Annotated in this window: 98 protein-coding genes and 3 CRISPR repeat arrays (1 of these 101 running past the window's edge); of the genes, 83 read left to right on the top strand and 15 right to left on the bottom strand. The window is 46.8% G+C overall.

Annotated elements, in window-relative coordinates; translation table 11 throughout:
* From BQ9856_RS15985 to BQ9856_RS15950, 8 genes are all read left to right on the top strand, one after another.
* Nucleotides 1-513 carry the end of a beta-galactosidase gene (locus BQ9856_RS15985; RefSeq protein WP_077611921.1) on the top strand. It extends 1524 nt beyond the left edge of the window, so the window shows 513 of its 2037 coding nt (coding positions 1525-2037); its start codon lies beyond the left edge, outside the window; the stop codon is at nucleotides 511-513.
* Nucleotides 514-624: 111 nt separating this feature from the next.
* Nucleotides 625-2499, top strand: a complete 1875-nt coding sequence (locus tag BQ9856_RS15980; RefSeq protein ID WP_077611920.1) for a sensor histidine kinase — start codon at nucleotides 625-627, stop codon at nucleotides 2497-2499.
* Nucleotides 2486-3226, top strand: coding sequence for a response regulator transcription factor (locus tag BQ9856_RS15975; RefSeq protein WP_077611919.1), 741 nt, complete (start codon nucleotides 2486-2488; stop codon nucleotides 3224-3226). Before BQ9856_RS15980 ends, BQ9856_RS15975 begins: the two co-directional genes overlap by 14 nt.
* A gap of 153 nt (nucleotides 3227-3379) precedes the next feature.
* A complete protein-coding gene (locus BQ9856_RS15970) occupies nucleotides 3380-4726 on the top strand; it encodes an ABC transporter substrate-binding protein (RefSeq protein ID WP_077611918.1) in 1347 nt (448 codons plus the stop codon).
* Nucleotides 4727-4819: 93 nt separating this feature from the next.
* On the top strand, nucleotides 4820-5770 hold the full coding sequence (locus BQ9856_RS15965) for a carbohydrate ABC transporter permease (RefSeq protein ID WP_077611917.1): 951 nt from the start codon (nucleotides 4820-4822) through the stop codon (nucleotides 5768-5770).
* Nucleotide 5771: 1 nt separating this feature from the next.
* Nucleotides 5772-6620: a carbohydrate ABC transporter permease gene (locus BQ9856_RS15960; protein ID WP_077611916.1), complete on the top strand. Its 849-nt coding sequence runs from the start codon at nucleotides 5772-5774 to the stop codon at nucleotides 6618-6620.
* A gap of 18 nt (nucleotides 6621-6638) precedes the next feature.
* The gene (locus BQ9856_RS15955) at nucleotides 6639-8687 is read left to right on the top strand and encodes a hypothetical protein (protein ID WP_200801316.1); all 2049 of its coding nucleotides are present in this window, start codon (nucleotides 6639-6641) and stop codon (nucleotides 8685-8687) included.
* Nucleotides 8684-10090, top strand: coding sequence for a family 4 glycosyl hydrolase (locus BQ9856_RS15950; RefSeq protein ID WP_077611914.1), 1407 nt, complete (start codon nucleotides 8684-8686; stop codon nucleotides 10088-10090). Before BQ9856_RS15955 ends, BQ9856_RS15950 begins: the two co-directional genes overlap by 4 nt.
* A gap of 90 nt (nucleotides 10091-10180) precedes the next feature.
* Here BQ9856_RS15950 and BQ9856_RS15945 read toward each other — a convergent pair whose 3' ends face one another.
* Nucleotides 10181-10858, bottom strand: coding sequence for a hypothetical protein (locus BQ9856_RS15945; RefSeq protein WP_077611913.1), 678 nt, complete (start codon nucleotides 10856-10858; stop codon nucleotides 10181-10183).
* A 688-nt stretch (nucleotides 10859-11546) separates the two neighbouring features.
* Between BQ9856_RS15945 and BQ9856_RS15940 the strand changes: the two genes are divergently transcribed.
* The 11 genes from BQ9856_RS15940 to BQ9856_RS15890 all read left to right on the top strand — a co-directional run bounded on the left by BQ9856_RS15940 (nucleotide 11547) and on the right by BQ9856_RS15890 (nucleotide 26077).
* Nucleotides 11547-13421, top strand: coding sequence for a PrpR N-terminal domain-containing protein (locus BQ9856_RS15940; protein ID WP_077611912.1), 1875 nt, complete (start codon nucleotides 11547-11549; stop codon nucleotides 13419-13421).
* 137 nt (nucleotides 13422-13558) lie between these two features.
* On the top strand, nucleotides 13559-14506 hold the full coding sequence (gene garR, locus BQ9856_RS15935) for a 2-hydroxy-3-oxopropionate reductase (RefSeq protein ID WP_328587253.1): 948 nt from the start codon (nucleotides 13559-13561) through the stop codon (nucleotides 14504-14506).
* Between the two features lie 24 nt (nucleotides 14507-14530).
* A complete protein-coding gene (locus BQ9856_RS15930) occupies nucleotides 14531-15430 on the top strand; it encodes a dihydrodipicolinate synthase family protein (protein ID WP_077611910.1) in 900 nt (299 codons plus the stop codon).
* 90 nt (nucleotides 15431-15520) lie between these two features.
* Nucleotides 15521-16663: a glycerate kinase family protein gene (locus BQ9856_RS15925; protein WP_077611909.1), complete on the top strand. Its 1143-nt coding sequence runs from the start codon at nucleotides 15521-15523 to the stop codon at nucleotides 16661-16663.
* 62 nt (nucleotides 16664-16725) lie between these two features.
* Complete coding sequence (locus tag BQ9856_RS15920) at nucleotides 16726-17580, top strand: aldo/keto reductase (RefSeq protein ID WP_077613405.1); 855 nt, start codon at nucleotides 16726-16728, stop codon at nucleotides 17578-17580.
* Nucleotides 17581-17946: 366 nt separating this feature from the next.
* Complete coding sequence (locus tag BQ9856_RS15915; RefSeq protein ID WP_077611908.1) at nucleotides 17947-19299, top strand: enolase C-terminal domain-like protein; 1353 nt, start codon at nucleotides 17947-17949, stop codon at nucleotides 19297-19299.
* 22 nt (nucleotides 19300-19321) lie between these two features.
* A complete protein-coding gene (locus tag BQ9856_RS15910; protein ID WP_077611907.1) occupies nucleotides 19322-19819 on the top strand; it encodes a tripartite tricarboxylate transporter TctB family protein in 498 nt (165 codons plus the stop codon).
* 11 nt (nucleotides 19820-19830) lie between these two features.
* Nucleotides 19831-21351, top strand: a complete 1521-nt coding sequence (locus BQ9856_RS15905) for a tripartite tricarboxylate transporter permease (RefSeq protein WP_077611906.1) — start codon at nucleotides 19831-19833, stop codon at nucleotides 21349-21351.
* Nucleotides 21352-21368: 17 nt separating this feature from the next.
* Nucleotides 21369-22427, top strand: a complete 1059-nt coding sequence (locus tag BQ9856_RS15900; RefSeq protein ID WP_235839227.1) for a tripartite tricarboxylate transporter substrate binding protein — start codon at nucleotides 21369-21371, stop codon at nucleotides 22425-22427.
* Between the two features lie 192 nt (nucleotides 22428-22619).
* Nucleotides 22620-24293: a S8 family peptidase gene (locus BQ9856_RS15895; protein WP_077611905.1), complete on the top strand. Its 1674-nt coding sequence runs from the start codon at nucleotides 22620-22622 to the stop codon at nucleotides 24291-24293.
* Between the two features lie 113 nt (nucleotides 24294-24406).
* The gene (locus BQ9856_RS15890) at nucleotides 24407-26077 is read left to right on the top strand and encodes a S8 family peptidase (RefSeq protein WP_077611904.1); all 1671 of its coding nucleotides are present in this window, start codon (nucleotides 24407-24409) and stop codon (nucleotides 26075-26077) included.
* Between the two features lie 11 nt (nucleotides 26078-26088).
* Here the strand turns inward: BQ9856_RS15890 and BQ9856_RS15885 are convergent, their stop codons facing one another.
* Nucleotides 26089-26988 carry a LysR family transcriptional regulator gene (locus tag BQ9856_RS15885; RefSeq protein WP_077611903.1) on the bottom strand — a complete coding sequence of 300 codons (900 nt, stop codon included), beginning with the start codon at nucleotides 26986-26988 and terminating at the stop codon, nucleotides 26089-26091.
* 352 nt (nucleotides 26989-27340) lie between these two features.
* On the opposite strand from BQ9856_RS15885, the gene BQ9856_RS15880 reads away from it, so the two are divergent.
* From BQ9856_RS15880 to bglX, 23 genes are all read left to right on the top strand, one after another.
* Nucleotides 27341-29428, top strand: coding sequence for a sodium-translocating pyrophosphatase (locus BQ9856_RS15880; RefSeq protein ID WP_077611902.1), 2088 nt, complete (start codon nucleotides 27341-27343; stop codon nucleotides 29426-29428).
* A gap of 584 nt (nucleotides 29429-30012) precedes the next feature.
* Nucleotides 30013-33218: a CRISPR direct-repeat array (repeat unit 32 nt; unit sequence GTCGAAGCTTATATAGCTTCGTGGATTGAAAT).
* Between the two features lie 97 nt (nucleotides 33219-33315).
* Nucleotides 33316-33678: a CRISPR direct-repeat array (repeat unit 32 nt; unit sequence GTCGAAGCTTATATAGCTTCGTGGATTGAAAT).
* A 259-nt stretch (nucleotides 33679-33937) separates the two neighbouring features.
* A complete protein-coding gene (gene cas6, locus BQ9856_RS15875) occupies nucleotides 33938-34804 on the top strand; it encodes a CRISPR system precrRNA processing endoribonuclease RAMP protein Cas6 (RefSeq protein ID WP_235839226.1) in 867 nt (288 codons plus the stop codon).
* 15 nt (nucleotides 34805-34819) lie between these two features.
* Entirely contained in the window at nucleotides 34820-35758 is a 939-nt protein-coding gene (locus BQ9856_RS15870; RefSeq protein ID WP_077611900.1) for a DUF6602 domain-containing protein, read from the top strand.
* A gap of 16 nt (nucleotides 35759-35774) precedes the next feature.
* On the top strand, nucleotides 35775-37388 hold the full coding sequence (locus BQ9856_RS15865) for a Cas10/Cmr2 second palm domain-containing protein (protein ID WP_077611899.1): 1614 nt from the start codon (nucleotides 35775-35777) through the stop codon (nucleotides 37386-37388).
* A complete protein-coding gene (locus BQ9856_RS15860) occupies nucleotides 37389-39515 on the top strand; it encodes an RAMP superfamily CRISPR-associated protein (protein ID WP_077611898.1) in 2127 nt (708 codons plus the stop codon).
* Entirely contained in the window at nucleotides 39493-40998 is a 1506-nt protein-coding gene (locus BQ9856_RS15855) for an RAMP superfamily CRISPR-associated protein (protein WP_077611897.1), read from the top strand. The genes BQ9856_RS15860 and BQ9856_RS15855 overlap by 23 nt, the downstream gene beginning before the upstream one ends.
* Complete coding sequence (gene csx19 / locus BQ9856_RS15850; protein WP_077611896.1) at nucleotides 40999-41604, top strand: type III-D CRISPR-associated protein Csx19; 606 nt, start codon at nucleotides 40999-41001, stop codon at nucleotides 41602-41604.
* The gene (locus BQ9856_RS15845) at nucleotides 41567-43612 is read left to right on the top strand and encodes a TIGR03986 family type III CRISPR-associated RAMP protein (RefSeq protein ID WP_077611895.1); all 2046 of its coding nucleotides are present in this window, start codon (nucleotides 41567-41569) and stop codon (nucleotides 43610-43612) included. Before csx19 ends, BQ9856_RS15845 begins: the two co-directional genes overlap by 38 nt.
* Before the next feature lie 212 nt (nucleotides 43613-43824).
* Nucleotides 43825-44320: a CRISPR direct-repeat array (repeat unit 32 nt; unit sequence GTCGAAGTCTGTGTGGCTTCGTGGATTGAAAT).
* A 565-nt stretch (nucleotides 44321-44885) separates the two neighbouring features.
* A complete protein-coding gene (locus BQ9856_RS15835; protein WP_077611893.1) occupies nucleotides 44886-46130 on the top strand; it encodes an ABC transporter substrate-binding protein in 1245 nt (414 codons plus the stop codon).
* A 116-nt stretch (nucleotides 46131-46246) separates the two neighbouring features.
* Nucleotides 46247-47137, top strand: a complete 891-nt coding sequence (locus BQ9856_RS15830) for a branched-chain amino acid ABC transporter permease (protein WP_077611892.1) — start codon at nucleotides 46247-46249, stop codon at nucleotides 47135-47137.
* Between the two features lie 10 nt (nucleotides 47138-47147).
* Nucleotides 47148-48173 (top strand): branched-chain amino acid ABC transporter permease, encoded by a 1026-nt coding sequence (locus BQ9856_RS15825; RefSeq protein ID WP_077611891.1) that lies wholly within the window; start codon nucleotides 47148-47150, stop codon nucleotides 48171-48173.
* 2 nt (nucleotides 48174-48175) lie between these two features.
* Nucleotides 48176-48976, top strand: coding sequence for an ABC transporter ATP-binding protein (locus BQ9856_RS15820; RefSeq protein WP_077611890.1), 801 nt, complete (start codon nucleotides 48176-48178; stop codon nucleotides 48974-48976).
* Nucleotides 48969-49667 carry an ABC transporter ATP-binding protein gene (locus tag BQ9856_RS15815; protein ID WP_077611889.1) on the top strand — a complete coding sequence of 233 codons (699 nt, stop codon included), beginning with the start codon at nucleotides 48969-48971 and terminating at the stop codon, nucleotides 49665-49667. The genes BQ9856_RS15820 and BQ9856_RS15815 overlap by 8 nt, the downstream gene beginning before the upstream one ends.
* A gap of 12 nt (nucleotides 49668-49679) precedes the next feature.
* Nucleotides 49680-50537, top strand: coding sequence for an aminotransferase class IV (locus BQ9856_RS15810; protein WP_077611888.1), 858 nt, complete (start codon nucleotides 49680-49682; stop codon nucleotides 50535-50537).
* 110 nt (nucleotides 50538-50647) lie between these two features.
* On the top strand, nucleotides 50648-51448 hold the full coding sequence (locus BQ9856_RS15805; RefSeq protein ID WP_077611890.1) for an ABC transporter ATP-binding protein: 801 nt from the start codon (nucleotides 50648-50650) through the stop codon (nucleotides 51446-51448).
* On the top strand, nucleotides 51441-52139 hold the full coding sequence (locus BQ9856_RS15800) for an ABC transporter ATP-binding protein (RefSeq protein WP_077611889.1): 699 nt from the start codon (nucleotides 51441-51443) through the stop codon (nucleotides 52137-52139). Before BQ9856_RS15805 ends, BQ9856_RS15800 begins: the two co-directional genes overlap by 8 nt.
* Nucleotides 52140-52151: 12 nt before the next feature.
* Nucleotides 52152-53009 carry an aminotransferase class IV gene (locus BQ9856_RS15795; protein ID WP_077611888.1) on the top strand — a complete coding sequence of 286 codons (858 nt, stop codon included), beginning with the start codon at nucleotides 52152-52154 and terminating at the stop codon, nucleotides 53007-53009.
* An 8-nt stretch (nucleotides 53010-53017) separates the two neighbouring features.
* Nucleotides 53018-54091: a DUF4392 domain-containing protein gene (locus BQ9856_RS15790; protein WP_077611887.1), complete on the top strand. Its 1074-nt coding sequence runs from the start codon at nucleotides 53018-53020 to the stop codon at nucleotides 54089-54091.
* A gap of 3 nt (nucleotides 54092-54094) precedes the next feature.
* Entirely contained in the window at nucleotides 54095-54784 is a 690-nt protein-coding gene (pxpB, locus tag BQ9856_RS15785) for a 5-oxoprolinase subunit PxpB (protein ID WP_077611886.1), read from the top strand.
* A gap of 5 nt (nucleotides 54785-54789) precedes the next feature.
* Nucleotides 54790-55842, top strand: a complete 1053-nt coding sequence (locus tag BQ9856_RS15780; protein ID WP_077611885.1) for a biotin-dependent carboxyltransferase family protein — start codon at nucleotides 54790-54792, stop codon at nucleotides 55840-55842.
* 2 nt (nucleotides 55843-55844) lie between these two features.
* Complete coding sequence (locus BQ9856_RS15775; protein ID WP_077613403.1) at nucleotides 55845-56648, top strand: putative hydro-lyase; 804 nt, start codon at nucleotides 55845-55847, stop codon at nucleotides 56646-56648.
* Nucleotides 56649-56679: 31 nt separating this feature from the next.
* Nucleotides 56680-57435 carry a LamB/YcsF family protein gene (locus tag BQ9856_RS15770; RefSeq protein ID WP_077611884.1) on the top strand — a complete coding sequence of 252 codons (756 nt, stop codon included), beginning with the start codon at nucleotides 56680-56682 and terminating at the stop codon, nucleotides 57433-57435.
* A 126-nt stretch (nucleotides 57436-57561) separates the two neighbouring features.
* Nucleotides 57562-59811 carry a beta-glucosidase BglX gene (gene bglX / locus BQ9856_RS15765; protein WP_077611883.1) on the top strand — a complete coding sequence of 750 codons (2250 nt, stop codon included), beginning with the start codon at nucleotides 57562-57564 and terminating at the stop codon, nucleotides 59809-59811.
* Here bglX and BQ9856_RS15760 read toward each other — a convergent pair.
* Nucleotides 59803-60033: a hypothetical protein gene (locus BQ9856_RS15760; RefSeq protein WP_077611882.1), complete on the bottom strand. Its 231-nt coding sequence runs from the start codon at nucleotides 60031-60033 to the stop codon at nucleotides 59803-59805. The two genes, bglX and BQ9856_RS15760, sit on opposite strands and share 9 nt — an antisense overlap.
* An 81-nt stretch (nucleotides 60034-60114) precedes the next feature.
* Between BQ9856_RS15760 and BQ9856_RS15755 the strand changes: the two genes are divergently transcribed.
* Nucleotides 60115-60363 (top strand): ATP-binding protein, encoded by a 249-nt coding sequence (locus tag BQ9856_RS15755; RefSeq protein ID WP_235839224.1) that lies wholly within the window; start codon nucleotides 60115-60117, stop codon nucleotides 60361-60363.
* A 228-nt stretch (nucleotides 60364-60591) separates the two neighbouring features.
* Nucleotides 60592-61026, top strand: a complete 435-nt coding sequence (gene def / locus BQ9856_RS15750; protein ID WP_442855593.1) for a peptide deformylase — start codon at nucleotides 60592-60594, stop codon at nucleotides 61024-61026.
* 73 nt (nucleotides 61027-61099) lie between these two features.
* Here def and BQ9856_RS15745 read toward each other — a convergent pair whose 3' ends face one another.
* Together BQ9856_RS15745 and BQ9856_RS15740 are read right to left on the bottom strand one after the other, a co-directional pair.
* Nucleotides 61100-62302: an FprA family A-type flavoprotein gene (locus BQ9856_RS15745; protein ID WP_077611880.1), complete on the bottom strand. Its 1203-nt coding sequence runs from the start codon at nucleotides 62300-62302 to the stop codon at nucleotides 61100-61102.
* 119 nt (nucleotides 62303-62421) lie between these two features.
* The gene (locus BQ9856_RS15740; RefSeq protein WP_077613402.1) at nucleotides 62422-63447 is read right to left on the bottom strand and encodes an XdhC family protein; all 1026 of its coding nucleotides are present in this window, start codon (nucleotides 63445-63447) and stop codon (nucleotides 62422-62424) included.
* 270 nt (nucleotides 63448-63717) lie between these two features.
* On the opposite strand from BQ9856_RS15740, the gene BQ9856_RS15730 reads away from it, so the two are divergent.
* From BQ9856_RS15730 to BQ9856_RS15675, 12 genes are all read left to right on the top strand, one after another.
* The gene (locus tag BQ9856_RS15730; RefSeq protein WP_159442014.1) at nucleotides 63718-64119 is read left to right on the top strand and encodes a helix-turn-helix transcriptional regulator; all 402 of its coding nucleotides are present in this window, start codon (nucleotides 63718-63720) and stop codon (nucleotides 64117-64119) included.
* The gene (locus BQ9856_RS15725; protein WP_077611878.1) at nucleotides 64116-64703 is read left to right on the top strand and encodes an ATP-dependent Clp protease proteolytic subunit; all 588 of its coding nucleotides are present in this window, start codon (nucleotides 64116-64118) and stop codon (nucleotides 64701-64703) included. The genes BQ9856_RS15730 and BQ9856_RS15725 overlap by 4 nt, the downstream gene beginning before the upstream one ends.
* An 88-nt stretch (nucleotides 64704-64791) precedes the next feature.
* Nucleotides 64792-65268: a DUF523 domain-containing protein gene (locus BQ9856_RS15720; RefSeq protein ID WP_235839223.1), complete on the top strand. Its 477-nt coding sequence runs from the start codon at nucleotides 64792-64794 to the stop codon at nucleotides 65266-65268.
* A 20-nt stretch (nucleotides 65269-65288) separates the two neighbouring features.
* Nucleotides 65289-66044 carry an arginase family protein gene (locus BQ9856_RS15715; protein ID WP_077611877.1) on the top strand — a complete coding sequence of 252 codons (756 nt, stop codon included), beginning with the start codon at nucleotides 65289-65291 and terminating at the stop codon, nucleotides 66042-66044.
* A gap of 111 nt (nucleotides 66045-66155) precedes the next feature.
* Complete coding sequence (locus tag BQ9856_RS15710) at nucleotides 66156-67475, top strand: aspartate kinase (RefSeq protein WP_077611876.1); 1320 nt, start codon at nucleotides 66156-66158, stop codon at nucleotides 67473-67475.
* A 305-nt stretch (nucleotides 67476-67780) separates the two neighbouring features.
* Complete coding sequence (locus tag BQ9856_RS15705) at nucleotides 67781-68896, top strand: aldo/keto reductase (RefSeq protein WP_077613399.1); 1116 nt, start codon at nucleotides 67781-67783, stop codon at nucleotides 68894-68896.
* A gap of 31 nt (nucleotides 68897-68927) precedes the next feature.
* A complete protein-coding gene (pap, locus tag BQ9856_RS15700; RefSeq protein WP_077611875.1) occupies nucleotides 68928-70427 on the top strand; it encodes a polyphosphate:AMP phosphotransferase in 1500 nt (499 codons plus the stop codon).
* Nucleotides 70428-70518: 91 nt separating this feature from the next.
* Nucleotides 70519-71787 (top strand): NAD(P)/FAD-dependent oxidoreductase, encoded by a 1269-nt coding sequence (locus BQ9856_RS15695; protein ID WP_077611874.1) that lies wholly within the window; start codon nucleotides 70519-70521, stop codon nucleotides 71785-71787.
* Complete coding sequence (gene cmk / locus BQ9856_RS15690; RefSeq protein WP_077611873.1) at nucleotides 71771-72457, top strand: (d)CMP kinase; 687 nt, start codon at nucleotides 71771-71773, stop codon at nucleotides 72455-72457. Before BQ9856_RS15695 ends, cmk begins: the two co-directional genes overlap by 17 nt.
* Nucleotides 72458-72460: 3 nt before the next feature.
* A complete protein-coding gene (gene ispH / locus BQ9856_RS15685) occupies nucleotides 72461-73312 on the top strand; it encodes a 4-hydroxy-3-methylbut-2-enyl diphosphate reductase (protein WP_077611872.1) in 852 nt (283 codons plus the stop codon).
* Complete coding sequence (rpsA, locus tag BQ9856_RS15680) at nucleotides 73293-74393, top strand: 30S ribosomal protein S1 (protein WP_077611871.1); 1101 nt, start codon at nucleotides 73293-73295, stop codon at nucleotides 74391-74393. Before ispH ends, rpsA begins: the two co-directional genes overlap by 20 nt.
* Nucleotides 74394-74492: 99 nt before the next feature.
* Complete coding sequence (locus tag BQ9856_RS15675) at nucleotides 74493-76553, top strand: M13 family metallopeptidase (protein WP_077611870.1); 2061 nt, start codon at nucleotides 74493-74495, stop codon at nucleotides 76551-76553.
* A gap of 62 nt (nucleotides 76554-76615) precedes the next feature.
* Here the strand turns inward: BQ9856_RS15675 and BQ9856_RS15670 are convergent, their stop codons facing one another.
* On the bottom strand, nucleotides 76616-76975 hold the full coding sequence (locus BQ9856_RS15670) for a metal-dependent transcriptional regulator (protein WP_077611869.1): 360 nt from the start codon (nucleotides 76973-76975) through the stop codon (nucleotides 76616-76618).
* Nucleotides 76976-77157: 182 nt separating this feature from the next.
* On the opposite strand from BQ9856_RS15670, the gene BQ9856_RS15665 reads away from it, so the two are divergent.
* The 8 genes from BQ9856_RS15665 to BQ9856_RS15630 all read left to right on the top strand — a co-directional run bounded on the left by BQ9856_RS15665 (nucleotide 77158) and on the right by BQ9856_RS15630 (nucleotide 83477).
* A complete protein-coding gene (locus BQ9856_RS15665) occupies nucleotides 77158-77373 on the top strand; it encodes a FeoA family protein (protein ID WP_077611868.1) in 216 nt (71 codons plus the stop codon).
* Nucleotides 77374-77389: 16 nt separating this feature from the next.
* A complete protein-coding gene (locus BQ9856_RS15660) occupies nucleotides 77390-77608 on the top strand; it encodes a FeoA family protein (RefSeq protein WP_077611867.1) in 219 nt (72 codons plus the stop codon).
* Between the two features lie 73 nt (nucleotides 77609-77681).
* A complete protein-coding gene (gene feoB, locus BQ9856_RS15655; RefSeq protein ID WP_077611866.1) occupies nucleotides 77682-79865 on the top strand; it encodes a ferrous iron transport protein B in 2184 nt (727 codons plus the stop codon).
* A gap of 64 nt (nucleotides 79866-79929) precedes the next feature.
* A complete protein-coding gene (locus BQ9856_RS15650) occupies nucleotides 79930-80070 on the top strand; it encodes a FeoB-associated Cys-rich membrane protein (protein WP_077611865.1) in 141 nt (46 codons plus the stop codon).
* A 64-nt stretch (nucleotides 80071-80134) separates the two neighbouring features.
* Nucleotides 80135-80626: a transcriptional repressor gene (locus BQ9856_RS15645; protein ID WP_442855538.1), complete on the top strand. Its 492-nt coding sequence runs from the start codon at nucleotides 80135-80137 to the stop codon at nucleotides 80624-80626.
* A 45-nt stretch (nucleotides 80627-80671) separates the two neighbouring features.
* Nucleotides 80672-81301 (top strand): HD-GYP domain-containing protein, encoded by a 630-nt coding sequence (locus BQ9856_RS15640; RefSeq protein ID WP_077611864.1) that lies wholly within the window; start codon nucleotides 80672-80674, stop codon nucleotides 81299-81301.
* A gap of 98 nt (nucleotides 81302-81399) precedes the next feature.
* The gene (locus tag BQ9856_RS15635) at nucleotides 81400-82809 is read left to right on the top strand and encodes a L,D-transpeptidase family protein (protein ID WP_077611863.1); all 1410 of its coding nucleotides are present in this window, start codon (nucleotides 81400-81402) and stop codon (nucleotides 82807-82809) included.
* Between the two features lie 149 nt (nucleotides 82810-82958).
* Nucleotides 82959-83477, top strand: coding sequence for a transcription repressor NadR (locus tag BQ9856_RS15630; RefSeq protein ID WP_328587252.1), 519 nt, complete (start codon nucleotides 82959-82961; stop codon nucleotides 83475-83477).
* A 60-nt stretch (nucleotides 83478-83537) separates the two neighbouring features.
* Here the strand turns inward: BQ9856_RS15630 and BQ9856_RS15625 are convergent, their stop codons facing one another.
* A complete protein-coding gene (locus tag BQ9856_RS15625) occupies nucleotides 83538-84059 on the bottom strand; it encodes a hypothetical protein (protein WP_077611862.1) in 522 nt (173 codons plus the stop codon).
* A 217-nt stretch (nucleotides 84060-84276) separates the two neighbouring features.
* Between BQ9856_RS15625 and BQ9856_RS15620 the strand changes: the two genes are divergently transcribed.
* The 12 genes from BQ9856_RS15620 to rhaD all read left to right on the top strand — a co-directional run bounded on the left by BQ9856_RS15620 (nucleotide 84277) and on the right by rhaD (nucleotide 98114).
* Nucleotides 84277-86019, top strand: coding sequence for a L,D-transpeptidase family protein (locus tag BQ9856_RS15620; protein ID WP_077611861.1), 1743 nt, complete (start codon nucleotides 84277-84279; stop codon nucleotides 86017-86019).
* Nucleotides 86020-86039: 20 nt separating this feature from the next.
* A complete protein-coding gene (locus tag BQ9856_RS15615) occupies nucleotides 86040-86315 on the top strand; it encodes a GNAT family acetyltransferase (protein WP_077611860.1) in 276 nt (91 codons plus the stop codon).
* A gap of 95 nt (nucleotides 86316-86410) precedes the next feature.
* Complete coding sequence (locus tag BQ9856_RS15610; RefSeq protein ID WP_077611859.1) at nucleotides 86411-88102, top strand: methyl-accepting chemotaxis protein; 1692 nt, start codon at nucleotides 86411-86413, stop codon at nucleotides 88100-88102.
* A gap of 143 nt (nucleotides 88103-88245) precedes the next feature.
* Nucleotides 88246-89919, top strand: coding sequence for a glutamine--tRNA ligase/YqeY domain fusion protein (locus BQ9856_RS15605; protein WP_077611858.1), 1674 nt, complete (start codon nucleotides 88246-88248; stop codon nucleotides 89917-89919).
* A 110-nt stretch (nucleotides 89920-90029) separates the two neighbouring features.
* Entirely contained in the window at nucleotides 90030-91481 is a 1452-nt protein-coding gene (gene pdxR / locus BQ9856_RS15600; RefSeq protein WP_077611857.1) for a MocR-like pyridoxine biosynthesis transcription factor PdxR, read from the top strand.
* Nucleotides 91474-92406 (top strand): hypothetical protein, encoded by a 933-nt coding sequence (locus BQ9856_RS15595; RefSeq protein ID WP_077611856.1) that lies wholly within the window; start codon nucleotides 91474-91476, stop codon nucleotides 92404-92406. Before pdxR ends, BQ9856_RS15595 begins: the two co-directional genes overlap by 8 nt.
* A gap of 27 nt (nucleotides 92407-92433) precedes the next feature.
* A complete protein-coding gene (locus BQ9856_RS15590; protein ID WP_077611855.1) occupies nucleotides 92434-93411 on the top strand; it encodes an AraC family transcriptional regulator in 978 nt (325 codons plus the stop codon).
* A 192-nt stretch (nucleotides 93412-93603) separates the two neighbouring features.
* Nucleotides 93604-93840, top strand: a complete 237-nt coding sequence (locus BQ9856_RS15585) for a hypothetical protein (RefSeq protein WP_077611854.1) — start codon at nucleotides 93604-93606, stop codon at nucleotides 93838-93840.
* A 379-nt stretch (nucleotides 93841-94219) separates the two neighbouring features.
* Nucleotides 94220-95659 (top strand): rhamnulokinase, encoded by a 1440-nt coding sequence (gene rhaB, locus BQ9856_RS15580; RefSeq protein ID WP_077613396.1) that lies wholly within the window; start codon nucleotides 94220-94222, stop codon nucleotides 95657-95659.
* Between the two features lie 18 nt (nucleotides 95660-95677).
* Complete coding sequence (rhaM, locus tag BQ9856_RS15575) at nucleotides 95678-95992, top strand: L-rhamnose mutarotase (protein ID WP_077611853.1); 315 nt, start codon at nucleotides 95678-95680, stop codon at nucleotides 95990-95992.
* 30 nt (nucleotides 95993-96022) lie between these two features.
* On the top strand, nucleotides 96023-97273 hold the full coding sequence (locus BQ9856_RS15570; protein ID WP_077611852.1) for an L-rhamnose isomerase: 1251 nt from the start codon (nucleotides 96023-96025) through the stop codon (nucleotides 97271-97273).
* Nucleotides 97274-97286: 13 nt separating this feature from the next.
* On the top strand, nucleotides 97287-98114 hold the full coding sequence (gene rhaD / locus BQ9856_RS15565; protein ID WP_077611851.1) for a rhamnulose-1-phosphate aldolase: 828 nt from the start codon (nucleotides 97287-97289) through the stop codon (nucleotides 98112-98114).
* A gap of 118 nt (nucleotides 98115-98232) precedes the next feature.
* Here the strand turns inward: rhaD and BQ9856_RS15560 are convergent, their stop codons facing one another.
* Nucleotides 98233-98889: a hypothetical protein gene (locus BQ9856_RS15560; protein ID WP_077611850.1), complete on the bottom strand. Its 657-nt coding sequence runs from the start codon at nucleotides 98887-98889 to the stop codon at nucleotides 98233-98235.
* Between the two features lie 265 nt (nucleotides 98890-99154).
* Here BQ9856_RS15560 and BQ9856_RS15555 point away from each other — a divergent pair, with 265 nt between their 5' ends.
* From BQ9856_RS15555 to BQ9856_RS15545, 3 genes are all read left to right on the top strand, one after another.
* Nucleotides 99155-99445, top strand: a complete 291-nt coding sequence (locus BQ9856_RS15555; RefSeq protein WP_077611849.1) for a co-chaperone GroES — start codon at nucleotides 99155-99157, stop codon at nucleotides 99443-99445.
* Nucleotides 99446-99616: 171 nt separating this feature from the next.
* Nucleotides 99617-101236, top strand: a complete 1620-nt coding sequence (gene groL, locus BQ9856_RS15550) for a chaperonin GroEL (RefSeq protein WP_077611848.1) — start codon at nucleotides 99617-99619, stop codon at nucleotides 101234-101236.
* Nucleotides 101237-101264: 28 nt separating this feature from the next.
* Nucleotides 101265-101774, top strand: a complete 510-nt coding sequence (locus BQ9856_RS15545) for a DUF6106 family protein (RefSeq protein WP_077611847.1) — start codon at nucleotides 101265-101267, stop codon at nucleotides 101772-101774.
* Between the two features lie 119 nt (nucleotides 101775-101893).
* Here the strand turns inward: BQ9856_RS15545 and BQ9856_RS15540 are convergent, their stop codons facing one another.
* A complete protein-coding gene (locus tag BQ9856_RS15540) occupies nucleotides 101894-103840 on the bottom strand; it encodes an oxidoreductase (protein ID WP_159442013.1) in 1947 nt (648 codons plus the stop codon).
* 189 nt (nucleotides 103841-104029) lie between these two features.
* Between BQ9856_RS15540 and BQ9856_RS15535 the strand changes: the two genes are divergently transcribed.
* Nucleotides 104030-104932: a LysR family transcriptional regulator gene (locus tag BQ9856_RS15535; protein ID WP_159442012.1), complete on the top strand. Its 903-nt coding sequence runs from the start codon at nucleotides 104030-104032 to the stop codon at nucleotides 104930-104932.
* A 171-nt stretch (nucleotides 104933-105103) separates the two neighbouring features.
* The gene (guaB, locus tag BQ9856_RS15530) at nucleotides 105104-106558 is read left to right on the top strand and encodes an IMP dehydrogenase (RefSeq protein ID WP_077611844.1); all 1455 of its coding nucleotides are present in this window, start codon (nucleotides 105104-105106) and stop codon (nucleotides 106556-106558) included.
* Nucleotides 106559-106757: 199 nt separating this feature from the next.
* Here guaB and BQ9856_RS15525 read toward each other — a convergent pair whose 3' ends face one another.
* The 5 genes from BQ9856_RS15525 to BQ9856_RS15505 are packed head-to-tail and all read right to left on the bottom strand — an operon-like array spanning nucleotide 106758 to nucleotide 111521.
* Entirely contained in the window at nucleotides 106758-107162 is a 405-nt protein-coding gene (locus BQ9856_RS15525) for a DUF3842 family protein (protein ID WP_077611843.1), read from the bottom strand.
* A gap of 44 nt (nucleotides 107163-107206) precedes the next feature.
* Nucleotides 107207-108262: a MupG family TIM beta-alpha barrel fold protein gene (locus BQ9856_RS15520; protein ID WP_235839222.1), complete on the bottom strand. Its 1056-nt coding sequence runs from the start codon at nucleotides 108260-108262 to the stop codon at nucleotides 107207-107209.
* Complete coding sequence (locus BQ9856_RS15515; protein ID WP_077611842.1) at nucleotides 108249-109685, bottom strand: PTS transporter subunit EIIC; 1437 nt, start codon at nucleotides 109683-109685, stop codon at nucleotides 108249-108251. Before BQ9856_RS15515 ends, BQ9856_RS15520 begins: the two co-directional genes overlap by 14 nt.
* A 38-nt stretch (nucleotides 109686-109723) precedes the next feature.
* Nucleotides 109724-110629 (bottom strand): N-acetylmuramic acid 6-phosphate etherase, encoded by a 906-nt coding sequence (gene murQ / locus BQ9856_RS15510; protein ID WP_077611841.1) that lies wholly within the window; start codon nucleotides 110627-110629, stop codon nucleotides 109724-109726.
* On the bottom strand, nucleotides 110586-111521 hold the full coding sequence (locus BQ9856_RS15505; RefSeq protein WP_077611840.1) for a MurR/RpiR family transcriptional regulator: 936 nt from the start codon (nucleotides 111519-111521) through the stop codon (nucleotides 110586-110588). Before BQ9856_RS15505 ends, murQ begins: the two co-directional genes overlap by 44 nt.
* A 251-nt stretch (nucleotides 111522-111772) precedes the next feature.
* Here BQ9856_RS15505 and BQ9856_RS15500 point away from each other — a divergent pair, with 251 nt between their 5' ends.
* Complete coding sequence (locus tag BQ9856_RS15500) at nucleotides 111773-112624, top strand: PHP domain-containing protein (protein ID WP_077611839.1); 852 nt, start codon at nucleotides 111773-111775, stop codon at nucleotides 112622-112624.
* On the opposite strand, the gene BQ9856_RS15495 is transcribed toward BQ9856_RS15500, so the two are convergent.
* A complete protein-coding gene (locus BQ9856_RS15495; RefSeq protein ID WP_077611838.1) occupies nucleotides 112609-114018 on the bottom strand; it encodes a spore germination protein in 1410 nt (469 codons plus the stop codon). The genes BQ9856_RS15500 and BQ9856_RS15495 overlap by 16 nt on opposite strands.
* Before the next feature lie 743 nt (nucleotides 114019-114761).
* Between BQ9856_RS15495 and BQ9856_RS15490 the strand changes: the two genes are divergently transcribed.
* Nucleotides 114762-115343, top strand: a 582-nt coding sequence (locus BQ9856_RS15490) for a plasmid pRiA4b ORF-3 family protein (protein WP_139348792.1), incomplete at its 3' end; no start/stop codon positions are given.

Genomic DNA, 115343 nt, shown 5'->3' with positions numbered 1-115343 from the left:
CTTCGCAGCACGGAAATTGACGGCCTTTATGTCGGAGAATGCAACTATATGGTTTCTGTATCCGGACAGAAAGAAAACGGGCGGTATGAATGCCGCAATCTCTGTGATCTGGTAAAGCTTGAGGGAGCAGAAGCGCTTCTGGTTTATGAAAAAGATTTTTATGGGGGATATCCGGCTCTTACCAGGAACCGTTACGGCAATGGAACCGCATATTATGTCTGCGCAGATGCCGGTCAGGATTTCTACGATGATCTCTTTCAGAAGGTGACTTATGAAGCCGGAATGAAACCTCTTGTGGCAGGTGAGATCGTGGAAGGGCTGGAGGTGACATCCAGGGAATCGGAAACCTGTGAGTACCTGTTCCTGCAGAATTTCCGGAAAGAGCCGGTGAGACTGGGTTGTAAGCTTTTATCGGATTTAGAGAAAGGGACGTTATTACTTGGAGAAATTTCGGATTCAGGGGAAATAGGAGGTTATGGAACGATCATCGTAAGGAGAGAAAAGACAGGATAAACGGTTAAGGACAGAACGGTACGGCATTAGAGGCTACCGTTCTTTTTTCTTGCCATCGCATCAGGCCTGGGGTATGATAAAAGAAAAATCCAAGCGTTATAAGGACTGGAAATGATGAAAACTTTAATAAGAAGAATTAACAGCTCCATAACCAAAAAGATATTATTTCTCATTGCTGTTTCCATAGGTGCTTCTTTTCTTGTCAGCCTTTTCGTGGTGAAAAAGGTGGAGCAATCTTATGCCAACTATGTGTATGAAACGAAAACGGATATATTGAACAGCTCCATGTCAGGAATTGAGGACAAGCTGTCGGGGTATGAGAATTCCACTTATCAGTTTATCACAGGAAACAGGGTTCAGCAGCTTGTATCGCAGCTTCTTAATTCCTATGATACCCTTGATGAGCTGGAGGGGAGTATGGAAGATGAGACCGGTGAAGAACTGCCCTCGCTCCTGCCTCAGAAGAAAACTGCGGAAAGCTTAAAGACAGACAGTCTTGTAGAGATCATGAAGGAGCTGGATACTTATCTGGCAAGCACTCATAAAACGGATGCCGGATATTTCGTTGACAGTAAGGGCAGACGGTACAGCGGCTATGGAGGTACCAAATATGATATATCAGAAGATGTGCTTCAGGAAATTGTAAGTGAAGCGGCGGAGAAGAGGGGGAGTCCGGCTTATAAGGTGATTGACATAAGGCGGAATAACAGGGAAGAATACCAGCAGGAAATCGTAATTGCAAGATCCATCCAGGAAAAGCGGAATATGACCATGAGGTATGGCGGAACCGTTATTTACATGATCAGCCCCGGAGAGCTGGCAGCTTCTTATCTGACAGACCGCAACGGGCTGTTCCTTGTGGATGAAAAAGACGGCGTGGTATTTTCCAGCATGGAGGAGCCGGAAAAAGAGGCATTCCTTAAAAAGGTTCCGTTAAATATCGGTAAATATGCCATAGTCCGGCTTAACGGGAATAAATATTTTATTACCTCCATAAAGTCGGAGAAACTGAACTGGAGGTATTACAATGTTTCCAATTATTACCAGTTGTTTTCCTTTATTCAAAATCTGGATATCATCTATTCCATGGTGCTTTTAACGATACTGGTGGTGATCGGCCTGCTGGCGTCCCACTTTTCCATTACCCTGGTAAAGCCGGTCGTGACTCTTTCCGAACAGATAGAAGCCGTTAAAAGAGAAGAAAACCCGGTAAAAGCGCTGGAACATTTAAAGATAAGAAACAGGAAAAAACGGTATGATGAAATCGGGCATCTGGAGGAAAAATTTTCAGAGATGATATGCCAGCTAAGCGAGCTGATCCATGAAAATTACGAGCAGAAGCTGTATCTGCAGGATGCCCAGCTGTCAGCACTCCGTTCGAAGCTGAATCCGCATTTTCTCTATAATACCCTTGATACCATCCGGTGGATGGCCAATGAGGAAAAATACCGCCAGATCCCCATGGTGGTAAAGGCCCTGGGAGATATTCTCCGCATTTCCATGAAGAGCAAGGAAGCCCTGATCCCGCTGGAACAGGAGCTTGAATATATGAGAGGGTATTTGACCATCCAGAGGGCCAGGTTCGGAAGCCGCTTAAATGTTCAAATAGAAGCAGAAGAGGATCTCATGAAGATATGCATTCCCGCTTTCAGTCTTCAGCCCCTTGTGGAAAATGCCGTGAATTACGCATTGGAGCGTATGACGCGGGAATGCAGGATTCACGTTGTTATTGCGGATGAAGGAAGGGAACTCTTATGTTCGGTTTCGGATAATGGGGTGGGAATTGACCCCAATATCCTGGACAAGCTGAAGCTGGGAACCTTAAAGGCGGAGGGTAACGGTGTGGGGCTGACAAACTTAAATGAGCGTTTAAAGAGCTTATATGGACCGGGATATGGGATTATCGTTAAAAACAGCTGTCCGGGAGGAGCAGTCATTTGTTTCAGAGTAAAAAAGGAGGTTTCAGATCGTCATGAAGTTAATTAAGGTCATGATTGTAGATGATGAGGCGATTGTAAGGAGCGGGCTTCATACCTGTATGGATTGGAATTCCAGCGGCTTTGAGGTGACGGTGCTGAAAGAGAACGGGATGGCAGGGCTTGAATATTTGAAAGCGAATCCTGTGGACCTGATTATCACAGATATCAAGATGCCGGGAATGGATGGGCTGGAGTTTATCCGTCAGGTCAGGAAGGCCGGGTACCAGGCTAAATTTCTCATCCTGTCAGGCTATGATGATTTTGCCTATGCCCAGAAGGCTTTGCGCTACGGGGCAGCTGACTATATATTAAAACCGATCAAAGAGGAAGAACTGATGAATTCTCTGCTTCGCATCCGAAACGAGTATTTCCCGGAAATCCAGTCCAGCCTTATCATAACCCCGGAAAAATATTCAAAAACCATAAAGCAGATTCTTGCCTATGTGGATATGAATATAGACCGGCCGGAGCTGTCCTTAAAAATGATTGCCGACGATATCCTGTTCATGAGCGGGAGTTATATATCGAAGCTTTTCTTAAAAGAAACCGGCTATAAATTTTCTACCTTTCTGACGATCAAACGGATGGAAAAAGCCATGCTGCTGATCCAGGCAAACAGGGATGCAACGGTTTATGAGATTGCGGAACAGACTGGCTTCGGAAATAATCCACAGTATTTCAGCACGGTATTCAAAAAGTATTACGGGAAATCACCCACAGAGCTGAAGCTTTAAAACAGGTCATTCTTCAAAGGGACTGCCACCTTGGAAGAATGACTATTTTTTATACAAATTGCACATTATTTTGAATTAAAAATGGAAAAAACTGTGTGTATAATGAATGATATCAGTAGTTGATAAAAAAACAAACAGAAAGGGAGAAAAGGTATGAAAAAAAAGGTTGGTTTTTTATTGGCGGCAGCCATGGTTTTTGCATCGCTGTCCGGGTGCTCCGGTTCAGAAAGCACAACCGTGCCGGAGGCATCTGCAAATACAGAAAAGGAAAGCCGGACAGAGAGCAGTGCAAAAAACCAGGAGGGGGAGAGTATCCGTGTGTCCTGGTGGGGGAACCAGAGCCGTACGGATGCCACGATTAAGGTGTTTGATGGGTTTGCAAAGGAGAATGCTGTGAATTTTACTTATGAGTATAACAGCTATGATGCCTATTGGGAGACTCTGGCTACCCAGTCGGTGGGAAATAACCTGCCGGGCATTATCCAGCAGGTGACAGACCAGTTCGCCGGGTACATAAACAACGGGCTGCTGCTGGATTTAACGCCTTATGTGGAAAATGGTTCCCTGGATCTGTCGAACTGCGACGAAGCTTATATCTCAGGCGGAAAATATAACAACGGATTTTACGGAGTTCCTCTTGGGACCAATGTCATGACCATTATGTATAATGAAGACATATTTAAGGCGGCCGGTATAGAGGCTCCTGCTATGGATTGGAAGTGGTCTGATTTTGTTAAGACGTCCAGGGAGATTTACCAAAAAACAGGGATCCGGACAGAGAACATCGCCCTGGGTATGCCGAGATACTTAATTGAGCCCATGATCCGTTCCAAGGGGCAGTCCTTATATTCAGAGGATGGAAAGGGCTTCGGCTTTGACGATGAGACAAAGGCGGAAATTGTATCCGTGATCCAGGACTGCTATGACCTGGCTCAGGAGGGAGTGTTCGTTGATACAGGGGATCAGCTTTTATGGAAGGATAACTCCGAGAGGGCTTTATGTACGGGGGATGCGGCCATGGGAATGAACTGGAGTTCCCAGTTCTCTAATTTCTCAGGCTATTATGACCAGAAGTTATCTATGGCTGCCCAGCCCATATTTGATGACGCTTCCACAAAAGGGATGTATTTAAGGCCGGCCCAGTTTTTCTCTGTAACCAGGGATTGTCCGGATCCGGAGATGGCGGTGAAAGCGATCAGTTACTTTATCAACGATAAGGATGCAAATGAAATATTAAACGGGGAAAGAGGAATTCCGGCTGCAGGCATCATAAGAGAAGAGCTAAAGGGAAAAGCCGGCGATACGGAAAAAAAGGTTTATGATTTTCTGGATGCCGCTGTGGAATACTGCCGTGATGCTGACCCGGCAGACCCCTCTGCTTCCAGGCAGTGCGTGGAGGTTTTAAATAACAATGTGAATGAAGTAATGTACGGCCAGATGACAGCACAGGAATGTGTGGACAGCTGGATGGAGCAGTCTCTTGCGATTTTAGGGAAATAGAAGGCTGTTATGTGAACATAAGGAAAAGCAGGAGGGAAGAGAAGATTCTGTCCTGCTTTTTCCCTGAAATAATAGGTTAATAGGAGCAGGAATATGAAACATTTCAGAAGAAAAATATCCATTTATAATGAAAATGTGGTGGGATATGCTTTTATCATGCCGTGGCTGATCGGTTTTCTCTGCTTTACGCTGGTTCCGTTTGCCATGTCATTTGTTCTGTCCTTTACGAATTTCAATATTCTGTCCCAGGATACGAGGTTCATTGGTCTGGACAATTATATAAAGCTGTTTACCCAGGATAAATTATTTTTAAAGTCTTTGCAGGTCACTTTTAAGTTTGCATTTGTATCCATCCCCTTAAGGCTCATATTCGCTTTGTTTGTGGCTTTGATATTAAACAGGAAGAGCAAGGCGGTCCCAATCTACCGGGTAGTCTATTATCTGCCCTCGATTATAGGCGGTTCTGTGGCCGTTTCGGTCATGTGGAGGAATCTTTTTACAAAGGCCGGAGTCATCAACAGTTTGCTGCAGGCAGCTGGAATCAACTGTCAGATCAACTGGCTGTCCAATACGAAAACGGCCCTTTTCACCTTAATTCTGCTCTATGTTTGGCAATTCGGTTCCTCCATGCTGATTTTTCTTTCCGGCCTGAAGCAGATTCCGGTCTCTTATTATGAAGCGGCTGAAGTGGATGGGGCAGGGAAGCTTAAGCAGTTTTTTTCCATTACCCTGCCGCTATTAAGCCCGATCATCCTGTTTAATCTGATCATGCAGATTATCAATGGATTTATGGTATTTACCCAGGCTCAGATTATTACAAACGGGGGCCCTGTAAATGAGACTCTGGTTTATATCCTTTACTTATACCAGAACAGCTTTAAATACTATGAGATGGGATATGGATCGGCCATGGCATGGATTCTGCTCATGATCGTAGGATTTTTTACAGCCATTGTATTTAAGTCTTCGAATCAGTGGGTATTTTATGAAAACAACTCAGGCCTGACAAAACAGAAGAAAAAGAAAGGAGAAAAAACAGCTTGATATGGGGATGAAAACAAGAAAAAGAGTTAGTAAAATCATGTTTCATGTGATCGTAGGCAGCATTGCGGTTTTCATGTTTTATCCGATCGCATGGATGTTTTTCAGTTCCTTTAAGCCGACCGGCCAGGTCATGACCACAGTGGCAGAGCTTTTTCCAGGGCAATGGACCATGGGCAATTATTTTACCGGCTGGAAAGGGTTTGGCGGAATTACCTTTGCAACATTTTTTAAGAATTCCTTTTTCATTACCATTTTATCCACTGTGGGGGCAGTTGTGTCCTCGGCTCTTGTGTCCTATGGCTTTGCAAGAATACGGTTTAAGGGGAAGAAGATTTTATTTCTTTGCATGATGGCGACCATGATGCTTCCGGGCCAGGTGATCATGATACCCCAGTACATCATTTTTAATCTGTTTGGCTGGGTGAATACACCGCTGCCTATTATTGTGCCGGCATGGTGCGCGAAGCCGCTTTTTATCTTCATGGTCATGCAGTTCATTGAAGGAATCCCCAAGGATTTAGATGAAGCGGCGAAAATGGACGGATGCAGCCCGTATACCATTTTTTCACGGATCATCTGTCCTCTGGTAAAGCCGGCCATGGTCACTTGCGCAATTTTTGAGTTTTACTGGAAGTGGGATGATTATATGGGAGCCCTGCTTTACTTAAATTCCCCGGATAAATACACGGTCTCAATTGCATTAAAAAATTTCACGGATCCAATGAGCTCCTCGGATTACGGTGCCATGTTCGCCATGTGTGTATTATCCCTGCTGCCCATTGTCGTTATTTTTCTGATGCTGCAGAAATACATTGTTGAAGGCGTTGCGTCCACTGGAATTAAAGGTTGATTTAAGGAGGAATAAGTGATGAAAGACAGGATACTGTTTGAAGAGGATTTTAAGGGTTTTCTGATCGGAGAATTCCCCTATGACCGGGATCATTCTGCAGCAGGAGAATACCACTGCGTGGTACCGGAAGGCTATCGCGGAGCATGGACCGATCAGGTCTGCAATTTCCGCTATAACGGGCATGGCCCGTCCTGGATCATTACCGGGGACAACGGAAAACACTATATGGAACAGTGCAGGATCGAAAAAGGGCTGCCTCACAGGATTTTTCCCACCCTTCAGACCGGAAGCAGCTTCTGGAAGGATTATGACGTTTCCGTGACCATACGAAGGCTGTCCACAAAGGGCATGGCAGGGCTGGCCTTCTGCATGAACGACAGCATTGATACGCTGGTTCTGTCTATGGAATACAAAGACAGGATCCAGCTGGCATACCGGCATAAGGAGGAAGTGAAAGTCTTAAAGTCGGTTCCGTTCCCGACCGATGCCGATTCCTATTATACATTAAAGGCAGCGGTTGACGGGGATACGGTCCGCTGCATGGTCAATGGAGAGACTTTGTTCCATTATAGCGGAAAACTGGTGGAACGAGGCGGGAAAATCGGAATTACGGCGGACTGTCCGACTCAATTTACGGATATCGCAGTCATGGTGGAAGAGGAAAAGGCAGAGGAAATCAAAAGGGCGGAAACAGAGGATCAATTAAGGCTTCAGAACCTTCAGGCCCCTTATCCGTCCATGAAGCTCTGGAAGAAAATTGATTTGAAAAACTTCGGAACCAGCCGCCAGATCCGCTTCGGCCACCTGACCGGAACAAAAGAATGGTTTATGGTGATCCCCCAGGCTCAGAAACGGGTGGAACGGGATTCCTATTCCCATATAAGCTGCCTGACAGCCATTGATTTAGACGGGAACATTCTGTGGCAGCGGGGAGAGCCCTCGGAGATATCCAATGTCCTGGGAAAGATCAGTGCGGATCTGCCCTGCCAGGTCTATGACATAGATGGAGACGGCATAGATGAGGTGATCACGGCTCATAATTTTGAGCTGCAGATCCTGGATGGACGGACAGGTGAAATCAAAAAATCAGCGCCCACACCATTGTCTGAGGAAGAGGATGAAACCATTATCGGTCTGCCTTACAATATGTATGCCTTTGACCGGATCAATCCCGATGGAATCCGCATTGCAAATTTCCGGGGACTGGGAAGACCGGCAGATATCCTCATAAAGGACCGTTACTGCCGGGTATATGCTCTGGATTCTGATTTGAATGTAATGTGGAAGTACCAGAGTTCCAGGAATACAGGTCATTTTCCCCTGGCATTGGATATCAATGGCGACGGATGTGATGAAGTGCTTGTAGGATATACACTGCTGGACTGCAATGGAACGCCTTTATGGTCTTATCCGATTTATCTGGACCATACGGATGAAATTGTAGCCGGAAAGTTTAAGAGAAACAGTGAGAAAGGGTATTTTGCCTGCGTATCAGGGACCCAGGGGTTCTTTATCGGAGATTTTCAAGGGAATATCGTGACAAGAGATTATATCGGACACGCCCAGAGAATAAGCATAGGGAATTATGCGCCTGAACGGCCGGGATTTGAGATCGCAGTCACCAATTTCTGGGGCCACCAGGGCGTGATCTACCTTTACGATGATGAGGGGAACCTGCTTTGGGAAAAGGAAAATGAGAGAAACGGCAATATTCTGGCTCCGGTCAACTGGCTCGGAAACGGAGTGGATTTTTTCCTGACCAACGCGGACCCGGAAAAGGGCGGGCTCATGGATGGGCATGGAGACATTGCCGTACCGTTCCCGGATGACGGGCATCCGGTGATGTGCTGCGAAGCCATTGATTTATGCGGGGATGACAGGGATGAGCTGGTGGTATGGGATTACCATGGACTTTTTATCTACACCCAGTCGGATGGGGAAAGGGAGACCACCTGTCATCCGGTGAAATATCCGTTTTACAATGCTTCCAATTACCGGGGAGAGTTTTCCTTTCCAGACCGGTCCTACATAACATTCTGTGAAAATCCAAAGGAGGAATCAAAATGATTTATAATGACAATCGATGTTTAGATGTGAAAATCGCGTATATTGGAGGCGGAAGCCATGCCTGGGCTTGGGTGTTCATGACGGACCTTGCAAAAGAGACCGGGCTTTCCGGAACAGTCAGGCTTTATGATATCAATGAGGAAGCTGCCAGGTTAAATGAAAAAATCGGCACTGCCCTGTTTGAAAGAGAGGAGGCAAGGGGATGCTGGCGGTTTGAAACAAAAACTTCTCTGAAGGATGCGCTGGACGGTGCGGATTTTGTTATTATTTCTATTTTGCCGGGAACCTTTGATGAGATGGAATCCGATGTACATGCTCCGGAAAAATACGGCATCTACCAGTCCGTGGGAGATACAGCCGGGCCGGGTGGGCTTTTAAGGGCATTAAGGACGATTCCCATGTATGTGGAAATTGCCGGGGCAGTGAAAGCGCATTGTCCCGATGCCTGGGTCATTAACTATACGAATCCCATGTCCCTGTGCGTGAAAACCCTGTATCATGTATTTCCGGAAATCAAGGCTTTTGGCTGCTGCCATGAGGTGTTTGGTACCCAGAAGGTTCTTAGGGACATCTGCAAGATGGAAACAGGGGAAAAAGATATAAAACGGGAAGACATCCATGTCAGCGTGGTTGGGATCAATCATTTTACATGGTTTACCAGGGCATCCTATAAAAATATGGATCTGTTTCCCGTATACCGGAAATTCATCGGGGAACATTTTGTGGAAGGCTATGATGATCCGGACCGCAACTGGATGAACGGAACCTTTAACTGTGCCCACCGTGTTAAATTTGACCTTTTTAACAGGTATGGGGCCATTGCGGCGGCGGGGGACCGCCATTTGGCGGAATTTTTGCCGGGGGACCAGTATTTGAAGAATCCGCAGACCGTCACGGAATGGAAATTCGCTCTGACACCGGTAGCATGGAGAAAGGAGAGGCAGAAGGAAAAGAATGCTCAGGCACTTAAGCTGGCCGGAGGGGAGGAGGTGCTGGAGCTTAAGGATACCGGGGAAGAGGGGATCCGGCTCATAAAAGCACTTTGCGGATTAGGACGGTTTGTCAGCAATGTGAATATTCCCAATTATGGGGGACAGATTCCGAATTTTCCAAAGGATGCAGTTGTTGAAACCAATGCAGTGTTTTCCAGAGATGAAATAAGCCCTGTTTTTGCCGGGGAATGTCCGGGGGGAATTTTAACCCTCACCATGCCTCATATAAAGAGCCATGAAATGATATTGGCTGCAGCCCTGACCTGTAATTTTGAAGAAGCGTTTCTGGCCTTCATGGCTGATCCGTTAGTGAAAGGGCGGATCAGCTTTGGGGACGGTGAAAGGTTGTTTCAGGAAATGTTAAAGAATACGGCTGATTATCTGCCGGAGGGGTGGAAACGGTATTTTTAGAGATGCATGATAACACAGCCCGATTTTGACCACAACAGGAGCGGCAGGATCGGGCTGTATGCTTTGTATGTACTGCGGCGAAGGATTGGATCAACACAGCTTATCTAAATATTCAAAGTCAGGTGCAGTATGTTCATTTTCCCATTGAGGCCGAGCCTTCTCCAAAAGCTGTCTTGCCCCGGTTTTATCGCCTTCTGCAAGCATTTGAAAGATCAATAAGATGTTAATCAGACCACCTAAATGAGTATGATCGCTCAGTTTGGAAAAAGGGGTTTTCTGCTGCGTTAAAATAAGGACTGCCTTTTCATCCTCGTGCAAATAAAAATGAACATATGCCAAATCTGCCCAATATACAAATTTGTTGATTCCAGCCAGTTTACGGGGATTTATTTGCAAAAGCAACTCTTTTGCTGTGCTGTAATCTTTCTTTTCACAATAAGCAGCACAAAGATTGAGCTTAAGGATACTGCAAATCTGCGGTGACTTTTTTCCCATCAGGAGAGCGTTGATTTCGCTGATATAACGGTCTGCATCGTGTTCCTGTAAAAGAACAGACTGTAAAGAGCGCAGTTTTTGATTGAACTTACGATACCACATCAGGTCGATTGCAATAGAAGTCAAAGCCACTATACTAAGATATATCACTATGAGAACTTTCTTAGCAGAAGCGTTGAGATCAAAAGCTGCTGTAAAAACCCCAAGCGATGCGGATACTATAATTACAGCAATCCAAAAAACAATTCGTATTCTTCTCTTATTTTTTTCCATTTATATATCCTCCGCGCCATCTTCTCTTGTTTCCAATAATCATGGTCTTTCAAAGAATTGTTTACCATCTGTATTCCAGTTTGTGAATTGCTCATATGAAACTACCCCATATACTGGGAAAAGGATTGTACATTGAAAAAGGATATGCTATCATTGTGACATGGAACAATCATGTCACTGCAAGGGCGTTGGCCTTCCATCATACATAGATGGGAGGTGGTGGGATGAAGTATAGCTTTCAGGATCTTATGACTTTTGGGCTGTTCATCATTGCATTACTTACCTTTATTTTCGTTAATTGTAAGTAACGTTTTTCTGAAATCCTAGAAATAGGTATAGAAAAACCACCCTTGTAAACTTGGTCGTTGAGTAGGGTGGAATTTTCTATCATACATAGATGGGCCAACCCCTTGTGGGTGGTTGTTCCTTTTGTAATTCTAATATAGCATATCATGTGCAGGTTTGCAATATCTTACTACTTTTTTTCTGTTCTTTCGCCAAAAAAATTCTTTAATTCCATGTGTATAATGAGCAGATTAATAAGCCCATAGTATTTTAGTATTATTTGGTTAAACATTAAGTTCAGTACCTGAAAAGAGTTATTTTTTACATTAAGAAAGAAAATGGACAGAAATTTCCGATTGTAGTAAAATGAACAAAACAGGCGTTTAGAAAAACAGGAGGAAGCATGGGAAAGATTGCATTACTTGTATCCAGAGAAGAAATGCTGTATCAGGCACATAATATCCTGCAGGAAAAGAAATATGAGATCAAAGAAATGCGGGTAATAAAAACGGAAGATGCTGTTACCGAGGCAAGACAGTCCATAGCAAGTGGCGCCTCCATCATCATCGCCAGAGGGCTTCAGGCTTCGCTCATCAAGCAGTATACGGATATTCCGGTGGTGGAAATCGTCATAACAGCCCAGGAAATGGCACTGCTGGTCAATAAAGCAAAGCAGATTTTGAAAAAAGAGAGCCCGGTGATCGGAGTTGTGGGTTTTCAGAATATGTTCTGTGATATGTCTTATTTTGATACCATATATGAGATCGATATGAGAACATATTTTGCTGAAAAAGGTGATCTGCTTGAGGATATGGCAAAACAGGCGGTAAGTGACGGGGTGGATTTAATCATAGGTGGGGATACGGCAGTCGGCATAGCAGGAGAGGCAGGGATTCCATCCCTGTTTTTATCCAATACCGAGGATTCCTTAAAGAATGCCTTTTCCATGGCAGAAAGCGTGGATTATGCCATGGGGGTAGAGAAACGAAATGCCGCCCAGATCGAGACGCTTTTGGATTACTCCTTCAATGGCGTGGTAAGACTGGATGCTTCCGGAACGATCATGGACTTAAACCCCATTATGGAAGATATTCTTGGGAAAAAGAAAGAAAATGTTCTTGGACGGGCTGCCGGTGAGATATTCCGGGAGCTTATCGGAGAACCGTTCCGCCAGGTGCTGGAGTATGGGAAAGAATCCTATTCCCTGTTTATGCAGATCAACCGGACCTCTGTTTTTGCCATTGTGGCGCCGGTGGTGATCGATAAACGGGTGGAAGGTGCCATTCTTACCTGCCACCGCATGAAGAAACATAAGCCCAGGGAGTTGGATTCTAAGGGAAAACACCATTTAAGGGGATTCATTGCGTTAGGAGAATTTGATGATATCCTTCAGGAATCAGGTGCCATGCAGGAATGCGTACGGCTGGCCAAGCTATATGCGCTGTCGGAGAAAGCGGTTTTGATCACAGGAGAGGCGGGAACGGAAAAACGGCTGCTGGCCCAGAGCATTCATAACGCGGGCCTGCATAAGGAGGGGCCGTTTGTGGCTTTATCCTGCGACGGAGCCGGAGATGATGTACAGCTTGATATGATCTTCGGGGATAAGGGAGCCATCGTCCAGGCAAAAAGCGGCACTCTTTTGCTGGAGGAGGTACAGTGCCTTACCAGGGACAACCAGTACCGGCTCTGCCAGCTGCTCCGTTATAAGCAAAGGCTTGGAAAAGACGGGGCCGGATATCCGGGAATGGATGTGCGGGTAATGGTCACCACCGATGTTCCTTTCATAAAACTGGTGGAAAAGGGGATCATGAGGGAAGACCTGTATTATCTTCTAAATGGGCTTACCGTCAGGATTCCTCCTTTACGGGAACGGAAAGAGGATTTGGAGCGGAAGTTAAAGGAATGCATTCGGGAATGCTGTGAGCACTATTCCCGGTTCCACGTGCTGACCCGGGGAGCTGAAAAGCTGCTGCTTGATTACCCCTGGGATGGAAATGCACTCCAGGTGGAAAGCTTTTGCGAACGTTTGATTCTGACAGCAAATAAAAGAAGCCTTGATGAGGCTTTTGTGGAACGCAATTTGGAAGAACTCTATCCCAGACGGCATACAGACCAGAACGATAAGGAAAAAGGGCAGGAAAAGCATCTTCCGGAAGAAGCGGAAAAAATTGCGGAAGCGCTCACCAGGTTTGGCGGAAGCAGGGAAAAGACCGCAGGAGAACTGGGAATCAGCAAAGCAACGCTGTGGCGTAAAATGAAGAAATACCATTTGGAATAAATCGGGTTTTTGAAAAGAAAGTGAAATAAATATGCAATAAATGTGAAATAATATATGGTTTGTACAAGAAATGACCTTCCATTCGGTAAATCCGCCCATAGCAAATCTCTTTTGGTTTTTCTATAATCAAAGCAGAGATGGGGAAAGCCCATCGGTTACTGATAAGCAGAATAAAAAAAGAGAGGAAAAGCAAAATGAAAATTGGATTTATCGGATTAGGAATCATGGGAAGACCTATGGCAAAGAACCTGATAAAGGCAGGTCATGAATTAGTAGTATTTGATTATAATAAAGAAGCGGTTGCCGATCTGGTTACCAACGGCGCAGCAGAGGCTGCAAACGGCAAAGAAGTGGCTTCCCAGTGTGAGGCAGTCATCACCATGGTACCGAACTCTCCTCATGTAAGAGCAGCAGTTTTAGGGGAAAATGGCGTTGCAGAGGGAGCAAAACCGGGAACCGTTGTCATTGATATGAGCTCCATTGACCCGACCGAAAGCAGGGCCATCGGTGCGGAGCTTGAAAAGGCCGGGATCGAAATGTTAGATGCGCCGGTATCCGGCGGGGAACCAAAGGCAATCGACGGAACCCTGTCCGTAATGGTAGGCGGTAAGAAAGAGCTGTTTGATAAATATTATGACATGCTCATGGTGATGGCAGGTTCTGTGGTTTACGTAGGCGAGCTGGGCTCCGGCAATGTGGCAAAGCTGGCAAACCAGATCGTGGTTGCGGTCAACATTGCAGCCGTATCAGAGGCCCTTACCTTTGCCAAAAAGGCCGGCACAGACCCGGAACTGGTATATCAGGCGATCCGCGGCGGTCTGGCAGGTTCTACCGTTATGGACGCAAAAGCGCCGATGATGCTTAACAGAAACTTTAATCCGGGCTTCCGCATCGAGCTGCACATCAAGGATTTAAACAATGCCTTAAACGCAGCCCATGCCATCAGCTCCCCGGTGCCGTTAACCGGACAGTTAATGGAGATCATGCAGGGACTTAAGGCCGACGGCTTTGAGAAAGAGGACCATTCCAGCATTGTAAAATACTATGAAAAAATTGCCAATACCACTGTAAAACCAGGGAAATAAAATCTGGCAGGAGAGGATCGAAATATGAATACAGATTTTATCAAAGGTGTTATCGTTCCCATTCTCACGCCCATCGATGAGGACGAGAGAATTGATGAGGTAAAATTACGGGATCAGGTGGATTATGTCATAAACGGCGGCGTTCTGGGGATCCTGGCTTTCGGAAGCAACGGGGAATTTTACGTGGTGGAAGAGGATGAGATGGAGCGCGGACTGAAGATCATGGTCGATCAGTCTGCCGGAAGGGTTCCGGTATATTTTGGCATCGGCGCCATCAGCACAAGGAAATGCTGCCGCCTTGCGAAAATGGCCGTGGAAAACGGAGCGGCAGGAATTTCCGTCCTGCAGCCGATGTTTTTAAAGCCCACCGAGGCAGAGCTTTATGAACATTTTAAAACCATAGCGGAGTCCGTTCCAAATACTCCAATGCTTCTTTATAATAACCCCGGGCGTGTGGGTTACACCATGTCAGGCAGCCTGGTAGAGAGGCTTGCTTCCGGGATTCCCAATATTGTGGGAATGAAGGATACCAGCGGGGATATTACCCAGACAGCAGAATTCATCCGCAGGACCCGTCACAAGGGCTTTAAGGTATTCGGGGGAAAGGACACTCTGTTATATGCTTCCATGTGCCATGGAGCGGTGGGCGGCGTGTGCACGGCAGCCAATTTCATGCCGGAACTGATTACCGATGTTTACAATAAATACATGGCAGGTGATTTAAGCGGTTCTCTGGAGGCACAGTTTAAGCTCAATCCGGTCCGTCTGTCCATGGACCCGGCAAGCTTCCCGGTTGCAGCAAAGGACATGGCAAATTTAAGAGGCAGAAATGTGGGACTTCCATACAAGCCCAATCTTGCAACTCCCAAAGGCCCGGTATTAGAACGGATCAGGAAGGAAATGGAAACAGCAGGGCTTTTATAATCAATTATAAGCTTGATGGGCAGGCTGGTGGCTTTTGATAGGCTGCCGGCCTGTTTTCGTAGCATTTACAACAGGAAAGGGGTATGATTCATGAAATTTTTATTTGCATCGGATTCATTTAAAGGTTCCTTATCATCCGAGAAGATCGTGGGAATCCTGACAGAGTCAGCAAAAAGCGTATTTCCGGACTGCGAGTGTGCAGGCGTATCGGTTGCCGATGGGGGAGAGGGGACCGTAGATGCGGTGATCCATGCCATGAAGGGACAGATCCGGTCCATTCCCGTACACGGTCCGTTAATGGAGGCAGCAGCCGCATCCTACGGAGTGTTCCAGGGCAGTCATGCGGTGATCGAAATGGCAGCCGCATCCGGCCTTCCCATGGTTCCCGCGGAAAAGAGGAACCCGCTTCATACGACCACATACGGCACCGGAGAATTGATCAGGGACGCGCTGGAACAGGGATACCGGAAAATTGCCATTGCAATCGGGGGAAGTGCGACCAATGACGGAGGCATGGGAGCCATGTCAGCCCTTGGAGTGCGGTTCTTTGACAAAGAAGGAAATGTGCTGACCGGATTCGGCGCTGACGTCGGAAGAGTTGACCGCATTGATGTGAGCGGACTGCATCCGGCCGCAGCGGAGGCGGAATTCACCGTCATGTGCGATGTGACCAACCCGCTTACCGGGCCGGATGGGGCGGCCTATACCTTTGGAAAGCAGAAGGGAGGCACCCCGGAAATACTCACCGGGCTGGAAGCAGATATGGAGAAATATGCAAAGAAGCTTTTTGAGCTGACCGGCATTGATGTAAATCAGATTCCGGGCTCGGGAGCTGCAGGAGGGCTGGGAGCTGCTTTAAAGGTTTTTCTGCATGCAAATATGAAATCCGGGATTGAAACGGTTCTGGATCTGATCGAATTTGATTCCCTGTTAGAGGGTGTGGATCTGGTCATTACAGGAGAAGGCCGGATGGACTGGCAGTCGGCTTTTGGCAAAGTTCCAAGCGGAATCGGCATGCGCTGCAGGGCAAAAGGGATTCCGGCCGTAGCTATCGTAGGCGGCATGGGAGAAGGTGCGGAAAAAATCTATGAATTTGGCATTGAAAGTATAGCGACCACCATTCAGGGCGCAATGCCCATTGAAGAGGCCATGGAGCGGTCAGAGGAACTGTACCGGAGCGCAGCTGTGCGCACCTTCCGCATGCTTCGTGCAGGTATGGGATTAAACGCATAGAAAAGAGGGATTTTATAAAAACAGGAAATATGCAGGAAAAGAAAGGATTGGAGGAAAAGCGGATGGAAAAAATGGTGACGCTGCCCGATGGGACAGAAGTCCCGGCGATCGGGCAGGGGACATGGTTTCTTGGGGAACGGACAGGAAACAGGGAGAGCGAGGAAGAAACCCTTCGGGCCGGTATTGATGCAGGCATGACACTTCTTGATACGGCTGAAATGTATGGAAACGGGAAGGCCGAAGAACTTATTGGACAAGCCATAAAGGGGTATGACCGGAGCAGCCTGTTTCTGGTATCCAAGGTGTACCCTTACAATGCAGGAAGAAAAAACATTTTTAAGAGCTGCATGGAAAGCATGGGGCGTCTGAATACCGGTTATCTGGATCTGTATCTTCTCCACTGGCGGGGAGGGATCCCTTTAAAGGAAACGGTGGAGTGCATGGAGCAATTAAAAAAAGAGGGAAAAATCCGCAGCTGGGGAGTATCCAACTTTGATACGGATGATATGGAAGAATTATGGAGCGTGCCGGGAGGGAAGAACTGTGCGGTGAATCAGGTGCTGTACCATGTGGCGTCAAGAGGCATTGAGTATGATCTGCTTCCGTGGATGCGGGAGCATGGCGTACCTGTGATGGCTTACTGTCCTCTGGCTCAGGCAGGGGATTTAAAAAGGGGACTTTATGAGAGTCCGGTACTTTCACGAATTGCCGAAGCGCACCAATGCAGTATCTCCCAGGTACTCCTGGCATTTGTCATCCGCGGCGGTGATGTGATCGCGATTCCCCGCACCGGAAAAAAGGAGCATGCGCTGGATAATGCCAAGGCGTGGGAGGTGGAATTGACAGAGGAAGAAATGGCAGAAATTGACCGGGCCTTTCCTGCTCCTGCAAGAAAGGTATATTTGGATATTGTATAAAGCGGCCGTCCATCCTGGAATTTGCGGAACATGTACTGGAAAAAGAGGGGATGGAGGTATAGTATGAACTATAACCAGGGAAGGACTCCTGCTTTAAAAAAGATTGCAATATTTTTGCAATCTTTTTTTGCGGCCGTTTCAGGGGAATACAATGCCCTTGACACCCACTGTATCTGACAGGAAGGCGCATCAGTTATATCTGCCTTATCTGGTTCGTTGATAAAATCCGGTTATTAAAGTTTCTTATTGACACAATCGGTATTAATAATTGGATTTATGGAATGACCGTTGGTATAATGCATATGACAAGTGAATGACAAAAAATAAAAAATATGCAATATGACCAAAGGAAGGAAACAGAAGGATATGGAATATAGCAGGACACCAATCGTAACAGAAATGCAGGTCATTCCTGTTGCGGGATATGACAGCATGCTGATGACTCTAAGCGGAGCCCATGCGCCATGGTTCACAAGAAATCTGGTGATTTTAAAGGACAATGCAGGGAATACGGGGATCGGCGAGATTCACGGAGGGGATTATACCTGTGAGGCATTGAAAAGCTGCACGCCTCTGGTGGTGGGACAGCCGATCGGAAAATACCGGACCATTTTAAATACCATCCATAATGCAGGTACAAGGTCAGAAGAAGATGACGGGGAAGGAATCCAGTCCCTGGATATCAGCAAGCTGAAATTTGTGGTAAAGGCAGAGTGGGCCATTGAGTGCGCGCTCCTTGATCTGCTTGGACAGCATCTGGGACTTCCCATGTGTGAATTACTGGGTGACGGCAAGCAGCGGGATAAGGTAGAAACCCTGGGCTATTTATTCTATGTAAGCGATAAGGAGAAAGCATCGCCGGAGCTTCCCTATCTGGATGAAAGCGGCAGCAGGGACCCGTGGTTCCAGCTTCGCCGCCGGGAGATGCTGACTCCGGAACGCATTGTGGAGCAGGCAGAAGTACTTCATGAAAAATATGGATTCCGTAATTTCAAGCTGAAGGGCGGCGTTCTTCCGGGGACAGAAGAGATGAAGGCGGTCCTGGCGCTTAAGGAAGCTTTCCCAAAAGGACGCATTAACATTGATCCCAACGGAGCGTGGAGCTTAAAGGAAGCCATTGAACTCTGCAAGCCTATGGAAGGCATTTTAACCTACATAGAAGACCCGTGCGGTCCGGAAGCCGGTTATTCCAGCCGGGAAGTGATGGCTGAATTTAAGAATGCGGTCAGCCTTCCGGTGGCAACGAATATGATTGCAACGGACTGGAGACAGTTTTACCATTCGGCAGCCCTTAAATCTGTGGATATTGTGCTGGCAGATCCGCATTTCTGGGGATTTGGAGGAAGTGTCCGCATGGCTCAGATCCTGAATGACTGGGGACTGACCTGGGGGAGCCATTCCAACAATCATTTTGATATTACCCTGACGGCATTTGCCCATGTGGCAGCGGCAGCGCCCGGAAATCCCACGGCCCTTGATACCCACTGGATCTGGCAGGATGGCCAGAATCTGTTACATGACACGCCTGCGATCGTAAACGGATATTTAGAAGTTCCGCAAAAGCCGGGCCTGGGAGTTACCATTGATATGGGGCGGGTCATGGAGGCTAACGCACTGTACAACAGCCTTCGCTCCCATGACAGGGATGATGCCATGGCAATGCAGTATCTCATACCGGATTGGAAGTATAACTGTAAGAAACCGGCATTAGTAAGGTGAAAATAAAGTAAGGGGGAATATTATGTTTATCAAAAAATATGGGGATATCATCGTTGGAGTGTTCTTCATGCTGTTGTCGGCCGGAATGATGATTATGGCAAAAATGCTTCCGAAATCGGCAATCATGGAAATCGGACCGGATTTCATGCCGGTATGTATCGGCGTTGTGACGTTTATTCTGGCAGCGGCCCTGGCATTTTTAAATATAAAAAATTTAAAATCCAGGATCGCACAGGCGGAAGCAGAAGAGCTGGAGAAGCTGGATTATAAAAGAGTGCTCATCAGTTTTATCATGATACTGGTATACGTATTTCTGCTTCAGCCGGCCGGTTTTATTGTTGCAACATTTGTGTATCTGCCGGCTCAGATGTTCGTATTGGCGCCAAAGGATAAAAGAGAAAAAAAGGACATGATCCAGCTGCTTGTGGTTTCATTTATTTTTACATTTGTCGTATTTTTCTTATTCCGGTATGGATTTAAGATTGTGCTGCCGGCCGGTATCTTTACGATTAATTTATAGGAGGAGAAGATATGAATGCTTTCGTATCATTAGGTAATGCTTTTGTGAGCATCTGCAATCCGGCTTCCCTTTTGCTTATGGCAGCCGGGGTAGTCGTAGGAATTATTTTCGGTTCCATTCCAGGGCTCTCTGCAGCCATGGCTGTAGCGCTGTTTCTGCCGCTGACTTTCAGCCTGGCGCCCTCCATGGGGATGAATATGCTGGTAGCTGTTTACATCGGGGGTATTTCGGGAGGTTTGATTTCAGCAATTCTTCTCAACATGCCGGGAACGGCTTCATCCATTGCCACCTGTTTCGATGGTTATCCCATGGCAAAGAAGGGAGAAGCCGGTAAAGCGTTGGGATACGGTATCGTGTTTTCCTTCCTGGGTTCTGTATTCTCCTTTCTGATCCTGACTTTCTGCGCGCCGCTCTTAGCAGATATCGCGTTAAAGTTTACTCCGGCTGAGAACTTTGGAATCTCCTTTTTTGCTCTTACCATGGTGGCGGTTCTGGCCTCCGGATCTATGGTAAAGGGTGTCCTGGCCGGTATGCTGGGCCTGATTTTCTCTCTGGTAGGAATGGCTCCTATTGATGGGACTCCCCGTTTTATCTTCGGCAACAGTTCCCTGATGGCCGGTTTTGATACATTGCCGACTCTGATTGGTATTTTTGCTATCTCCGAGATTCTCATTACCGCAGAAGCCATGGGGACCGGTAAGGTAGAGACCATAAAAATGAAGCCGGTCAAAGGCTTTGGCTTTACCAGGAAGGAATTTGTGTATCAGATTCCCAATGCGGTCCGTTCTGCTCTTATCGGCACCGGAATCGGTATTTTGCCGGGAATCGGAGGAAGTACTTCCGGAATGCTGTCTTATGTAACCGCAAAAAACATGTCCAAGCACTCGGATGAGTTTGGAAAAGGGTGCCCGGATGGAATCGTGGCAACCGAGACAGCGAATAGTGCCACCATTGGAGGGGCTATGATTCCGCTTCTGGTACTTGGAATTCCGGGAGACGGCGTAACTGCCATGATGTTAGGCGGATTTCTGATTCACGGTTTGTCCGCAGGACCTCTGCTGTTTGTTAAGAATGCAGATGTTGTATATGGGATATTTGCAGCCTGCATGATCTGCAGCGTATTCATGCTTGGCATTGAGTTTTTCGGAATCAAGGCGTTTGTCCAGCTTTTGAAAGTTCCGAAACACATTCTTATGCCTTTGATCCTGGTTCTGTGCTGCGTTGGGGCTTATGCGACCAATAACCGGATTTTTGATGTACAGTCCATTGTCTTATTTGGACTGGTCGGCTACTTATATCACAAGTTTAAGCTGCCTGCCACACCTTTTGTATTGTGCTTCCTGATCGGAGAGATGCTGGAGACATACCTCCGCCGGGGAATTATGCAGTACAAATCTTTTGGGGCATTTTTCAAAAGACCGATTTTCGATGCGTTCTTTTTCATTGCGATCGGGGTGGTGGTATGGTCTGTATATAAAGAATACAAAATGTATTTAAAGAAGAAGGCAGTTCAGGCAGCGGAACAATCATAAAAAGGAGAGTAAAGACTATGAAAAAAAGATTTTTGGCAACAGTAATGGCGGCGGGGCTGGTACTTGGCATGACTGCATGCGGAGGAAGCCAGACACAGACAACAATAGCGGCAGCAGCAACCACAGAGGCAAAGACAGAAGCAGGCTCCAGTGCCGGAACAGAGGCAGCATCAAACGGAACTCAGGGGGCCTCCACCTGGAAGCCGACAACCACCGTATCCATCGTGGTTCCTGCAGGTGCAGGCGGCAACACAGACCTTTCCGCCCGTGTCTTTGCAGAATATGCCAAGAAAATGACCGGTGCGGATTTTATCGTTGTTAATGCAAACGGAGCAGCCGGTTCCGTGGCAGCGAACCAGGTGCGTTCCGCGGCTCCCGACGGACATACCTTCCTGTATGGCCATAACCTGGTAAACGTGGCGAATATCGCAGGAGTTACCGATTACAATTATACCGCATTTAAATTAGGACCCACCTTTGCTCTTGATCCGGCACAGCAGTTTTATGCAAATCCGGAAAAATACAAAACTCTGGATGAGTTCATTCAGGCAGCGAAAGCGGCTCCCGGCCAGTTAAAGGCCTGTACTGAGGTTGGGGGATATACTTACTATGAGCTTCTTGCCTTTGAAAAAGCAGCGGGGATTGATCTGGATCTGGTAGATGTAGGTTCCAACTCCGACAAGATCGCAGCTATGCTTTCCGGCCAGGCAGATTTGATGCCGGGCGCCTACATTAACTGTAAGGATTATCTGGAAGCCGGCCAGTTCGTATGCTTGGGAGCTCCGACAGAAGAGCGTTATGACCTGATCTTTGATATCCCGACCTTAAAAGAGCAGGGCGTTGATCTGGTATATCCGGACTGTGAATTCTCTTTCTATTTCCCGAAGGAAACGCCTGATGATGTTATCTCGTGGTACGATGAACTGGTAAAGAAGATGACCGAAGAACCGGAGGTTCAGGATGCCATCGCTAAGGTAGAAATGATGCCTGATTATTTAAGCTCTGCAGATTCTGAGAAAAATGATGAAAAGATTTATAATACCATTAAACAGATTGCAGATGAGTTAGCAAAATAATTTCAATCAGAAAAGACTTAGCATAACATAATATTAGAAAAGCGGGCACGGTTATGAACCGGTTGCCCGCTTTTTGGATGCAAAATGCTGCGTCCATGTGCTTTAACAGCTCCCTCTGACTCTCATAACAGGCCCTTTGCTGCATAAGATAAAACAAATACTCCATTAAAACAAACCTGGAGGTTTATAAATTTGGAAAAAATATTGGACAATGATTATTATGACCTTATCATTAACAACGTTACGGTCCCATTATACGATACGGGAGATAATATAACATTGCTGAATGTCAGACACTCTTTGCTGCATGTCCCTGTAAATAATTCCGATGCCTGTAACCTGGGTCTGCATCCTTATCACAGCTTTCCAACCCTATACACGCCGACTTCAACGATCAGCATCGAAAAATCCGGAATAGGAACCGTTCAGAGAAATCCTTTTTTAGGACTGTCAGGGCGGGGAATCATCATCGGCATAATTGATACCGGCATTGATTACCGGCATCAGGCATTTTTATATCATGATAATACCACCCGCATACTTTCCATATGGGATCAGTCCATACAGGATGGTCCGCCTCCGGAAGGTTTTTCGTTCGGTACGGAATACGGCAGACAGATCATCAATGCGGCATTAAGCTCGGAAGATCCTTTATCCATTGTTCCCTCCACAGACACCGTTGGGCATGGAACAGCGATCTCCAGTATTATTGCCGGGAAACCTGAGGAAGAACAGTCTTTTTCCGGTATTGTACCGGAATCGGAACTGGTGGTTGTAAAACTGAAAGAAGCAAAACAAAATCTCAAAAATATTTTTTCCGTCCCGGATGATGTCCTGTGTTTTCAGGAATCAGATATCATACTTGGATTGCGTTATCTGGCTTCCTTTTCACAGCGCGTGGGCCGCCCCATGGTCATATGCATTGCTCTCGGGAGCAGTCAGGAAGGACATGACGGGAGCGGTGCTTTAAGCAACGATTTAAATTCCTATGCACAGATGCCCGGAATCGGCATTACGGTCTCCGCCGGTAATGAAGGGAACAGCCGCAGACATTATTTTAACAGCACTTCATCAGAACCTTTCTACCATGATTTCGAATTAAGGATAGGGGAAAAAGATAAAATGTTTTCCATGGAAATCTGGCCATATGCTCTGGGACAGCTTTCCATTGATGTTTCCACTCCCAACCGGGAATCCACACAGCAGATTTATCCTGCCATTGGCAATTGCGGAAGGTATAGATTCATATTTAGCCCTGGCACCGTTTGGGTCAACAACATTACTTTTGAGGAAGAAAGCGGAGACCAGCTGATACTGTTACGCTTTGAAAATGCCGTTCCGGGAATTTGGAGATTCCGGGTCCGGAGTAAGGAAAACGAACCGTTATCCTTCCATTGCTGGCTGCCATCCGGTAATCTGATTTCAGATGAAACCTTTTTTCTTAAATCAAATCCGGATACCACCATAACCTCTCCGGGAAACGGTATTCATCAGCTGACGGTTACTGCATATAATCAGTTCGATGACAGCATTCTGGCAGAATCAGGCAGAGGTTATACAAGAAGCGGCATGGTGAAACCGGATATCGCAGCTCCGGGTTATCAGATTCCCTGCGCTCTTCCCGGAAACCGGTATGGAACAGTTACAGGAACCGGTGCCGCTGCGGCCCATGCAGCAGGAGCCGTTGCCATGATCATGGAATGGGGCATTCCCAGAGGAAATTTCTCTTCAATATCCGGAAATGTCATTAACTACTTAATGATAAGGGCAACAAGGAGAGATGGTACAAATATTTATCCGAATAACATATGGGGATACGGGCCGTTGGATATTAACAATCTGTTCTGGCGGCTTACCAACATTTAATGCGTTCACCGTTCCGCCTTCCGGTGCCGCAGATAACTTAAGCTGCGGCTCATAATGAAAACCCTGCCGCATAAAAATATCATAGGCAGCATACGCAATGGACAGGGGGATTGATGTTGAATAAAATATTGGATAATAATTACTATGATCTGGTCATTTTTAATACTTCGGTTCCATCCTATGATACGGGAGATAATATTACATTGCTGAGTGAACGGCATTCTCTGCTTCATATATCTAAGACTGCCATGGAGCCCTGCGACCTGGGTATGTATCCATACTATAACTTTCCGTCACTTTTTACTCTTGAATCTACTGTCAGTATAGAGAAATCCGGTATCGGAACCGTCCAGCGGAATCCGTTTTTAAGTTTGTTTGGGAAGGGAATTCTCATTGGTGTTATTGATACAGGCATTGATTATCAGCATCCGGCATTCCGCAATAAAGAGGGAACCACCCGTATCCTTTCTATATGGGACCAGACCGAACAGAGCGGAACATCTCCCGAAGGGTTTACTTTTGGCAGTGAATACAGCATGGAACAAATCAATCTGGCATTAAAATCGGATGATCCTTTCTCTATAGTTCCTTCGGCGGATACAAATGGACACGGAACGGCAATGGCCAGTATTATCGCCGGAAAACCCAATGCAGAACAGTCTTTTTCCGGCATTGTTCCGGAATCTGAGCTGGTAGTCGTGAAGCTGAAGGAAGCGAAGCAAAACTTAAAGAAACTCTTTTTTGTACCGGAGGATTCCTATTGCTTTCAGGAATCCGACATCATTTTGGCGGTAAGTTATCTGCGCTCTGTTTTCCAAAGAGTGAACCGTCCCCTTATTATATGCATTGCTTTGGGAAGCGGCCAGGGAGGACATGACGGGCAGGGGCTGTTAAGCAGCTACTTTAATTATATTGTTCAGCTGCCGGGGATCGGCGTCTCAGTTGCCGCCGGAAATGAAGGGAACAAGCGCAGGCATTATTTTAACCGCACCGCTGCCGCACCCTATTATAACGACTTTCAATTAAGAGTAGGAGAGAATGATAAAAATTTCGCTCTGGAAATCTGGCCATATATACCCGGAAGGCTTACCGTTGATGTTTCTTCTCCAAACAGGGAATCCACCCAGCGGATTTATCCTTCGATTCAAGATTGCAGAAAGTCTGATTTTATCTTTACCCAGAGTACTGTTTGGGTGAATAACATCATTTTTGAGGAATTGACCGGAAATCAGCTGATTTTAATCCGGTTTGGCAATGCAGTACCCGGAGTCTGGTATCTCCGGGTCCAAAGCCAGGATGAAGAGCCCTATTCTTTTCATTGCTGGCTGCCCTCCGGAGATCTGATTTCTGATGAAACTTTTTTTATTAATGATAACCCGGATACTACCGTTAACTCTCCGGGCAATGGGATCCATCAGCTGACAGTTACTGCCTATAATCAGTTGAATGGCAGCATTCTGGCGGAGTCAGGCAGAGGGTATACCAGAAGCGGCCAGGTAAAACCGGATATTGCAGCTCCGGGCTATCAGCTGTCCTGCGCAGTTCCCGGGAACCGGTATGGATCAGTCACAGGAACGGGAGCTGCCGCGGCTCATACGGCCGGCGTTGTTGCTATGGTCATGGAATGGGCCATTCCACGGGGAAATTATACTTCCATAACCGGATATGATATCAACCGCATGATCATGCGCGGAGCAAAGCGCAGCCGGACAGAAGCGTATCCAAATAACATATGGGGATACGGTCAACTGGAGATAAACAATCTGTTTGAACGGCTTTCATAGCCAGCTGCTTATTATATTGAATGGAAATAATTTTTTATATCATTGCAGAAGCTTTCCCCGGCCTTGCTTAAGATCCAGTTCTTTCTGGTTACCAGGGCATTTAGCCTGGTTAAGCGGGGGGAAACGGAGTAGTAGGCAACATGCTCCCGGTCCCTGGCGCAGGATTCGCTGATAAAGGTAACACCGATTCCCATGGCAACCATGCTCCGGGTGGTGGATATGCTGTTGGTTTCACATACGGTACTGGGGATCCAGTCCGCTTTTTCCAATACCGTATCGGTCAGGTTGCGCAAGGTGGATCCTTTTTTTGACAGCAGGATGTTTTCATCACCAAAATTTTCTGCAAATTCGCTGATCTTAATGGGTCTGTCCGGATTCTTCCTTCGGTAAGGGTGGCTGACCGGAATGGAGAAAAGCACCTCTTCTTCCCTCAGTATGTGAACCTGATCCGGGGAAAACGGTTCAGTGACATTTAATGCCATGATCGCGCAGTCAATGCTTTCTTCCAGTATAAGCTTTGTCAGGGTCGGTAAATTTGTCTCTGAAATCTCGATGGTTACTTCCGGATAGCGGTTTTTAAAGGCCGGTATGATCTCTGTAAGCATCTCCAGCCCGAACTGTGAGGTGACACCGACGGTTAAGTGCCCCCGGTTATCGATGTTCTGTATATTCTGATAGAGGATATTCTTAATGGACATCACCTTTTCGGCCGCCTGAATGTAGAGCTGTCCCGCCGGAGTCAGGGTCAGGCGGCCTTTGCTCCGGTAGAAAAGCGGAGTGCCCAGTTCGCTTTCCAGTTTCGATAAGTACTGGCTTAAGGTGGACTGGGAAACGTACAATTCTTCCGCTGCTTTTGTCATATTTTCTTTTTTGGCAATGGTTAAAATATAACTGAGATACCGGGTGTCCATGATGAGTTCTCCTTTGCGTGACTGGCTGGTTCTATGATGCCGCTACAATGATATATTATATCAAATGAGAAATCATTTTAAAAGGAATGAAATGTTGAAATTTGTAGAAATCAGAAGACCTGTAACAGTATTTTAAGGCAAAACGTACTGTTTGTGATATGAGACATAAATATACCGATGAAGAAATATATTTTTCAGCAATTAAGTACAATAATATCCTTTTATTTACAAAAAACGACAGGTAAATTTTAACAAAATATATATGCGAAATTATAGAAAAAAGTGATATTATATACAGTGACAAAATAGATAACTCTTTTCATTTTTAAGAAAGTAGGAGGTTAATGGTACCATGGGGAATTTAAACTTATTTCTAATCATTTCCATTTTTGTTTCTATCTTTGCGTTTGCGTTCGCGGTCTGGTTGTACCGCTGGGTTTTTGCACAACCGTCATCCAATAAGCGGGTGGAAGAGGTCGGGGGCTACATCAGGCAGGGCGCAAATACATTTCTTCGAAAAGAGTATCTCGTTCTTATGAAATTCTGCGGGGGAGCCGCTCTCCTGATTTTTTTGTTTCTGCCTTCTCCCGTCTGGAATGGGGGTTCTGTTTTACATAATCTAACAATCGTTCTTGCTTACATCTGCGGTACTGTTTTTTCCGCGGCCGCCGGCAAGATCGGGATTCAGGTAGCCACCGTAGCCAATATTAAAACCGCTGAATCAGCCCAAAAAGGCGGCTTAAAGCCTGCGTTTCTGGCTGCCTTCCGCGGAGGGGCGGTTATGGGCATGGCTGTGGTGGGCAGTTCTCTTTTGGGGGTAACGCTTGTAATGCTCATCACCAGGGATTCCACGGCGTTACTGGGATTCAGCTTTGGTGCCAGTTCCCTGGCTTTGTTCGCCAAGGCCGGCGGGGGAATCTTCACCAAGACAGCAGATATCAGCGCTGACCTTGTTGGTAAGGTGGAGTTAGGAATCCCTGAGGATGACCCCCGCAACCCGGCCGTAATTGCCGATAATGTGGGTGATAATGTGGGCGATGTGGCAGGCATGGGGGCAGACCTGTTTGATTCCAATGTGGCTTCCATGGCATCTGCACTTGTCATGGCAATCGCTCTGGGTAATAAGATGGGGACCGATTTCGCAGCCATGGTATTCTGCTACGCGGCCCTGGGCCTTTTGTCTTCGATCATCGGCGTCATGGCGGCGCGCATGGGAAAAAAGGGCGATCCTACCCTGGCGCTTAATATGAGCACCTATATTACCACCGGTATTTTCACGGTTCTCACTGCCGGTGCGACCATGGCCTTTCAGTTTGACTGGCGCATTTGGGGGGCTACCGCAGTTGGCCTGTTTGTCGGAGTCATCATTGGCATTACCAGCGACTATTTCACCAATGACAATAAAAAACCGGTCCGCAATGTTGCCAGGGCATCGGAATCCGGACCGGCATTTACGATCCTGTCCGGCGTATCCTATGGCTTTTTAAGCGTTTTGCCGGCCATGGTCGGTATTGGAGTCTCTGCAATGATTTCCTATAATCTTTGCGCTTCCATCGCTCCCGATGATCCTACTGCCGGGATGTTCGGTATCTCAATGGCGGCGGTGGGAATGCTCTCCATCGTAGGAATGATTATTTCAAACGATGCTTATGGACCGATTGCTGACAATGCCCGGGGTCTGGTGGAAATGGGGGATCTGGGGGATGAGGCACTTGAGATCACGGACTCTCTTGACAGCGCGGGCAATACGGTAAAAGCCGTGACCAAGGGCTTTGCCATTGCCGCTGCGGGTCTGACCATCATCTCACTTTTAGGCGCTTTCATGAGCGAAGTGAACGAGGCAGCGGGTGCCACGGTTTTGACCGGGTTTGATATCATCAACCCCACTGTATTTTTCGGAATGCTGGTGGGGGCAGCCATCCCTGCCATCTTTTCTGCTATGCTGATGCTGGGAGTCGACCGGAATGCACAGCGGATGGTTTCGGAAATCCACCGCCAGTTCCGGGAGATCAAGGGCTTAAAGGAAGGCAAGCCAGGGGTAATTCCTGAGTATGATAAATGCATTGATATTGCGACCCATGGGGCGTTAAAGGAACTGATTCCTGCCGGTCTCGTGAGTATCATCGTTACCATTGTGGTCGGTTTTATCGGCGGTGTGGAGGCAATGGGAGGTTATCTTGCAGGAAATATTATCAGCGGCCTGCTGCTTGCATTGTTCATGAGCAATTCGGGCGGTTTGTGGGATAATGCGAAGAAGTACATTGAAGCAGGAGGAAACGGGGGGAAGGGCAGTGAGGCCCATAAGGCTGCAGTTGTTGGGGATACGGTTGGTGACCCGTTTAAGGATACGGCCGGTCCATCGCTTAATACTCAGATCACGGTTGTTTCACTGGTGGCGTCCCTGATGTCTTCTTTGTTCCTGGCGTTTTCGCTGTTTTGATGTTTTTGTTTTGAGTAACTGGAGTGTTGTTAGAATTGAATAGGCTTTTGGGGAACGCAGTAGTTTGCTGCGTTCCTTTTGCATAGAGCATTCGTGGTGTTTGATGATATGTTTTTGTGTATGAGGTTGTATTAATAATTTTTGTAAAGAAAATGAGGTTTCTTTGGTATTTTATGTTGTTATGTGATAAAGTTATAATAATGATATATTTTATTAAAATATAGAAGTTGAATGAAATTAGTTATAGCATGATGATATGATATTGTTTATATAAGGTAATTAATGCTTTATTTTATGAGTTAGGTGTAATTTAAAAAATATAAAATAATTATACAGATTGAAATAGGATTTATTATTGTCTTGTTTAAAATAAAGTGTAAGAAATTTTAGTTTAATGAAGAAATAATCAATTGGTGCGAAACTCAAGTGAACATAAATTCCCTGGGGGATTCGCACTTTAATTATGGGGGAGAGTTGCACTATTTTTTAAGGATACTGGATTTAATTTGATTAATGTTTGGTTTTGTTGTATAATTGTATCAAAATTTTGAAAGGTGAGGAGGGGAATATTAGATGTATTTGCTGTCGAAGCTTATATAGCTTCGTGGATTGAAATCATCGTTTCACCACCTTTCGACCTGCCATCTTCAGTCGAAGCTTATATAGCTTCGTGGATTGAAATCAGAAGGATGCAAACGTCATTTTAGCTCGTACATGTCGAAGCTTATATAGCTTCGTGGATTGAAATCAGAGCAGCCAGAAACGCATACAAGGAACGGCAGGTCGAAGCTTATATAGCTTCGTGGATTGAAATCGAAGACCGAAAATATTATTGCATCAGCCAGGAGTCGAAGCTTATATAGCTTCGTGGATTGAAATTATTTAATTACATCCTCCACTCAGCCCCAGCTGCGTCGAAGCTTATATAGCTTCGTGGATTGAAATCTGCATATCGTTAATCAATCTCCCCTGAGCCTTGTCGAAGCTTATATAGCTTCGTGGATTGAAATCCCGGACAAGGCGAGGCTTAACCGAAAAAAGTTTGGTCGAAGCTTATATAGCTTCGTGGATTGAAATCATGATCTTGGCTGTTACATCCTCGGTAGGCGCTCGTCGAAGCTTATATAGCTTCGTGGATTGAAATGCAATAATGCTTTTTATAGCCTCAAATTTAGCCGGTCGAAGCTTATATAGCTTCGTGGATTGAAATAGGTAGTCTATGGGCGGCTTGCGCTCCTTTTTTAGTCGAAGCTTATATAGCTTCGTGGATTGAAATTTTTAACGCTGCTGCATCTTCTGAAGTATATGCAGTCGAAGCTTATATAGCTTCGTGGATTGAAATTTATACTCAATTACTTTTAATTCATTCAATTTCTGTCGAAGCTTATATAGCTTCGTGGATTGAAATCTCTAATACTGCTACGATCTGCCGTATCTGGCTATGTCGAAGCTTATATAGCTTCGTGGATTGAAATTGTTGCAAACCGTAAATTTTACCGTTTGCCTTTGTCGAAGCTTATATAGCTTCGTGGATTGAAATAATGCCATGGAATCCGAACTCAAACGCATTTATAGTCGAAGCTTATATAGCTTCGTGGATTGAAATACGTTTACAGCAAGTAATGGAGTGTTGACAATTAGTCGAAGCTTATATAGCTTCGTGGATTGAAATATTACTTGCCATGGGTTTCACAGGAGAGAAAGCAGTCGAAGCTTATATAGCTTCGTGGATTGAAATATATTGAACAATTTAAAAACAATAGACACATCGAGTCGAAGCTTATATAGCTTCGTGGATTGAAATCCACTATCGGCGGATTGATTCCGCTTGTAACCGATGTCGAAGCTTATATAGCTTCGTGGATTGAAATAATAGAAGGTTGGTATACTAAGTCCCTTGTACCGTCGAAGCTTATATAGCTTCGTGGATTGAAATAGATATTGGAATCCATGCAGGACGGCTATTTGTAGTCGAAGCTTATATAGCTTCGTGGATTGAAATATCAAAGACAGGTGCATAATAGATATCTTAGCATGTCGAAGCTTATATAGCTTCGTGGATTGAAATTTTTGGGAAAGAGAAGAAGGTGAGGAAGTATAAGTCGAAGCTTATATAGCTTCGTGGATTGAAATACGTATCGTTTCTGAAAATGGTGGGGCGATTACATGTCGAAGCTTATATAGCTTCGTGGATTGAAATCATTTCATCCATGATCCCCATTATTTAATCCTCCGTCGAAGCTTATATAGCTTCGTGGATTGAAATCGATTGTGCCGGGGTAATCTTGCCGGACTTGAGGTCGAAGCTTATATAGCTTCGTGGATTGAAATTAAATGGTTTGAAAGCTATACGGGAACCCTCACAGGTCGAAGCTTATATAGCTTCGTGGATTGAAATTAAGAGAATATCAGAGCGGAGCCTCACTAACCGGGTCGAAGCTTATATAGCTTCGTGGATTGAAATTCCTTATAATCCTCGAGTTGATCCAGCGTATACAGTCGAAGCTTATATAGCTTCGTGGATTGAAATCAATGCCGATCACGACACGGTCGCCCGCGACACTGTCGAAGCTTATATAGCTTCGTGGATTGAAATCTTACTATATGCTCATTGAGCACAGCTTTCACAGTCGAAGCTTATATAGCTTCGTGGATTGAAATTCTGTCAGAAAAATCATTCCCCCGGCGTTACACCGTGTCGAAGCTTATATAGCTTCGTGGATTGAAATGGGAAATGAAAAGTTATGTAAACAAAAAAGAAAAGTCGAAGCTTATATAGCTTCGTGGATTGAAATTGGATTTTTACCATTCGAATCTCCTTCCTAAGCTGTCGAAGCTTATATAGCTTCGTGGATTGAAATCATAAGTATTTATTATCATAGTTATTACCTCCTATGTCGAAGCTTATATAGCTTCGTGGATTGAAATTCCCATATTATCATAAGCATCTTTATATGAAATAGTCGAAGCTTATATAGCTTCGTGGATTGAAATAAGTACCAGGGAAGTTATAATGCCTCAATTCGTTGTCGAAGCTTATATAGCTTCGTGGATTGAAATGAATGCTGTACGGGCATATATAGTCTTTACATTGTGTCGAAGCTTATATAGCTTCGTGGATTGAAATCTTGACGAATTTTCTTATCTCTGGGAATTCCACTGTCGAAGCTTATATAGCTTCGTGGATTGAAATATACAGTGAAATGACAGGAGCCGCCCCGGCATCGGTCGAAGCTTATATAGCTTCGTGGATTGAAATCATATCATACAGCGGCGTATATGGCACATCATATTGTCGAAGCTTATATAGCTTCGTGGATTGAAATCGCGATAGCAGCATTACAAGAAGCTGGATCGAAAGTCGAAGCTTATATAGCTTCGTGGATTGAAATCAGATATTATAATGCCGGCCGCTACAATATGGATATGTCGAAGCTTATATAGCTTCGTGGATTGAAATTTACGTAGCATGCTTTTATAAAAGGTGCTCTCATGTCGAAGCTTATATAGTTTCGTGGATTGAAATTTGCAGGTGTGTCCTTAAGTATTGCAAGGTCAGGTCGAAGCTTATATAGCTTCGTGGATTGAAATTATCGGCGCGGATGCGGATGGTAAAAAGATTTCGTCGAAGCTTATATAGCTTCGTGGATTGAAATCCAAGGCATCTGACAGGCATGTGACGATGTTCGCCGTCGAAGCTTATATAGCTTCGTGGATTGAAATATTGCGGGAAAGGGCCGCTAACGGCTACCATGCTGGTCGAAGCTTATATAGCTTCGTGGATTGAAATCTATTAACGACAAAAATAATAGCCACCTACTATGTCGAAGCTTTATAGCTTCGTGGATTGAAATTGACCCTGTACTACATAGAGGGTATGAATTGGGTGTCGAAGCTTATATAGCTTCGTGGATTGAAATATTACGCCGTCTGTTTTCCACCCGCCACGTTGAAGTCGAAGCTTATATAGCTTCGTGGATCGAAATTGAAATAATCGCGTATAATGTGATTATAGGGTTCGTCGAAGCTTATATAGCTTCGTGGATTGAAATTGTGATATCATCTATCCCTACGCCGGTATTAACGTCGAAGCTTATATAGCTTCGTGGATTGAAATTATAAGGCCGTATCGAAAGCGGGCGACACCTACAGTCGAAGCTTATATAGCTTTGTGGATTGAAATAGCACCGTCCAGCTTACGGTTTTCAAGCCTCCAACGTCGAAGCTTATATAGCTTCGTGGATTTAATTTCTCGCATTAGATAGATCGGCATTTGCAATTAAGTAGAAGCAGATGTAGTAGAGAGAAGTAGAATAAGTATGATAAAAGCATCTAAGTTCATGATAACTAGATGCTTTTTTGTTGATGAAAAATTTCAAAATTATGACAACAAATACATACAACTTGTAGAAAAATGATAATAATTGTGATAAAATATCCTTAACAAATCAATAATGGAGAACTATTATGTGGGATCATTTAAAAATTTTTACTTTAAGAGTTTCATTTATGTCCCTAAAATCAGGAACTCTTCCGCCGTATTTAGGTTCTACAGTAAGAGGTATCATGGGGCATTGTTTTCGGGAATTTGTTTGTACGGCTTCAGAAAATAAATGCTTTTTATGTGAGAAAAGAGAAAATTGCCTTTATGTTAAATACTTCAGTAATACCGGTAAGGAGGCAGGTGCAATCAACCCATATGCTATTTATGTTTTAAAAGACGGCAAAACCGAATGGAGGGAAGGCGAAGAATGTGTTTTTGATTTGACACTTTTCGGTCATGCGGCGGAGGAAGCAGGTATTTATTTGGATGCGATTTTAGCGATGGAGGAAAAGGGCTGGGGTGTTTCCAGGCTTCCCTTTAAACTCATCCGGGTCACTGATGCCAAGACAGGTAAATTGATTTATGCTCAGGGGCGGACTTGGCTGAGAAATTTAACGTATCATTTAATGGATGCAGAAGAACGAGAGGCCAGGACAGTTTTTGTATCCTTTGATACACCGTTACGAATTGTGACCGGAAAGGAATTATGCAGTGTTCCTTCGTTCTCAAATTTAATTCAATTTATCAGCCGCAGATTTTCCCTGATTTCACAGATTTACACGGATCAGAGATTGGAATGGAACGAAAATGCCATACTGGATATGGCAGAAAAGGTTAAAATATCAGGACATAATCTGCGGCATGTGAATTTCGGGAGATATTCCATAAATCAAAAAGGCAATAGGCTTGAGCTTCCGGCAGTTGAAGGCTGGATTCTGTATGAAGGAGATTTGACATTTTTAACTCCTATTTTAGAAGCAGGAAAATATCTTCATGTTGGAAAGGGCGCTACTATTGGATTTGGGCATTATGAAACATTTTATGACAGATGACGAGGAGGAAGGCATATGGAAGAAAATAAGAAGGAAAAAGAAAAAGCAGATAAGACCATATTAGAACTGGCTAAAAATTATATAAATATGGAAAGTGTTTTAGTAAACCAGTTAATGATTCAGACACCGAATCATTATCTTACGACAGGTACTTACCGGGAAGAAATTTGGAAAAGCCTGTTTGAGGCGATAATACCCAAAAAATATTGTATCGAACAAAGTGTTTTTATTATTGATTCTAACGGGAATATCTCAAAAGAAGTGGATCTGGCTGTTTTTGATGAGATGTATACACCCTATATTTTTAAATATGGAAAAATAAAGTTTATCCCCATTGAAGCAGTGGCTATTGTAATTCAATGTAAATCAAAGATAGGAAATGACAGAGACTTACTGTTTAATCTTAGAGAATGGACAGAGAGTATTAACAGATTGGAGACTTCTTTGGATTCTGTAGCTAGAACCATGACAGATGTTCAGGATAATAAAGTACGGAAAAAAGATTTTGAATATACCCAAACAGCAACAAGACCGATTAAGATTTTATGCGCCACAATGGTTACCATTGAGACAGGTGACTTGGAAACACTTTTTGATTTTATATTGCATATTTCTTCCGATAGAAAACGATTGATTAAAAAAATAAAAAATGAGGATTCCGATTTTTCTGAATGGTATTATTCACTCAATCATTTTAATCCTGCTTCCTATGACGGGATATCAAAGGAAGAAGAAAGAGTTAAAAAACAGATAAAGAATATTAACTCTGAAAGAAAATTAACCAATTTACGTATAGCTGATAAATACAATCATGAAAACGTAATTATGTCGCTGATCTTTCAGCTAAATCAGATTCTGATGTTAATTAATAACCCTATGCTTTTTCCGCATGCGGCATATGTAAAGGGATTTAATAACATATTTAGGGAAAGTGATATTAATTTCAGTGAATAAGAAAGAGAGTGTACCTATGACAAAACAAATTTGTCCGCATATTTTTCTTGCCGTTTTTGATGTAAGCGGTATCCAGGATTACATATTTGCAACAAACCGCCTGCAGGAGAATACCGGTGCTTCCATCATTGTCACCGGCATTTTAAAGGAATCTCTCCCTCAGGCACTGAAAAATGTTGAAAAATCGCATCCGGAAAGAAAGGCGATTACTGACTGGATGAATAGCAAAGATCCCCTTTTTTGGGTAGACGGAGGAGAAATATTTGCGGAAATCATTTACATCGGAGGAGGGAATGCCATGGTGGCATTCCAGGATAAAGAAACTTACCAATTCACCCGCGAAGAACTGGCAAAAGAAATCATAAGTAGAAGCACCTCCCTTACGGTCGCCTCTTGTATATGTAACGTAAATGATACCTTTCCGGAAGAACGTAAAAAATTATTAGCAAGTCTGGAAGAGGTAAAAAGAGGCCTGATACGGCAAAGCGGTTTATCTTTGTTTCCGATTGTAGAACAGGACACAGCATTTGGGCTTCCTATTACAGGGACAGTGGAAAAGACTGGAGAAAAAGTCACAAGTGTTCAGATGGAAAAACGGACGGCTTTTCAGGATGAATGCAAAAAAGAAGATTCCATATTTATAACAGCTCCGAATAATAAATACCGTTATGCCGTAGAGATGAAAGACCTGGTTTTAAAAGAGGAAGAAGGCAGCTATGTGGCAGTGGTACATATCGACGGAAATGGAATGGGGGATATGATTCATAGCCGGATTCAAAACATGGAATCTGATTTTAAGAGAGCTTTAACCGATATGAAAGAATTATCTAAAGAGATTTCCCGGACCTATCAAAATGTCTTTAACCATATCGTGGAAAAATTCTGTCAGACCAATGCATATCTTAACGCCGGCAAGACAATTCTGCCCTTGCGGCCGGTAGTGCTGGATGGAGACGATGTGACCTTTATCTGCAAAGGAAGTCTGGGGATTCCTCTTGCGGCAGCATTTTTAAGGCTTTTAATGAAGGAGACAAAGGGAGAGCTGACTGCGTGTGCCGGGATTGCTTTGGTACACAACCATTTCCCGTTCCGGATTGCTTATGAGACAGCAGAAGCCTGCTGCGCAAATGCAAAGAAAAGCTGGTATGGAAGAAAAGACAGACAGATAGCCGGTTATCTGGATTTTCAATTAATGCGGGGAGCGAGTCAGAAAGAGCTGAAGCAGCTTCGTTCAGAAAGGTTTCCCCTAGGTGTAAATCCAGATAAAGTGATGCTGCGGCCTTATTGTGTTTCTCTGGAATGTGACATGGAAGATGACAAATCCTTTGACTTTTTTCATGAGTTAATAAAAAAGCTGCCTGCGAAAACACAAGATAATAGGCGGGGAAAATGGCCCAGAAGCCGTTTAAAAAGGTTGTATGAAACTTACCTTATGGGGACTGAAGAATTAGAAGCGCTGAAACAGGAATATGCTTCCCGTGGATATGATATCCGGGAATTAATGGGAAGGGATCATGTCTCCATGTTTGATGCATTAGAAGTAATGGATTTATATGACCGTAATTTGTTCGATGCCTTGCAGGTACCGGAAGAAAGGAAAAGTGCGGAAAACGCGCAGGGGAGTCGGTAGATGGAAAATGGCTGGTGGCTGATTATTACCTTGAAAAGTGATCTCTGTACGGGTACAGGGGATGGGATCGAAGGTTTGATTGATATAGATATTGCACATGAAAATGGGATTCCGGTAATTCCGGCGAAACGGCTGAAGGGCTGTCTTTTGGATTCGGGAAGAGAGCTTATGGAAAATGGGCTGGTGGAACCGGAGCAGTTGGAATTCATGTTTGGCAAGCCAGGAAAGGATTCTCAAGGAGCTCTGCATATAGGAAGTGCCTTCCTTTATCAGGTTCCCGGGGAAATTTTAGGAGATAGAGAAAACGGAATTCAGATAGAGGATTATAATGAACTGCAGAAAGAGATTCTGGGGCAAGAGGAACTGGGAATTCAGGAAATTCTGGAGTTATTGACAAGGCTTCGCAGCAGAACGGCCATAGAAGAAATATCCGGTAATGCAAAACAAGGAAGCCTTCGTACCATGCGGGTGGTACGAAACGGGATCCGGTTCCGAAGCAGAATTGATCTGTTACGGGATATGGATGACGATTCGATTATGGAGGCTCTTTCATGGTGCGTAAAGGGACTGCGCCACATCGGACTGGGGGTGACAAGAGGATTTGGAGAAGTAACATGTGAACTTCAAAAAATAGAGGATGATAGACAAACAGAGTTTTTAACATTAAAGGAAGATGGCTTCAAACCGGATGAAGAGGTCGAACTGAATTTTGAAATAGAGCTGACAGAACCTGTTCTTCTGGCTGGAAAAAAAGGATTATATGAAGATTGTGAGGAATGGATTACCGGAAGTTCTGTCCGGGGAGCTTTGGCGGCCATGTTCCTGGAAGATCATCATCTGGGAACCAGAGCTCATGAGCATGAGGTTTTCCGCCGTATTTTTTTGCGGGACGGGGTACAGTTTGGCTATGGCTTTTTAAAGAAAAAGAATTTGACTTTCTATCCTTGCCCGGCTTCCATCGTCAAATGGAAAACGGATAAACATCATTTCAATGAAAATGAGATTTGCTTTGACAGGCTTTATGAAAATGACCAATCTAAGAGGAGAAAGGACATTCACAGCTTGGCTGCGTTTCGGGGAGACTGTGTCTGCCTGGCGGCTCCTCAAAAGGAGATGCGTATGCATCATGCCAGACCCAGAGACCGGGGGATCGGTCATGCACTGGGGGACAGGGCAAAGCAACCGGAGGGAATGGGACAGTTTTATCAGTATGTATCTTTAAAAAAGGGTCAAATTTTTGCAGGATGCTGGCGGGGCAGATACCAGGATATCAACTTGCTTCTGCAATGTTTAAAGAAACGGAATAATCATTTTCAATTGGGACGTTCCCGTACGGCTGAATACGGAAGTGCCTGTTTTACACCGCAAGTACCACGAAAAAAAGTGGATTCTGCCACAGGGGATAAGGCAGGTAATCATTGGGTTATACAGCTTCTTACTCCCATGGTGCTGTACAATTGGAAGAAGGCAAGGCCGGAAGCTGACTCTGAACTCTTATGCAGTTTATGGAATGAGGAACAGAATATAGGAGCTGAAATTAAGGAAAAATATTTAAAGTTTACCCATATCGGTGGATACAATAGCAGATGGAGGCTGCCGGAAAGCCAGATGCCCGCACTTGCAGCCGGTACTGTTCTGGTGGTGGAAACGCATAAACCGGTTTCCGGAGAGTGGTTTGAAAGCCGGCGCTTCGGTGAGATGACAGGAATTGGTTATGGCATGGTAAAGGCGGTCCCATTTGGAGAAGGACCAAAGGAATTCAAAGTTATTTCCTGGGAGGAGGATTTGCCGGAGATTCAAAAGGAAAGTTCCTTGATGAGGGCATTGCGTGAATACAGGAGCAAACGGCTCATAAGACAAAGAGAACGCCTGGAGGCATTAAATACAAAAGGCAGATGCCAGCTTAACTCTACAGCCATCGAGCAGTTAATAAGTATGCTTCCGCAGGGAGAAGACCAGCCTTACCAGTATATGTTAACCAGACTGGCTGAAATAAGAGACGAAGAAAAGAAGATGAAAATGAAAAAATTTTTAGAGCCATGTAAAAATAAAAGCAGGGCATTCATCGAAGTGTATTTAGAAAAGGAGAAATGGGGTGTGAGAAATGGCACGGACAGACAGCAATGATTCTAACAAAATTTGCGGACGGCTTTGCATTATGATCCGTGGCACCCTTGACGCACCTATGCTCATAGGGTCAGGTGAGGATGAGATATCGGACAGTGATATAATTCTTGATACGGATGGGACTGCCTTTCTTCCGGGAAGTTCTTTGGCAGGCGTACTAAGGAGCTATTTAAGTAAAATGGTAAATGACAATGAAAAAGGGAAGCAGGAATTGAAATCCCTGTTTGGGTCCGGTCAGGCTGACCAGCGGCAGGAGATAGAGGAAGTTTCAACTGATTCGGAAAATCCGGCTGAGAAGGAACGTCAGAGCCGTTTGTATGTATATGATACCTGGCTGGAGCAGGCAAAGCTGATAAAACGGGATGGTGTCAGGCTTAATAAAAATAAAACTGCAGAGGAATCGGCCAAATATGACTGCCAGGCAGTGGAACGGGAGACTGCCTTTACCATGCGGCTGGAGGTTATTCAGAGAGAGCGGGAGCTAGAAAAGGAAGAAGGTGCTTGTCCGGAAGAGAAATTAAGAATGGTGCAAAAGAGCGATTATAGGAAAATCAAGATCTGTATTGCAGGGCTGATAAACGGAGAAATCAGGGTAGGTGCCAGGAGCAAAAGAGGATTTGGCAAGCTGGGAGTTCATGAAGTAAGAGTTACGGCGTTTGATATGATGTGCCATAAAGAATATAAGGAATGGCTTTTCTGGGACTGGGATAAACAAAATGCTTTTGGCAGATGCAACAGTAAAGTACTGTTACATGAGGATTTGCAGGGATTGGTTAAGGAAAACTTTCAAAGAAGAGAACACCGGCTCAGAATTCCGCTTAAAATTACAAATACGCTGCTTATCCGCCAGTATTCGGGAGTTTCGTTTAACAATGGTAATCTGCCGGATAGTGAAATGTTGCAGGCACAGCATCAATCGGGAACGAAGGCTGTAATACCCGGAAGTACCTGGGCCGGTGCATTTCGCAGCCGTCTGGCGTGTCTGTTGATGCGGCTGGCTGGTTTAAAGGATTGGGAAAAAGCCCAGAGACATTTAAATCCGTTTTTTGGTACGTGGCTTCCGGAACAGGAAAATGGAGAAAAACTTTTATCCTCCAGGGTGATATTTGAAGAGTCGGTGGTAAGCGGTGGACATAAGCTTCCTATAACACGGAATTCTATTGACCGTTTTACAGGAGGTCCGGTGTCCGGTGCCCTGTTTACTGAGTGCGTATGGGTAGGAGGAGAGACAGAACTGGTCATACGCTGGCCTGTGTATGAAGAATCAAGCGATATAACAGATGTGCTTGTGGGTATGCTCCTCTGGGTGGCAGAGGATTTGAAGAAGGGACTTCTTTCAATAGGCGGGGAAGGGGGAGTCGGCCGGGGACTGTTTAATAAAAATGGAGATATTTTTTTAGATGAGGAAAGGCTGGTAAACCTGGAACGATACCAGACGGCAGCAGTGAAATGGTGTAAAAAACAGAAGGAGGCACCAAGGTAGATGCAGGAATATGATTATATATTTTCAGCAAGTTCTAAAGAGCAGACAAATGAACTTTACCGGATAATCCGGAAATATTTTTTAGGGAGCGCATATGTCTATGCAGTATTGGATTTTGGAGTAGTTCTTGGAAAATATGAAGCCGGGAATATTTGTGTTGGATTTGGGGATGAAAAGAGAATTGGTACCCTTCCTGTGGAAGCAGTCAGAGAACTGCGGATATTTGATGCCAGTGGAGAATTCAAGGCTGTAAGAAAGGGAATGGATTTTGCAATACGGGTTTGCATGGATGAGGCCGGCAGTCAGAAACCGCTTTGCAAGAATGAGGTGCAGAAAATCTGGGGGAGGGTTAAGCAAAAGGTGGGAATTCCCGGATGGAGCCTGTTGGAATCAGAGCGGGGGAGCCGGATTTTATTTCCTGAGGAAGCAGAATTGAATGCTGAAAAAGGATTGGTCGTAAGGAAGTATATCGATATTCCGGAAGACAGGGATGGGAAAAAGGAATTATTTCAATTTTCTGATGAACGGCTCTGCGGATTTAGAGACTGGAATGCTTATTTAAACAGTTATGCAGTTACTGGAAAGGAGGAGCAAAATGGAATCTGAAAATAGAAAATCTCTTAAGTGGAGAGAAGGGGAACGTTTTATCAATCCTTATAATTTCATACCGCTGGAAGATAAAGTGGAGCGTGGCTTTTTTTCTGTGGATTATGAAGACAGCCATACCGGGTATTTTGATTGCAGTCTGGAACTTTTGACTCCTTTGATTATACCGAATACTTCATGTAATACAGCTCTGCATACAAAGGATGAATTGGAACGTGCTAATGCCGGCTCTAATACAGTAAGCTACGATTTCTTCTCCTATGAGGATTTATCGTCAGGGGAAGGAAAAGCCGGCGGACCCTATGAGCCGGTGATTCCGGGGTCAGAGATACGCGGAGCGGTAAGAAGTGTTTATGAAGCTGTATTTAAAGGCTGCATGTCCGCTGTCTCGGGGGAACGTACCTTGGGGCGAAGATGTATTGAGCCTAAAATGGCAGGAATTTTAAAAAAGCAATCCGGCGAATGGAAGCTTTATCCTTGTTACAGATCTAGATTAGCTGTTGAGAATGAAAACAAAGGCTCTGCCACAAAAAAATTTGTGATCTCAAGGACGGAGTATGACAGGTTGTCGGAAGGTGAGTTGCTTTATGTTGAGATAGGACCAAAGAGTGTAATTCGAAATTATATGGTGCCAAAACAAGGTTTATTATGTCCAAAAGGCTGGGAAGAAGGATATTTACATAAAGGTGAAGATATTTCAAAAAAGAAATATGAATCAGTTTTTATAAAAATTAAAAAAAACGGGATACAGGTTAGTTTATCTGATTTGGAAATGCTAAAAAAGGTTTTGGAAGAATACGGAAATAAAAAAAAGAACCGTTTACTTGAGTCCAATGAGCATACCGGTTATAAAGAATACAATATTGATAAGATAGAATTCCTTCCTGTATATTACACTTGGATAGAAAATAAGCCGTTTTATCTATCACCTGCCTGTATCGGAAAAGAATTATTTGATAAGACCGTAGAAGCTCTGCTGAAAGACAATGGAGGATTTCAGCCATGTAATGATTTAAAAGAAGTCTGCCCAGCCTGTTCGGTTTTTGGTATGATTTCAGGAAAAAACGGAAAGAATGCTGCGCTTGCTTCCAGACTTCGATTTACGGATGCGCTTTTGATAAATAAAAGTGCTGGAGGTTATGGGTCGGATTATTATATGAATCCAATCGTATTACCAGAGCTCGGAGAGCCAAAGCCAGGAACAGCAGAATTTTATACGTATCCGCCTTATAATAATTCGGAAAAAAGGAAATGGAAGTTTTCACAGGGGTATTGGACCTATGATTATTATTGCATAAAAAGTAAAGTTAATAATACTAACAGGGTTATGATGATGGGTAATCGGCCTAAGCTTCGTGGAAGAAAGTATTACTGGCACAGTGATGAATGGAAAAGTTATGTAGATAACGGATATGAAGAGTTAACGGCTATGAAGCAGAAAGTAAGGCCGCTAAAGCCTGATAGCAGGAATCTATTTAAATTCCGGGTTTATTTTGAGAATTTTTCTCACAAGGAATTACAACGGATAAAATGGTCTCTGGATTTCAATGATGCAGAGTGTGCCCATAAAATAGGAAGGGCGAAACCACTGGGATTTGGAAGTGTGAAAATTCATGTGGATGAGTTAAGGTTTCGTGATATTAACACGGAAACCGGAGCCTGGGAAATGAGTAAACAGAATTTAGGCGGGCTATTGACAGATTTTACAGAAGAAAAGGGAGAAGCCGTTGAGGCATTGAAAATCATGGCAAATTGGGTGAAAAGGCCTGGAAACCTCGGCTTATTAAAAAGAGGGGGTAATACAATTCCGGTATGCTATCCGAAAGGCGAAGATACAAGTAAGAAAGGAGATAATGCGTCTGCTTCACATCAATGGTTTGCCGGTAACCGTAACAGAAGTCAGGATTCAAATAATATGCAGCCAGTTTTCGCTAAGATACTTCCAGAAGTGAAGGATGAAGTGGGGAATAATGAAGAAAAGTGGCTTTATAAATTAATAAGGAAATAAGAAAGTGGATTCATGATAGAATTTTTATAATTATATTTTTCCGTGCGAATCCTAAGTGAACATGAATTCCCTGGGGGATTCGCACTCGAATTTAATTAAAAAACAGCTTAATATTTGAAAAAAACGATTTTTGTTTGTTTATCATTTGTTTGTGCTGTATAATGTTTACTAAATGCATGGAAAAACCAGTAAATATATTGGAGATTTTTGCTGTCGAAGTCTGTGTGGCTTCGTGGATTGAAATTGGTCAATGTGGCTATGGGAGTGATTACCCTGCTGTCGAAGTCTGTGTGGCTTCGTGGATTGAAATATCAAAAAAGCCCGAATACACGAGGTATCCGGGCAGTCGAAGTCTGTGTGGCTTCGTGGATTGAAATCAGAGAACTGGCTCATTGTGAAGGATACAACGGAGTCGAAGTCTGTGTGGCTTCGTGGATTGAAATTTTAAAACTTATTTCCCCGTTGCGGACAAACTTACGTCGAAGTCTGTGTGGCTTCGTGGATTGAAATTATGACGATGACGGAAAGATACCGCCGGACTTTTCGTCGAAGTCTGTGTGGCTTCGTGGATTGAAATTTGTGGCTTCATATGCGTCCCCTCCCTTAATAGGTCGAAGTCTGTGTGGCTTCGTGGATTGAAATTGTGTTGATGATCTTAATTTGACCCCGTTTATTTGTCGAAGTCTGTGTGGCTTCGTGGATTGAAATACAGGCTGCACGGCGAACGCTTACAATGTATACCGGTCGAAGCTTATATAGCTTCGTGGTAAGTGGTAAACTACCTGTCCTCTAACATTTCGGATATTTTTTGAGATAATTATGTGAAAGTTTAAAAAGTTTGCAACAAACTTTTCAAACATTACACACTTTTTTCAAAGGAGGACCCGACATGATACACACGTGGATACTATTCAGATCCAAGGCTTGTTGCTTTTTATCCTCAAACAAACATTTGATTTGCCACAAATATAAAAAAATTAAGGAAATTAAGGCATATCATACAAAAACCACTAAAATTTCAAAAAACCACTTGTATTTTTAAAATACAAATGGTATAATTCTCCCAACATATCAAACGAGAGAACAAAGGAGTCTCAATCGCAGGTGGTGCGATTGCGGCTCCTCTTGCTTTTCCGGACCATTGTCCTTTAAAAGCAAACCGGACTCTTAAGGAGAACAAGGAGGTTTTCCCTTGCATAACTGCGGGAAAGCCTCCTTTTGTATTTCCAAAAACCGTTTTATATGACAAAAAAAGCATGAGGAGGAACCGAATATGACAAAAAGATTATTATCTGCAGCCATTACTGTGGCTATGACAGCCGGCCTGCTCGCCGGATGCGGGTCATCTGCGCAGCAGAACGCCGCAGGCGGCAGTACAGCTGCTGCAGACACAAAGGCCGCTTCCGGGGAAACAACGGCCGCAGGGGCAGCCGCCGTTCAGGGGGATGGAAAAACCATTAAAATCGGCGTGATCTGTTCTTTGACAGGAGGTTCCGCTATTTATGGAGAAGGTGCGCAGAATGCCATCACCATGGCGGCGGAAGAAATCAATGCAAGTGATTCGGAATATAAGGTTGAGATCGTTAACGGCGGAAAATTAGCCGATGATGCCAGTGATGCCAAACAGGCCATTAACGCTTATAACAGCCTTATAAAGGAAAGTCCGGATGCGGTTGTTGGATGCTTCTTTTCTTCTGTTACCCTTCCCATTGCCGAACAGGCATCAAAGGACAACATGCTTCTACTTGCAACAGGAGCCACCAATAAAGATGTAACATTAAAAGGCCCCAGCATTTTCCGTGACTGTTTCATTGACCCCTATCAGGGCAAGATGGCGGCGCAGTTTGCCAAAGAAAAGGGCTGGACGAAGGCAGCCGTCATTTATGCAAAAGATGATGACTATTCCAACGGTTTAAAGGATGCCTTCATTGAAAACGCCGAAGCAAATGGGATCGAGATCGTATACACAGGCGAGTGCACCACAAAAGATACGGATTTCTCCTCCCAGACGTCCCAGGCAGTGGCAAAGGGAGCTGATTTTCTGTTCTATCCCTGTTTCTTAGATACGGTCCCCCTTCTCGTGGGAGCGGCAAGAGACGCAGGCTTTGAAGGTGCCATCATGGGAGGCGACGGCTGGGATGGAGCCGACACGGCAGGCTTTGAAGATAAATTCGATAACTGTTATTTTACCAACCATTACTCCTCAGAAGATACAGCTCCGGCCGTATCCAATTTTGTTACCAAATTTACGGAAAAATACGGGACAGAAAGCTTAAATGCCTGTGCAGCCCTTTACTACGATGCCATTTATATGATCGTGGAAGCAGCGAAAAACGGCGGTGCAGCCGATACCGCTTCCTTAGTAAAAGGAATGACCGGAATGACCTTCACCGGCGTAGGCGGAACCTTTACCCTTGATGAAAATGGCGATCCGGAAAAATCAGTTGCCATCAATACTTATGAGGGCGGCAAGGTGAAGTGGCTTATGACCCTTTCCCCGGAAGGAACTAAGAAATAATGTTTGAAGGGATTTAAAAGGTAAGGTCTTAAGAACAACAATAGGGAGATGTGCATAAAGACCTGGGAAACGTCTTTGGTGCACATTTTCCTTTTGAGAGAGAAAGGAAACCGCCTATGACATTTTCATTATTTTTCCAAAGTCTGATCAATGGATTCAACCAGGGCGCCATTTATGCCCTGATTGCACTTGGCTATACCATGGTCTATGGCATCATCCGTATGATTAATTTTGCCCACGGGGATTTCATCATGATTGGTGCCTACACCTTGTTCTATACCATTCCGCTTATGGTGAATGCCGGGATGCCGGCCTGGCTGTCCGTGATACTTGCCATTGTCATATGCGCGGCGGTGGGAGTGATCGTTGAGGTTGTAGCCTATAAGCCGGTCCGCAAGGCCGGTTCCATGTCTGCGCTCATTACGGCTCTGGCCATGAGCCTGTTCCTGGAAAATCTGGCTATGGTATTGTTCGGGGCAAAGCCACACAACGTACAGAAAATATTTGATCTGCCATCCGTCAATGTGTTAGGAGCGGCCCTTCCGTTAAATGTTCTTCTGACCATTGGGATCGGTGTGGTCATGATGGCGGGCCTCCAGCTTTTCATTAAAAATACAAAGATGGGGAAAGCCATGCGGGCGGTTCCACAGGACCGGGATGCTTCCATACTTGCAGGCATCAATGTCAACCGGGTCATCACCGTGACTTTTGCCATCGGCTCCGCTCTGGCTGCGGTGGCGGCACTGATGTACTGCGCCAAATATCCCCGTGTGACCAATGACATGGGTTCCATGATGGGGCTGAAGGCATTTATCGCAGCGGTCCTGGGCGGCATCGGGATCATTCCGGGAGCCATGCTGGGCGGCATTCTGGTAGGACTCATTGAAATCTTTGTAAAGCTTTTTGCTCCGGGCTGGTATGAAGCCATTACCTATGCCATCCTGATCGTCATACTTTTAGTAAAGCCGTCCGGCATTCTGGGTAAGAATGTGGGCGAGAAAGTTTAGGGGGTGGACCATGGAAAAACGGTATAAGGTTTCCTATTTCATTAATTTTCTTGGAGCGCTGGCTGTTTTCGCCCTGTTTGTCCTGCTTTTTGAGTCAAGGGTATTTGGGGCCTCCACCCAGTATATCAAGGGAATATGTACCACCGCATGCTATACAATTATAATGGTAGCATCTTTAAATCTGGTGGTAGGGTGCATGGGAGAATTTTCCCTGGGCCATGCGGGCTTCGTGTCGGTGGGGGCTTATGCCTCGGCCATTGTATCCGGTGCGCTGGCGGGTAAGGGGCTCCCGGATATTGCCCTGTTTCTGGTGGCCCTGCTTGCAGGCGGGATCGCGGCCGGGATCACCGGGGTTCTGGTAGGCATACCGGTTCTTCGCTTAAGAGGGGATTATCTGGCCATCGTAACCGTGGCATTTGCGGAGATCATCCGAGTCTTATTCTGCAACCTTTCAATTACAGGAGGGGGAAAGACCATGAGCGGCATCTTGAAGCTTTCCGGCTTTTACTGGTGCTACTGGATCATGGTGGCATGTGTCACGGTGATGTATATGTACGTGCGGAGCCGCTTCGGAAGAACGGTAAAGGCCATCCGGGAAGATTATATCGCAGCGGCTGCTTCCGGTATAAATGTTACGTATTATAAGGTGCTAACCTTTACGGTAGCTGCATTTTTCGCCGGAGTGGGCGGCGGAATCTATGCCCATTACATGACTGCCATGATCCCGACCAATTTTAACTTCATGTATTCCGCGGAACTGTTATCCGAGGTCATCATCGGCGGAACCGGTTCCCTGACCGGCTCCATCATCGGTGCGGCCTTCCTTTCCTCGCTCCCGGAAATGATGCGCCAGTTCTCCCAATACCGGATGTTAGCCTATTCCGTTGTCCTGGTACTGGTCATGATCTTTAAGCCCGGCGGCATTTTCGGAGAGTGGGAATTTTCTTTCACCCGCCTCTTTAAGCGCTTAAGCGGAAGTACAGAAGGCAGCAGGCATGCGGTAAAAGAACAGGAAAATGCGAAAGGAGGTGCATAGGTATGGCAGGAGCAGAGAAAAAAGTCCCGGTACTGAAAGCCCGGAATCTGGGGATCCGCTTCGGCGGCTTAAAAGCGGTGGACAGCTTTAACATGGAGATCGGAGAATCCGAGCTGGTGGGCCTGATCGGGCCTAACGGTGCCGGAAAAACCACGGTGTTCAACTTAATCACCGGAGTTTACAAACCGACGGAAGGTTCCTTTTACTTAAACGGCCGGTGCATGAACGGGAAAAAGACCCATCAGATCGTAGAGGCGGGAATTGCCAGGACCTTTCAGAATATCCGTCTGTTTCAAAAAATGTCGGTCATTGACAACGTAAAGGCCGCCATGGGCGCCAAGCTGTCCTATGGCCTGGTTCATGCTGTTTTCCGCACACCTGCCTACTGGAAGCAGGAAGCGGCTCTGACTGCCAGGGCAAAGGAGCTGCTGGAAATCGTTCATTTAAGCGGAAAAGAGGAGTGCGAAGCGGGTAATCTGCCCTATGGGCAGCAGCGCCGTCTGGAAATCGCCAGGGCTCTGGCTACGGATATGAAGCTTCTCCTCCTTGATGAACCGGCAGCGGGCATGAACCCGACGGAAACAGAGGAGCTTCTTGAGATCATCAATTACATCCGCAATGAATTCCGGATCCCGGTCCTTCTCATTGAGCATGATATGAGTCTGGTCATGAAAATCTGTGAACGGATCCAGGTGCTCGATTTCGGTACCACGATCTGCTCCGGGACGCCGGAGGAGATCGCCAATGACCAGAAGGTTATCGAGGCGTATTTGGGAAAAGAGGAGGTGGAGGAGGATGCTTGAGGTCAAAAATCTGGCAGTGTCCTATGGCGCCATAGAAGCCATACACAATGTTTCCATGGAGGTACACCATGGGGAGATCGTCTCCCTCATCGGAGCCAATGGAGCGGGAAAAACCACCATACTCCGGACCATTTCCGGGCTTAAAAAAGCGGATGACGGAGAGATTCGTTTCGACGGGACGGATTTGAGAAAGACAGAGCCCAGCAGGATCATCACCCTTAAGCTGGCTCATGTGCCGGAGGGCAGGCACATTTTCCCCCAGATGACCGTAGAGGAAAATCTGGAAATGGGAGCCTTTACCGACGGAAAAGACATGGAAGCCAGCATGGACGATGTGTTTGAACGGTTTACCCGGTTAAAGGAGAGGCGCAGGCAGCTTGCCGGGACCTTATCCGGGGGAGAACAGCAAATGCTTGCCGTAGGCCGGGCCCTGATGGCAAAGCCCAGAATGATCCTTATGGATGAACCATCCATGGGCCTTTCTCCTCTGCTGGTTAAGGAGATCTTTTCCATTATCAGGGAGGTCAATAAAAAGGGCATCACCATTCTTCTGGTGGAACAGAACGCCAGAATGGCCTTATCCATTTCCAACCGGGCCTATGTCATGGAAACGGGGAAGATCACCATTCAGGGAGATGCAGGGGAGCTGTTAAAGGATGCCAGGGTAAAAAAGGCATATCTGGGACAATAGGAGGCTAAACGTATGAAAGAACTTGCTTATTATGACGGAAAGATCGGAACGCCTGAGGAACTGACGGTTCCTTTTAACGACCGGGTACATTTTTTTGGAGACGGTGTCTATGATGCAACCGTAGGAGGCAATCACAGGGTTTACTTACTGAAGGATCATCTGGACCGTTTTTATTCCAGTGCAAGGGCTCTGGACATTAAGATTCCCATGGAAAAAGAAAAACTGGGAGAGCTTTTGACAGAGCTTCTCTCCAGGGTAGAGGGAGAAACCCATTTTGTCTACTGGCAGGTGACAAGAGGGGCAGCGGCCAGAAACCACATTTACTGTGAGGATATGATGGGAAAGCTATGGGTCATGATACGGCCCAATAAACTGCGGGACCCGGAGGTGCCGGTCAAGTTAATAACCAGAGAGGATACCCGGTTCCTGCACTGCAATATCAAGACCTTAAATCTGCTTCCGTCGGTCATGGCTTCCCAGGAAGCGGCAAGGCTTGGGGCGGATGAGACCGTACTTCACCGGGGAGATGTGGTGACGGAGTGCGCTCACAGCAATATTTCTATATTAAAGAACGGTATATTTCTTTCCCATCCCAATGACAATCTGATCCTGCGCGGCATCTCAAAGACCCATATGATAGCCGCCTGTTACAGGCTCGGCGTTCCGGTTCTGGAGCGGCCGTTTACCCTTTCCGAGTTAATGGACGCGGATGAAATCCTGGTGACCTCTTCTTCCAACTTCTTCCTTTACGCCGGGCAGGTGGATGGAAAACCGGTGGGAGGCAGAGACACCTCGACATTAAAGCGGATCCAGAATGCGGTAATTGAGGAATATCTGGCGTATACGGGAAAGAAGAGCATATTTGATTAGGAGTNGTGGGAATTTTCTTTCACCCGCCTCTTTAAGCGCTTAAGCGGAAGTACAGAAGGCAGCAGGCATGCGGTAAAAGAACAGGAAAATGCGAAAGGAGGTGCATAGGTATGGCAGGAGCAGAGAAAAAAGTCCCGGTACTGAAAGCCCGGAATCTGGGGATCCGCTTCGGCGGCTTAAAAGCGGTGGACAGCTTTAACATGGAGATCGGAGAATCCGAGCTGGTGGGCCTGATCGGGCCTAACGGTGCCGGAAAAACCACGGTGTTCAACTTAATCACCGGAGTTTACAAACCGACGGAAGGTTCCTTTTACTTAAACGGCCGGTGCATGAACGGGAAAAAGACCCATCAGATCGTAGAGGCGGGAATTGCCAGGACCTTTCAGAATATCCGTCTGTTTCAAAAAATGTCGGTCATTGACAACGTAAAGGCCGCCATGGGCGCCAAGCTGTCCTATGGCCTGGTTCATGCTGTTTTCCGCACACCTGCCTACTGGAAGCAGGAAGCGGCTCTGACTGCCAGGGCAAAGGAGCTGCTGGAAATCGTTCATTTAAGCGGAAAAGAGGAGTGCGAAGCGGGTAATCTGCCCTATGGGCAGCAGCGCCGTCTGGAAATCGCCAGGGCTCTGGCTACGGATATGAAGCTTCTCCTCCTTGATGAACCGGCAGCGGGCATGAACCCGACGGAAACAGAGGAGCTTCTTGAGATCATCAATTACATCCGCAATGAATTCCGGATCCCGGTCCTTCTCATTGAGCATGATATGAGTCTGGTCATGAAAATCTGTGAACGGATCCAGGTGCTCGATTTCGGTACCACGATCTGCTCCGGGACGCCGGAGGAGATCGCCAATGACCAGAAGGTTATCGAGGCGTATTTGGGAAAAGAGGAGGTGGAGGAGGATGCTTGAGGTCAAAAATCTGGCAGTGTCCTATGGCGCCATAGAAGCCATACACAATGTTTCCATGGAGGTACACCATGGGGAGATCGTCTCCCTCATCGGAGCCAATGGAGCGGGAAAAACCACCATACTCCGGACCATTTCCGGGCTTAAAAAAGCGGATGACGGAGAGATTCGTTTCGACGGGACGGATTTGAGAAAGACAGAGCCCAGCAGGATCATCACCCTTAAGCTGGCTCATGTGCCGGAGGGCAGGCACATTTTCCCCCAGATGACCGTAGAGGAAAATCTGGAAATGGGAGCCTTTACCGACGGAAAAGACATGGAAGCCAGCATGGACGATGTGTTTGAACGGTTTACCCGGTTAAAGGAGAGGCGCAGGCAGCTTGCCGGGACCTTATCCGGGGGAGAACAGCAAATGCTTGCCGTAGGCCGGGCCCTGATGGCAAAGCCCAGAATGATCCTTATGGATGAACCATCCATGGGCCTTTCTCCTCTGCTGGTTAAGGAGATCTTTTCCATTATCAGGGAGGTCAATAAAAAGGGCATCACCATTCTTCTGGTGGAACAGAACGCCAGAATGGCCTTATCCATTTCCAACCGGGCCTATGTCATGGAAACGGGGAAGATCACCATTCAGGGAGATGCAGGGGAGCTGTTAAAGGATGCCAGGGTAAAAAAGGCATATCTGGGACAATAGGAGGCTAAACGTATGAAAGAACTTGCTTATTATGACGGAAAGATCGGAACGCCTGAGGAACTGACGGTTCCTTTTAACGACCGGGTACATTTTTTTGGAGACGGTGTCTATGATGCAACCGTAGGAGGCAATCACAGGGTTTACTTACTGAAGGATCATCTGGACCGTTTTTATTCCAGTGCAAGGGCTCTGGACATTAAGATTCCCATGGAAAAAGAAAAACTGGGAGAGCTTTTGACAGAGCTTCTCTCCAGGGTAGAGGGAGAAACCCATTTTGTCTACTGGCAGGTGACAAGAGGGGCAGCGGCCAGAAACCACATTTACTGTGAGGATATGATGGGAAAGCTATGGGTCATGATACGGCCCAATAAACTGCGGGACCCGGAGGTGCCGGTCAAGTTAATAACCAGAGAGGATACCCGGTTCCTGCACTGCAATATCAAGACCTTAAATCTGCTTCCGTCGGTCATGGCTTCCCAGGAAGCGGCAAGGCTTGGGGCGGATGAGACCGTACTTCACCGGGGAGATGTGGTGACGGAGTGCGCTCACAGCAATATTTCTATATTAAAGAACGGTATATTTCTTTCCCATCCCAATGACAATCTGATCCTGCGCGGCATCTCAAAGACCCATATGATAGCCGCCTGTTACAGGCTCGGCGTTCCGGTTCTGGAGCGGCCGTTTACCCTTTCCGAGTTAATGGACGCGGATGAAATCCTGGTGACCTCTTCTTCCAACTTCTTCCTTTACGCCGGGCAGGTGGATGGAAAACCGGTGGGAGGCAGAGACACCTCGACATTAAAGCGGATCCAGAATGCGGTAATTGAGGAATATCTGGCGTATACGGGAAAGAAGAGCATATTTGATTAGGAGTGAGTATGGAGAGAGCTGAACTGGAAAAAAGGAATGTAGGAGAAAATCTGGACGCCTTAATGAATCTTGATCCCAGGGGGTATGGCGTATGCCGGATTCTGTATGCCGGAAGCCGTAAAAAAATGGGAGAACCTCTGACTATGAGGGCGGCCGGGAAGCTGTGCGAAACGGTCCGGGAAAATGACCTTGTTTTCATCCTGACCGGATTTGTGCTTCTGCCTCATAAAGAACCTGAGATGGATGGTATGGTAAGCTCTATGCTTTTGGCCCGTTCCCTTGTCATGGCCTTTGGTGCGAAACCGGTCATCATCTGTCCGGAGGACTGTATGGAAGCCGTCAGGAAATGCGCCGGTGTCGTGGGCCTGCACGTATATGAGGATTTGCAGACGGTCCGGGAGCTGCCCCTTAGCATGGGAGTTCTGGCCTTTACGAAGAATCCGGCCCGGGCGCAGATGGAAGCGGAATGGCTGTTAAAGGAAGCAGTTCCCTCCGCAGTCATCTCAGTGGAGGCCCCCGGTGCCAATGAGAGGGGCGTTTACCACAATGCAGCAGGAAAGGATGTGTCCGAACTGGAAGCAAAGACCGATGTTCTGTGGGAAATGCTTCGCTTAAGAGGAATTCTCAACATTGCCATCGGTGATTTGGGAAATGAGATCGGCATGGGGGCCATAGCCGGGCACATTAAAAAATACGTACCCTTTACGGCTCCGGAAGAATGCATATGCGGCTGCGGAGGCGGAATTCTGGCGGCCAGCGGGGCTGATCACGTGATCACGGCCACCTGCTCGGACTGGGGATGTTATGGACTCATGGCCGCATTGGCCTATTTAAAGCGGGATATGGAGATCCTTCACCGGGAGGAGATGGAGGAAGAGGTCATGCGGGTGGCATCCCGAAGCGGACTGATCGATATGACCGGCTCCCTACTTCCCGGTATTGACGGCTTTAACATCCGGATGAATACCGGAATTGTAAGCCTGATGCGCCAGTGTACCGACTATGCGGTCCGCTATTCCCGCAATTCCGACCACTGGTTCGGACCGGTGCTTAAAAAGGGATTTTTTGCGGAAAGGGGATAAGGCATGGTAAAAATAAAGGCGGTTGGAGACCGTGCCGTTCTGGTGGAGCTGGGAGATTCCATCAGCGAGACTACCAACCGGAAGGTCATGGAATTGAATAAAAAAATAAAAGAATTTTATATGGAAGGAATTCTGGAGACAGTACCCGCCTTTTGTTCCATTCTGGTCTGTTATGACCCTTTGAAAACCGATTTTGACACTGTGTCCCAGGCCATGTTAAGCCTGACTGAAGCTTTGGAGGAAGGGGGAAAATCAGCCGGGAAGCTTGTGCAAATTCCGGTCTGTTACGGAGGAAGCTTCGGGCCGGATCTGTCCTTTGTGGCAGAGCATGCCGGAATGAAGGAAGAAGAAGTGATCAAGCTTCATTGCGGCAGGGACTACCGTATTTATATGCTGGGATTTCTTCCCGGGTTTCCTTATCTGGGAGGAATGGATGCGCGTATTTTTACACCCCGGCTCCAAACGCCCAGGACCGGGATTCCAGCAGGGTCCGTGGGAATCGGCGGCGAACAGACCGGCATCTATCCCATGGAATCCCCCGGCGGATGGCAGCTCATCGGGCGCACTCCATACCGGCTTTTTCAGCCCGAGCATGAGGGAAAACCGCTTTATGAGGCCGGAGATTCCATCCGTTTTGTACCCATCAGCCGGACGGATTTTGATAAAATCAGCCGGGAACAGGAAATGAGGTGACGGATATGGCATTTGAGATCCTATTGCCGGGGGCCCTGTCCACCGTGCAGGACAAGGGAAGAAGCGGATATTTAAACCAGGGGTTTCAGGAAAGCGGAGCCTGTGACAAATACTCCATGAGACTTGCCAATCTGCTGGCTGGAAATTTAGAAGAACCGGAGCAGGCGGCAGTGGTGGAGTTTACCTTAAACGGCGGAGAAATCCGTTTTACCTCCGACGAGATCCTCGCCCTTACAGGTGCGGATATGAGTCCGGCACTGAACGGACATCCGGTTCCCATGTACAGCCCCATTCTGGCAGAAGCCGGAGACATTCTGACACTGGGATTTGCGGTCTGGGGCCTGCGGACCTACATGGCAGTATACGGCGGCATATCGGTTCCTGTTGTCATGGGAAGCCGTTCCACCAATTTAAAATGCCGGATGGGAGGATTCGGCGGGAGGCCGCTGCGTGCAGGAGATGTTCTGGAAAATGGCAAAACGCCGGAACAGGCCAGGCATTTGAAAGAAATGCTTAAGGGAAGAGAGCCGGATCTCTCCATAGATGTGAATGAGCCGTGGCTCCGCCTGCCCGGGAATCCCTGCCGTTATTACGGCAATGAAAGGTTTATACTGCTTCGTGCAGTTGCCGGACCTCAGGATGAGGCATTTACGGAAAGCGGGCTTAAGACCTTTGTCAGAGCCCCTTACCGCCTGAGCAGGGATTGTGACCGGATGGCGTGCAGGCTGGAAGGTCCGGCTATTGAAATGAAAAAGGGGGCAGACATTATTTCCGACGGAATTGTAGAAGGCTCCGTTCAGGTATCGGCCTCCGGGCTTCCCATGGTCTTAATGGCAGATCACCAGACTGCAGGCGGATATGCCAAAATTGCTACGGTAATCAGTACGGATATTCCAGCTCTGGCCCAGTTAAGGCCAGGGGACTGGGTGACGTTTCAGTATGTGACTCCGAAAGAGGCAGTTGCAGCCGCCCGAAAGGAAGAAAAAAAACTCAGGGAGTTTCAGGAACGGCTGAAACAGGTTTTTCACGGTTGTCAGGAAAGAAGGAAAAGAGTATGAGCATGGAATACATGGATCGAAAACCGAAAGAGGTAAGGCAGCTGATCAGGGAAGGGATCCTGTACGGTCCTACGACAGGTATGTGCGGCGGCTACGCACAGGGAAATCTGGTGGTTCTTCCCCAGGAACTCGCCTTGGATTTTCTTTTATTCTGCCAGAGAAATCCCAGGGCCTGTCCCCTTCTGGAGGTGTCGGATGCGGGCAGCAGGACATTTCCCCTGACCGCAGAGGGCAGTGATATCCTAAGGGATATTCCCAGGTACCGGATATATGAAAACGGAATCTGTACCGGAGAATATACGGATGTATCAGAGATTTTTGATGATTACCAGAAAACCGGACGAAAACTTGTAAGCTTTCTGATCGGATGCAGCTTTTCCTTTGAAACAGAGCTTTTAGAGGCTGGGATACCGGTGAGGCAGATTGAGGAAGGGGTCAATGTTCCCATGTACAATACAAAGATTCCCTGCGCATCTGCCGGAATATTTTCCGGAAATATGGTGGTCAGCATGCGGCCGATTCCCCACAGGCAGGTACCGGCGGCCGCAGCCATCACTGCTGCCATGCCGAGGGTACATGGTGCTCCGGTGCAGATCGGCTATCCGGAAGCCATTGGGATCCGTCACATCGAAAAGCCTGATTACGGAGATCCGGTGACCATAAGGGAGGGAGAGGTACCTGTATTCTGGCCCTGCGGCGTTACGCCCCAGGCCGCAGTCATGAACAGCAGGCCTTCCTTTGTCATTACCCATGCTCCGGGCCATATGTTTATTACGGATATCAAAAATGCGGAATTAAAGTATTAACGGAGTAAAAGAGAGGAAAGGAGCGGTGTTCATGCCAGCCATTGATTTAAACTGTGATCTGGGAGAAAGCTTCGGGGTCTATAAGATCGGAATGGATAACGAAGTCCTTCCGTTTGTTACGTCAGCGAATATTGCCTGCGGCTTCCATGCAGGGGATCCTCTGGTCATGGAAAAAACCGTAGCCCTGTGCCGGGAGCATGGAGTGCGGGCCGGTGCCCATCCGGGATTTCCGGATCTGGCGGGATTTGGGAGGCGGAATATGAGTCTTTCTCCAGAGGAGGCAAAGGCCGGTGTCATGTATCAGATCGGGGCCCTGAAAGCGTTTTGCGACGGGGCAGGAGTCAGGCTTTGCCACGTAAAACCCCATGGGGCCCTATACAACATGGCTGCGAAGGATTATAAACTTGCAAAGGCCATCTGCCAGGCAATCAAAGAGGTGGATGAAAGCATGGTCCTCCTGGCTTTAAGCGGCAGTGAGATGCTCCGGGCAGCAAAGGAACTGGGGATTTCCTGTGCCAGCGAAGTTTTTGCAGACCGGGCGTACCAAAGGGACGGGACCCTGGTCCCCCGCAGCCAGAAAGGGGCTGTCATAGAAGACGAAGACCTGGCGGTCAGCCGGGTGATCCGCATGGCGCGGGAAGGGAAGGTAGAAGCCATAGACGGAAGTGATATTTCCATTGAGGCTGATTCCGTATGCGTTCATGGGGATGGGAAAAGAGCATTGGAATTTGTGAAGAAAATACGGGAAAGCTTAGAGAATGCCGGGATCGGGCTGAAGGCGTTCTGATATCTTTTATTGCGCCGTGTAAGAACCAGCTTTTTAAATTTGCCATGGAAAAAAATAGTATTAACCGCTTGTTTCTACAGAAGAAATCTGGGATAATAAGAGAAAAAGGTTGGGAAGGAGTATACCATGACAGAGGAAAAGCTACAAGAACTATTGAATGATATGACATTGGAGGAAAAGATTAATCAGCTGCTGCAGCTTCCGGGAAGCTATTATGAAAAATCCGCGGCAGTGACCGGGGGGCTGGACGGCAGTCCTTTTACTGAAAAACAGATCTCACAGGCAGGAAGTGTTCTTGGGATTTATGGAGCAGAAACGATCCGTTCCATTCAGGATCAATACATGAGGAACCAGCCTCATCATATACCGCTTTTATTTATGCTGGATGTCATTCACGGCCTCCGGACTGTCTTTCCGATGCCTCTGGCTCAGGGGGCTGCCTTTGACCCGGAAATCGTAGAGGCATGTGCACAGGCTGCCGCCAGGGAGTCTGCAGTCAGCGGGGTACATGTAACCTTTGCCCCTATGGCAGATCTGGTACGGGATGCAAGGTGGGGACGTGTCATGGAGTCAACGGGAGAAGATCCTTATTTAAACAGTACTCTGACCGCGGCCATGGTTCGGGGATTCCAGGGCTCTCATGCAGGGGATAAGGACCGTATGGCAGCTTGCGTAAAGCATTTTGCCGGTTACGGGGCGCCGACAGCAGGAAGGGAGTATAACAATGTAGAGCTTTCAGAGCATACGCTCCGGGAATTCTACCTTCCGGCCTATCAGTCGGGAATTGATGCAGGCAGCGAGCTGGTCATGACTTCTTTTAATACATTAAATGGGATACCATCTTCCGGAAATCAGTGGCTGATTAGGGAAGTTTTAAGAGAAGAAATGGGCTTTGACGGTGTGCTGATTTCTGACTGGGCAGCCATTGAAGAGATGATTGCCCACGGCTTCTGCGAGGATGAAAAGGAAGCGGCCGGAAAAGCTATGGAAGCCGGTGTGGATATCGACATGGTAACAGGTATTTACTGTGGATATTTAATGAAACTGGTGGAACAGGGAGAAGTGGGAGAACGGCTGGTAGATGAGGCGGTCATGAGGGTTCTGCGTTTAAAGAATAAGCTTGGGCTGTTTGAAAATCCTTATAAAGATGCGGATGCAGCCAGGGAAAAAGAAGTGATTCTCTGTGATGAGCACCGAAAACTTGCAAGAAAAGCAGCCAGAGAATCGTTTGTATTGTTAAAAAATAAAAAAGATGGAAAGACCGGGAAAGCAATATTGCCGTTAGATCCTGCAATGAAGATCGCGTTTATCGGTCCCTATGTGGATAACAGTGAGCTGCACAGCGCCTGGGCCATTGCGGGAAGGGCAGAGGATGCCGTGACTGTCCGCCAGGCGGCGGAGGAAATACTGCCTGGATGTAACGTTGTATTCTGTCAGGGAAGCGGAATCCTGGATGGCGGAGAGAATTTAAACCGTAACGGCATTGATATTCCCTGCAACAGCCTGGAAAAAACGGACTTTGAAACGAACAGCAAAAGAGAGATGGAGGAGCATGCTCTTAAAGCAGCAGGAGAGGCTGATGCAGTGGTGTTCTGCATGGGAGAACACCGGCTGCAGAGCGGGGAAGCCGCAAGCCGCGCTGATATAACGGTTCCTGAAGTTCAGATGAAGCTGTTTCGGAAGGTATGTGAAGTCAATGGCCGTGTTGCAGCCGTCGTATTCAGCGGAAGACCTCTGGATTTACGGGAGGTTTCAGAAAAGGCTGCGGCAGTTCTGGAGGTGTGGATGCCCGGAACGGAGGGAGGGCATGCCATCATGGATGTTCTGACAGGGCTGTATAATCCATCCGGAAAATTACCCATGAGCTTTCCTTACTGTACCGGACAGACACCAGTTCACTATAACCAGTATGCAACCGGCAGACCGTGCTCCGGGAAGGAGGACAGAATCTTTTATAAATCCCGTTATCTGGATATTCCCAATGAGCCGCTCTACCCCTTCGGATATGGTTTGAGCTATACGGAATTTGAGATTTCTCCGGTTTCTCTAAGCAGTGGCGTCATGAGTCAGGAAGGCGGAAATTTAAAGGCTTCTGTTCAGGTAAAGAATGTGGGGAACATGGAAGGCACGGCTGTTTTACAGCTTTACATACGGGATGTGGCTGCCAGCGTGGTGCGTCCGGTGAAGGAACTGAAAGGATTTTTAAAGGTGACCTTAAAACCGGGTGAGGAACGAAGAGCGGAGTTTGAGATTAAGGAGGAAATGCTTAAGTTTTATACCATAGACGGGAAATTTAAAAGTGAAAAAGGGAAATTTTTTGTCTGGATCGGGGACAGCAGTGATACGGAGAACCGGGCGGAGTTTGTATTACAGTAGATGGTTGATGAGAGGAACATGAATGGTGTAATTACCTTCTGTAAACTCACTTAAAAAAGGCAGGCGGTGGCTTTGAATTGTATATTCTTCAAAACCGCCGCTTTTTTCATCTTTGTTCTCCAATACAGCAGCGGAAAGAGTATTAGCAGAACCAGCAAGGAAATTTTTAAAAGCCGGTATGGAAGTATCCATATCCCGTAGCCTTTTGATATTGTTCCCCAAAAGCGCCCCCAGAAAAATATCGGCCACATTCTTGAGAATATCGTCTATCTTGAATTGCTCCGACGCGGATATGAGGTTTCTGTGGGGCAGCTTGATGATGGCAGTGAGGTGGATTTCGTAGCCAGCGGAACGGACAGTACGAGCTATTACCAGGTATCGGCAACGACGCTGGAGGAAGAAACGCTGAAAAGGGAGCTGGCACCGTTTCGTAGAATAAATGATAATTATCCTAAATACTTGTTGACACTGGATGAGGTATTCGGTACTGCTGATTATGAAGGGATTCAAAAGAAAAATGTTCTTGACTGGCTATTGGAAGAGCAACTGTAGTGTAGATGATAGCAAATAATAGAATATAGATATTTTATATTGCAACGTTTTCTCCTTAAGAGCAGATTCCTGTACAAATGGCTAAGAACCGGATCTTTAAAAGTAATGTATATGCAAAATTTGTAGTAAAAAGTAATGTTCAGATTGCACAGTTATAAAAGGCCTGTTAAAATAAAGGGAAAAGAAGAGTAATATGATTATGGAGGAAACACATTGGCAATTCTGAACATGCGATATGAAGGCGATGAAATACTGAGAAAGAAATGCAAGGAAATAAAAGCGGTAGACGACCGGATCCGGGAAATTCTCGACGACATGGCAGAAACCCTTTCTAATACCCCCAATGGAGCGGCCGTTGCCGCAAATCAGCTGGGAATCTTAAAACGTCTGGTGGTGATTGACATGGGCACCGGCTTGATCAAGCTGGTAAATCCGGTCATCAGGCAGGCGGAAGGTGAGCAGGAAGTGATAGAAGGCTGTTTAAGCTTTCCGGATAAGGTGGGAAAACTGAAACGTCCCAGGACCGTGGTCGTGGAAGCGCTGAATGAAAATGGGGAGACAATCACCCTGACAGGGACTGATGAGATGGCAAAGTGCTTTTGTCATGAAATTGATCATCTGGATGGGATCTGTTTTACGGACAAGGTAACGGAGTGGCTTTAAAATCAGGGAGTGGCGAAATCCCCCGTTGGTTTGACTGCAGGAAATGTCAAACAACCGGGGGATTCTTATGGAATTACTTTAAGGATTCTGCAATGGCATTCGCCAAAGCTCCGATTTCGGCCAGCTGATCCTCTTTCACGGAGGACTTGACCGTAACGACCGGATCCAGTATGGTCATATTTTTCATATCTGAAAGGATTTCCGTCATTTTTTTACCGGCCATGATGCCCCAGGAACCGTTTTCCATAAGGGCAACGGTGCGGTTCTGCACATTATGGGCTTTCATGTCCAGGAGCAGGTGTTCCATGTTGCTGAAAATTCCTCCGTTATAGGTGGCGGAAGCAAATACCAGATGGCTGCAGCGGAACGCTTCTGAAATAATGACGGATGGATGGGTCACGGAAACATCGTACATGGCAATATTGCGGATTCCTCTTTCTGCCAGGCGGCATGCCAGGATGTTGGCCGCATTTTCCGTATTGCCGTAAATGGAGCCGTAAGCGATCACGACAGCCTTTTCTTCCGGCGCATAGCTGCTCCAGGTTAAATACTTATCTATATACCAGCCGATATCGGAACGCCATACAGGCCCGTGAAGAGGGCAGAGGATCTGAATATCCAGAGCAGTGACCTTCTTTAAAAGCGTCTGGGCAGACGGACCGTATTTGCCTACGATGTTGGAATAGTATCTTCTGGCCTCATCAAGCCAGTCACGTTCAAAGTTGACTTCATCGGCGAACAGGTTTCCGTTCATGGCACCGAAGGTTCCGAATGCATCGGCGGAAAACAGAATTTTGTCCGCATTATCATAGGTAACCATGACTTCCGGCCAGTGAACCATAGGGGCCATGAAAAAAGTAAAGGTATGTTTCCCTGAGCAGAAGGTGTCCCCCTCTTTTACGATGACGGCTCTGGAATCAACGCCGAATTCGTAAAACTGGTTGATGATCGGTATTGTCTTGGCATTGCAGATCACCCTGATATCCGGATATCTTCGGACGATCTCGCCTAACGTGGCACAATGGTCCGGTTCCATATGGTTGACGATGATGTAATCCAGATTCCGTCCTCCGAGAACTGCTTCCACATTTTCCAGAAACTGTCCGGTGATAGCGCGGTCAACGGTATCAAAAAGTACGGTTTTCTCATCTAACAGGACGTACGAGTTATAGGAAATTCCTTTTGGAATCGGGTAAGCGTTTTCGAACAGAGCGAGACGGCGGTCACTTCCGCCAACCCAGAACAAGTCGTCTTTAATATTTTTTACACAGTACATGATGCAGCCTTCCTTTCTTTCGTTCTAATCCCTCTATTGGAGTATACTATATTTTCCGGAAAATGTCATTGTCTTTTTCTATAAAATCAGTAGGGATTAAAAGCGAGAACATGACCGGTCTATAGAACGGGCTCAATATAAACCTCTACCGTTCCTCCGCATACCATGCCCTCGTCTTCTGCGGTGTCCGGAGTCATATCAACTTTCTTTAATACCGGCTTTCTATCTCTCGCAACCTCTCTTGCAATGCCGCATACCTCGGATTCCACACAGCCTCCTCCAATGGTTCCGATGCTGCTCCCATCCAGCATCACAAGCATTTTCGTACCGGCATCCCGCGGTGCGGAGCCTTTTCTTGAAACGATGGTAACGAGTGCCTTCGGCATCTTTGATAATTCCGCAGAAGTAAGTCCGTCCATGATTTCCTTCGGATATCCAAAACCGCTTTTGCCTTCGTTTTTGATCTGAATGATCTCCGCCATAATTGCTACGGCAATTTCTTCCGGCGTCTGGGCATTGATCTTTAATCCGATGGGCGTACAGACCTGATCAAGCAGGCCTTTGCTTATGCCCCGGCTTTGCAGAAATTCCTTTACGATCCTTACTCTTGACCGGCTCCCGATCATGCCGATGTAAGCATTTTTCTTATTTATTATATGATACAGGCACTCCTGGTCAAACCGATGTCCTCTGGTAACAATAATAAAGTAATGATCTGCACTTCCCTGTATTTCACCTAAGGCCTCTTTAAAAGGTTTGCACAGGACCGTATCTGCCCCCTCTTTTTTTGCAGTATTGGTAAAAGACATTCTGTCATCGATCACCGTAATATGAAAGCCCAGCATTTTGCCTATTTTGATTATGGGGATAGAAATATGCCCGGCACCGCATACAACAATATGCTTCTCGCTTGTTACGAATTCACAGAACAAGCGGCTGTCCCCTGATTTTATGATCTGGGTTTTGTCTATATTTATTAAAGACTCTGAGAAAACATCAAATGCATTCTCATTTCCCTGCTTATAAAGAAACTTGCCGCTGCACCAGAGAGCCTTTGACCCGGAACCGGGCCCTTCTATTATTGACAGGCTGATCAGATTTTTATCCTTATCCGCCTGCTTCAGCTCTTCATAAAATTTCATCATAATCATCGATCCTATCCTGTTCTGTATGGTAATTCATCGGTATTTTCCCAAGTCCGAAGCAGCCGTATCCGCCCATCCTATTATTGCCCCCTGGTCTGTAAATATTTATAATTAACAAGTATACCATACCGTCAGCTTTGTTTTCAAATGCCTTTATAACAATTTTCCGGAATTTTTCTAAAAAACCGCCGGCAATGAAGAACATAGCATTTTTTATTAAGACAGCATGCCGGAAAGCTGTTATAATGACAACAGATCATGGAGGATAGAATGATGGAAGATAAGAAAAAAATCGTTGAGGAAGTGATCGGCTATGTGGAAGCCCGGTTGTCTTTGGAGGAAGGACTGGACCTGGAGAAAATTGCGGATAATGCCGGCTATTCCAAATTTCATTTGAACCGGGTATTTTCCGAAGTGACGGGCTGTACCCTTCATCGGTACGTAAGAGAACGCAGGCTGACTGAGGCGGCAAGGAAACTGGTGCAGGAGAAGGCTTCCATTGCAGACATTGCGTGGGAGGCAGCTTACCAGTCCCAGCAGGCTTTCACGCTGGCATTTAAACAGGCTTATGGGTGTACGCCCCATACATACAGAAAAGCAGGGATTCACAAAGAATTAAGGGCCAGGGAGATCGTGCAGAAACAGGCCGGATTGTGGAGGTGTGCGGCATGAGCTTTGTACCTTATGTCATCGAACAGACTGCGGCAGGCGAGCGCAGCTATGACCTTTTTTCCCGCCTTTTGAAGGAACGGATTATTTTCCTGGGAGATGAGGTGAACGACGAATCCGCCAAGCTGATCGTGGCACAGCTTTTATTCCTGGAATCCGAAGAACCGTCAAAGGATATCTCTTTTTATATCAACAGTCCGGGAGGTTCCATAACGGCAGGGCTTGCCATTTACGATACAATGCAGTACATCCGCTGTGATGTATCTACTATCTGCATCGGTGTGGCAGCGAGCTTCGGAGCATTCCTTCTCGCCGGCGGATCCAGGGGGAAGCGGTTTGCCCTTCCAAACGCAGAGATCATGATACACCAGCCCGGGGTTCAGAGCATTGGCGGCAAGGCTGTTGATATCTCGATTTTTTCGGAGAAGCTGCAAAAGGATAAATTGCGTTTAAACCGGATCATGGCGGAGAATACCGGCCGTACCACGGAGGAAATTGACCGGGATACGGACCGTGACCATTTTATGACAGCAGCAGAGGCAAAGGCCTACGGAATCATTGATGAAATCATGGAACACAGGAACTGATACGGCTTTTTGGGGTTCAATCCGGAAAAAGGGATTGAACCCCTTTCCATTTTTTGGTACAGTAGGAATTATGGAAGGAGGCGGGAACGTGAGCGGGAAAAGAGAAAACATTCTGGTAAGCGCATGTCTTCTGGGAGTCAACTGCCGCTATGACGGCAGGAACGGCAGAAATGAAGACGTGCTTGGGCTTATGGAGACTTATAACTTAATACCGGTCTGTCCGGAGCAGTTAGGAGGCTTAGAAACGCCCAGAGAGCCGGCGGAAAGGCTGGCTCAGAATGAAGAAGACGGTCAGGAAAAAATCCGTGTGGTCAATCAGGCGGGAAAGGATGTAACAGCCTGTTTTATGCGCGGCGCCGAAGAAACTTTGAAAATTGCCAGGCTCTACGGCTGCAAGCGGGCCATTTTAAAAGAGCGCAGTCCGTCATGCGGCCATGGGATCATTTACGATGGTACGTTTTCAGGGAAAAAGATTCCCGGAAGCGGTGTGACCGCAATGCTTTTGGAGGAAAACGGAATCACCGTGACAGGAGAAAGCAAAGTGATGGAAACAGTAACACCTTAACAACAGGCATTGGAGGTAAAATGAAGCCGGTAACCATATTTAATTTTTCCGATGTTTACAGAAGACAGGATTTTTACAGGGAGATTCCTCATGAATGGATCGACTGCACGGACCTTTCCGGGGTTCACGGCTTTTGTGATGAGGAAGCCTTACAGGTGATCGAAGACCGGGCAAAGGAAGTGGACGGAGGCATCCGGTTTATTGACGGCGGAAATTTTCACTATTTAAGCTATGCACTGATGAAAAAACAGCAGGAACCATACAGTCTGGTGGTGCTTGACCACCACACGGATATGATACCGCCCCGGTTTGAGGGGATGCTTTCCTGCGGCAGCTGGATCAGGCAGTCCCTCGAGGATCAGGAATGCCTTCAGAATGTGATTATGCTTGGTGTTTCCGATGAACTGGCAGGGACCATTGAGGAGAGGTACCAAAACAGGGTGACTGTGTATGCGGAAACGGATATTTCCGGGGAAGGCTGGCTTTCCGATTTTGCCGGGCAGCTCCATGAGCCTGTGTATTTATCCATTGATAAAGATGCGTTCTCACCGGATGAGCTGACCACGGACTGGGATCAGGGGACCATGACCCTCAAGCAGCTTCATATGGTATGGAATGCGATAAACGGGGAAGCGCCGGTCCTTGCTGTGGACGTTTGCGGGGAATATAACAGCATAAGCGGCGGTCCTCTGCGTGTGGAAGAGTCGGATAAAAAGAACAGCCTGGCCAATGGGAAGATTTTAAACATGCTGCTTGAAAAGCGATTTTATGCATAAAAATGGAAAATTATGCATACTCCTTGAAAAATACTTGACAGCTGATGGCAATTAGGATATTATTTCCGTTAAATGTGTAGATAATAACCTGTATCAGAGGAGAAAGACGCTATGAAAAAAGTTGTGAAATTCGGAGGAAGCTCTTTAGCCAGCGCAAAGCAGTTTAAAAAGGTGGGAGATATCATCCGCGCGGATAAGAGCAGACGGTTTGTGGTTCCATCCGCGCCGGGGAAACGAAACGACAAGGATGAAAAGGTCACAGATCTGTTATACCAGTGTTATGACGCAGCATCAGACGGAAAAAGCTACAAAAAGATTTTAGAGAAGATTGAAGAACGTTATATGGAAATCATTGACGGGCTTGGCCTGAATTTGAATCTGGACCATGAGTTTGCAGCCATTGAAGAGAACTTCCTTAAGAAGGCAGGGCGTGATTATGCAGCTTCCAGGGGAGAATACTTAAATGGCATGATCATGGCAGAATATTTAGGCTATGAATTCATTGATGCGGCTTCCGTGATTTTCTTTGATGCAGACGGCAGCTTTGAGGCAGAGCTCACCGATCAGGAGCTTGGCGAACGTCTGGAGCATGTGGAAAATGCGGTCATTCCCGGCTTTTACGGATCCAGGCATGACGGAACCATCAAGACCTTTTCCAGAGGCGGCTCCGATGTGACAGGCTCCATTGTGGCAAAGGCCATTCATGCGGACATGTACGAAAACTGGACCGATGTTTCCGGTTTTCTGGTGGCTGACCCCAGGATCATCAAGAATCCAGAGGTCATCGAGACCATTACATACCGGGAGTTAAGAGAACTCGCCTATATGGGTGCCAGTGTCCTTCATGAGGATGCCATCTTTCCGGTAAGGAAAGAGGGGATCCCCATCAACATCCGCAACACCAATAAGCCGGAGGACAAAGGGACCCTGATCGTGGAAAGCACCTGCCGCAAGCCCCATTACACCATTACGGGAATTGCAGGAAAGAAAGGCTTCTGTTCCATCAACATTGAAAAGGCCATGATGAACGCTGAGGTCGGTTTTGGCAGAAAGGTGCTGGAAGTATTTGAAAAGTACGGCATATCCTTTGAGCACATGCCGTCCGGAATTGATACCATGACCGTATTTGTCCACCAGTCTGAATTTGAAGAGTATGAGCAGTCCGTCATTGCAGGCATCCACAGGGCGGTAGAGCCTGATTTTGTGGAAATGGAATCGGACTTAGCCCTGATCGCGGTGGTAGGACGGGGAATGAAGGCCACCAGGGGGACAGCCGGAAGGATCTTCTCCGCTCTGGCCCATTCCAGGGTCAATGTAAAGATGATCGACCAGGGATCCAGTGAACTGAACATCATCATTGGCGTGAAGAATGCAGATTTTGAAGAAGCGATCAAGGCTATTTATGATATATTTATCATGACTGAGGTTTAACAGGAAGACAGGATGAAGGGCGGATGCCTGGCATCCTGTTTTTCCTTTTTTCATCCAAAAAAAACTTTGGAACAGGAACGAAATGTGATACAATGTGACTTATGGGAAGGAAAGCAAGCACGAACGAAGTGAGTATTTGCTTTCACCTCATAAGTCAACGACAGAACGAAGTTCTGGAGTATTATCAGGAGCAGTTTTTGCTTCTGATACTTATGGGAAGGAAAGCAAGTACGAACGAAGTGAGTATTTGCTTTCATCTGCCGGCCGGTAAAATGGCCGTAAAAAATATCATGCGGAGGAAAACTATGCAGTATCGTGATTTTGGTAAAACAGGATTAAAAGTGTCGGCTCTCGGGTTTGGAGCCATGAGGCTGCCGGTTCTTCATGAAAACGATGTGGATGGAAAACGGGCGGCAGCCATGATCCGCCATGCCATCGATGAAGGGGTGAACTACATCGATACGGCATATCCGTATCATCAGGGAGAAAGCGAGCGGATCGTAGGGGAAGCTTTAAAGGATGGTTACCGGGAGAAAACTTATTTAGCTACCAAATGTCCGGTATGGAAGCTTGAAAAGCCGGAAGATTTTGATGAAATTTTAAAGGAACAGCTGGAGAAGCTCCAGACAGACCATATTGATTTTTACCTGCTTCACGCTTTAAGCCGGGAGCGTTTTGAAGAAAAGGTCAAGAAGTTCGATCTTGTAAAACGAATGGAAAAAGCCAGGGAGGAAGGGAAAATAAAATATCTTGGTTTTTCCTTCCATGATTCATATGATGTGTTTCAGGATATCCTAGAATATTATGATGGATGGGATTTCTGCCAGATTCAATATAACTACGTGGATCTTGCGCATCAGGCAGGAGAAAAGGGACTGAAAGCAGCGGCTTCAAAGGGCCTTGGAGTGGTGATCATGGAACCGCTTCTCGGCGGTAAGCTGGCCAATCCGGCGGATCATGTAAAAAAGGTATTCCCGGAGGATAAGACGGCCGTGGAATATGCCCTTGATTTCCTGTGGGACCAGCCGGAAGTGAGCCTGCTTTTAAGCGGTATGAGCGACGAAAAGCAGTTGGAGGAAAATCTTTTATTTGCAGACCGCAGTTATATTGGAATGGTAACAGAAGAGGAGAAGCAGGTTTATAAGAAGGCAAAGGAAGTATTTGATTCCATGGCTTTGGTTGGCTGCACCGGCTGCCGCTATTGCATTCCGTGTCCGTTTGGCCTTGAGATACCGGAAATTTTCTCCCTTTACAACATGACCGCCGCCCACCGGGAAAAAGAAGCAAAGGCCGGGTATGAGGCCATGTCCATACGGGCGGAAGGATGCAGGGCATGCCGTCATTGTGAAAAAGAGTGTCCGCAGATGATAAAGATCAGCCAGGTCATGCCGGAGGTGGCAGAGGTGTTTGCAAAGCTTTAAGCTTAACTGTTTCGGGAAAGGAGGACGGTTTATGCTGGAAAAGATTGATTTATCAAAAAGGATAGACAAGGAAACCTACAAAAAAACAAGAAAGGAACAGAGTGAAAAACTGGGGTTTTTGCAGCGGGAATGCAAGGACGCCGGAATTCCTGTCATGATCGTGTTCGAGGGCATGGGGGCCTCGGGGAAAGGGACCCAGATCAACCGTCTGATCCAGGCTCTTGACCCCAGGGGCTTTGATGTGTATGCCAATGATAAATCAACGGAGGAGGAACAGATGCGTCCGTTTTTATGGCGCTTCTGGACCAAGCTTCCGGCCCATGGAAGAATCGCCCTCTTTGACCGGAGCTGGTACCGGCAGGTGACGATGGAACGGTTCGACGGCAGGATTCCGGATATAGCCCTTCCCGGTGCATTTCATGATATCGAATCCTTTGAACGGCAGCTTACGGATGATGGCATGGTCATCATAAAGCTGTTTCTCTGCATTTCCAGGGAAGAACAAAAGAAACGCTTCAAAACGCTTCAAAGTTCCAAAGAGACAAGCTGGAGGGTGACAAAGGATGACTGGCGCAGGAATGGGGAATATGACCGGTTTCTGGGCATCTGCGAGGAGATGCTTGAAAAGACCGATATAGACTGTGCACCCTGGACCATCATTGAAGCCACGGACAAGGACTTTGCCTCGGCCAAGATCATGACCCATGTGGCGGACTGTTTGGAGGATGCCTTAAGACAGAGGCAGCTTCGGGGAGAGAGAAAGGAAAAAGAAGTCCCGGTCCGCTCCGAAAAATTTAAAAGCGGCGTTCTGTCCGGTGTGGATTTGACCAGGACCATGACAAAGGAAGCATATAAGAAGGAAATCGACCGGCTGCAGGAGGAATTAAAGTTCCTGCACAGCCGGATTTACCGCTTGAGGATCCCTGTGGTTCTGGGGTTTGAGGGCTGGGATGCGGCCGGAAAGGGCGGAGCCATCAGGCGGCTCACCAGCCACTTGGATCCCAGAGGCTATAAGGTGTATCCGACCGCAGCGCCCAATGACATGGAAAGGGTCCATCATTACCTGTGGCGTTTCTGGAACCATGTCCCAAAGGCAGGTCATATCGCCATCTTTGACCGGACCTGGTACGGCCGTGTCTTAGTGGAGCGGATCGAAGGCTTTTGCAGTGAGAATGAATGGAAGCAGGCCTATCAGGAAATCAATGAGATGGAAGCCCACATGGCGAATGCAGGGGCTGTGGTTTTGAAGTTCTGGCTTCACATCGACAAGGACGAGCAGGAACGCCGCTTTAAGGAACGCCAGGAAAATCCGGCAAAGCGGTGGAAGATCACGGAAGAGGACTGGAGGAACCGGGAGAAATGGGACCAGTACGAGTCTGCGGTCAATGAAATGCTGGTCCGAACTTCCACAACCTATGCGCCCTGGGTGGTCGTAGAAGGGAACTGCAAGTATTATGCAAGAGTCAGGGTGTTAAAGACTGTGGTAGAAGCCCTGGAGGCGAAGGTGAAAGAAAGGAAGAAAAATTCATGACCGCTTGTATTTTCATTCTTTTTCGTGTAAAGTAGGAAAGGACAGGGATACCATTATGCCCTGAGAAGCGGGCAGGAAAGAGGAAACGGGCATGAATACGGTTTTGATCGTGGGCGGTGGCGCTGCAGGGATGCTGGCTGGAATAGCAGCAGCCATGAAGGGCAGTACCGTCCACATTTTTGAGAAAAATGAAAAACTTGGGAAAAAGGTCTATATCACGGGAAAGGGCCGCTGCAATGTGACCAATGCCTGTGATACGGAGGAGCTGTTCGGAAACGTGGTGACCAATGCCAAATTTCTTTACAGCAGCTTTTACGGCTTTACCAATTTTGATATGATGGACCTTTTGGAAAAACTTGGCTGCCCCTTAAAGACGGAGCGCGGCAACCGGGTTTTTCCGCTATCGGATAAATCATCGGATGTGATCAGGGCTCTTACCCGGAGGCTTTTGGAACTGGGGGTTTCCATCCACTACCGTTCGGAAGTGGAAAAGCTTTTGATAGAGGATGGCCTTCTGACCGGCCTGGTCTTAAAAGGCGGGGGACAAAAATCCAGGGTATATGGAGATTCCGTGATCGTTGCCTGCGGAGGGATGTCCTACCAGGCAACCGGCTCCACCGGAGACGGCTATGAACTGGCAAAGGAAGCCGGCCATAAGGTAACGGCTCTTTCTCCTGCCCTGGTGCCCTTTGTGGTAGAGGAACCGGTGGTAAAGGAGCTTCAGGGGCTGTCTCTCCGCAATGTGGAAGCCACAGTCATGAAGGGGAAAAAGGTTGTTTATAAGGAATTCGGGGAGATGCTGTTTACCCATTACGGGGTCAGCGGACCGGTCCTTTTAAGTGCCAGCAGCTATGCGGCGAAAGAGCTGAAAAAAGGGCCCCTGATCCTTTCCATTGATCTAAAGCCGGCCCTTTCGGAGGAACAGCTTGATGCCAGGCTCCTGCGGGATTTTGAAGCGGCCATAAACAAACAGTTCAAGAATTCCTTAAACAGCCTCTATCCTTCCAAGCTGGTACCGGTCATGGTGGATATAAGCGGCATATCACCGGAGAAAAAGGTCAATGAGATCACCAGAGAAGAGCGGCAGCGGATCATCCGGGCTACGAAAGGCTTTCCCCTGACCTTAACGGGGCTTCGCGGGTTTTCCGAGGCCATCATCACCCAGGGAGGCGTTGACTTAAAGGAGATAAACCCGTCCACCATGGAATCAAGGCTTCTTGACCGGCTCTATTTTGCAGGGGAAGTGCTGGATCTTGATGCGGTGACCGGAGGCTTTAATCTGCAGATCGCCTGGTCCACCGGATGGGCGGCCGGAAGTGCTGCCGGAGAGGAGAAAACAAAAGATGACAAAGGTTTATAATATAGCAATCGACGGCCCGGCCGGAGCAGGAAAGAGCACCATCGCTAAGTCTGTTGCGGAGAAGCTTCACTTCGTCTATGTGGATACGGGAGCCATGTACCGCGCCATGGCACTGTATTTTTTAAGAAACGGGATCCCGGCCCACGATGAGGCAGCCATTTCCCGGGCAGCCGGAGAAGTGAATGTGACCATTACTTACGAGGATGGCCTCCAGCAGGTGATTTTAAACGGAGAGAACGTATCCCCTTACATCCGTACTGAGGAGGTCAGCGCCATGGCTTCTGCAACCTCGGTCTACTTACCGGTCCGTAAAAAGCTGGTAGAGCTTCAGAAGGAACTGGCTTCCAAAGAAAATGTCATCATGGATGGACGGGATATCGGGACCTGCGTGCTGCCGGAAGCCGATTTGAAAATATATTTAACGGCCGGCAGCCGGGTACGTGCAAAACGGCGGTACCGGGAGCTTACGGCTAAAGGAGTGGAATGCAGCCTGGAGGACATTGAAAAGGATATCATCCGGCGGGATCACCGGGATATGAACCGGGAGAATTCCCCCCTTAAGCAGGCGGAGGATGCAGTTCTGCTTGATTCCTCCTATATGACTGTTCCGGAGGTCATAAGCCGGATCATGGAGCTGTTTGATGAAAAGAAAAAGGAAGAAAGGAGATAGCGTATGGAAGTGATTGTTGCAAAATCCGCCGGGTTCTGCTTTGGAGTAAAGCGGGCGGTGGAACAGGTCTATGAGCAGCTTAAGAGAAACGACAAGCCTATCTATACCTACGGCCCCATCATCCATAACGAGGAAGTGGTACGGGATCTGGAGGAAAAGGGAGTAAAGGTCATTGAATCCGAAGAAGAGCTTATGGGAATAAAGGATGCAGTGGTTGTCATAAGGTCTCATGGAGTCGGTAAACGCGTTTATGACATCATGGAAGAAAACGGGATCGAGATCGTGGATGCCACCTGTCCTTTTGTAAAAAAAATCCATCAGATCGCCAGGGAGCAGAATGAGGCCGGAAGGCGGCTGATCATCATTGGAAATGAAAAGCATCCGGAGGTAGAAGGTATTAAAGGCTGGGGAAATGCTAATACTTTAGTGGTGGAAACACCCGAACAAGTGGAAACTTTATCTCTAACAGAAGGAGAAAGACTGTGTATTGTATCACAGACGACATTTAATTACAAGAAATTTCAAGATTTAGTTGAAAAAATTTCGGAAACGCGGTATGATATACTTGTTTTAAATACGATTTGCAATGCAACACAGGAAAGACAGGTGGAAGCAAAGCGGATAGCTTCAGAAGTGGATGCCATGATTGTCATTGGCGGAAAAAGCAGTTCGAATACCCAGAAGCTGTACGAGATATGCCGAAGGGAATGTAAGAATACTTACTATATCCAGACACTAGGTGATTTAGATCCTGATTGTGTAAATTCTGTGCGCAGCGTAGGTATTACAGCCGGGGCTTCAACCCCGAATCATATTATCGAGGAGGTTCATACTAATGTCAGAGTTAAGTTTTGAACAAATGTTAGAAGAATCATTAAAAACCATACGTACAGGAGAGATCGTCACTGGTAAAGTCATCGACGTAAAAGAAGATGAAATAGTCTTGAATATAGGTTACAAGTCAGACGGCATCATTCCGCGTAGCGAGTACACGGATGACCAGAATTTAGATCTTACAACCGTTGTACAGGTTGGAGAAGAGATGGAAGCCAAAGTCATCAAGGTAAACGATGGCGAAGGCCAGGTTGCTTTGTCCTACAAGAGGCTGGCAGCGGACAGAGGCAATAAAAGATTGGAAGAAGCATTTGAAAACCACGAGGTGCTTACCGCAAAAGTTGCGCAGGTACTTGACGGTGGTTTAAGTGTGGTTGTAGAGGGAGCAAGGGTATTCATTCCTGCAAGCCTGGTATCCGATACTTATGAGAAGGATTTGTCCAAGTATGCGGATAAGGAGATCGAATTCATTATAACAGAATTCAACCCGAGGAGAAGAAGGATCATCGGCGACAGAAAGCAGATCATGGTTGCTAAGAGAGCCGAGCTGCAGAAAGAATTATTCGATAAGATCCATGCAGGTGATGTCGTAGAAGGCACCATCAAGAATGTAACCGATTTCGGTGCATTCATTGATCTTGGCGGCGCAGATGGTCTGCTTCATATTTCCGAGATGAGCTGGGGCAGAGTGGAAAGCCCGAAGAAGGCTTTTAAGGCCGGCGAGAAGGTAAAGGTTCTGATCAAGGATATTAACGGGGATAAGATTGCCCTTAGCTTAAAGTTCCCGGAGACAAATCCGTGGAAGGACGCTTCTGTGAAGTATGCAGCAGGTAACGTAGTTAACGGAAGAGTTGCACGTATGACCGACTTCGGCGCATTCGTTGAGCTTGAGCCAGGTGTGGATGCACTGCTTCACGTATCCCAGATTTCCAAAGAGCATGTTGATAAGCCTGCGGATGTTTTAACCATCGGGCAGGAAATCGAAGCTAAGGTCGTTGATTTCAACGAAGAAGAAAAGAAGATCAGCTTAAGCATAAAGGCGCTTCAGTCACAGGATGAGGCTCCTGCAGAGGAAACATCGGTATATTCTGACGAAGTTTAAGCATAATAAGAGATAGAACGAATGAGGAAGTGGAGAGATCCGCTTCCTTTTTTGCGATTGAAGCAAAAGTGCATGAGCAATAAAGAAAGGGGGAACGTTATGAATAAAAAAATCTGCTTCCTGCCGGCAGTCCTGCTGTTTCTGTTTTTTGTGCTGACGGGATGCGGGAAAAAACCGGAGCCCCAGCCGGAACAGACGGCAGCCCAGCCGGTCAATGTACAGGGAGAAGCGGGGAGCGGGGTACCGGAAGAAGGGAGTAAGGTCCGTCTGGAAGATGATTATTATGGATTTGTAAACCGGTATATCCTGGAGGAGACGAAGATCCCTGAGGATTCCAACAGCTGGAGTTATTTTTACAAATTGGATAAGGAGGCCTACGAGGTTCTTCATGAAGTGCTGCAGGAAGCGGTGGAAAACCGGCAGAAGTCGGCGCCGGGCTCCCTGGAGCAGAAGATTGCAGATATGTATCTGACAGCCATGGATATGGAGGGGCGGAGAAATGCCGGGCTTGGAGCGCTGCAGCCCTATATCGATGAAATAAGAAACGCGTCCGGTATAAAAGAGTATTTAGAGAGCGTCGGAAAGCTTTATTCGGATCTGGGGCATGGAAGCATCATCACAGCCCAGTGGTTAGAAGATATGAGCGATTCCAGCCGGTATGCGTTATATGTGGATGGGGCTGATTTGGGGCCGGGTAAGGAAACTCTGGAAGATGAGACTCAGGCTGCCCTGCTCAGTCAATACCAAGCCTACATTGGAAAAATCATGGAATCCGCGGGCCTGGATCAGGAAGAGGCTGCACAGGCGGCTTCCGGTATCCTGGGGCTTCAGAAGGAACTTGCAGCAAGCGCCCTTCCTCTTAGCGACCAGAGCAATCCGGATGTCATTTACAATCCTTATTCCGCCGAGGAAATAAAGAGCCTGTTCCCCAATGAGGATATTGACGGTTTCTTTGAAGCAGCCGGACTTACCGGGGTTCCCTTCTATGTGGTGACCCAGGAAGGCCAGATGAAAAAAATCAGCCGGTATCTGACTGAGGATCATCTCCCCCTTCTTAAGAACTACTCCATTTTCTGCCTGATCAATGATTTTGGCCCCTATCTGACGCCTGAAATCAGGGACAGCTATCTGGATTGGTACAATGTGCAGAAAGGCATCAAAGAGAAAAAAACAGATGAAAAGATGGCCAGTGAGATGACTCAGGACATACTTGGCTTTGAGTTCGGCAGGCTTTATGTGGAGAAGTGCTTCACAGAGGGAGATAAACTCGCTATCGAGGATATGGTCCATCAGATCCTGGGAGCTTACAAAAAACAGATCATGGGGCTTGACTGGATGGGGGAAGAAACAAAGGCAGCTGCAGTTAAAAAACTGGACAGCATGACCTTAAAAATCGGATACCCTGACAAATGGCCGGATGATTATGCACAGGCATCTGTCTTACCGGCGGAGAGCGGGGGGAGCTTCATTGATAATACCATTTCCCTGTTAAAGGCCAAAAACAGGGTGGACAGGGATAAAGTGCGAAAACCGGTGGATAAATCAGAATGGGGGATGACACCTCAGACGGTCAATGCCTACTACAACCCCACCGGAAACGAGATCGTTTTCCCGGCAGCCCTCCTCCAGGCACCTTTCTATGACTCGGAAGCAGATTTTGCCGCCAATTTAGGAGGCATTGGAATGGTCATTGCCCATGAAGTGAGCCATGCCTTTGATTCTTCCGGTTCCCTTTATGATGAGAATGGAAATTATCACGTGTGGTGGACCGATGAGGACAGGGCAAAATTCAAAAAGCTGGCGGATCAGGTGGTGGCTTACTATAACGGCCAGGAAGGCTATGAGGGACGCCGGGTAAACGGCGCTCAGACCCTGAATGAGAATATTGCGGATCTGGGTTCCATGAACTGCATCACATCTATCGTGGGAGATGATGTGGACGATCTGAAGCTTCTGTTCGTGCAATATGCCACCATATGGGCGTCCAAATATACGCCGGAGAGCATGATCCAGAGACTGAATACAGATGTCCACTCTCCGGCCAGGGTGAGGGTCAATGCAGTTCTCAGCGCGACCGATGCCTTTTATAAGGCTTATCCGGAGATAAAGGAAGGGGATGCCATGTACACAGCACAGGAGAAGCGCGTAAAAATCTGGTAGAAGCGGTCAAAGAAAGCCATGCCATGCGGGGAGGTTCCCGGTATGGTATGGCTTTCTTTTGCTTATTTAATGTGTTCTTTTATGGCCTCAAAGCTTTCCCTGCTGATCACATGTTCGATTTTGCAGGCATCCTCATCGGCTGTTTCTCTGCTGACGCCAAGCTTAACGAGCCATCCGGAAAGCAGTTCATGCCGTTCGTAGATCATCTCGGCAATGTCCTTTCCCGATTCGGTTAAATAAATGTACCCTTCTTTCGTAACCGTAATATGGTTTCTCTCCCGAAGATTCTTCATGGCTACGCTGACACTGGATTTTTTAAAGCCAAGCTCCTCGGCCACATCCACAGACCGCACCACAGGCAGGGTCCTGCTTAAGACCAGTATGGTTTCCAGGTAATTTTCCGATGATTCATTCGTATGCATGGTAATCGTCACCTCATTTTAAATGGTAGGAATAGTATATCATATAGGGGAAGGAACATCAAATAAAAATCATAATGATAAAAAATATCAATAAAAAACTTGACAACTTACCAAAGTTAGAATATACTAACTTTCAGGAAATGGGAATGATTATCAATAATATAAAAGAAAGAAGATGACGAATGATGCCTTTGACTATGGTGAAAGCAGGCGAGCCAAATGTGATCCGCAAGGTAGGGGGCAAGGAAGAAACAAGACGTTTTTTAGAAAACCTTGGCTTTGTGACCGGAGGGATCGTAACCGTTGTTTCCGAAATGGGCGGGAATATGATTGTTAATGTAAAAGATTCCAGAGTGGCTATTGGGAAAGATATGGCCAATAAAATCATGGTAGGATAGAAAAGGAGAAAAGACAATGACATTAAAAGAAATTCCATGCGGAAAGACAGTTAAGGTAACAAAGCTTACCGGAGAGGGTCCGGTTAAGAGACGGATCATGGACATGGGAATCACAAAAGGCGTGGACATTTTTGTAAGAAAGGTTGCCCCCCTTGGCGATCCGGTTGAAGTTACCGTAAGAGGTTATGAATTATCCCTGCGGAAAGCAGATGCGGAAATGATAATTGTGGAGTAATTTTTTTTACAAGTGGGTTAGGTATGACTAATACCAACCAAATCAAGTGCTGACAGGCAGAAAGAGGTAGAGTATGTCAATTAAGATTGCATTAGCAGGTAATCCAAACTGCGGAAAGACAACGCTGTTTAATGCGCTTACGGGATCCAATCAGTTTGTGGGGAACTGGCCGGGCGTAACGGTGGAGAAGAAAGAAGGAAAGCTGAAGGGCCATAAAGATGTGATCATCATGGACCTTCCCGGTATTTATTCCCTTTCTCCCTATACTCTGGAAGAAGTGGTAGCCAGAAATTATCTGATCACAGAGCGGCCGGATGCGATTTTAAATATCGTGGATGGAACCAATATCGAGCGTAACTTATACTTGTCCACCCAGCTTATGGAACTGGGCATCCCGGTCATCATGGCGGTTAACATGATGGACATCGTTGAGAAAAACGGAGACAAGATACATACCGATAAACTGAGCCAGAAGCTTGGCTGCCAGGTGGTAGAGATTTCCGCATTAAAGGGGACCGGAATCCAGATGGCGGCGGAAAAGGCGGTAGCCCTGGCAAATCAAAAGGACAGTGCGGTTCCGGTCCATAAATTCGCGCCGGAAGTGGAAAGCGTTTTGGATTCCATTGAAGAAAAGCTGGGGAATGAAATTCCGGAAGATCAGAAGCGCTTCTTTGCCATCAAGCTTTTGGAAAAGGACAATAAGATCCAGACCCAGATGAAGCATGTACCGGATGTGACAGAAGAGATCAGCCGCATCGAAAAGGAAATGGATGACGATACGGAGAGCATCATTACCAACGAGCGTTACGTATACATCTCTTCCATCATTCATGAATGCTTCACGCGGAGCAAAAGGGAAAAACTGACCGTATCGGATAAGATCGACCGGATCGTAACAAACCGTTTCCTGGCCCTGCCCATATTCGCGGCGGTCATGTACATCGTGTATTACGTGTCCGTTACAACTGTTGGAACCTGGGCTACGGACTGGGCCAATGACGGTGTATTCGGGGAAGGCTTCAGCTTCTTTGGCTTAAATGTTCCCGGTGTGCCCGTTGTTGTAGAGGGGATTTTAACAGCCGTAAACTGCGCGGACTGGCTCCAGGGCCTTATCCTCGACGGAATCGTAGCCGGTGTCGGTGCTGTTCTCGGTTTCGTGCCTCAGATGTTGGTGCTTTTCATTTTCCTGGCATTTTTAGAGGCCTGCGGCTACATGGCGAGAGTTGCTTTCATCATGGACCGTATTTTCCGCCGGTTTGGTCTTTCCGGTAAGTCTTTCATCCCGATGTTAATCGGAAGCGGCTGCGGTGTGCCTGGAGTTATGGCTTCCCGTACCATTGAAAATGACCGTGACCGTAAGATGACGATTATGACAACCACCTTTATCCCCTGCGGGGCAAAGCTTCCGATCATCGCTTTGATTGCAGGTGCGTTGTTTGGCGGAGCATCCTGGGTGGCTCCGAGCGCTTATTTTGTAGGCATAGCAGCTATCGTCTGCTCGGGCATTATTTTAAAGAAGACGAAAATGTTCGCAGGAGACCCGGCTCCATTTGTTATGGAGCTTCCGGCATACCATATGCCGACAGTTGGAAATATTTTAAGAAGCATGTGGGAACGCGGCTGGTCCTTTATCAAAAAAGCAGGTACCATCATTCTTCTGGCAACTATTTTTGTTTGGTTTACCTCCTTCTTCGGCTGGGTAGACGGCCAGTTCAGAATGTTAGAAGATCTGGAACTTGATCACAGCATACTGGCGGCAGCCGGAAACACGATCAGCTGGATCTTCGCACCTCTTGGCTGGGGTGACTGGAAATCCGCAGTTGCGGCAATTACCGGACTGATAGCAAAAGAAAACGTAGTAGGTACGTTCGGTATCCTTTTCGGTTTTGCGGAAGTTGCAGAAGACGGATCTGAAATCTGGGGAACGCTTGCGGGCAGCATGACTCCTTTGGCGGCTTATTCCTTCCTGATATTCAATCTTCTTTGTGCTCCGTGCTTTGCAGCCATGGGCGCCATCAAGAGAGAGATGAATAACATAAAATGGTTCTGGTTTGCCATCGGATATCAGACCCTTCTTGCTTATGTAGTAGCTCTCTGCGTTTACCAGATCGGCGCTTTGGTGACCACAGGTGCCTTTGGAATCTTTACGATTGTTGCATTTGCCCTGATCGCAGGATTTATCTATCTGTTAGTAAGGCCTTCAAAGGAAGGCAAAACATCAAAAGTCAGCTTGAGTAGTGCAGCAGGCGCCAAATAGGCTGCGGTACAAATCATAAGAGCCTGCATGAAATGTGCAGGCTCAAAATATAAGGAGGTGCTCTATGGGAACACTGGTTGTTTTAATCGCTGTCATCGGTATGGTGGCATTGGCAGTCAAAAGTATGATCCGTGACAAAAAGAACGGAAAATCCATTCAGTGCGGCGGAGAATGCGGAAATTGCGGAGGGCATTGCTGCCACTAAGGGCGGCAGCCGGCAGAAGAATGGTTTACAGGCCTTAAAAATACCCGTAAATGGAGGTGCGCAAGTGGAGAAGCAGAATAACATCAATGAGAAAAGAAAAGTACCTGATTCCAGAAGCTATCACAGGTCAAAAATGCAGAAGGAACTCATCATTGAAAGGCTGAAGGATAAGGGGTGCAGGATCACGAAACAGCGCCTCACGCTGCTGGACATCATATTGGAACATGAATGCTCCAGCTGTAAGGAAATTTATTATAAAGCATCGAGAGTTGATGACAGCATCGGCGCTGCTACCGTCTACCGGATGGTCAATGTATTAGAAGAAATAGGCGCGATCAGCCGGAAGAACATGTATAAGATCGCATATTCGGAAACCTGTTCCATGGAGGATGCGTGTACGGTTGTTTTGGACGATGAGACGACCTATCACCTTTCTGCTAAGAACTGGAATTCGGTTGTCCGGGCCGGACTTACTGCCTGCGGATATCTGAATAACCAGAAAATAACCTCCATTACAGTGAAGCCATGTGAATGCGAAAACGCCGGTTGCCTTTAAATTGGAGTTAGCATTTGCTAACCAACGAAATGAGTATGATAAACCATGAATAGAGGATCCGGATTTGAGTTAAGCAAAAATGGCATTGATTACCATGAGATCATCGAATGCATCGTGAGCGCGTTGGATGCCAAAGACCCCTATACAGCGGGGCATTCTCAAAGGGTCAGCGATATGGCGCTGGCCCTTTCGGGGTTTCTGGAGCTAAGTAAAGATGAGATAGAAAAGATACATATAGCCGCCCACCTCCACGATATCGGAAAGATCGGAGTGCCGGATGCGGTATTAAATAAGCCGGAAAAGCTCTCCAAAGAAGAATGGGAGTTTATGAAAAGGCATCCGCAGATAGGGGCCGATATTTTAAGCAAATCCCGTCATTTAAACGAGCTGAAGGAGATCGTTCTGTATCACCATGAGCGTTTCGACGGAAAGGGATATCCAAAAGGGCTTAAGGGAGAAGAGATCCCTCTGGGAGCCAGGATCATAGCCATCTGCGATTCCATAGATGCCATGGCATCGGACCGGGGTTACCGGAAAGCCTATTCCATGGAGTTCTGTTACGGGGAAATTAAGAGGAATCTGGGGGTGATATACGATCCGGTGATCGGAGCCCTGGCGTTAAAGCATTGGGCCCAGGTGACCCGGTCCGTTCGATCAGGAACATACCGATACTGAATTCGATGATTTTTCTGCTTGTTATTCCGCGAAAATCGTGTTAACCTAGGAGGGTGTGGGAATATTTCCCATAAAATGAAGAAAAGGATTTGGAATGAATGAGCAGTAAAAGAAATCATGCAGGTACGATGGTAAAGAGCGTCCTTGTGGCAGCGGCTTTTATGCTGGCCGGGACGACAGTTGCACTGGCAGATAATGCTTCAAAGTTTGTTCCCGGCACCAAGGTGAACGGTGTTCTTGTGGGAGGAATGACAGTTGAGGAAGCAAAGGTACAGATCGAAGGCTTTTATGGCAGGGAATATAATCTTTCCATTAAGGAAAAGGGAGGCGTGACAGAGGTCATCAAGGGTTCGGAAATTGGTTATCAGGTCGTTATCACGGACGGGCTTCAGGCGGTTCTGGCTGAGCAGAATGCTACCGGCCGCGTGGCAGGACCGGCGGCTGACAATGCCCATACCTTAAAGAGTACGGTGAGCTTTGATAACGGACAGCTGGAGGCAAAGCTTAAATCCCTTACCTGTGTAAGCGGCAGTAGTATTACAGTGACAGCAAACGCCCATGTATCGCCCTGGCAGCAGGGAGTGCCGTTTACCATCATTCCGGAAGTCCAGGGGAACAGCGTCAACATTGGAAAGCTGGAAGAGGTGGTGAAGGCTGCCTTAAACAGTGAGCTTACGGAAGTGAATTTAGAGGAAGCCGGGTGTTATGATACCATAACCGTTACCTCAGAGGATGCCGGGTTAAAAGCCCAGTGTGACGCTTTAAACCGTGTGAGGGAAATGGCGGTCACCTATACCTTTGGGAATCAGTCGGAAGTCTTAACCGGGGAAGAAATCTGTTCCTGGATCACGGGTATGACGGAAGGCGTGATAGGCGTAAACGGAGAAAAAGCCGCGGCTTATATAAAATCCCTGGCAGACAAATATGATACCGCAGGAAGGGCAAGGGTGTTCCATACGACGGATGGGAGGGATCTTTCTCTCGCAGGCTCCTATGGCTGGCAGCTGAACCAGGCGGGCGAGACTGCGGCTCTTATAGAACTGATACGGGCCGGACAAACCCTGACAAGGGAACCTCAGTATACCCAGGCTGCTGCTGACCGGAATAATGACTGGGGAGGGACCTATATAGAGGCAGATATGGCTGCCCAGCATGTTTACATGTACAAGGATGGCGCACTGGTCTGGGATTCCCCCTGCGTGACAGGAAATGTGTCCAAGAATTATACAACTCCGGAGGGCATTTACACTCTGTCCTATAAGCAGACGGACCGGGTCCTTCGCGGAGCCAAACAGGCAGACGGCACGTATGAATATGAAAGCCATGTGGATTACTGGATGCCGTTTAACGGAGGGATCGGTTTCCATGATGCCAGCTGGAGGAGCAAGTTCGGCGGAGCCATCTATCAGACAGGCGGAAGCCATGGCTGTGTCAATTTGCCTCCGAACAAGGCAAAAGCCCTGTACAGCCTGGTTTATTCCGGTATTCCGGTCATTTGCCATTATTGAATCTTCTGATTTTAAGCGGTCTGCATAACCGTATAAAAAGAGGCTGCCTTGTCACCTGACACCGGATTGACAAGACAGCCTCTTTATGTTAAATTCAGAACATGGATCGGAGCAGAAGATATCAAAGATAAAGGCAGGTTATAACAGACGTGGATGGAAAAAGACGCAGAAAAAAGATCATGGAAATACTGAATCAGGAAGAGCTGCCCATATCCGGGGCAGAGCTGGCGCGGAGAGTCGGTGTCAGCAGGCAGGCAGTCGTTCAGGATGTGGCACTTTTGCGGGCGGAAAATGAGGAAATCATGTCCACCAACAAAGGGTACATTCTGCACCGCCTGCCGGAGAAACAGGAACATGTCTGTGTGAGGGTCTTTCGGGTCAGCCACGCTACAGAAGATACCCTTGATGAGCTTCAGACCATTGTGGACTATGGGGGGAGACTTTTAAACGTGTTCATTGAACATGAGGTTTACGGGCAGATCAACGTGGATCTGATCATTAACAACCGTCTGGATGCGGCGGAATTCGTAAACCTGCTTGAGCATTCCGAAGACCAGCCGTTAAAGGCCCTTACCGGAAGCTGCCATTACCATACCGTGGCAGCCGATTCCCGGAAAAATCTGGACCGGATTGAAATGGAACTGAGGAATAAAGGCTATCTGGTATAGCAGCAGAAGCTTCCGGGCTTAAGCGGTATCGAATTCGCCGCAGCCCGGAAGCCTTTTTGTCTATTCATTCCTTTTTGGTCTGCCATTGGACGTACAGAAAACGATGATCTTCTCCGGGTTAGTTACAGCCGGAATACTGCGGGTGGTGAACATGTACAGGACAAAAAGATAATGGCCTCCGGGATGATAAAAAAAAGTCTGGCCGTTGGAAAGAAGAATCTCCGTATTGTCCTCATTTGACAGATCCAGCTTAAGGGTCTGGTTTTCATTTACCAGGTCTTCATTAAAATAGTCAAAAGCAACCTGATACCCATCGTCATTTTCTGCAAGGATGACCGCAGTGAACTGGGGCGGATAGATTAACGGCACAGGAGCCTTTGTATCATAAATGGCGGTGATCGGATCACCGGTTTGAAAGGTATGCTGTTCCAGGACATAGGTCTGGGGAGTGACAACCAGATCGACCTGTCCCAGGCTCTGGCTCACCATGGAAATGAGCTGCATACATTTGGAGTCGTCACCGGAGGTCTGTAAGGGCGTAACGGAACTGACCGTTCCATAGATGGGGGAATAGCTTGCCATGAAGAATCCTTCTGTATCATTCTTTATCCTATCTTATGAATGCAGAGGTGACATTATGAAATTGTTAATAAGAAAATTCAGAACTTTCTAATAAAATTGGATTTGACAAATCGTAATAAAAACGTCAAAAAATATACCATAAAAATTTAGACATATTTCGCGGGTATAAGGTATAATAATTTCTGAACGAAAAGGCTAGTAAAGAGGTAGGAAATAAATGGAAAAAAAGAAACCGCGCAGCAGGAAAAAAAAGCCGTTAGGATTAAGAGGCTGGGCAGCAATTGGAGGCGGAACTGTGGCTGCAGCGGCGCTGATTGCTGCCCTGGTGTATCTTCAGACGGGCAGGCAGTATGAGAGGGTGTTTTTTCCCAACACCACGATCAATGGAATGGATGCATCAAAGAAATCCGTAGAGGAGGTAAAGAAGCTCATTGCTTCCGGGATTGAAGGCTATTCTCTGTCAATTAAGGAGCGGGGAGGAAGTACAGAAGAAATCAGGGGAGGCGGTATCGGTCTGGAAGCCGTTTTTGACGGAAGCCTGGAAGCCCTTCTGGCAGAACAGAAGCCTCACAAATGGTTCGGGCATTTAAAAGTGCCCCAGACATTTGAAATAGATACAATGATACAATTTGACCAGGATAAATTCGATGCGGCGGTTTCCGGCCTGACCTGTTTGAAGGAAGAGCTTACGGAAAAACCGGAGAGTGCATACATATCCGGCTATGTGCCGGGACAGGGCTACAGCATTGTGGCGGCAAAGGAAGGAAACCAGCTGGATCCGGAGAAGGTGAAAACCGTGATTTCGGATGCGGTTCTAAGCTTAAAACCGGAGATTTCCCTGGAAGAACTGGGAGCCTATGTACGGCCTGAAGTTCCAAGCGATGATCCCCGGCTTATCAGCCAGGTGCAGACCATGAATCAATACGCCAATGTTACCATCACCTACAATTTTGGAGATGAAAAAAAGGTATTAAACGGTGATACCATATCCAAGTGGATCGGAGTCGGAGATGATGGTAAGGTGTATTTGAACAGTTCTTCTGTCACAGCATATGTGAAAGAGCTGGCTTCCCGGTACGATACCTCCACCAGCGCCAAGCGCTTAAATACCTCTTACGGGCAGACGGTCAGAATTACCGGGGGCAGCTATGGCTGGAGAATTGACCAGAGCGCAGAGGCGGATGAGCTGGCACAGCTGATCCGTTCGGGACAAAGCCAGGTGAGAGAACCGGTCTACAAACAAAAGGCCGCCAGCCATGGGGCCGCAGATTATGGCAGCACCTATATGGAGATCAATCTGACCGCCCAGCATCTGTTTTTTTATAAGGACGGAAAACTTGTGGTGGAATCGGATTTCGTATCCGGTAATGAGTCCAAAGGCTGGTCCACTCCTGCCGGAGTATATTCCCTTACCTATAAACAGAGAAATGCGACCTTAAAGGGGGAAAATTACAGCACTCCGGTTTCTTACTGGATGCCCTTTAACGGAAACATCGGCCTTCACGATGCCTCATGGCGCAACACCTTCGGAGGTACCATCTATAAGACCAACGGCTCTCATGGCTGTGTCAATCTGCCGCCGGCTGTGGCTAAGACGATTTTTGAGAATATAGCGGCCGGGATACCGGTTCTCTGCTATCACCTGCCTGGAACGGAATCCAAGGCAGCCGCCAATACTCCGTCTAAGACGGGGGAGACGAAGGCAGCTGCAGAGCAGACAACGACAGCTGCACAGACAACAGCAGCCGCGCAGCCGACAACAGCCGCGCAGCCGACAACGGCCGCTCAGCCCACAACTACGCCGGCTGCCGCCTCAACCGTGCAGACGGCAGAAGCTCCGTCCAGAACCTCTCAGACGGAGGCGTCAACAAGCGGAGCCTCTGCAGGAAACAAAGAGGCCGGCCCAGGCGTTTCCAACCGCTCCGGAAAGAAGAAAAACGGACCCGGAGTGATGAATTAGTGTTGGAGGAGGAATAAAAGATGCTTGAAAAAGAAACCTTTGTACCGATACAGTTTTTTAAAAAAGAAATCTATACCGGGAGCATGAAAGGGATGCGGTACCGTGTGAAAAAGGGAGACGAGGGGCTTGAGGCCTTTGTTTACCCGGAGCCGTACTGCTATGAGGCAACACCGGAGGAGCAGAAAATCAAGGCAGTTTTTCCGTTTTCAGAGGAGGGACGGGAGCAGGCCGTGGATTGGATCAACAGGCAATACGAGGAAAAACAGACAATTTGGGGAGCATCTGCAAGAAAATAATACACAAATCGACAAAATTAGCACGAAAGTATTATAAAAGTAACCGTCCAGTTCGATAATATAATAGATTAAATATTTAACTGGAGGGTTTTATTATGATCAAGCTACGTAAGCGTGTAAGAGATTTTAAACTTAAGAATTTACTTGTGATATGTTTTGGCATTGAGCTGCTCCTGTTTTTGTTTTTGGGAATCTTTTGCACAAAAAACATACAATCCATGGCAAATGACACAAAGACGCTGTATGACATGCCTCATACCAATCTGGTGGGATTCTGGGAAGTAAAGAGTAAGATTGCACAGACCGGAGATGGCATCAGAGATTGGATACTTTTCGGAAATCCGCTGCCGGAGGAGCAGAACGCCAATTTAACCGGAGCACTTCAGCAGTTAAAAGATATCGAAAGCAATAAGGTTGATAAGAACCAGCCTACGAGCGATACCTTTATGGATATTTTAAACAGCGTTGAAGCTTGGGGAAATAAGGGAAATGAGATCGTAACTGCGCTGAATGCAGGCAAAAAGGTTTCCAATGAGATGGCAGCTGAATATACCGAACTTGAGCAGTCCGCTATCGCAAAGATTGATAACAGCATCGGAGCAGCTTCCGGAAATGCCTTAAACTTCCGCAACCGGTCGGTTCAGAATGCAGCGAATGCTACTGTAATCACGCTTATTACATTCGCTATTGCGCTTATTTTAACAATCGCTCTTTTAACCATTGTACTTAAGATCATCATGAGACCTCTTGATATTCTGTTAGGTGCTGCAAAGAGAATTGAAGCCGGTAATCTGGAGGAAGATATCGACTTTGAGGCCAGCAATGAATTTGGCGATCTGGCTGAGTGCTTCCGCCAGATGCAGTATTACTTAAAGAGCGTGATCAACGATGTAACGGATAATTTAAATAGAATGGAAGCAGGAGATTTCCGGATCCACACCGATGTGAAATACGTTGGAGCATTTGAATCCATACATAATTCCATGAACACAATTTCAGACCGTCTGGGCAATACGTTATCCCATATTAATGAATCCGCTGAGCAGGTATCCGGAAGTTCTTCCCATGTATCCTCCGGAGCACAGCAGTTAAGCCAGGGCACCGTAGAGCAGGCAAGCTCCATCGAACAGCTGGCAGCTTCCATCGCAGAAGTCAGCAGCCAGATTGACCAGAACTCCGAGAATGCCAGGGCAGCAAGCAACCAGGCGGCACAGACCTCTCAGGAGATCGTCATTGGAAAGAATAACATGGGCCGCATGCTGGATGCCATGAATGAGATCAACAATTCTTCCAGTGAGATTGGAAAGATCATTAAGACCATTGAAGATATTGCATTCCAGACCAACATACTGGCATTAAATGCGGCTGTTGAAGCAGCCCGTGCAGGCGAAGCAGGAAAAGGCTTCGCAGTTGTAGCCGATGAGGTCCGTAATCTGGCAGGAAAAAGTTCGGAAGCCTCCCAGAATACCACAGAGCTGATCGAAAACTCCATGAGATCGGTAAAGGAAGGAACAGATATTGCAAATGAGACAGCCAAATCCTTAAATCTTATTGCAGAGTCCTCTGAAAAATCCGCGGATCTGTTAAAGCAGATTTCTGCAGCTTCCGAGGCTCAGGCAACTTCCGTCAACCAGATCCGGGAAGGCATAGACCAGATTTCCTCTGTTGTACAGTCCAGCGCTGCCACAGCAGAAGAGAGTGCGGCTTCCAGTGAGGAACTGTCCGGCCAGGCACAGCTGTTAAAGCAGCTTGTATCAGACTTCCAGTTTAATAATAGCGAAGCATAACGTTTAAAGGAAAGAACCGTAAAATAACGGCGGAGGTCAGGCCTTAAAGGGCAGGACTTCCGCTGTTATTTTCCCCCTTTTCGAAATGAATGAAATATGATATGATTATGTATTATTGGAATTACTGACATGGAGGAAGAGAGATGGAAGAGAACAAAGAAGAAGTGGTTTCTAAAAACTTTATTGAACAGGAGATAGATAAGGATCTTGCAGAAGGTGTTTACGATCACGTACAGACCAGATTTCCACCGGAGCCTAACGGCTATCTGCATATTGGACATGCCAAATCCATTTTATTAAACTATGGCCTGGCTCAGAAGTATGGTGGAAAGTTCAACCTCCGTTTTGACGATACAAATCCGACCAAAGAGAAAACAGAGTTCGTGGAATCGATCATGGAAGATGTGAAATGGCTGGGCGCTGATTTTGAGGACCGCCTTTTCTTTGCATCCAATTATTTTAAGGAAATGTACGAATGCGCCGTTTTCTTAATTAAAAAGGGGAAGGCATTTGTCTGTGATCTGTCTGCGGAAGAGATAAAGGAATACCGCGGGGACTTTAAGACTCCCGGAAAAGAAAGCCCATACCGGAACCGCAGCGTGGAGGAGAACTTAAGACTGTTTGAAGAGATGAGGGAAGGCAGGTACAAAGATGGGGAAAAGGTTCTCCGCGCCAGGATCGATATGGCTTCTCCCAACATCAACATGCGTGATCCGGTCATCTACCGTGTGGCCCGCATGACCCATCACAACACCGGTGATATGTGGTGCATCTACCCGATGTATGACTTTGCCCACCCAATTGAAGACGCCATTGAACACATCACCCATTCCATCTGTACTCTGGAATTTGAAGATCACAGACCTCTGTATGACTGGGTCGTAAAAGAATGCGGATTTGAGAATCCGCCCCGTCAGATCGAATTTGCAAAGCTGTATCTTACCAATGTGGTTACAGGAAAACGCTATATCAAAAAGCTGGTGGAAGATCACATTGTAGACGGCTGGGATGATCCCCGCCTGGTCTCCATTGCGGCATTAAGAAGAAGAGGCTATACGCCGGAATCCCTCCGTATGTTCGTGGATCTGGTAGGTGTATCCAAGGCCAACAGTTCCGTGGATTATGCCATGCTGGAGTACTGCATCCGTGAGGATTTGAAGTTAAAGAGGCCGAGGATGATGGCGGTTCTTGATCCGGTAAAGCTGGTTATCGATAACTATCCGGAAGATACCGTAGAGTATCTGGATGTTGCCAACAATCTGGAAAATCCGGAATTAGGAGAAAGAAAGGTTCCCTTTGGAAAAGAACTTTATATTGAACGGGAAGACTTTATGGAGGAACCCATTAAAAAATATTTCCGTCTTTTCCCGGGGAATGAAGTCCGCCTGATGAATGCCTATTTCGTAACCTGTACCGGTTGTGAAAAGGATGGGGACGGCAATGTTACCGTGGTTCACTGTACCTATGATCCGGAGACAAAGAGCGGCTCCGGTTTTGAAGGAAGAAAGGTAAAGGGAACCATCCACTGGGTGGCTGCTTCCGCCGCAGTTCAAGCGGAATGCCGCCTGTATGAAAACATTGTGGATGAAGAAAAGGGAAAGCTCAATGAAGACGGAAGCCTGAATTTAAATCCCAATTCCTTAAGGATCTTAAAGAACTGCTATGTGGAACCAAGCTTTGTTCGTGCAAAAGCCTATGACAGCTACCAGTTTGTAAGAAACGGCTTTTTCTGCATTGACTGTAAGGACAGTAAGCCGGACCATCTGGTATTTAACCGGATCGTATCGTTAAAGAGTTCTTTTAAAATAACAAAATAACTTTTGCCGGGCTCAGGATGCCGGTCAAAAGAAGAAATGCTGCATGACCGGGAGAGAAGAGGACGTGCGGCATTTCTTCATATCCGATAAAGAAAGGAGGCCTTTTATCCATGGAACTTATGATACCCTTAAAAAACCTTCCGGGTTCCCCCTTTTATAGTCAGATTTACAGCTACATCAAAGAAGAGATAAAAAAGGGGAACTTAAGGCCGCCTACCCGCCTTCCGTCGACGAGGCTGTTAGCGGAACATTTGAAGGTGAGCCGCAGCACCACTCAGATGGCCTATGATCAGCTGCTTTCGGAAGGGTATATAGAGGCGGTTCCCTGTAAAGGCTATTATGTATGCAGAATTGATGGCCTGGTCCATACCGGACAGGAGAAAAGGAAAGAAACGGCAGCCTTTCTGAATGACTCCTTTGGAAAGGAAAAGGAAAATGCTCCGGACTGGATTGTGGATTTTTCTCCCAGAGGAATTGATTTAAATACCTTTCCGTTTAATACCTGGAGAAAAATTTCAAAGAATACTCTTGTGGATGACAAACGGGAAATGTTCATGCCGGGGGATCCTCAGGGAGAAGTCAGCCTTCGGGAGGTAATCCGTGCCTACCTGCATTCTGCCCGCGGGGTCAATTGCACGGCAGAACAGATCATCGTAGGAGCAGGAAGCGAGTATCTTTTGATGCTGCTTTCCCAAATAATGGGGACCAACCGGTCCATTGCCATGGAAAATCCCACCTATAAGCAGGCATACCGGGTCTTTGACAGTCTGAAATACCGGGTATTGCCGGTTGCCATGGACAAATCAGGCATGGATGTGGACCTTCTGGAGAAAAGCGGAGCGGATATTGCCTATGTAATGCCCTCCCATCAGTATCCGACCGGGATCGTCATGCCGGTGAAGCGGAGACAGGAGCTTCTTGGCTGGGCTTATGAAAAAGAGGGGAGGTATCTGATTGAAGACGATTATGACAGTGAATTCCGTTATAAAGGAAAGCCCATACCCGCCCTGCAGGGAATGGACGGAAGGGAACGGGTGATTTACTGCGGAACCTTTTCCAAATCCATAGCTCCGGCCATCCGTGTCAGCTATATGGTTTTGCCTGTGCCGCTTCTGACTGTTTACCGGGACCGGGTAAATTTCTATGCCTCCACGGTGTCCCGCATTGACCAGAATATTCTTTATCAGTTTATGTCAGAGGGACATTACGAACGGCATTTGAACCGAATGAGAGCGGTGTATAAGGCAAAGCATGATGCACTTATCGCAGGCCTTAAGCCCTTTGAAAGCCAGTTCATAATCCGGGGGGAATATGCGGGGCTTCATCTGCTTTTAACGGACCGTAAGGGAAGGCCGGAGGAAGCTCTTATCAGGATAGCAGCCCAGTCAGGGGTCAAGGTTTACGGTATGTCAGGATATTTTATCCATGAAGAGCACAATACGTATCCGCCAACCGTAGTTCTGGGGTTTGCAAGCCTTACGGAAGAAGACATAAAGAGAGGGCTTTCACTCTTAGCGCAGGCATGGTCAATCAGTGATGGTGAGGAGGGGTTTTGTGAATAAAAAATGGATGGATAACAGAAAGCAGGATAAAATCCGTGTCATGATCTCGATCGGACTCACAACGCTTCTGCTGCTTTTATTAGGCGCTGCGGGGACCATAAGAAATGGGAAAGCAGCCCGGATAAGCGAAAGCCAGGGAACCAAAAGCCAGGAGACCAAAAGCCAGGGGGCCGAAAGTCAGAGGACCGAAAGCGACAGGATGCTGGCGGCCAGGACTGTACTGCCGGAGGTTTCTGAGGAGACTCCGGTTCCTGAGATATCCCTTACGCCGGAGGATCAGGATTTCTTAAATCAGCTGACAGAACAGATCGGCCTGGGGGACTTAGATGGGGCAGCCAGGACTTTAAACGGTTATAAGGTTCCATGGAGGGAATTTCCCCTCATGTACGATGGAACGGCCATGAAGGCAGAAGTATCTTCCGGCTATGGGCTGGTATTTACAAAAGCTTCCACCGTTTTCTACGGAAAATTTGATCAGGGAGTGCCCCAGGGGAATTGCACGGCCCTTCAGGTTCTTGAACTGGAGGAGGGAAAACGTTATGATTATGCCTGGGGGACCTGGGAAAAGGGAAAGATGTCGGGGAACGGAGAGTGCGGCTACAATTATTATGACGGAGTTAAGTCGGATATCACCAAGGTAAATGCCAAGAAGGGGACATTTAAAGAAGATCTGATGCAGGGGGAGATCACCTACACCAGCACCAATACTGCAGGAGAGACAACATCCTGGCTGTTTCAGGTCGCAGATGGCGTCATTGTACCGGATGACAGGTGGATCAGGGATACGGACAGCTCCGGAGCCGTTATTTATAAGCTGATGGCAAAGGATGATGACATCCATGCATATACCTTAAGCGAAAGTGCCATGGGAGAGGACCGGTGGAAAAACCTGATCGTATATGAAGCATGGAAAGCGGGCGGCTGAACGATTTTTATAAGGAGGCTTTAACGGGTGAATCAGGAAATGATAGACCGTCTGGGAGTCATTACGGACGAGGAACGGGAAATATTAAACGGGCGGACAGAGATCGACCGGAAGAGATATACCGAAGGACAGGAGCTGGTGATCGACAGCAAAAAGATGCTGGAGCATGGAAAAATGATTCGCATAAGGCCTCATACCAGGTTTGTTCATTTCCCAAAGCATAAGCATAATTACATTGAAGTGATCTATATGTGCAAAGGGGAAACCACCCATTTTATTGATGGGGAAAAGGTGGTTTTAAAAACCGGAGAGCTGCTGTTTTTGAACCAGCATGCAACCCAGGAGATCCTTTCAGCCGGAGAGGATGATATTGCGGTAAACTTCATCATTCTGCCGGAATTTTTCGACACAGCTTTTGAGATGATGGGAGAGGAAGAAAATTTACTCCGGGATTTCCTGGTAGGCTGTCTCTGCTGTGATCCCCGTTATGCCAGCTACCTCCATTTTCAGGTGGCAGATGTGCTTCCGGTACAGAATCTGGTGGAAAATATGGTCTGGACCCTGCTCAATGACCAGCCCAATAAAAGAAGCATTAATCAGATCACCATGGGCCTTTTGTTCCTGCAGCTCATGCATTATACAGATAAGATCAGCCATACCTCAGAAAGCTTTGAACAGAAGCTTATTTTTCAGGTGTTAAAATTTATTGATGAAAATTATAAGGATGGGGAACTGACCGAACTTGCGCTTCTCCTTAATTACAATATTTACTGGCTGAGCCGGGCCATAAAAAGGCTGACCGGACGGACTTATAAGGAGCTTTTACAGATCAAGCGGTTAAATCAGGCATCGTTTCTTCTCTTGAATACCAGGCTTACCGTGACGGATATTTCCATAGCAGTGGGGTATGACAATACCAGTTACTTTCATCGGATCTTTCGGAATTATTATGGAGTGTCACCAAAAGAATACAGGGAGAAAAAGTTTGAAATGGAAGAAGTATAACGGGTAAAACCAGGTTTATAAAATTGTGAATTGAATGGTTCCGAAACTTTTAAAACCGGTTAATTTATGATTGAAATAAAGCTTTCGATTTTATTTATTAATTAAGTTAAAAAGTAATAAACAGAATGAATTTTGCATATACTTGGTAATATATGGTTGATATAAAATATTTCTGAAAAGGAGAGAACCAATATGCCAAGAGGAGTAAGAAAAACACCACTTGAAAAGCTGAAAGAAGAATTAAAAGAGGTGCAGGAATCAATTCAACAAAATAAGAATTGCCTTGTTACTTTAGGAGAAAAAGAAAAAGAGATACAAGATAAAATAAAACTGGAAGAATTTAAAGAAGTATCATCAATATTGGATGAACATGAGATGTCCATCATGGATCTGAAAGAATTACTTATCTCTACAAAAGCAGAGCAGTAGCTTAAGGAAATATCCGCGACTATGTGATCGTGTTGTTTTACCAGCGGATAAATAAAATGGTGTCAAAAAACCAGGTGGCAGATTGCTTACCTGGTTTTTTACGGGGGGACTTCTTCTTATAATCCATGCAAATAAGGACGCAGTTTTAATTAAACAACGTCCTTATTTTTTATAAGGGAATCCATTATGATAGAAAGAAGAAATACCCTTTGGGTATACCTTTATGCCCAAAGTACGTGGGCAGAAATGAGGAAATACCCTGCGGGTATACCTTTATGCCCAAGGTACATGGGCAGGAACGAGGAAATACCCTGCGGGTATACCTTTATGCCCAAAGAGCATGGGCAATAATGAGGAAAGCAATGGGAGAGTGGTTTATATGGAAAAGTATTATCTTGCCATAGACATCGGTGCCTCCAGCGGCCGTCATATTCTTGGGACCGTTAGGGAAGGGAAGGTGATCCTTCAGGAGATTTACCGGTTTGACAATGGCATGAAGCGGAAAGACGGGCATTTGTGCTGGGATGTGGAGTCCTTATTTGCAGAGATCAAGGAGGGCATGAAGCAGTGCAAAAAGCTTGGAAAGCTTCCGGTCAGCATGGGGATTGACACCTGGGCTGTGGATTTTGTCCTTATGGATAAGGACAACCGGATGCTGGGGGATGCAGTGGGCTACCGGGATGACAGGACAAAGGGAATGGATCACAAAGTATACGAGACCATTTCCCTGAAGGATTTATATGGAAGAACCGGGATACAGAAGCAGATTTTCAACACCATTTACCAGTTGACGGCTGTGAAGGAAAAGAATCCGGAATATTTTGAGAAAGCAGACTCATTCCTGATGATCCCGGACTATTTCCATTATCTGCTGACCGGAGAAAAGAAGCAGGAATACACCAATGCCACGACCACGCAGCTGGTGAATCCGGAAACCGGAAGCTGGGACTATGAACTGATCCGGCTGTTGGGCCTTCCTGAAAGGCTGTTCGGTGAACTTTCCATGCCGGGAACAACAGTTGGGGAATTGACAGAAGAAATAAAAGAGGAAGTAGGATTTTCCTGCCGGGTGGTCCTTCCGGCAACCCATGATACCGGTTCTGCCGTCATGGCGGTTCCCGTGGTTCCGGATGGGGAAGAATCCATGGGCGATATCCTTTACATCAGCTCCGGAACCTGGTCCCTGATGGGAACGGAGCTTCATAAGGCGGATTGCTCCATGGAAAGCATGGAAGCGAATTTCACCAATGAGGGCGGTTATGATCACCGTTTCCGGTATTTAAAAAATATCATGGGGCTGTGGATGATCCAGTCCGTAAAGAAGGAGCTTGCAAAAGCAGGACAGAATTACTCCTTTGCAGAGCTTTGCCAGATGGCTTCAGAAGAACGTATCGCATCCATCGTTGACTGCAATGACAGCGTATTTCTTGCGCCGGAAAGCATGACCGGTGCGGTACAGGATTTCTGCCGGAAGTCCGGGCAGGAAGTACCGGAAACAGCAGGCCGGATTGCAGCGGTCATTTACAACAGCCTTGCAGCCTGTTATGGAGACACGGTTAAGGAGCTGGAAGCCATTACCGGAAAAACCTATCCGTCCATCCATGTGGTAGGAGGCGGTTCCAATGCAGAATATTTGAACCGGCTGACGGCAGACAGCACGGGCCGGACCGTTTATGCCGGACCGGGAGAAGCTACAGCCATCGGAAATCTGCTGGCCCAGATGCTGGCAGCAGGAGAATTTGACGGTTTAAAACCGGCGAGAGAAGCAGTTTACCGGTCTTTTGCCATAAAGGAATATAAGCCGGTGAATAAGTCATAATGAAAGGATGGGATTTACATGATACGGAAATCATTTAAAATGTTTTTAAATGAAGGAATGGCAGAGGAATACGAAAAGAGGCATAACATGCTCTGGCCGGAAATGAAGGACATGATCCACGAATGCGGCGGGCATAACTATTCCATTTTCTTAGACGAAGAGACCAATGTACTTTACGGCTACATTGAGATTGAGGACGAGGAAAAATGGGCGAAATCGGCAGACACGCCGATTAACCGGAAATGGTGGGATTTCATGGCGGATATTATGGAAACCAACCCGGACAACAGCCCTGTTTCCGTCGGTTTAAAGCCTGTATTTCATTTCGATTAATCATAATTAAAATAAAAGGAGAAGAGAGCCATGACAATAAAGGAAAGATATGAAGCAGCAAAAGAAGCATATAAGGCCATTGGCGTTGATACCGATGCGGCAGTGGAGGCACTGAAAAACATTCCGATTTCCATGCACTGCTGGCAGGGGGATGATGTGATCGGGTTTGACGGAGCCGGCGCTTTATCAGGCGGAATCCAGGCTACCGGTAATTATCCGGGCCGTGCAAGAAATCCAAAGGAACTGATGGATGATATGGATAAGACCTTAAGCCTGATTCCGGGAAAGCACAGGATCAACCTTCATGCCAGCTATGCCATTTTCGAAGAAGGGGAATGGGCAGACCGGGATAAGCTGGAGCCAAAGCATTTTACAAAGTGGGTGGAATTTGCAAAGGAAAGAGGCATTGGCATCGACTTTAACCCTACGTTATTCTCCCATCCAAAGGCAGAGAATGCTACTTTATCAAGCGAGGACCCCGAAATCCGCAGCTTCTGGATCGACCATGTAAAGGCATGCATCCGCATTTCCGAGTATTTTGCCCGGGAGCAGGGAACACCGTGTACCATGAACATCTGGATCCCCGACGGCTTTAAGGATATTCCGGCAGACCGTACGTCGCCAAGGGCACGGTTAAAAGATTCCCTTGACCAGATCCTTTCCATGGATTACGATAGGACCAAGGTATTCGTAGCCGTAGAATCCAAGGTATTTGGGATCGGCATGGAAAGCTGTACGGTCGGCTCCCATGAATTCTATATGAATTACGCTTCTAAGAATAACATCCTTTGTCTGTTGGACAGCGGTCATTACCATCCGACGGAAGTGGTATCCGATAAGATTTCTTCCATGCTTCTGTTCTTTGACAAGGTTGCCCTTCATGTGACAAGGCCGGTGCGCTGGGACAGTGATCATGTGGTATTATTCGATGATGAGACAAAGGAGATTGCCAAAGAAATCATACGGGGCGGGGCGGACCGGGTCCTTTTGGCTCTTGACTTTTTTGATGCCAGCATCAACCGTTTAAGCGCCTGGGTAGTGGGAATGCGGAACATGCAGAAAGCCCTGTTAAATGCCCTTCTTCTTCCGGACCGGAAGCTGGCAAAATTACAGGAAGAACGCAATTTCACAGAACAGATGATGCTTCAGGAAGAGCTTAAGCTGTATCCCATTGGGGATGTATGGAACTATTTCTGCGAGATAAACGGAGTTCCTGCAAAAGAAGATTGGTTTGAAGAGATACGCAGCTATGAAAAAGAAGTGCTGATCAACCGGAAATAAGGAGAAAAAGAACATGAAGATTTTAGATGCAGAATTTGTAAAAGGCTTTATCCGTATGTGCGACGATGGATTCCATCAGAACTGGCATGAGAGAAACGGCGGCAATTTGAGCTACCGCATCAAACCGGAAGAGGTGGAATCGGTAAAAGAGGACTTTACGGATCAAAATCCCTGGCAGCCCATCGGCACCAGCGTGAAGGGACTGGCAGGCGAGTATTTTATGGTGACCGGCAGCGGGAAATATTTCCGCAACGTGATTCTGGACCCGGCAGCCAATACCTGCATCATTGAAGTGGATGAAAACGGTGAAAATTACAGGATCCGCTGGGGACTGGTAAACGGCGGGCGCCCTACCAGCGAGCTTCCATCCCATCTCATGAATCATGAGGTAAAGAAAGAGGCTACTGCCGGAAAGCACAGGGTGATTTACCATGCCCATCCCGCCAATGTGATCGCCCTTACCTTTGTTCTTCCCTTAGAGGATAAAGTGTTCACACGGGAATTATGGGAGATGGCTACGGAATGCCCGGTTGTTTTCCCGGATGGCGTGGGTGTCGTTGGCTGGATGGTGCCGGGCGGACGTGATATCGCAGTGGCGACCAGTGAGCTGATGAAGAAGTACGATGTGGCTGTCTGGGCTCATCACGGCCTGTTCGCCTCCGGAGAGGATTTTGACTTGACCTTCGGCCTGATGCATACGGTGGAAAAGTCTGCGGAAATTCTTGTTAAGGTTCTTTCCATCCGTCCGGATAAGCTCCAGACCATCACGCCTCAGAACTTCCGTGACTTAGCGGTTGATTTTAAGGTAACTTTACCGGAAAAATTCCTGTATGAAAAATAACTTATGACCCAAGGGCTGTTGCAGAGAATTGCAATGGCCTTTTGTTCCTGTAAAGCGAAAAAGCCGCTGTAAAGCAAAGCGCTTTACAACGGCTTATCCGATTTTCTGCCATAAGCAGCTATTCCAGTTCATCTTCCACAATGGTAGTGGTTTCATCGGCTAGATTCTTAATCGCCTTACCGGCATTTTGTGCGGCTTCCTTTGCGGTATCAGCCACATTCTCAGCCGCTTCTTTTGCGGCGCCGGCAACATCGGCAGATGTTTCTTTTATAAAGTCAGTCACATCCTCCGCAGCATCTTCTGCTTTTTCCGCCAGATGGTCTGCGGCCCCGGCAGCGTAATCCAAACCGCCATCCTCTGTGATATCCTCATTTTCTAAAATATTATCTGCCTGCTCTTTCGTGGTGTCAAACATATCTTTTGCCGTATACGCCACGGCAGAAGCCGCCTCCTTTGCCGTATCGGTTACAATACTGGCTGCGTCCTTCATCAGATTTTTAGCCGCATTTGCTGCATCCTTGGCTGCATCCGCCATATCGGAAGCCGCAGTCTTAAATTCATCCTTATTGGCATGTAAGGAAACATAGTTGCGGTTCATCGTGCTGTCAATTTTGGAAATGTCATCATTACCGTCATCCTCAAAATCATGGAAATTCTCTTCCAGTTCTTTGTGGAATGATTTGTATTTCGTAAAATAAGAGATGCCAGCGGCAACAGCGCCGGCTATTGTGGCGAATGCCACGAATTTCCCAAAACCATTACCTTTTTTTGCCATATGAAAACACTCCTTTCATTCTCTTAGCTATTGTAATACTTCCAAACGAAAAAATAAAGGTATATAATAAGAAAATTTCTATAAACTATGTAAGAAAGGGGGAAAAACGCTTAAATATGGTAAAATTGTAAAAAAAATATAAAGTTAGCACTCAACTATTGACAGTGCTAATAATGAGTGATATAACTTAGTATGTGAATAAAAAAAACTTCTTTCGGAAGGCCAAAAGAAAGAACGAAGCAGAAAGCTAAGAGGAGGAATTGCAATGAAATTAGTACCATTATTTGACAAAGTTGTGTTAAAACCATTGGTTGCAGAGGAGACAACAAAGTCCGGTATTGTTCTGCCGGGACAGGCAAAAGAAAAGCCCCAGCAGGCAGAAGTCATCGCAGTAGGACCTGGCGGTCTGGTAGACGGTAAGGAAGTCTCCATGCAGGTAAAAGTGGGCGATAAGGTAATCTTCTCCAAATATTCAGGAACAGAAGTGGAAACAGGGGAAGACGATGAGAAGTTTGTTATCGTGAAACAGAATGATATTTTAGCAGTGATTGGATAATTAAGCTGCGGTACCCAAATTACAACAGAAATTTTTAAATAATACGCAGGTATGATTTCCTTAATAAAAGCAGGCGGAGTTCGGCCTGAATCCGGGAAATCAGCCGTTCGATGGCCCGGGGCCGAATCGAATTTCCCATTAATTATTAGAAGAGAACTGGAGGAATGAATCATGGCAAAACAGATTAAATATGGTGTAGAAGCCAGAAAAGCACTGGAATCAGGAGTAAATCAGTTAGCAGATACAGTCCGTGTTACTTTAGGTCCGAAAGGAAGAAATGTTGTACTGGATAAATCCTTTGGCGCACCTTTGATCACAAACGATGGTGTGACCATTGCAAAGGAAATCGAACTGGAAGATGCCTTCGAGAATATGGGCGCTCAATTAGTAAAAGAAGTTGCGACCAAGACCAATGACGTAGCCGGTGACGGTACCACTACCGCAACTGTTTTAGCACAGGCAATGATCAATGAAGGAATGAAGAACCTGGCAGCAGGGGCTAACCCGATCGTTTTAAGAAAGGGTATGAAGAAGGCTACAGAAGCAGCAATAGAAGCAATTGCCAAGATGAGCGAACCGATCAAGGGCAAGGCATCCATTGCAAGAGTTGCAGCGATTTCCGCAGCTGATGATGAAGTCGGCGAAATGGTAGCTGACGCTATGGAAAAGGTTTCCAACAACGGCGTTATCACCATTGAAGAGTCCAAGACCATGAAGACAGAGCTGGATCTGGTAGAAGGTATGCAGTTCGACAGAGGTTATATTTCCGCTTATATGTGCACGGACATGGAAAAGATGGAAGCAAACTTAGATGATCCGTACATTCTCATTACCGATAAGAAGATATCCAGCATTCAGGAGATCCTCCCATTATTAGAGCAGGTGGTTCAGTCCGGCGCAAGACTTCTGATCATCGCAGAAGATATTGAAGGCGAAGCTTTAACAACCCTGATCGTTAATAAATTAAGAGGAACCTTTAATGTAGTAGGCGTGAAAGCACCGGGCTACGGCGACAGAAGAAAAGAGATGCTGCAGGATATCGCAGTTTTAACAGGCGGTACCGTTATTTCCGAAGAATTAGGTTATGAGCTTAAGAGTGCAACCCTGGATCTGTTAGGACGCGCAAAATCTGTTAAGATCCAGAAGGAGAATACCGTTGTTGTGGATGGCTGCGGGGACAAGGCTGCCATCACGGCCAGAATCGGTCAGATCAAGGGCCAGATCGAAGAGACTACTTCTGATTTCGATAAAGAGAAATTACAGGAAAGACTTGCAAAATTATCCGGCGGCGTAGCAGTGATCCGTGTAGGTGCTGCAACAGAAACCGAGATGAAAGAAGCAAAACTCCGTATGGAAGATGCTTTATCCGCAGCAAGGGCAGCGGTTGAGGAAGGCGTTATCGCCGGCGGCGGTTCTGCTTACGTTCATGCGATCACTCAGATCGAGGATGTTGTTAAGAAACTGGAAGGCGACGAAAAGACCGGCGGAAAGATCATCTTAAAGGCACTGGAATCCCCGTTATACCACATTGCAGCCAATGCAGGGCTGGAAGGCAGCGTTATCATCAACAAGGTAAAAGAATCCAAGGTAGGCGTAGGCTTTGACGCTTACAAGGAAGAATACGTAGACATGGTGGAAGCAGGTATTCTGGACCCGACCAAGGTGACCAGAAGCGCTCTTCAGAACGCAACCAGTGTTGCATCTACCTTATTGACAACTGAGTCCGTTGTTGCTACTATGAAAGAAAAAGCACCTGCAGTTCCGGCTCCGGGCGGAATGGATATGATGTAATCCTGAAAAGAAAGGATCCAGTATCGCTATGAATGAAATGTATGCAGAATGGCTTGTGAAGCGTAAGTCTCCGGCCTATACCATGTTGTTAAAAATCGTGATGGGAATCCTGTGCGTGATTGCATTTTTCCTTTCCATATCTCCGGTTTTCGGAATCTTCGGAGTGATCATCCTGTTTGCCGCCGGTGCTGCCACATACTTTGTATTCCGCAACAGTGAAGTGGAATTCGAATATCTGTATGTGACCAATACGCTTTCCATTGACCGGATTTACGGCAGAAGCAAGAGAAAGAAAGCCTGGGAAGGCTCTATGGAGGGGATACAGATTGTAGCCCCGACCGATTCCACAGAGGCCAGGGATCACGAAACAGGCAACATGAAGATACTGGATTTTTCTTCTCATGTACCGGGGGCAAAGACCTATACACTGATCAGCCAGTCCGGTGCGGAGACAACCAAGATATTATTTGAGCCCAACGACAAGCTGCTTCATTGTATGAAGATGACAGCTCCGCGTAAGGTGGTTCAGCAGGTATAAAAGAAAAGGAGTCAGACGGTTATAAAACTGTCTGGCTCCTTTTTGCTGACGAAAAGACTTCGAAGAATTACTTGGTGTAGCAGCCTTCTTGACTTCCCGTTCGTTTCTCAGCGGTTATCCTACAGCTCCACAGCGACATTAAATGCATCAAAGTTTGCGCTTCGGACCGTGCCCACACATCCGCAGTCTCCTACCACAAAGGCCGGAACGGATAGCTTCTCTCTGATTTCGGCTGCAAGATGATCTTCCGGTGCAAGTCCCATGGCGATGATGCAGGTATCGGCTGCAATGATTTTTTCTTTCCCGTTTCTGAGCTGAACTACCACGCCTTCATTTGTAAATCGCACAATTTTACTGTCTCCGTATAATTGTACGCCGTTTTCCTTTACTTCATCCATTAAAGCAATCCGGGTGATGAAGAACATATCCTTGCAGAAATCTTCCTCCGGTATCATGTCGATAACGGTTACATCCTTTCCCTGTCTTGCAAGGGACACTGCACATTCCACTCCGGACAGGCCTCCGCCGCATACAACAACTTTTTTCCCAACGGCTTCTTTTTCTCTCTCCACGTTGCGCAGCATCTTTACATTTTCGCCCTCAATTCCGGGGATGCCAGGTTTAATAAAACGGGATCCTGTTGCAATTATGACAGCGTCCGGTTTTTCTTTTTCAATCAGATTGATGTCAACCGTGGTATTAAGTTTGATGGCTGCCCCGCAATTCATGGTAGTATGGATGCTCCATTTCGTATAATCCCGCATCAGATCCTTAAAGGTTACCGCACCGCCGTCATGGAGCAGGCCGCCAAGTTGGTCCGTTTTCTCATACAGGGTAACCGAGTGTCCCCTTTTGACCAGGGTCTGGGCTGCCGTCATTCCTGCCGGACCGCCGCCGATTACCATGACCTTTTTCTTCTCTCCGGCTTCCGGAATGGTTTTATAACGGTATTCTCTTCCGTTGACAGGATTAACCGCGCAGCGGACCGGAAGTCCATGGAAAATCCGGCCGCATCCATCCATGCAGCGCAGGCAGGGGCGGATATCTTCTGTTTTACCGGCTAAAGATTTGTGGATCAGTTCAGGATCGGCCATGAAAGAACGGCACATGCCCACAATATCGGCTTTTCCGGAGGAGATAATTTCCTCGGCCTCTTCCAGGGTAAAGATATTCCCTACGACGGAAACGGCGATGTCCAATTCCTTTTTTGCCGCTTCGGCAAATTTTACATTCTGCATTTTTTCCTGAAGATATAAGGGAACCGAATATTTCACACCTTCGGGCATAAACACATTTCCGCAGGAAAAATTCACAATATCAATATATTCCTGAGCTCTTTTTACATAGGCAAGGGATTCGTGAAAGCGCAGGCCGTTTCTGGTCATTTCATCTCCGCTGACCCGCATTTCGATCACCATATCTTTTCCCGCCGTCTGCCGGACTGCGCGGAGAATTTCCAATGGGAAACGCATGCGGTTTTCCAGACTTCCTCCATATTCATCGGTCCGGAAGTTGCTTTCCGGGGAAAGGAATTGTCCAAGAAGATTGTTGTGCCCGCTGTGAATCATGATCATATCAAAGCCGGCCTTTTTTACCCGTGCAGCGCATTCGGCAAAACGGTTGATCACCCATTCCATATCCGCCCGGTCCATGACCTTTAACTCCTGCATGCAGCCGGGAATGGGGACGTCAGACGGTGCGAAGCCGGGCTTTACATTCATGGATGGGACACCGCCTCTGCCCGCGTGGGCCAGCTCAATGGAGAGCTTGGCTCCGTAGCGGTGAACCTCTTCCGGAAGCAGGGACATGCCGGTGATGTATTTGTCATGGAGAACATTTAACTCCCCATAAAAGCACATGGCCCTTTCGTGATCAATCTGGGTATCCCCAAGAGTGACGTAAGCGACTCCGGTTTCCGCCTGTGTTCCTACAAACTGCAGCATCTCGTTGGTAACTTCTCCGTCAGAGGTTGACAAACAGCAGACCATTGGCGTATACTGCAGTCTGTTTTTAAAGGTGGTGCCCCGGATCGTGAGCGGTTGAAATACGTGTGGATAGTTCTTCATAGAAATAGCCTCCTTAATTGATAATTTCTTAACATTGATTATAAACAACGTTGAAATCAAAAAGCAAACAACCATTTTTTGTACATACAACCCAAAAAGAGGGCGGTATAACTTCTGAAAAAAGTGGAAATTTACCATATGCTTTGTTATAATAATATCAAAAGTATTTTTGAAAGGAGGATGCAGGCCATGGACAACAAGCAATTGCGGTTTTTTTTAGAGATTTGTACGGAGCTCAGCTTTTCCAAGGCGGCCAGAAAGCTGTTCGTCACCCAGCAGGCCCTTAGCAAAGCCATTAAAAATTTAGAGAATGAACTGGGAATTTCTCTGTTTTACCGTACCAATGCAGGAATTACATTAACCGAATACGGAAAATACCTTGAAAAGAAAAGCCGCCATGTTCTGGAAGAGTTTGATATGATCATGCAGGACATGAACAATATGAAAAACAATGAACAGGGAGAAGTCCGGGCCGCGTTTTCCTTTGGGGTAATGAGTGCATTGTCTCCTGACCTGATCTCGGAATTTCAGAAAAACCATCCCAGGATACAACTGAAAATAGAAGAATATCCGGATAAAGAATGTGAAGAGGCCGTGTTAAGTGAAAAGGCAGCCGTGGGATTTACCATTGCCCCGGTTGCCCCGGACCTTTTTGATTATAAAACGATAAAACGGGACCGGATGTGTCTGATTGTCAACCGGTCCAACCCGCTCTGCCAAAAGGATGCGGTTGAATTTTCTGAGCTTAAGGATCAGAAATTTATAATTGTTAATGAAAACTTTAAGCTGTATCACAACTTTATGAAAGGCTGTATTGCAGCCGGATTCAGACCTCAGATATACCATACGACCATGGAGATGATTCTGGTGCAGAAACTGGCAGGCAGCAACAAGGGAATCGGAGTCAGCGTTCTCTTTATCTCCGAAAATATTCCCGATACCTGCGCGGTAACGTTTGCGGATGACTCCTTTACCTGGGAGGTCTGTCTCATTACAAAGAAAAATGCCGCAGTGGACCATGCGACGGGGCTGTTTATTGATTATATCTGCGGGATTCATGATTTGCACGTGCCGGATTATAAAGATAAGTAGAAGACGTGTGAGAGGTATGGCAAACCTGTATCCGGGTGTCCACGGAGGACGGAAAAAATCGGTAAAATGTCCGTTGACAACCTCTGTAAAATTTGTTAAACTATGTAACTAACAAGCGAAAAGGCTTATTAGTAATATTAATAAGAATAAAAAGAAGGAGAGGAAAAACGAATGGGTACAATTATTGGCGAAGGCATTACTTTTGATGATGTGCTGCTGGTTCCTGCATATTCAGAGGTAATTCCCAATCAGGTTGATTTAACGACCAACCTTACGAAAACCATCAAGCTCAATATTCCGCTTATGAGTGCAGGTATGGATACTGTTACCGAGCACCGCATGGCAATTGCCATGGCAAGACAGGGAGGTATCGGTATTATCCATAAGAATATGTCGATCGATGAGCAGGCAGAAGAGGTTGATAAGGTAAAGAGGTCAGAAAACGGCGTCATAACGGACCCATTCTATCTTTCCCCGGAACATACATTAAAAGATGCGGATGAGCTTATGGGCAAATTCCGCATTTCCGGAGTGCCGATCACAGAGGGCAAAAAGCTGGTCGGCATCATTACCAACCGTGACTTAAAATTCGAAGAGGATTTCAGTAAGAAGATCAAGGAATGCATGACTTCTGAAAATCTGGTGACAGCCAAAGAAGGGATTACTCTGATGGAAGCCAAGAAGATTCTTGCAAAGGCAAGGGTGGAAAAGCTTCCGATCGTAGATGATGATTTCAACTTAAAGGGCTTAATTACCATCAAGGATATTGAAAAGCAGATCAAGTACCCGTTATCCGCAAAGGATGGCCAGGGAAGGCTTTTATGCGGCGCTGCCGTGGGTATTACTGCAAATGTGTTAGACCGTGTGGATGCGCTGGTAAATGCAAAGGTGGATGTAGTAGTGCTGGACTCCGCTCACGGACATTCCGAGAACGTTCTCCGGTGCGTGAGAATGATTAAGGAAGCTTATCCGGCTCTTTCTGTTGTTGCAGGCAATGTGGCGACAGGGGAAGCGACAAAGGCATTGATTGAAGCAGGAGCCGATGCGGTGAAAGTGGGAATCGGACCCGGATCCATATGTACCACCCGTGTGGTAGCCGGTATCGGCGTTCCGCAGATCACGGCGATTATGAATTGCTATGCTGTTGCTAAGGAATATGGTGTTCCCATCATCGCTGACGGGGGAATCAAGTACTCCGGCGATTTGACAAAGGCCATTGCGGCAGGCGGAAGCGTATGTATGATGGGAAGCATGTTTGCCGGATGCGACGAGAGCCCGGGAACGTTCGAACTGTATCAGGGCAGAAAATACAAAGTATACCGCGGTATGGGATCCATTGCAGCGATGGAAAACGGCAGCAAGGACCGCTACTTCCAGACAGATGCCAAGAAGCTGGTTCCGGAGGGCGTGGAAGGCCGTGTTGCTTACAAGGGTATGGCAGAGGATACCGTATTCCAGATGTTGGGCGGCTTACGGTCCGGTATGGGATACTGCGGCGCACAGACCATAAGGGCACTGCAGGACACAGGAAGATTCGTAAAGATTACGGCTGCATCCTTAAAGGAAAGCCATCCCCATGACATTCATATCACAAAAGAAGCGCCAAACTACAGCATAGATGAATAGGCATGATTTCCTTAATGAAGGCAAGCGAAGCGCGGCCTGAGTTTAGGAAATCAGCCGTTCGATGAGCCGGAGGGCGAATCGAACTTCCTTGGTATTATTTCCTTAATGAATGCAAGCGGAGCGCAGCCTGAATTTAGTAAATCAGCCGTTCGGTGAGCCGGAGGCGAATCGAACTTCCTCATAAACAAACAGGTGGAGATCATAAAAGATTCTCCACCTGTTTGATTACCAGGACAATGGATTCCGAAAGGGTCAGGTTTTCACAGCCTACCACATAATGATTGCATTTATTCACCGGTATGAGGATCTTATAGGCACGGCTTTTGCCAATGGCTTCTGCCATGACAGGGGTGATCTCTCCTAACAGGGAGTCGGCAATGACGATCCCAATGGGGCCGATGATGATATCGGCATCACGGCTGGCCACGATAACGGGATTCTCGCCGGTTGCACCTGCGTCAGCTCCTGCCTTCAGCATGGCGGAAGTAGCGATGGAGTTGGTCCCGATGGCAGTGATCCGAAGCTCGGGATGGGATTTTTTCAGCTGGGCGATGACGGACTGTCCCATTTTTCCGCCCTGCCCGTCAATAATAACGATTTTCATAGCATCCTCCTTGCCCTCTATTGTATTATAGGGAAGGAAAGAAATCAAGTGGAAGGCCGGGTAAGCTTTATTTTACCTCCCCGCTCCAGACAGCCGAATAAAAGTTCATATCCGGCCGGAACGTGTCCGATGACATTGACCCGTTCATCGGCCGGAAAGTCTTTGTTTAACAGCTGGATCTCTCCGGAATAACGTCCGTAGAGCCGGTTGTCCATGGTAATGGATCCCTTTGTCCTTGCAATGCAGTTGCAAGGGACTGTTTCCTCTCCTGGTGAACTGTATTCCTGGCTTTCCTGAAGGCGGGCAAGCCAGGAGGGGCTGTCAGGACGTATGGTAAAGGTACATCCGAAGAAGCCTTCAAAACCCGGATGAAGGACCGCAGGAATGCTCAGAGTACCGGTATGGAGGTATTCCCCGATCAGGGCAGCCTGCGGGGCCGAGAGACCGGGATCTCCGGTGAGTATCCCGTAAAGCCTGTTCTCCGGCCGGCATAAATCGGCGTAGCAGACGTAGGGAGGCAGACCCCGGTGCTTTTCCAGGGTGGGAAGTCCGGAAAAAACCGGGCCCCGCAGAGCTTCATCTCCCGGCACAAAGGCCAGAACCCGTACCCCTGCGTCGTGAAGCTTCTGGTTCGTGGACTGGAAGAAGGGTTCATCAAGGCCAGTCTCCGGCCGGGGATAGAAATTGTGGATGGCATAAACACTGCCTCCCTCGCCTGCGATTTCACAGGCCAGCCGGTGATCCTTTGTGCTGGCATTGACCGCGATGGGGATATGCTTTGCAATGGCTCTGATTTCATCAGCCGGAAAGCCGTAATCCAGCCGCAGGATGGAGATACCCATTTCCTTTGCAAATGACAGGATATCCGGGGAACCAAATTGTTCCAGGGTTTTGGGGGATACATCTCCAATGATCTCATATCCCTGTTTTAAGAGGAACCGGCACATTTCCCGCGCTTTTTCACTGTAATCCGGCCCGAATTCCTCACTGATATGAAAGGATGTGAACAGAAGGCCCCGGGAGAGCCCGGAAAGGCTCTCCCTCATGGAATCAAAACAGCTTACATAGGCCGAACGGCCAAAACGTTCAGGCTTTTGCAACTTCGTCCTCCTTAATAAACAGGCCGGTGATGATAAATCCGGCAATGTATGCGATCACCAGACCCAGAAAATAATGGAGCATGTTAACCGGGCTGCTCATGATCGGAATGGCTAACAGGCCGGAAGGGCTCCAGGCAATGCTCTTTACATGCATCAGCATCACATAGGCGCCGCCGAAGCCGGCTCCTAATCCTGCAGTTATGAAAGGCTTGCCGAGGGGAAGAGTGACCCCATAAATGAGGGGTTCCCCGATGCCTAAAAATCCGGATGGCAGCGCACCGATGATGATGCTCTTTAAGCGTTTGTTTCCGCTTCGTTTGGCTTTCAGATAGATGGCAATGGCCGCACCCACCTGCCCTGCACCTGCCATAGCCAGGACCGGGAATAAGGAGACTCCGCCCATCTGTTCCAGCTGGACCGCATAAATGGGAACCAGCCCATGATGCAGTCCCAAAAGGACCAGGGGAAGGAACACGGCTGACATGATGTAACCGGACAGAACGCTGACAACCGGATTCGTGGAATTTACAAGGAGGGATAAAGCCCGGACCAGACCGTCGGATAAAAAGCCGGCAGCCGGCATCAGTACCAGTACAAACAGGGTTCCGGTTATCAGAATGCTTAAAAAGCCGGTCAGCATGATGTCAAGGACATCGGGAACGTGCCTGCGCACCCAGCGTTCCACTTTGGAAAGCACCCAGACGCCGACGATTACGCCGATGATCCCGCCCTTGCCGCTTATCAGTGTAGAGCTGTTTGGAATCTGCTCATTGTAAAGACCAAAGAGTTTTGAAATGTCCGTTATCTGTGACATAATGCTCATGGAGCCGATCATGCCGCCCAGGGCAGGCGTCGCTCCAAAGCTTTTTGCTGCATTAATACCGGTGTAAATGGCAAAATAACCGAGAAATGCGCCGCCGAACAGCTTCAGTATGGTGACGGGAAGGGTCCAGAAGCTGCCTGCTAATATCTGCGCATCCACGCCCTGGCCGATGATATTGGCCACACCGTTGCATAATCCGGCTGCAATGATAGCCGGAATCATTGGAATAAAGATATCGGAGATGACCCGTATGCCGCTCTTTAGCCCGCTGCCTTTCTGGCCGGCCTTTAACGCTTCTTTGTTTTCCTGCCAGGAGACATTGGTGGAGAGCCCTTTGCCGTCAGGCTCGCCTGGGATCCCCATACCGATGCAGATATCCATGAGCTTTCTGGCTTTACCGGGTCCGACCACCACCTGTACATCAATTCCGTTTGAAACCAGGCCAAGAACTCCTGAAAGCCCTTTCAGTTCCTCCGCCTGCACCTGATCCGGGTCCTTTACCTTTAAGCGAAGGCGTGTCATGCAGCTGGCCGCGGCTGCCACGTTTTCTTTCCCTCCCGATAGTTCCAGGATTTTTTGAACCAATGCTTCATTTGTCATAATAGACACCTCCATATTTGAAATGAATTACATTATGTTTATTCAGGAGTCCTTTTCACACATGCACGGATATGCCCGCGGGATTCCTTTAATTTCGCTTCCGCTTCTTTTGGCTCTGCGCCCATTCGCTTCATGGCTATGGCCAGCTTCACGCTTCCTCCTGCTTCGTCTAAAAGCCTTCTGGCCTCATCCCGTTCTATTTCAGCGGCAGCCATCAGGATGTTTTCTGCCCGGGTACGCAGCTTCTCATTGCTCTGTACCACATCTACCATCAGATTCTGATATGCTTTTCCGATGCCGACCATGGCTCCGGTGCTGATCATGTTAAGTATCATCTTCTGTGCGGTTCCGGCTTTTAAGCGGGTGCTGCCGGTCAGCACTTCCGGTCCCACCACCGGTTCAATGGACAAGTCTGCAGATTTTCCGATGAGGCTTCCCTCATTGCAGGCTATGGCTACGGTCCGGCAGCCTATGCTTTTTGCATAGCCTAAGGCAGCCGATACATAGGGCGTCCTTCCGCTGGCAGCAATGCCCACCACCACATCTTTCCGGGATAAGGACAGGGCCTTTAAATCTTCGACGCCAAGAGTCTCAGAGTCCTCGGCTCCTTCCACGGCCTGCCTTATGGCCCCGTCCCCTCCGGCGATCAGGCCGATGACCATACCCGGATCCACCCCAAAGGTGGGAGGGCATTCCGAACTGTCTAAGATACCGAGCCTTCCGCTGGTTCCGGCTCCCATGTAGATGAGCCGGCCTCCGGCCTCAAATGCCTCACAGACCCATTCCACCGCTTTGGCGGTCTGGGGCAGGACTTTTTCCACTGCCTCCGCCACCTTCCGGTCTTCCCGGTTCATGGCTGTCACCAGTTCTAAGGGTGTCATGGTGTCTAGATCCATGGTATCAGGATTGCGGCTTTCTGTTGTCATCTTGCTTAAGTCTACCATGATTGAGTTCCTCCTCATTATACGCTTCGTCGAAATGTTCAAAATACGACGGATTTTTCTTGGAAATGTGTGTTTTCCGCCACTGGGTAAGGGAATATTCGCTGTTGCGGTTGGCGTATGCGGTATACAGAATATCAATGATGTTTAACTGGCTGATCCTGCTTCCCATGGCACCGCTCCGAAAGGTGGATTCATTGGCAGCCACATAAAGGTTATAATCCGCCATTTCCGAAAGCGGTGATACGGCAAAACGGGTGATCAGGATGAATTTCGCCCCTACCTGCTGCATGGTCCTGGCGCACTCGATCATTTCCATGGTCCTGCCGGAATAGGAGATCATCAGTCCCAAATCATCCCGGCTCATGTTACGGGCCTGCAAAAGCTGGGAATGCCAGTCATCATTTAAGATGCAGGGCTTGTTGATCCGGAGGAATTTTAGGTAGGCATCCCGGGCCACCAGAAGGGATGAGCCGATTCCGAATAAGCAGACGGTGCGGCACTGGCACAAGCGGTCAACGCAGCTTTTCATGACGGATAAATCGGTTAAATTTCTGGTATCTTCTAAGGATGCGATGTTTTTATATGTAATTTTGTCGATGATCTGTTCCAGAGTATCGTTCTCCGTGATTTCCCCCATTTTTTCCCTGGTGTTCTCCTGCCGGATGGCCAGTTCGCAGATCAGGGCGGCTTTCATTTCCCTGTACCCGGAGAAGCCAAGTTCATGGCATAGCCGGATAACGGTGGAAGAAGAGGAAAATCCTTTTTCCGCCAGAGCGTGGACCGAAAGCTTCACCGCCTGTTCCGGGGTGTCCAGCAGGTAACGTACAACGCCGGCCTCTGCAACGCTCATCTCTTTTTGGTATTCTCGCAATCGAACCAGTACACTTTTCATTTTCATTTCCCCTTTGTTGTGGTATTAGTATATGCGGCGCGGATTAATAGTTCAAGATATTGGATTTCTTATGAAACTTTGTACCATACATTGGAAGAAATGTCTATTTTTTGCCTTGCCCTATGCCAGAAATTGGGCAATTTATTGACCTTTATACAAGATAAGCTTATAATAGGGCCATTGGAACTTGGGAGTTTAACCGAATCAGGCAGCGAAGCGGATTGCGAATATCCGCTTGACGGAGGTCTTTTATGAAAGCGGATTTTCATATGCATTCCTGTTTTTCTGACGGAAGTGAAACCATCATGCAGATTTTTTCCCTGGCAAAGGAACAGGGTCTTACGGCAGCTGCCATAACGGACCATGATACCATATTGGGCCTTGAAGAAGAAAAAGAAGCGTCAAGAAAATACCGCATTCCTTATATACCGGCAGCAGAGTTTACGGTGGCAGAGGAGGGAATGAAATTTCATGTGCTGGGATATGGGATCGATCCGGAGAATCCGGGATTGCTTCAATATTCGAACTGTTTTCTGGAACAGATGAATGAACGGTCCAGTCTTCAGATCCGCAGGATGCAGCGGGCTGGAATAGAGATTGAAGAAAAAGAGTTTTTCGAAAAGGCAGGAGGCGGGCCTCTTTACCGGGCAAAGCTTCTGGGAGTCCTGGCTGACCATGGACTCCTTAGGAAAGAGGAAATCATGGAGAGCCTGCCCCGTTATTTTGGAAAGGGAGCTCCCTATGAGGAAGAGGATCGTTTCCCGTATGGAAGTTTTTATCAGGTATGCGCTATGATAAAGAAGGCTGGGGGGAAAGCAGTTTTGGCCCATCCTGGGAAAATAAAGAGAAAGAGCGGACAGCTTTATGATGCCCTTTTAAGAGAAGAATGTCTGGATGGCCTTGAAGTTTACCATCATGATAACCCGGAGGATGTCCGGGCAGAATTATTGGCTGTGGCCGGGAGCAGACGTTTCATGGTCACAGGGGGCAGCGATTATCACGGTATTTACAGGAAGCCGCCGGTTCTTCCGGGGGATGAGGAGCTGCCGGAAGAGCTGGCGGAAGGTTTAAAACATCTGTTATCCGGTTACTTTTGCCTGTGAGGAAGCCTTCCGCGGAAGAAACGCTTTTTCAGTTCTGAAACGTGGAAGGGGATCAACGGGTAAATATAACTCTTTCCGGCGATGGTCTTGTTGAATACAATGGCGCACAGGGAGAGCACTGCACCGCCGATAAATCCCCAGAAGTTGAAAAGGGCGGTTGTGATCAGCATGATCATCCGCATGAATTTAAAGGCATAACCGAGTTCAAAACTTGATTGGGAGTAATTTGCAATTGTCACAAAGGCCATATAGAGCATGGTCTCGCTGTTGAACCAGCCGGATTTTACGGAATATTCGCCCAGGACGATACCGGCGATCACGCTGAGCGGCGTAGTCAGCATACTTGGGGTGTTGACTGCGGCAAGCCTGAGTCCGTCAATGGCAAATTCCAGAATCAGAAGCTGGAAGAGCAGGGGAACCTTAGGCGCCTCGGACAACTGGATGAACTGCAGCCAGGATGGGATCATTTCCGGGTTCTGCATGAACAGCAGCCATAAAGGGGTCATAAACAGGGTCAGAAGCGAAATAATAAAACGGGAAAGCCGTAAGTAGGTTCCGGTAATCGGGGGGAAATAATAGTCATCGGCTTCTTCTATGATATCAAACACGGAAGAGGGCAGTATCATGGCAGAGGGAGAGTTGTCCACCATAATAATGATGTTTCCCTCCAGAATGGAGGCGGCGGCGGTGTCGGGACGTTCGGAATATTTAAACTTTGGAAACGGATTGTACCATTTATTGGGATAAAGGCATTCCGCAAGGCTTTCCTGGTTCATGGTCAGGGCATCCACTTTCAGCTTGTTAATGCGTTCTTTGACCATGGCAAGAAGCTTTTCATCCACCCGGCCCTTGAAATAGCAGATGGCAATGTCGGTATGGGAGCTTTCTCCGGTGTTCATGATTTCCACCGTGAGTTTTGGATCCCGTATTCTCCGGCGGATCAGGGCGGTATTGAAGATCAGGGTTTCCACAAATCCATCCCTGGAGCCCCGTAAAACCTTGTCCTTCTCCGGTTCCGACACTCCTCTGGAGGGGTAGGTACGGCAATCGACGGTCAGACAGGTGTCATAGCCGTCAATAAACAGGCAGGATACACCCATTAAAAGCTGGGTTATCATCTCCTCATCATTTTTAACAAGACCCACTTCTCCGTAGGGCAGGTATTTTTTGGAAAAAGTATGGGCATCAGGAGGCATATCCTCTTCTTTTATCGCATTGAAACCTGGAAGAATTTTTAACCATACCTCATCCTTTGTAAAGCCGTCGATAAAGTAAAGACAGGCTTCCCGGCCGGCAACATGTATGACACGGTATACTACATCGAAATTCGTATTAATATCCAGCCTGTCTTTCAAATAATTCATGTTATCCGATAGCTTTTTCGAAAATTCCATGGTGATGTTCTCCTCGCATTCATAATCAGCATTTCTTTCATATGAAAAGTATACACAATTTTCATGAAAATATGTTTTATTGAAATATGTACGTATGAAAGGGACTTTTGAACGGATCTGTATGAAAAATTGCAGTAATGATTCTTTAATGCAAGGATATTTTTGGTAAAATACACTAAAATCATTGACTTTGTTGGGAATAGATGGTATCATCGTCCATGTAAGAAGCGCAAAGGGGTACCTTGCGTGTTTGATTTTGGCATGGGGTTGCCAGACAGCAGAAACGAAATAGTGTGACGGTTTCAGATCGTGACGGAGGATTGCCTTCTGTGGGGGAAGGGCAGTCCTCTATTAATTTAACCGAATCAAGTAAGTCCCCTACTTCAAATGCAAAGAGCATTAAGTGGTGGGTGGGGACTTGCTTGTGTCAGGTGGAGTACAAGCTCCACCTGACAAGCAGCGATAGCTGCTATTCGGTTATGCCCGGTGGAGCGGGGCACGCTGTGAGCAAGTAGCGAAGCGGATTGCGAATATCCGCTTGACAAAGAAATGAAGTTAAAACTGAAAAAGCTGTCATAATTACAGAAAATAGCCCCTGCTTTGCAAAAATTAACGGGATGGACTGGACAGAACAGGAGGAAATGTGGTAAATTGTAACGTGCGTCTTATTATAATAGAAACATAAGAAATCATTCCGCAATTTAAGAACGGATACAAAAGATACGAGACAGGAGGACGTTTTCATGGGAGCATATCAACTGAAAATCACGATCAAAGGCAGTAAGCCGCCGATTTGGAGAAGGATTCTGGTGCCGGAAGGGATTACCTTTGAGAAACTGCACCAGATTATTCAGACAGCATTTTGCTGGGCCGATGATCACCTGTATCAATTTGAATTCCGTTCTGAAGGGGTACGGGTAGTACCGGCTGAAGAAGACAGGTCTCAGAAATTTCAATATATATTAACGGATGAAACCATTGACAATCTGGTATCCGGTACGAAAAAATTTACCTATATATATGATTTTGGTGATAACTGGGAGCATGTAATCCAGGTAGAAGATGTGATAGAAGATTATAAGGAGAACTACGCCCAGGTCGTTAAATTCAAAGGAGATGTAATTCCGGAAGACTGCGGAGGCATTACCGGGTATTATGAACTTTTAAAAAAATCCTCTGAATACCTGAAAGAATATGATATGTCAGCCATCAACAAATGTTTGAATCAGAATGTAGAACCTGTTCCGGAAGAAATCCATATTGCAGACATTTACGGCTGTTACGATAAAAGCAGCGTCATTGAGATTGCTAAAAGACACGGCTTG

Origin of the sequence: Clostridium sp. Marseille-P2415 (assembly GCF_900155545.1) — a bacterium.
In the GTDB taxonomy this organism is placed as follows: Bacteria; Bacillota; Clostridia; order Lachnospirales; family Lachnospiraceae; genus Lacrimispora.
Note: the sequence above shows the minus strand (reverse complement) of the source record. Positions and strands in the feature narration are given on the sequence as shown.

Bases quoted from the DNA above. Each gene is read 5' to 3' on its own strand.
- BQ9856_RS15980 (WP_077611920.1), top strand. From the start codon at position 625: ATGATGAAAACTTTAATAAGAAGAATTAACAGCTCCATAACCAAAAAG.
- BQ9856_RS15975 (WP_077611919.1), top strand. From the start codon at position 2,486: ATGAAGTTAATTAAGGTCATGATTGTAGATGATGAGGCGATTGTAAGG.
- BQ9856_RS15970 (WP_077611918.1), top strand. From the start codon at position 3,380: ATGAAAAAAAAGGTTGGTTTTTTATTGGCGGCAGCCATGGTTTTTGCA.
- BQ9856_RS15965 (WP_077611917.1), top strand. From the start codon at position 4,820: ATGAAACATTTCAGAAGAAAAATATCCATTTATAATGAAAATGTGGTG.
- BQ9856_RS15960 (WP_077611916.1), top strand. From the start codon at position 5,772: ATGGGGATGAAAACAAGAAAAAGAGTTAGTAAAATCATGTTTCATGTG.
- BQ9856_RS15955 (WP_200801316.1), top strand. From the start codon at position 6,639: ATGAAAGACAGGATACTGTTTGAAGAGGATTTTAAGGGTTTTCTGATC.
- BQ9856_RS15950 (WP_077611914.1), top strand. From the start codon at position 8,684: ATGATTTATAATGACAATCGATGTTTAGATGTGAAAATCGCGTATATT.
- BQ9856_RS15945 (WP_077611913.1), bottom strand. From the start codon at position 10,858: ATGGAAAAAAATAAGAGAAGAATACGAATTGTTTTTTGGATTGCTGTA.
- BQ9856_RS15940 (WP_077611912.1), top strand. From the start codon at position 11,547: ATGGGAAAGATTGCATTACTTGTATCCAGAGAAGAAATGCTGTATCAG.
- garR (WP_328587253.1), top strand. From the start codon at position 13,559: ATGGGGAAAGCCCATCGGTTACTGATAAGCAGAATAAAAAAAGAGAGG.
- BQ9856_RS15930 (WP_077611910.1), top strand. From the start codon at position 14,531: ATGAATACAGATTTTATCAAAGGTGTTATCGTTCCCATTCTCACGCCC.
- BQ9856_RS15925 (WP_077611909.1), top strand. From the start codon at position 15,521: ATGAAATTTTTATTTGCATCGGATTCATTTAAAGGTTCCTTATCATCC.
- BQ9856_RS15920 (WP_077613405.1), top strand. From the start codon at position 16,726: ATGGAAAAAATGGTGACGCTGCCCGATGGGACAGAAGTCCCGGCGATC.
- BQ9856_RS15915 (WP_077611908.1), top strand. From the start codon at position 17,947: ATGGAATATAGCAGGACACCAATCGTAACAGAAATGCAGGTCATTCCT.
- BQ9856_RS15910 (WP_077611907.1), top strand. From the start codon at position 19,322: ATGTTTATCAAAAAATATGGGGATATCATCGTTGGAGTGTTCTTCATG.
- BQ9856_RS15905 (WP_077611906.1), top strand. From the start codon at position 19,831: ATGAATGCTTTCGTATCATTAGGTAATGCTTTTGTGAGCATCTGCAAT.
- BQ9856_RS15900 (WP_235839227.1), top strand. From the start codon at position 21,369: ATGAAAAAAAGATTTTTGGCAACAGTAATGGCGGCGGGGCTGGTACTT.
- BQ9856_RS15890 (WP_077611904.1), top strand. From the start codon at position 24,407: ATGTTGAATAAAATATTGGATAATAATTACTATGATCTGGTCATTTTT.
- BQ9856_RS15885 (WP_077611903.1), bottom strand. From the start codon at position 26,988: ATGGACACCCGGTATCTCAGTTATATTTTAACCATTGCCAAAAAAGAA.
- BQ9856_RS15880 (WP_077611902.1), top strand. From the start codon at position 27,341: ATGGGGAATTTAAACTTATTTCTAATCATTTCCATTTTTGTTTCTATC.
- cas6 (WP_235839226.1), top strand. From the start codon at position 33,938: ATGTCCCTAAAATCAGGAACTCTTCCGCCGTATTTAGGTTCTACAGTA.
- BQ9856_RS15870 (WP_077611900.1), top strand. From the start codon at position 34,820: ATGGAAGAAAATAAGAAGGAAAAAGAAAAAGCAGATAAGACCATATTA.
- BQ9856_RS15865 (WP_077611899.1), top strand. From the start codon at position 35,775: ATGACAAAACAAATTTGTCCGCATATTTTTCTTGCCGTTTTTGATGTA.
- BQ9856_RS15860 (WP_077611898.1), top strand. From the start codon at position 37,389: ATGGAAAATGGCTGGTGGCTGATTATTACCTTGAAAAGTGATCTCTGT.
- BQ9856_RS15855 (WP_077611897.1), top strand. From the start codon at position 39,493: ATGGCACGGACAGACAGCAATGATTCTAACAAAATTTGCGGACGGCTT.
- csx19 (WP_077611896.1), top strand. From the start codon at position 40,999: ATGCAGGAATATGATTATATATTTTCAGCAAGTTCTAAAGAGCAGACA.
- BQ9856_RS15845 (WP_077611895.1), top strand. From the start codon at position 41,567: ATGCAGTTACTGGAAAGGAGGAGCAAAATGGAATCTGAAAATAGAAAA.
- BQ9856_RS15835 (WP_077611893.1), top strand. From the start codon at position 44,886: ATGACAAAAAGATTATTATCTGCAGCCATTACTGTGGCTATGACAGCC.
- BQ9856_RS15830 (WP_077611892.1), top strand. From the start codon at position 46,247: ATGACATTTTCATTATTTTTCCAAAGTCTGATCAATGGATTCAACCAG.
- BQ9856_RS15825 (WP_077611891.1), top strand. From the start codon at position 47,148: ATGGAAAAACGGTATAAGGTTTCCTATTTCATTAATTTTCTTGGAGCG.
- BQ9856_RS15820 (WP_077611890.1), top strand. From the start codon at position 48,176: ATGGCAGGAGCAGAGAAAAAAGTCCCGGTACTGAAAGCCCGGAATCTG.
- BQ9856_RS15815 (WP_077611889.1), top strand. From the start codon at position 48,969: ATGCTTGAGGTCAAAAATCTGGCAGTGTCCTATGGCGCCATAGAAGCC.
- BQ9856_RS15810 (WP_077611888.1), top strand. From the start codon at position 49,680: ATGAAAGAACTTGCTTATTATGACGGAAAGATCGGAACGCCTGAGGAA.
- BQ9856_RS15805 (WP_077611890.1), top strand. From the start codon at position 50,648: ATGGCAGGAGCAGAGAAAAAAGTCCCGGTACTGAAAGCCCGGAATCTG.
- BQ9856_RS15800 (WP_077611889.1), top strand. From the start codon at position 51,441: ATGCTTGAGGTCAAAAATCTGGCAGTGTCCTATGGCGCCATAGAAGCC.
- BQ9856_RS15795 (WP_077611888.1), top strand. From the start codon at position 52,152: ATGAAAGAACTTGCTTATTATGACGGAAAGATCGGAACGCCTGAGGAA.
- BQ9856_RS15790 (WP_077611887.1), top strand. From the start codon at position 53,018: ATGGAGAGAGCTGAACTGGAAAAAAGGAATGTAGGAGAAAATCTGGAC.
- pxpB (WP_077611886.1), top strand. From the start codon at position 54,095: ATGGTAAAAATAAAGGCGGTTGGAGACCGTGCCGTTCTGGTGGAGCTG.
- BQ9856_RS15780 (WP_077611885.1), top strand. From the start codon at position 54,790: ATGGCATTTGAGATCCTATTGCCGGGGGCCCTGTCCACCGTGCAGGAC.
- BQ9856_RS15775 (WP_077613403.1), top strand. From the start codon at position 55,845: ATGGAATACATGGATCGAAAACCGAAAGAGGTAAGGCAGCTGATCAGG.
- BQ9856_RS15770 (WP_077611884.1), top strand. From the start codon at position 56,680: ATGCCAGCCATTGATTTAAACTGTGATCTGGGAGAAAGCTTCGGGGTC.
- bglX (WP_077611883.1), top strand. From the start codon at position 57,562: ATGACAGAGGAAAAGCTACAAGAACTATTGAATGATATGACATTGGAG.
- def (WP_442855593.1), top strand. From the start codon at position 60,592: ATGCGATATGAAGGCGATGAAATACTGAGAAAGAAATGCAAGGAAATA.
- BQ9856_RS15745 (WP_077611880.1), bottom strand. From the start codon at position 62,302: ATGTACTGTGTAAAAAATATTAAAGACGACTTGTTCTGGGTTGGCGGA.
- BQ9856_RS15740 (WP_077613402.1), bottom strand. From the start codon at position 63,447: ATGATGAAATTTTATGAAGAGCTGAAGCAGGCGGATAAGGATAAAAAT.
- BQ9856_RS15730 (WP_159442014.1), top strand. From the start codon at position 63,718: ATGATGGAAGATAAGAAAAAAATCGTTGAGGAAGTGATCGGCTATGTG.
- BQ9856_RS15725 (WP_077611878.1), top strand. From the start codon at position 64,116: ATGAGCTTTGTACCTTATGTCATCGAACAGACTGCGGCAGGCGAGCGC.
- BQ9856_RS15715 (WP_077611877.1), top strand. From the start codon at position 65,289: ATGAAGCCGGTAACCATATTTAATTTTTCCGATGTTTACAGAAGACAG.
- BQ9856_RS15710 (WP_077611876.1), top strand. From the start codon at position 66,156: ATGAAAAAAGTTGTGAAATTCGGAGGAAGCTCTTTAGCCAGCGCAAAG.
- BQ9856_RS15705 (WP_077613399.1), top strand. From the start codon at position 67,781: ATGCAGTATCGTGATTTTGGTAAAACAGGATTAAAAGTGTCGGCTCTC.
- pap (WP_077611875.1), top strand. From the start codon at position 68,928: ATGCTGGAAAAGATTGATTTATCAAAAAGGATAGACAAGGAAACCTAC.
- BQ9856_RS15695 (WP_077611874.1), top strand. From the start codon at position 70,519: ATGAATACGGTTTTGATCGTGGGCGGTGGCGCTGCAGGGATGCTGGCT.
- cmk (WP_077611873.1), top strand. From the start codon at position 71,771: ATGACAAAGGTTTATAATATAGCAATCGACGGCCCGGCCGGAGCAGGA.
- ispH (WP_077611872.1), top strand. From the start codon at position 72,461: ATGGAAGTGATTGTTGCAAAATCCGCCGGGTTCTGCTTTGGAGTAAAG.
- rpsA (WP_077611871.1), top strand. From the start codon at position 73,293: ATGTCAGAGTTAAGTTTTGAACAAATGTTAGAAGAATCATTAAAAACC.
- BQ9856_RS15675 (WP_077611870.1), top strand. From the start codon at position 74,493: ATGAATAAAAAAATCTGCTTCCTGCCGGCAGTCCTGCTGTTTCTGTTT.
- BQ9856_RS15670 (WP_077611869.1), bottom strand. From the start codon at position 76,975: ATGCATACGAATGAATCATCGGAAAATTACCTGGAAACCATACTGGTC.
- BQ9856_RS15665 (WP_077611868.1), top strand. From the start codon at position 77,158: ATGATGCCTTTGACTATGGTGAAAGCAGGCGAGCCAAATGTGATCCGC.
- BQ9856_RS15660 (WP_077611867.1), top strand. From the start codon at position 77,390: ATGACATTAAAAGAAATTCCATGCGGAAAGACAGTTAAGGTAACAAAG.
- feoB (WP_077611866.1), top strand. From the start codon at position 77,682: ATGTCAATTAAGATTGCATTAGCAGGTAATCCAAACTGCGGAAAGACA.
- BQ9856_RS15650 (WP_077611865.1), top strand. From the start codon at position 79,930: ATGGGAACACTGGTTGTTTTAATCGCTGTCATCGGTATGGTGGCATTG.
- BQ9856_RS15640 (WP_077611864.1), top strand. From the start codon at position 80,672: ATGAATAGAGGATCCGGATTTGAGTTAAGCAAAAATGGCATTGATTAC.
- BQ9856_RS15635 (WP_077611863.1), top strand. From the start codon at position 81,400: ATGAGCAGTAAAAGAAATCATGCAGGTACGATGGTAAAGAGCGTCCTT.
- BQ9856_RS15625 (WP_077611862.1), bottom strand. From the start codon at position 84,059: ATGGCAAGCTATTCCCCCATCTATGGAACGGTCAGTTCCGTTACGCCC.
- BQ9856_RS15620 (WP_077611861.1), top strand. From the start codon at position 84,277: ATGGAAAAAAAGAAACCGCGCAGCAGGAAAAAAAAGCCGTTAGGATTA.
- BQ9856_RS15615 (WP_077611860.1), top strand. From the start codon at position 86,040: ATGCTTGAAAAAGAAACCTTTGTACCGATACAGTTTTTTAAAAAAGAA.
- BQ9856_RS15610 (WP_077611859.1), top strand. From the start codon at position 86,411: ATGATCAAGCTACGTAAGCGTGTAAGAGATTTTAAACTTAAGAATTTA.
- BQ9856_RS15605 (WP_077611858.1), top strand. From the start codon at position 88,246: ATGGAAGAGAACAAAGAAGAAGTGGTTTCTAAAAACTTTATTGAACAG.
- pdxR (WP_077611857.1), top strand. From the start codon at position 90,030: ATGGAACTTATGATACCCTTAAAAAACCTTCCGGGTTCCCCCTTTTAT.
- BQ9856_RS15585 (WP_077611854.1), top strand. From the start codon at position 93,604: ATGCCAAGAGGAGTAAGAAAAACACCACTTGAAAAGCTGAAAGAAGAA.
- rhaB (WP_077613396.1), top strand. From the start codon at position 94,220: ATGGAAAAGTATTATCTTGCCATAGACATCGGTGCCTCCAGCGGCCGT.
- rhaM (WP_077611853.1), top strand. From the start codon at position 95,678: ATGATACGGAAATCATTTAAAATGTTTTTAAATGAAGGAATGGCAGAG.
- BQ9856_RS15570 (WP_077611852.1), top strand. From the start codon at position 96,023: ATGACAATAAAGGAAAGATATGAAGCAGCAAAAGAAGCATATAAGGCC.
- rhaD (WP_077611851.1), top strand. From the start codon at position 97,287: ATGAAGATTTTAGATGCAGAATTTGTAAAAGGCTTTATCCGTATGTGC.
- BQ9856_RS15560 (WP_077611850.1), bottom strand. From the start codon at position 98,889: ATGGCAAAAAAAGGTAATGGTTTTGGGAAATTCGTGGCATTCGCCACA.
- BQ9856_RS15555 (WP_077611849.1), top strand. From the start codon at position 99,155: ATGAAATTAGTACCATTATTTGACAAAGTTGTGTTAAAACCATTGGTT.
- groL (WP_077611848.1), top strand. From the start codon at position 99,617: ATGGCAAAACAGATTAAATATGGTGTAGAAGCCAGAAAAGCACTGGAA.
- BQ9856_RS15545 (WP_077611847.1), top strand. From the start codon at position 101,265: ATGAATGAAATGTATGCAGAATGGCTTGTGAAGCGTAAGTCTCCGGCC.
- BQ9856_RS15540 (WP_159442013.1), bottom strand. From the start codon at position 103,840: ATGAAGAACTATCCACACGTATTTCAACCGCTCACGATCCGGGGCACC.
- BQ9856_RS15535 (WP_159442012.1), top strand. From the start codon at position 104,030: ATGGACAACAAGCAATTGCGGTTTTTTTTAGAGATTTGTACGGAGCTC.
- guaB (WP_077611844.1), top strand. From the start codon at position 105,104: ATGGGTACAATTATTGGCGAAGGCATTACTTTTGATGATGTGCTGCTG.
- BQ9856_RS15525 (WP_077611843.1), bottom strand. From the start codon at position 107,162: ATGAAAATCGTTATTATTGACGGGCAGGGCGGAAAAATGGGACAGTCC.
- BQ9856_RS15515 (WP_077611842.1), bottom strand. From the start codon at position 109,685: ATGACAAATGAAGCATTGGTTCAAAAAATCCTGGAACTATCGGGAGGG.
- murQ (WP_077611841.1), bottom strand. From the start codon at position 110,629: ATGGTAGACTTAAGCAAGATGACAACAGAAAGCCGCAATCCTGATACC.
- BQ9856_RS15505 (WP_077611840.1), bottom strand. From the start codon at position 111,521: ATGAAAAGTGTACTGGTTCGATTGCGAGAATACCAAAAAGAGATGAGC.
- BQ9856_RS15500 (WP_077611839.1), top strand. From the start codon at position 111,773: ATGAAAGCGGATTTTCATATGCATTCCTGTTTTTCTGACGGAAGTGAA.
- BQ9856_RS15495 (WP_077611838.1), bottom strand. From the start codon at position 114,018: ATGGAATTTTCGAAAAAGCTATCGGATAACATGAATTATTTGAAAGAC.